The 112,432-nt window shown below is 66.7% G+C and carries 99 protein-coding genes, 3 tRNA genes and 2 pseudogenes (1 of these 104 cut by a window edge); 49 read left to right on the forward strand and 55 right to left on the reverse strand.

What is annotated here, in order from left to right; genetic code table 11:
• Window positions 1-816: 816 nt before the first annotated feature.
• The 6 genes from gacA (at window position 817) to ACYJP6_RS09895 (ending at window position 4,318) form a co-directional block, all read left to right on the forward strand.
• Window positions 817-1,461: a response regulator transcription factor GacA gene (gacA, locus tag ACYJP6_RS09870; protein ID WP_145002168.1), complete on the forward strand. Its 645-nt coding sequence runs from the start codon at window positions 817-819 to the stop codon at window positions 1,459-1,461.
• Between the two features lies 1 nt (window position 1,462).
• Window positions 1,463-3,289, forward strand: a complete 1,827-nt coding sequence (gene uvrC, locus ACYJP6_RS09875; protein WP_459474819.1) for an excinuclease ABC subunit UvrC — start codon at window positions 1,463-1,465, stop codon at window positions 3,287-3,289.
• 31 nt (window positions 3,290-3,320) lie between these two features.
• A complete protein-coding gene (gene pgsA / locus ACYJP6_RS09880) occupies window positions 3,321-3,881 on the forward strand; it encodes a CDP-diacylglycerol--glycerol-3-phosphate 3-phosphatidyltransferase (RefSeq protein WP_459474820.1) in 561 nt (186 codons plus the stop codon).
• 60 nt (window positions 3,882-3,941) lie between these two features.
• Window positions 3,942-4,017 (forward strand) — tRNA-Gly (locus ACYJP6_RS09885).
• 35 nt (window positions 4,018-4,052) lie between these two features.
• Window positions 4,053-4,126: transfer RNA gene (locus tag ACYJP6_RS09890), tRNA-Cys, on the forward strand.
• A 105-nt stretch (window positions 4,127-4,231) separates the two neighbouring features.
• Window positions 4,232-4,318: transfer RNA gene (locus tag ACYJP6_RS09895), tRNA-Leu, on the forward strand.
• Window positions 4,319-4,360: 42 nt separating this feature from the next.
• Here ACYJP6_RS09895 and ACYJP6_RS09900 read toward each other — a convergent pair.
• The 6 genes from ACYJP6_RS09900 to sseA form a co-directional block, all read right to left on the reverse strand.
• Complete coding sequence (locus tag ACYJP6_RS09900) at window positions 4,361-4,621, reverse strand: hypothetical protein (RefSeq protein ID WP_059228066.1); 261 nt, start codon at window positions 4,619-4,621, stop codon at window positions 4,361-4,363.
• Between the two features lie 126 nt (window positions 4,622-4,747).
• Complete coding sequence (locus tag ACYJP6_RS09905) at window positions 4,748-4,975, reverse strand: TIGR02450 family Trp-rich protein (protein ID WP_459474821.1); 228 nt, start codon at window positions 4,973-4,975, stop codon at window positions 4,748-4,750.
• Window positions 4,972-5,637, reverse strand: a complete 666-nt coding sequence (locus ACYJP6_RS09910; protein WP_459474822.1) for a gamma-glutamylcyclotransferase — start codon at window positions 5,635-5,637, stop codon at window positions 4,972-4,974. Before ACYJP6_RS09910 ends, ACYJP6_RS09905 begins: the two co-directional genes overlap by 4 nt.
• 207 nt (window positions 5,638-5,844) lie before the next feature.
• On the reverse strand, window positions 5,845-7,404 hold the full coding sequence (gene ahpF, locus ACYJP6_RS09915) for an alkyl hydroperoxide reductase subunit F (protein ID WP_459474823.1): 1,560 nt from the start codon (window positions 7,402-7,404) through the stop codon (window positions 5,845-5,847).
• A gap of 83 nt (window positions 7,405-7,487) precedes the next feature.
• Window positions 7,488-8,051: an alkyl hydroperoxide reductase subunit C gene (gene ahpC, locus ACYJP6_RS09920; RefSeq protein WP_459474824.1), complete on the reverse strand. Its 564-nt coding sequence runs from the start codon at window positions 8,049-8,051 to the stop codon at window positions 7,488-7,490.
• Window positions 8,052-8,220: 169 nt separating this feature from the next.
• A complete protein-coding gene (sseA, locus tag ACYJP6_RS09925; protein ID WP_459474825.1) occupies window positions 8,221-9,072 on the reverse strand; it encodes a 3-mercaptopyruvate sulfurtransferase in 852 nt (283 codons plus the stop codon).
• A 116-nt stretch (window positions 9,073-9,188) separates the two neighbouring features.
• Between sseA and epsC the strand changes: the two genes are divergently transcribed.
• On the forward strand, window positions 9,189-10,133 hold the full coding sequence (gene epsC, locus ACYJP6_RS09930; protein WP_459474826.1) for a serine O-acetyltransferase EpsC: 945 nt from the start codon (window positions 9,189-9,191) through the stop codon (window positions 10,131-10,133).
• Here the strand turns inward: epsC and tcyN are convergent.
• From tcyN to ACYJP6_RS09960, 6 genes are all read right to left on the reverse strand, one after another.
• Window positions 10,124-10,888, reverse strand: coding sequence for an L-cystine ABC transporter ATP-binding protein TcyN (gene tcyN, locus ACYJP6_RS09935; RefSeq protein WP_459474827.1), 765 nt, complete (start codon window positions 10,886-10,888; stop codon window positions 10,124-10,126). The two genes, epsC and tcyN, sit on opposite strands and share 10 nt — an antisense overlap.
• On the reverse strand, window positions 10,885-11,559 hold the full coding sequence (gene tcyL, locus ACYJP6_RS09940) for a cystine ABC transporter permease (RefSeq protein WP_459474828.1): 675 nt from the start codon (window positions 11,557-11,559) through the stop codon (window positions 10,885-10,887). Before tcyL ends, tcyN begins: the two co-directional genes overlap by 4 nt.
• A complete protein-coding gene (tcyJ, locus tag ACYJP6_RS09945) occupies window positions 11,556-12,353 on the reverse strand; it encodes a cystine ABC transporter substrate-binding protein (RefSeq protein ID WP_459474829.1) in 798 nt (265 codons plus the stop codon). The genes tcyL and tcyJ overlap by 4 nt, the downstream gene beginning before the upstream one ends.
• Before the next feature lie 109 nt (window positions 12,354-12,462).
• Complete coding sequence (locus ACYJP6_RS09950) at window positions 12,463-13,455, reverse strand: D-cysteine desulfhydrase (RefSeq protein ID WP_459474830.1); 993 nt, start codon at window positions 13,453-13,455, stop codon at window positions 12,463-12,465.
• 66 nt (window positions 13,456-13,521) lie between these two features.
• Complete coding sequence (locus tag ACYJP6_RS09955; RefSeq protein ID WP_459474831.1) at window positions 13,522-14,175, reverse strand: 7-cyano-7-deazaguanine/7-aminomethyl-7-deazaguanine transporter; 654 nt, start codon at window positions 14,173-14,175, stop codon at window positions 13,522-13,524.
• A gap of 158 nt (window positions 14,176-14,333) precedes the next feature.
• Window positions 14,334-15,473, reverse strand: coding sequence for a glutathione-independent formaldehyde dehydrogenase (locus tag ACYJP6_RS09960; protein ID WP_145002194.1), 1,140 nt, complete (start codon window positions 15,471-15,473; stop codon window positions 14,334-14,336).
• A 346-nt stretch (window positions 15,474-15,819) separates the two neighbouring features.
• Between ACYJP6_RS09960 and ACYJP6_RS09965 the strand changes: the two genes are divergently transcribed.
• From ACYJP6_RS09965 to ACYJP6_RS09975, 3 genes are all read left to right on the forward strand, one after another.
• Window positions 15,820-16,857, forward strand: a complete 1,038-nt coding sequence (locus ACYJP6_RS09965; RefSeq protein WP_459474832.1) for an NADP(H)-dependent aldo-keto reductase — start codon at window positions 15,820-15,822, stop codon at window positions 16,855-16,857.
• A 187-nt stretch (window positions 16,858-17,044) separates the two neighbouring features.
• Entirely contained in the window at window positions 17,045-17,749 is a 705-nt protein-coding gene (locus ACYJP6_RS09970) for a glutamine amidotransferase-related protein (protein ID WP_459474833.1), read from the forward strand.
• Window positions 17,746-18,099 (forward strand): antibiotic biosynthesis monooxygenase family protein, encoded by a 354-nt coding sequence (locus tag ACYJP6_RS09975; protein WP_459474834.1) that lies wholly within the window; start codon window positions 17,746-17,748, stop codon window positions 18,097-18,099. The genes ACYJP6_RS09970 and ACYJP6_RS09975 overlap by 4 nt, the downstream gene beginning before the upstream one ends.
• Here the strand turns inward: ACYJP6_RS09975 and ACYJP6_RS09980 are convergent.
• A complete protein-coding gene (locus tag ACYJP6_RS09980) occupies window positions 18,065-18,442 on the reverse strand; it encodes a hypothetical protein (protein ID WP_459474835.1) in 378 nt (125 codons plus the stop codon). The genes ACYJP6_RS09975 and ACYJP6_RS09980 overlap by 35 nt on opposite strands.
• 150 nt (window positions 18,443-18,592) lie before the next feature.
• Window positions 18,593-19,075 (reverse strand): hypothetical protein, encoded by a 483-nt coding sequence (locus tag ACYJP6_RS09985; RefSeq protein ID WP_459474836.1) that lies wholly within the window; start codon window positions 19,073-19,075, stop codon window positions 18,593-18,595.
• A 239-nt stretch (window positions 19,076-19,314) separates the two neighbouring features.
• Between ACYJP6_RS09985 and galU the strand changes: the two genes are divergently transcribed.
• Both galU and gorA read left to right on the forward strand, forming a co-directional pair.
• Entirely contained in the window at window positions 19,315-20,145 is an 831-nt protein-coding gene (gene galU / locus ACYJP6_RS09990; RefSeq protein ID WP_007161840.1) for a UTP--glucose-1-phosphate uridylyltransferase GalU, read from the forward strand.
• Between the two features lie 126 nt (window positions 20,146-20,271).
• The gene (gene gorA / locus ACYJP6_RS09995; RefSeq protein ID WP_459474837.1) at window positions 20,272-21,645 is read left to right on the forward strand and encodes a glutathione-disulfide reductase; all 1,374 of its coding nucleotides are present in this window, start codon (window positions 20,272-20,274) and stop codon (window positions 21,643-21,645) included.
• A gap of 24 nt (window positions 21,646-21,669) precedes the next feature.
• Here the strand turns inward: gorA and ACYJP6_RS10000 are convergent, their stop codons facing one another.
• The gene (locus tag ACYJP6_RS10000; RefSeq protein WP_459474838.1) at window positions 21,670-22,677 is read right to left on the reverse strand and encodes a bile acid:sodium symporter family protein; all 1,008 of its coding nucleotides are present in this window, start codon (window positions 22,675-22,677) and stop codon (window positions 21,670-21,672) included.
• Window positions 22,678-22,753: 76 nt separating this feature from the next.
• Here ACYJP6_RS10000 and ACYJP6_RS10005 point away from each other — a divergent pair, with 76 nt between their 5' ends.
• Window positions 22,754-23,548 (forward strand): AraC family transcriptional regulator, encoded by a 795-nt coding sequence (locus tag ACYJP6_RS10005; protein ID WP_459474839.1) that lies wholly within the window; start codon window positions 22,754-22,756, stop codon window positions 23,546-23,548.
• 2 nt (window positions 23,549-23,550) lie between these two features.
• Here the strand turns inward: ACYJP6_RS10005 and ACYJP6_RS10010 are convergent, their stop codons facing one another.
• The 6 genes from ACYJP6_RS10010 to ku all read right to left on the reverse strand — a co-directional run bounded on the left by ACYJP6_RS10010 (window position 23,551) and on the right by ku (window position 30,118).
• A complete protein-coding gene (locus ACYJP6_RS10010) occupies window positions 23,551-24,207 on the reverse strand; it encodes a glycosyltransferase family 2 protein (protein WP_459474840.1) in 657 nt (218 codons plus the stop codon).
• Window positions 24,204-24,803: a class I SAM-dependent DNA methyltransferase gene (locus ACYJP6_RS10015; protein WP_459474841.1), complete on the reverse strand. Its 600-nt coding sequence runs from the start codon at window positions 24,801-24,803 to the stop codon at window positions 24,204-24,206. The genes ACYJP6_RS10010 and ACYJP6_RS10015 overlap by 4 nt, the downstream gene beginning before the upstream one ends.
• Window positions 24,800-25,561, reverse strand: a complete 762-nt coding sequence (locus ACYJP6_RS10020) for a PIG-L deacetylase family protein (RefSeq protein ID WP_459474842.1) — start codon at window positions 25,559-25,561, stop codon at window positions 24,800-24,802. The genes ACYJP6_RS10015 and ACYJP6_RS10020 overlap by 4 nt, the downstream gene beginning before the upstream one ends.
• Window positions 25,549-26,562, reverse strand: a complete 1,014-nt coding sequence (locus ACYJP6_RS10025; protein ID WP_459474843.1) for an acyl-CoA dehydrogenase — start codon at window positions 26,560-26,562, stop codon at window positions 25,549-25,551. Before ACYJP6_RS10025 ends, ACYJP6_RS10020 begins: the two co-directional genes overlap by 13 nt.
• 116 nt (window positions 26,563-26,678) lie before the next feature.
• A complete protein-coding gene (gene ligD, locus ACYJP6_RS10030) occupies window positions 26,679-29,237 on the reverse strand; it encodes a DNA ligase D (RefSeq protein WP_459474844.1) in 2,559 nt (852 codons plus the stop codon).
• An 11-nt stretch (window positions 29,238-29,248) separates the two neighbouring features.
• The gene (ku, locus tag ACYJP6_RS10035) at window positions 29,249-30,118 is read right to left on the reverse strand and encodes a non-homologous end joining protein Ku (protein WP_459474845.1); all 870 of its coding nucleotides are present in this window, start codon (window positions 30,116-30,118) and stop codon (window positions 29,249-29,251) included.
• A gap of 141 nt (window positions 30,119-30,259) precedes the next feature.
• Between ku and ACYJP6_RS10040 the strand changes: the two genes are divergently transcribed.
• The 8 genes and pseudogenes from ACYJP6_RS10040 (at window position 30,260) to ACYJP6_RS10075 (ending at window position 42,188) form a co-directional block, all read left to right on the forward strand.
• Window positions 30,260-31,249 carry an XdhC family protein gene (locus ACYJP6_RS10040; protein WP_459474846.1) on the forward strand — a complete coding sequence of 330 codons (990 nt, stop codon included), beginning with the start codon at window positions 30,260-30,262 and terminating at the stop codon, window positions 31,247-31,249.
• 2 nt (window positions 31,250-31,251) lie between these two features.
• A pseudogene (locus ACYJP6_RS10045) lies at window positions 31,252-31,734 on the forward strand (nucleotidyltransferase family protein); the annotation flags it as partial.
• A 165-nt stretch (window positions 31,735-31,899) separates the two neighbouring features.
• Complete coding sequence (locus ACYJP6_RS10050; RefSeq protein ID WP_459475347.1) at window positions 31,900-32,409, forward strand: CinA family protein; 510 nt, start codon at window positions 31,900-31,902, stop codon at window positions 32,407-32,409.
• Window positions 32,406-33,233 (forward strand): ammonia-dependent NAD(+) synthetase, encoded by an 828-nt coding sequence (nadE, locus tag ACYJP6_RS10055; protein ID WP_459474847.1) that lies wholly within the window; start codon window positions 32,406-32,408, stop codon window positions 33,231-33,233. Before ACYJP6_RS10050 ends, nadE begins: the two co-directional genes overlap by 4 nt.
• A 453-nt stretch (window positions 33,234-33,686) precedes the next feature.
• Complete coding sequence (locus ACYJP6_RS10060; protein ID WP_459474848.1) at window positions 33,687-35,690, forward strand: alpha-1,4-glucan--maltose-1-phosphate maltosyltransferase; 2,004 nt, start codon at window positions 33,687-33,689, stop codon at window positions 35,688-35,690.
• A 139-nt stretch (window positions 35,691-35,829) separates the two neighbouring features.
• Window positions 35,830-39,159 carry a maltose alpha-D-glucosyltransferase gene (gene treS / locus ACYJP6_RS10065; protein ID WP_459474849.1) on the forward strand — a complete coding sequence of 1,110 codons (3,330 nt, stop codon included), beginning with the start codon at window positions 35,830-35,832 and terminating at the stop codon, window positions 39,157-39,159.
• Window positions 39,156-41,375, forward strand: a complete 2,220-nt coding sequence (gene glgB / locus ACYJP6_RS10070) for a 1,4-alpha-glucan branching protein GlgB (RefSeq protein WP_459474850.1) — start codon at window positions 39,156-39,158, stop codon at window positions 41,373-41,375. The genes treS and glgB overlap by 4 nt, the downstream gene beginning before the upstream one ends.
• 87 nt (window positions 41,376-41,462) lie before the next feature.
• The gene (locus ACYJP6_RS10075; protein WP_459474851.1) at window positions 41,463-42,188 is read left to right on the forward strand and encodes a polysaccharide lyase family 7 protein; all 726 of its coding nucleotides are present in this window, start codon (window positions 41,463-41,465) and stop codon (window positions 42,186-42,188) included.
• 13 nt (window positions 42,189-42,201) lie between these two features.
• Here the strand turns inward: ACYJP6_RS10075 and ACYJP6_RS10080 are convergent, their stop codons facing one another.
• The 10 genes from ACYJP6_RS10080 to ACYJP6_RS10125 form a co-directional block, all read right to left on the reverse strand.
• Entirely contained in the window at window positions 42,202-43,254 is a 1,053-nt protein-coding gene (locus tag ACYJP6_RS10080; RefSeq protein WP_459474852.1) for a lysylphosphatidylglycerol synthase transmembrane domain-containing protein, read from the reverse strand.
• Complete coding sequence (clsB, locus tag ACYJP6_RS10085; protein WP_459474853.1) at window positions 43,251-44,498, reverse strand: cardiolipin synthase ClsB; 1,248 nt, start codon at window positions 44,496-44,498, stop codon at window positions 43,251-43,253. Before clsB ends, ACYJP6_RS10080 begins: the two co-directional genes overlap by 4 nt.
• Window positions 44,495-45,256 carry an endonuclease/exonuclease/phosphatase family protein gene (locus tag ACYJP6_RS10090; protein ID WP_459474854.1) on the reverse strand — a complete coding sequence of 254 codons (762 nt, stop codon included), beginning with the start codon at window positions 45,254-45,256 and terminating at the stop codon, window positions 44,495-44,497. The genes clsB and ACYJP6_RS10090 overlap by 4 nt, the downstream gene beginning before the upstream one ends.
• Window positions 45,253-47,442 (reverse strand): glycogen debranching protein GlgX, encoded by a 2,190-nt coding sequence (gene glgX, locus ACYJP6_RS10095; RefSeq protein WP_459474856.1) that lies wholly within the window; start codon window positions 47,440-47,442, stop codon window positions 45,253-45,255. Before glgX ends, ACYJP6_RS10090 begins: the two co-directional genes overlap by 4 nt.
• 249 nt (window positions 47,443-47,691) lie before the next feature.
• Entirely contained in the window at window positions 47,692-48,195 is a 504-nt protein-coding gene (locus ACYJP6_RS10100; protein ID WP_459474857.1) for a DUF2934 domain-containing protein, read from the reverse strand.
• A complete protein-coding gene (gene treY, locus ACYJP6_RS10105; RefSeq protein ID WP_459474858.1) occupies window positions 48,192-50,999 on the reverse strand; it encodes a malto-oligosyltrehalose synthase in 2,808 nt (935 codons plus the stop codon). Before treY ends, ACYJP6_RS10100 begins: the two co-directional genes overlap by 4 nt.
• Window positions 50,996-53,062 (reverse strand): 4-alpha-glucanotransferase, encoded by a 2,067-nt coding sequence (gene malQ, locus ACYJP6_RS10110; protein WP_459474859.1) that lies wholly within the window; start codon window positions 53,060-53,062, stop codon window positions 50,996-50,998. Before malQ ends, treY begins: the two co-directional genes overlap by 4 nt.
• Window positions 53,059-54,864: a malto-oligosyltrehalose trehalohydrolase gene (treZ, locus tag ACYJP6_RS10115; protein WP_459474860.1), complete on the reverse strand. Its 1,806-nt coding sequence runs from the start codon at window positions 54,862-54,864 to the stop codon at window positions 53,059-53,061. Before treZ ends, malQ begins: the two co-directional genes overlap by 4 nt.
• Window positions 54,865-55,023: 159 nt before the next feature.
• The gene (glgA, locus tag ACYJP6_RS10120) at window positions 55,024-56,607 is read right to left on the reverse strand and encodes a glycogen synthase GlgA (protein ID WP_459474861.1); all 1,584 of its coding nucleotides are present in this window, start codon (window positions 56,605-56,607) and stop codon (window positions 55,024-55,026) included.
• Window positions 56,608-56,954: 347 nt separating this feature from the next.
• On the reverse strand, window positions 56,955-58,076 hold the full coding sequence (locus ACYJP6_RS10125; protein ID WP_459474862.1) for a mechanosensitive ion channel family protein: 1,122 nt from the start codon (window positions 58,074-58,076) through the stop codon (window positions 56,955-56,957).
• Between the two features lie 335 nt (window positions 58,077-58,411).
• Between ACYJP6_RS10125 and ACYJP6_RS10130 the strand changes: the two genes are divergently transcribed.
• The 5 genes from ACYJP6_RS10130 to tauD all read left to right on the forward strand — a co-directional run bounded on the left by ACYJP6_RS10130 (window position 58,412) and on the right by tauD (window position 62,507).
• On the forward strand, window positions 58,412-58,783 hold the full coding sequence (locus ACYJP6_RS10130) for a response regulator (protein WP_027599241.1): 372 nt from the start codon (window positions 58,412-58,414) through the stop codon (window positions 58,781-58,783).
• 218 nt (window positions 58,784-59,001) lie between these two features.
• Window positions 59,002-59,979 (forward strand): taurine ABC transporter substrate-binding protein, encoded by a 978-nt coding sequence (tauA, locus tag ACYJP6_RS10135; RefSeq protein WP_459475349.1) that lies wholly within the window; start codon window positions 59,002-59,004, stop codon window positions 59,977-59,979.
• Window positions 59,980-60,050: 71 nt separating this feature from the next.
• A complete protein-coding gene (locus ACYJP6_RS10140; RefSeq protein WP_459474863.1) occupies window positions 60,051-60,839 on the forward strand; it encodes a taurine ABC transporter ATP-binding protein in 789 nt (262 codons plus the stop codon).
• Window positions 60,829-61,644: a taurine ABC transporter permease TauC gene (gene tauC / locus ACYJP6_RS10145; protein ID WP_459474864.1), complete on the forward strand. Its 816-nt coding sequence runs from the start codon at window positions 60,829-60,831 to the stop codon at window positions 61,642-61,644. Before ACYJP6_RS10140 ends, tauC begins: the two co-directional genes overlap by 11 nt.
• A gap of 11 nt (window positions 61,645-61,655) precedes the next feature.
• Window positions 61,656-62,507, forward strand: a complete 852-nt coding sequence (tauD, locus tag ACYJP6_RS10150; protein WP_459474865.1) for a taurine dioxygenase — start codon at window positions 61,656-61,658, stop codon at window positions 62,505-62,507.
• A 38-nt stretch (window positions 62,508-62,545) separates the two neighbouring features.
• Here tauD and ACYJP6_RS10155 read toward each other — a convergent pair whose 3' ends face one another.
• The 3 genes from ACYJP6_RS10155 to ACYJP6_RS10165 all read right to left on the reverse strand — a co-directional run bounded on the left by ACYJP6_RS10155 (window position 62,546) and on the right by ACYJP6_RS10165 (window position 65,235).
• On the reverse strand, window positions 62,546-62,680 hold the full coding sequence (locus ACYJP6_RS10155; protein WP_260856002.1) for a hypothetical protein: 135 nt from the start codon (window positions 62,678-62,680) through the stop codon (window positions 62,546-62,548).
• Between the two features lie 259 nt (window positions 62,681-62,939).
• A complete protein-coding gene (locus tag ACYJP6_RS10160; RefSeq protein WP_459474866.1) occupies window positions 62,940-64,163 on the reverse strand; it encodes an acyl-CoA dehydrogenase family protein in 1,224 nt (407 codons plus the stop codon).
• 160 nt (window positions 64,164-64,323) lie between these two features.
• Window positions 64,324-65,235 carry a TauD/TfdA dioxygenase family protein gene (locus tag ACYJP6_RS10165; RefSeq protein WP_459474867.1) on the reverse strand — a complete coding sequence of 304 codons (912 nt, stop codon included), beginning with the start codon at window positions 65,233-65,235 and terminating at the stop codon, window positions 64,324-64,326.
• A gap of 355 nt (window positions 65,236-65,590) precedes the next feature.
• Here ACYJP6_RS10165 and ACYJP6_RS10170 point away from each other — a divergent pair, with 355 nt between their 5' ends.
• Both ACYJP6_RS10170 and solA read left to right on the forward strand, forming a co-directional pair.
• A complete protein-coding gene (locus ACYJP6_RS10170; protein WP_459474868.1) occupies window positions 65,591-66,595 on the forward strand; it encodes a fatty acid desaturase in 1,005 nt (334 codons plus the stop codon).
• A gap of 169 nt (window positions 66,596-66,764) precedes the next feature.
• Window positions 66,765-67,889, forward strand: a complete 1,125-nt coding sequence (solA, locus tag ACYJP6_RS10175) for an N-methyl-L-tryptophan oxidase (RefSeq protein ID WP_459475351.1) — start codon at window positions 66,765-66,767, stop codon at window positions 67,887-67,889.
• Here the strand turns inward: solA and ACYJP6_RS10180 are convergent.
• Window positions 67,886-68,542, reverse strand: coding sequence for an ion channel (locus ACYJP6_RS10180; protein WP_459474869.1), 657 nt, complete (start codon window positions 68,540-68,542; stop codon window positions 67,886-67,888). The genes solA and ACYJP6_RS10180 overlap by 4 nt on opposite strands.
• Before the next feature lie 88 nt (window positions 68,543-68,630).
• Window positions 68,631-69,857 carry an MFS transporter gene (locus tag ACYJP6_RS10185; protein WP_459474870.1) on the reverse strand — a complete coding sequence of 409 codons (1,227 nt, stop codon included), beginning with the start codon at window positions 69,855-69,857 and terminating at the stop codon, window positions 68,631-68,633.
• A 176-nt stretch (window positions 69,858-70,033) separates the two neighbouring features.
• Between ACYJP6_RS10185 and ACYJP6_RS10190 the strand changes: the two genes are divergently transcribed.
• Together ACYJP6_RS10190 and ACYJP6_RS10195 are read left to right on the forward strand one after the other, a co-directional pair.
• Window positions 70,034-70,483, forward strand: a complete 450-nt coding sequence (locus tag ACYJP6_RS10190; RefSeq protein WP_459474871.1) for a MarR family winged helix-turn-helix transcriptional regulator — start codon at window positions 70,034-70,036, stop codon at window positions 70,481-70,483.
• 50 nt (window positions 70,484-70,533) lie between these two features.
• Window positions 70,534-70,797: a hypothetical protein gene (locus ACYJP6_RS10195; protein WP_459474872.1), complete on the forward strand. Its 264-nt coding sequence runs from the start codon at window positions 70,534-70,536 to the stop codon at window positions 70,795-70,797.
• A gap of 4 nt (window positions 70,798-70,801) precedes the next feature.
• Here ACYJP6_RS10195 and ACYJP6_RS10200 read toward each other — a convergent pair whose 3' ends face one another.
• Window positions 70,802-71,998 (reverse strand): MFS transporter, encoded by a 1,197-nt coding sequence (locus ACYJP6_RS10200; RefSeq protein WP_459474873.1) that lies wholly within the window; start codon window positions 71,996-71,998, stop codon window positions 70,802-70,804.
• A 162-nt stretch (window positions 71,999-72,160) separates the two neighbouring features.
• Between ACYJP6_RS10200 and ACYJP6_RS10205 the strand changes: the two are divergent.
• A pseudogene (locus ACYJP6_RS10205) lies at window positions 72,161-72,976 on the forward strand (MCP four helix bundle domain-containing protein); the annotation flags it as partial.
• A gap of 78 nt (window positions 72,977-73,054) precedes the next feature.
• Window positions 73,055-73,831, forward strand: coding sequence for a methyl-accepting chemotaxis protein (locus ACYJP6_RS10210; protein WP_459475352.1), 777 nt, complete (start codon window positions 73,055-73,057; stop codon window positions 73,829-73,831).
• 21 nt (window positions 73,832-73,852) lie between these two features.
• Here the strand turns inward: ACYJP6_RS10210 and ACYJP6_RS10215 are convergent, their stop codons facing one another.
• Window positions 73,853-74,884 carry a GGDEF domain-containing protein gene (locus tag ACYJP6_RS10215; RefSeq protein ID WP_459474874.1) on the reverse strand — a complete coding sequence of 344 codons (1,032 nt, stop codon included), beginning with the start codon at window positions 74,882-74,884 and terminating at the stop codon, window positions 73,853-73,855.
• Between the two features lie 298 nt (window positions 74,885-75,182).
• On the opposite strand from ACYJP6_RS10215, the gene ACYJP6_RS10220 reads away from it, so the two are divergent.
• Entirely contained in the window at window positions 75,183-76,259 is a 1,077-nt protein-coding gene (locus ACYJP6_RS10220; RefSeq protein ID WP_459474875.1) for a CdaR family transcriptional regulator, read from the forward strand.
• 99 nt (window positions 76,260-76,358) lie between these two features.
• Window positions 76,359-77,495 (forward strand): glycerate kinase, encoded by a 1,137-nt coding sequence (locus ACYJP6_RS10225; protein WP_459474876.1) that lies wholly within the window; start codon window positions 76,359-76,361, stop codon window positions 77,493-77,495.
• 6 nt (window positions 77,496-77,501) lie between these two features.
• Here the strand turns inward: ACYJP6_RS10225 and ACYJP6_RS10230 are convergent, their stop codons facing one another.
• On the reverse strand, window positions 77,502-78,425 hold the full coding sequence (locus ACYJP6_RS10230) for a LysR family transcriptional regulator (protein WP_459474878.1): 924 nt from the start codon (window positions 78,423-78,425) through the stop codon (window positions 77,502-77,504).
• A 124-nt stretch (window positions 78,426-78,549) separates the two neighbouring features.
• On the opposite strand from ACYJP6_RS10230, the gene ACYJP6_RS10235 reads away from it, so the two are divergent.
• From ACYJP6_RS10235 to ACYJP6_RS10245, 3 genes are all read left to right on the forward strand, one after another.
• Window positions 78,550-79,608, forward strand: coding sequence for a tartrate dehydrogenase (locus tag ACYJP6_RS10235; RefSeq protein ID WP_459474879.1), 1,059 nt, complete (start codon window positions 78,550-78,552; stop codon window positions 79,606-79,608).
• A 109-nt stretch (window positions 79,609-79,717) separates the two neighbouring features.
• The gene (locus ACYJP6_RS10240) at window positions 79,718-81,052 is read left to right on the forward strand and encodes a dicarboxylate/amino acid:cation symporter (RefSeq protein WP_459474880.1); all 1,335 of its coding nucleotides are present in this window, start codon (window positions 79,718-79,720) and stop codon (window positions 81,050-81,052) included.
• A gap of 70 nt (window positions 81,053-81,122) precedes the next feature.
• Window positions 81,123-81,530: a hypothetical protein gene (locus ACYJP6_RS10245; protein WP_459474881.1), complete on the forward strand. Its 408-nt coding sequence runs from the start codon at window positions 81,123-81,125 to the stop codon at window positions 81,528-81,530.
• Here the strand turns inward: ACYJP6_RS10245 and ACYJP6_RS10250 are convergent.
• Together ACYJP6_RS10250 and ACYJP6_RS10255 are read right to left on the reverse strand one after the other, a co-directional pair.
• Window positions 81,527-82,648, reverse strand: a complete 1,122-nt coding sequence (locus ACYJP6_RS10250) for a Fic family protein (RefSeq protein ID WP_459474882.1) — start codon at window positions 82,646-82,648, stop codon at window positions 81,527-81,529. The genes ACYJP6_RS10245 and ACYJP6_RS10250 overlap by 4 nt on opposite strands.
• Window positions 82,649-82,760: 112 nt before the next feature.
• A complete protein-coding gene (locus ACYJP6_RS10255; protein ID WP_459474883.1) occupies window positions 82,761-83,603 on the reverse strand; it encodes a GNAT family N-acetyltransferase in 843 nt (280 codons plus the stop codon).
• A gap of 183 nt (window positions 83,604-83,786) precedes the next feature.
• Between ACYJP6_RS10255 and ACYJP6_RS10260 the strand changes: the two genes are divergently transcribed.
• From ACYJP6_RS10260 to argE (ACYJP6_RS10310), 11 genes are all read left to right on the forward strand, one after another.
• Complete coding sequence (locus tag ACYJP6_RS10260; protein WP_459474884.1) at window positions 83,787-85,262, forward strand: aldehyde dehydrogenase family protein; 1,476 nt, start codon at window positions 83,787-83,789, stop codon at window positions 85,260-85,262.
• Between the two features lie 164 nt (window positions 85,263-85,426).
• Window positions 85,427-86,098: a haloacid dehalogenase type II gene (locus ACYJP6_RS10265; RefSeq protein ID WP_459474885.1), complete on the forward strand. Its 672-nt coding sequence runs from the start codon at window positions 85,427-85,429 to the stop codon at window positions 86,096-86,098.
• A gap of 23 nt (window positions 86,099-86,121) precedes the next feature.
• Complete coding sequence (locus ACYJP6_RS10270) at window positions 86,122-87,414, forward strand: NAD(P)/FAD-dependent oxidoreductase (protein WP_459474886.1); 1,293 nt, start codon at window positions 86,122-86,124, stop codon at window positions 87,412-87,414.
• 418 nt (window positions 87,415-87,832) lie between these two features.
• Complete coding sequence (locus tag ACYJP6_RS10275; RefSeq protein ID WP_459474887.1) at window positions 87,833-89,470, forward strand: ABC transporter substrate-binding protein; 1,638 nt, start codon at window positions 87,833-87,835, stop codon at window positions 89,468-89,470.
• Window positions 89,471-89,540: 70 nt separating this feature from the next.
• On the forward strand, window positions 89,541-90,497 hold the full coding sequence (locus tag ACYJP6_RS10280; RefSeq protein ID WP_459474888.1) for an ABC transporter permease: 957 nt from the start codon (window positions 89,541-89,543) through the stop codon (window positions 90,495-90,497).
• Complete coding sequence (locus tag ACYJP6_RS10285) at window positions 90,494-91,396, forward strand: ABC transporter permease (protein ID WP_459474889.1); 903 nt, start codon at window positions 90,494-90,496, stop codon at window positions 91,394-91,396. Before ACYJP6_RS10280 ends, ACYJP6_RS10285 begins: the two co-directional genes overlap by 4 nt.
• 10 nt (window positions 91,397-91,406) lie before the next feature.
• Complete coding sequence (locus tag ACYJP6_RS10290) at window positions 91,407-93,251, forward strand: ABC transporter ATP-binding protein (protein ID WP_459475353.1); 1,845 nt, start codon at window positions 91,407-91,409, stop codon at window positions 93,249-93,251.
• Window positions 93,248-93,553, forward strand: a complete 306-nt coding sequence (locus ACYJP6_RS10295) for a (2Fe-2S)-binding protein (protein WP_459474890.1) — start codon at window positions 93,248-93,250, stop codon at window positions 93,551-93,553. Before ACYJP6_RS10290 ends, ACYJP6_RS10295 begins: the two co-directional genes overlap by 4 nt.
• Complete coding sequence (locus ACYJP6_RS10300; RefSeq protein WP_459474891.1) at window positions 93,538-94,953, forward strand: FAD/NAD(P)-dependent oxidoreductase; 1,416 nt, start codon at window positions 93,538-93,540, stop codon at window positions 94,951-94,953. Before ACYJP6_RS10295 ends, ACYJP6_RS10300 begins: the two co-directional genes overlap by 16 nt.
• A gap of 5 nt (window positions 94,954-94,958) precedes the next feature.
• Window positions 94,959-96,110, forward strand: coding sequence for an NAD(P)/FAD-dependent oxidoreductase (locus ACYJP6_RS10305; RefSeq protein ID WP_459475354.1), 1,152 nt, complete (start codon window positions 94,959-94,961; stop codon window positions 96,108-96,110).
• Complete coding sequence (gene argE / locus ACYJP6_RS10310; RefSeq protein ID WP_459474892.1) at window positions 96,107-97,258, forward strand: acetylornithine deacetylase; 1,152 nt, start codon at window positions 96,107-96,109, stop codon at window positions 97,256-97,258. The genes ACYJP6_RS10305 and argE (ACYJP6_RS10310) overlap by 4 nt, the downstream gene beginning before the upstream one ends.
• A gap of 17 nt (window positions 97,259-97,275) precedes the next feature.
• Here argE (ACYJP6_RS10310) and ACYJP6_RS10315 read toward each other — a convergent pair whose 3' ends face one another.
• Window positions 97,276-98,202, reverse strand: coding sequence for a 2-hydroxyacid dehydrogenase (locus ACYJP6_RS10315; protein ID WP_459474893.1), 927 nt, complete (start codon window positions 98,200-98,202; stop codon window positions 97,276-97,278).
• A gap of 231 nt (window positions 98,203-98,433) precedes the next feature.
• On the opposite strand from ACYJP6_RS10315, the gene ACYJP6_RS10320 reads away from it, so the two are divergent.
• Complete coding sequence (locus tag ACYJP6_RS10320; RefSeq protein ID WP_459474894.1) at window positions 98,434-99,147, forward strand: cupin domain-containing protein; 714 nt, start codon at window positions 98,434-98,436, stop codon at window positions 99,145-99,147.
• A gap of 43 nt (window positions 99,148-99,190) precedes the next feature.
• Here the strand turns inward: ACYJP6_RS10320 and ACYJP6_RS10325 are convergent, their stop codons facing one another.
• The 13 genes from ACYJP6_RS10325 to ACYJP6_RS10385 all read right to left on the reverse strand — a co-directional run.
• Window positions 99,191-99,682, reverse strand: coding sequence for an Lrp/AsnC family transcriptional regulator (locus tag ACYJP6_RS10325; protein WP_007161776.1), 492 nt, complete (start codon window positions 99,680-99,682; stop codon window positions 99,191-99,193).
• Window positions 99,683-99,711: 29 nt separating this feature from the next.
• Complete coding sequence (locus tag ACYJP6_RS10330; RefSeq protein ID WP_459474895.1) at window positions 99,712-100,401, reverse strand: HAD family hydrolase; 690 nt, start codon at window positions 100,399-100,401, stop codon at window positions 99,712-99,714.
• Between the two features lie 55 nt (window positions 100,402-100,456).
• Window positions 100,457-101,746, reverse strand: a complete 1,290-nt coding sequence (gene gabT / locus ACYJP6_RS10335; protein WP_459474896.1) for a 4-aminobutyrate--2-oxoglutarate transaminase — start codon at window positions 101,744-101,746, stop codon at window positions 100,457-100,459.
• Window positions 101,747-101,889: 143 nt separating this feature from the next.
• On the reverse strand, window positions 101,890-103,353 hold the full coding sequence (locus ACYJP6_RS10340) for an NAD-dependent succinate-semialdehyde dehydrogenase (protein WP_459474897.1): 1,464 nt from the start codon (window positions 103,351-103,353) through the stop codon (window positions 101,890-101,892).
• A gap of 141 nt (window positions 103,354-103,494) precedes the next feature.
• Complete coding sequence (locus ACYJP6_RS10345) at window positions 103,495-104,391, reverse strand: LysR family transcriptional regulator (RefSeq protein WP_459474898.1); 897 nt, start codon at window positions 104,389-104,391, stop codon at window positions 103,495-103,497.
• Window positions 104,392-104,467: 76 nt separating this feature from the next.
• On the reverse strand, window positions 104,468-106,510 hold the full coding sequence (locus ACYJP6_RS10350; RefSeq protein ID WP_459474899.1) for a 2Fe-2S iron-sulfur cluster-binding protein: 2,043 nt from the start codon (window positions 106,508-106,510) through the stop codon (window positions 104,468-104,470).
• Between the two features lie 30 nt (window positions 106,511-106,540).
• Entirely contained in the window at window positions 106,541-107,152 is a 612-nt protein-coding gene (locus tag ACYJP6_RS10355) for a glutathione S-transferase family protein (protein WP_459474900.1), read from the reverse strand.
• Window positions 107,153-107,279: 127 nt separating this feature from the next.
• Window positions 107,280-108,431: an acetylornithine deacetylase gene (argE, locus tag ACYJP6_RS10360; protein ID WP_459474901.1), complete on the reverse strand. Its 1,152-nt coding sequence runs from the start codon at window positions 108,429-108,431 to the stop codon at window positions 107,280-107,282.
• Complete coding sequence (locus tag ACYJP6_RS10365) at window positions 108,428-109,105, reverse strand: DUF1028 domain-containing protein (RefSeq protein WP_459474902.1); 678 nt, start codon at window positions 109,103-109,105, stop codon at window positions 108,428-108,430. The genes argE (ACYJP6_RS10360) and ACYJP6_RS10365 overlap by 4 nt, the downstream gene beginning before the upstream one ends.
• A 9-nt stretch (window positions 109,106-109,114) precedes the next feature.
• A complete protein-coding gene (locus ACYJP6_RS10370; protein ID WP_058763000.1) occupies window positions 109,115-109,531 on the reverse strand; it encodes a RidA family protein in 417 nt (138 codons plus the stop codon).
• Window positions 109,532-109,664: 133 nt separating this feature from the next.
• Complete coding sequence (locus ACYJP6_RS10375) at window positions 109,665-110,957, reverse strand: flavin-containing monooxygenase (protein ID WP_459474903.1); 1,293 nt, start codon at window positions 110,955-110,957, stop codon at window positions 109,665-109,667.
• A 79-nt stretch (window positions 110,958-111,036) separates the two neighbouring features.
• Window positions 111,037-111,768 (reverse strand): class II aldolase and adducin N-terminal domain-containing protein, encoded by a 732-nt coding sequence (locus ACYJP6_RS10380; RefSeq protein WP_459474904.1) that lies wholly within the window; start codon window positions 111,766-111,768, stop codon window positions 111,037-111,039.
• 52 nt (window positions 111,769-111,820) lie between these two features.
• Window positions 111,821-112,432, reverse strand: partial view of an ABC transporter substrate-binding protein gene (locus tag ACYJP6_RS10385; RefSeq protein ID WP_459474905.1) — the 3' portion only. Its footprint extends 225 nt past the window's final position; 612 of the gene's 837 nt are visible here — the last part of the coding sequence; its start codon lies off the right edge, out of view; it ends in the stop codon at window positions 111,821-111,823.

The raw sequence follows: 112,432 nt of genomic DNA on the forward strand, positions 1-112,432 counted from the left end.
TCGAAGCCGGCAGGTCGGGTGGCTGGGGTTGCCCTCACCCCAGCCCTCTCCCGGGGGGAGAGGGGGGTTAAGAGCGGTGCTGCGGGCTTGGGTGCTGCCGCTGGGCCAGGTGCCGCTTTGAAGCCCGCAAGATCAAGAGCCACAACAGCCCGGCTGCGCCGGGCCCTGGCGGCTCTAATGGTGCGCCGTTGCGGCTGCGCCTGCATGGCATCCACCGTAGGAGCGGCCGCATTGGCGGATCGCCATGGCCGCGATCAGCGTGACCACACAATCGTAGGTTGGGCTGAGCTTGCGAAGCCCAACGTTCGAGCGGTACGTGGGATAGGGGCTAGGGGCTAGGGGCTACAGGCTACAGGCCACGGAGCGGGCCTGGAGGTTGGGCTTCGCTGCGCTCAGCCTAACCTACCCAAATGAAGACATGAAAAAGCCCGGCACGGGCCGGGATTTTTCGCAGTGGACCAGAGCGGAAACTCTATAGAGCCGCTATAGCTCGGCCTTATGCCCAGGTCTGGCTTCCCATCTCGGCAATGAGTAGCGGTATGGATAGACGGTGGAGTACCGCTGGTAAGATCGCGCCTCTCACACCTGGGCACGCTGCCGGATCCGCTTCATTTTCCTGCGTTTTTTCGGTATACAATGACCAATGGCCTAGGGCCGGTAGCCAAAGGGGGTGCGGACGTCGTACCCCTTTTTTCTTTATTGGCTCGGCACAATTTATAGCTCAGTCCGGGATCTTACGTCGTTAAGGTTTAGGTCTGTGGGATCGTTCAGTTAGGTGACGCAGGCGATGAAAGCGCAAGCGAAGGGGATTCGATTTTGATCAAGGTGCTGGTTGTCGACGATCATGACCTTGTCCGTACCGGTATCGTCAGGATGCTGTCGGACGTTGCAGGGATTCAGGTCGTTGGCCAGGCAGATAGTGGCGAGAATGCGCTCCGGTTGGCCCGTGAGCTCGAGCCAGACGTGGTCTTGATGGACGTGCGGATGCCCGGTATCGGCGGTCTCGAAGCCACCCGCAAACTCCTGCGCAGTCGCTCCGATCTCAAGGTCGTCGTGGTTACCGCCTGCGAGGAGGATCCTTTCCCTACCCGTCTCCTGCAGGCGGGTGCCGCGGGCTATCTGACCAAGGGGGCGGACATCGAGGAGATGATCACTGCCATCAAGCAGGCCTTCGCCGGTCGCCGCTATATCAGTGCGCAGATCGCTCAGCAGCTGGCCTTGAAACCCTTCCAGTCTAAGGCGGAAGCCTCGCCGTTCGATCAGTTGTCCGAGCGGGAGATCCAGATAGCCTTGATGATCGCCGGCTGCCAGAAGGTCCAGGTCATCTCCGACAAGCTGTGCCTGTCACCCAAGACCGTCAATACCTATCGCTATCGGATCTTCGAAAAATTATCGATTACCAGCGATGTCGAACTGGCCATGTTGGCTGTTCGCCACGGCATGGTAGATGCAACGAGTTGATATGAGTCAATCTTTCGATGCTGCAGCTTTTCTAGCCGGCTGCAGCGGACGTCCGGGTGTTTACCGGATGTTCGATGAGGGCGGTAAGCTCTTATACGTAGGTAAGGCCAAGAATCTAAAGAACCGGCTTTCAAGTTATTTCAGGAAGACCGGGCTCGCTCCCAAGACCGCTTCCATGGTGTCGAAGATCGCGCAGATCGAGACTACCATCACCGGTAATGAGACCGAAGCGCTGCTGCTCGAGCAGAATCTCATCAAGCAGTGGCGGCCGCCCTACAACATCCTGCTGCGCGACGATAAATCCTATCCCTACGTCTACCTCTCCACGGAAGACCAGTATCCGCGGCTGACCATCCATCGCGGCGAGAAGAGAGGGAAGGGCCGTTATTTCGGACCTTACCCGAGCGCGGGTGCGATACGCGAAAGTCTCAATCTCTTGCAGAAGGCCTTTCAGGTCCGGCAGTGCGACGACAACTATTTCCGCAATCGCACCCGTCCTTGCCTGCAGTACCAGATCAAGAGGTGCAAGGGGCCCTGCGTCGCCTTGGTTAGCGAGCAGGAATATGCCGAGGATGTCCGCCATTCCGCCATGTTCCTCGAAGGCCGTAGCAATGCCCTGGCCGAAGAGCTGCAAGCCAAGATGGAAAGCGCCTCGGTCAACCTGCAGTTCGAGCGGGCAGCCGAGTTGCGTGACCAGGTGGCACTGGTCCGGCGTGTCCAGGATCAGCAGAGCATCGAAGGCGGTAGCGGCGACGTCGATGTCATCGCGGCCCTGGTCAATCCAGGTGGTGCCTGCGTCCATCTGGTCACCGTGCGCGCTGGCCGGGTGCTGGGCAGCAAGAATTTTTTTCCGGAAGTCGGCATCGAGGAAGATTCCAGCGAAGTCCTCGCGGCCTTCCTCGAGCAGTATTACCTGGCTTATCTGGAGCGGGATCTGCCCGACGAGATCATCGTGAATTCCGTGCACGAGGATTTCCCCACTCTGGTCGATGCCTTCGCCGAGGTGCACAAGCGGCAGCTGGTGATCGCTCACCGTGTCCGGGGTACCAGGGCGCGCTGGCAGCAGTTGGCGGTGACCAATGCGGAACAGGCACTGAATACGCGGCTGGCCAACCGGCAGCACATGGGGGTGCGGTTCGACGCTCTGGTGCAGACGCTGGACCTCCCAGAGCCGCCCCAGCGGCTGGAGTGCTTCGATATCAGTCACTCCAGTGGCGAGGCGACGGTGGCCTCCTGCGTGGTCTTCGGACCGGAGGGGCCGCTCAAGTCGGATTATCGGCGTTACAACATCGAAGGCGTGACGCCTGGCGACGACTATGCCGCCATGCATCAGGCGCTCACCCGCCGCTTCAGCCGTCTGAAGGCGGGCGAGGGCAAGCTGCCCGATATCCTGCTGGTCGACGGCGGCAAGGGCCAACTGGCCATGGCGCGCGAGGTCCTTAGGGAGCTGGCGGTGCCGGATCTGGTCTTGCTCGGCGTCGCCAAGGGCGTCACGCGCAAGCCTGGCCTGGAAGTGCTGTATCTGGACGATCCGTCGAATGAATTCACCCTGCCGGCGCATTCGCCAGCGCTGCATCTGATCCAGCAGATTCGCGATGAGGCCCACCGCTTCGCCATCACCGGGCATCGGGCTCGCCGCGGCAAGGCGCGCCGGACGTCGTCCCTGGAGGAGGTGGCCGGTATCGGTCCCAAGCGCAGGCAGGAGCTGCTCAAGCACTTCGGTGGGCTGCGAGAGCTGCAACGTGCGAGCATAGAGGAAATAGCCAAGGCGCCCAGCATCAGCAAAAAGCTGGCCGAGCAGATTTATGCCGCCTTGCACAGCGAGTAGAATCGCCCCACGTTCATCAACAGCCGCGCCAATGAATATTCCAAATCTGCTTACCGTACTGCGCGTCTTCCTCATTCCTCTCTTCGTCATCCTGTTCTACCTGCCGGTCCATTGGAGCTACTGGACGGCCAGCACCGTCTTCGCCATCGCCTGTGCGACGGATTGGCTGGATGGCTATCTCGCCCGGCGGCTAGGCCAGAGCACGCCCTTCGGGGCCTTCCTGGATCCGGTGGCGGATAAGCTGATCGTCGCCGTGGCCCTCGTTCTGCTGGTCCAGGAGCACGCCAGTGCCTGGCTGACGTTGCCTGCCGTCATCATCGTCGGGCGGGAGATCGTGGTATCCGCCTTGCGCGAGTGGATGGCGGAGCTGGGGGCACGCGCCCAGGTGGCGGTCTCCAATCTCGGCAAGTGGAAGACGGCGGCGCAGATGCTGGCGCTGGTGATCCTGTTGGCCAACCCGCCGCAACTGACCTTCTGGGTCATCACCGGCTACGGCCTGCTGATGGTCGCCGCCGCACTGACGCTGTGGTCCATGTGCACCTACCTGATGGCTGCCTGGCCCCATCTGATGAGCGCCGAGAAAAAGAAATAAGTTTTTGAATCAATGGCTTGACATGCAGGGCGGCTGATATAGAATTGCGCCCGTCACCAAGCGGGAATAGCTCAGTTGGTAGAGCACGACCTTGCCAAGGTCGGGGTCGCGAGTTCGAGTCTCGTTTCCCGCTCCATGTTTACGTGAGTGTCGCAAGACATTCAGGTTTGAGGCCGGGTGGCAGAGTGGTCATGCAGCGGATTGCAAATCCGTGTACGCCGGTTCGATTCCGACCTCGGCCTCCACTATTGAAAGCCCCGTAGATGTAAATCTACGGGGCTTTTCATCATCCAGGGATGCGTAAATACTGGATTAGGTGTTACGAATCCGGCGTCTGAGGATTCGGTTCTGCCCGAGTGGTGAAACTGGTAGACACAAGGGACTTAAAATCCCTCGACTTCGCGGTCGTGCCGGTTCGATTCCGGCCTCGGGCACCAATCAAAGCAAAAGGCCACTCATGCATGAGTGGCCTTTTTTGTTCAGGAGGGGATCGTCCAGTAGGGCGTTTCGTCCGCGTCGCGCTCGATGCGGGAGCGACTGTCGAGGATGAAGGCTTCGAGCATGGCGGCGTCCAGCAGCTCGGTACGGGCGATGGGGCGTTTGAGTACCGACTGGCCGCTACGGGAAAAAACTTCCACGTCGTAGGCGCGCTGGTCTCGTGTCGAAATCACGCAACGCAACGGCTCGAACCCGCCCTTGAGGGTGTTGAAGGCGCTGGCGAGTTCCACATAAAGGGTCATCCGATAAAGCTTCCTGTTCAAAGGTGGCACTGTGACAGCATTGGCTGCTACAGGGTTTCACCTTTGCAGAGAAGTGCCGCCATATCGCGATGCTAGTCGCAAAATCCCGGCCTTGCGTTCGGAGTTTCATTGCCAGCCTTGCAGCCAGCATTCTGCATCCAGCAACTCATGCCAGTCCAGCGTCCAGGTACGTCGAGTGAGAACGGCTTGCAGATCTATCTGCCTGATGGGATCGGTCTCGACTTCCGGGGTGTGCACCCGGGTCACGATGAAGTGGCGCTGGCGGTCCCGCGGCTGGACTGCGGTCCATTTGCTGAGCAGCAGCTTGTGGGGGTTGATTTGACGCTGCTTCATCCCTGCAGGGCCTCCAGCAGCGGCGCGCTGCGGTAGCGTTGCAACAGGGCTTCGAGATTGCGATCGGGCATGGCGTGGGCACGGAGTGCCGAGATGGTGCGCTCGACGTATTCCAGGGTGGTGCCGAAATGGCCGCAGGCTTCGGTCAGGACCCGGTTTAGGACGTCGTCCGGGAGGCTGCCGGCGTAGCAGGGCAGGTTACGCTTCAGGACGAAGCCGAGCGCCTGGACCTTGCTGCCGTCCTCCAGATGGCAATGCAGCCAGCGCGGCCGGTAGGAGCCGTCGGGCATCTCGCGTTTCCACAGGGCCAGCAGGTGGTCGTCCAGCTGTTCATCGGGCAACTGGTAGGCGAAGCCCGCGCAGGAGCCGCCACGATCCAGCCCCAGCACCAGGCCGGGTTGCTCGGGCGTGCCGCGATGCAGCTGGGACCAGATATAGAGCCCGCGGTGGTAGCCATGGACGCGCGCCCGGCGAACGGCGACTGCGGGGCATTCGGGACGCCAGATCAGCGAGCCATAGGCGAATAGCCAGACGGGACCGGGCTGGCGTTGCGCCAGGGTCGCTTCGAGGGAGGCAACGAGTTCCGGGTGGGTGAGGGGAGTGGCAGGTGCGAGCTTGGGCGGGTAGCAAGCGAGAGTATTGGGGGAGATCTGTCTATGCATGTGTGCCTGGTCCTCAACCGCAAAAGCTGCCGAGCCTTTAGGAGCCCGGTCATAAGATCCTAACGAAGTGTGCCGGGAACCCATAGACCGTTCGTGCCCATCTTTATGACGCCTGGTTAGAGCGCAGCGAGAAACATGCCAGAACCAGGACGATTCAGCGGGCGAAAAAAAGCCCGGCAGGCGCCGGGCTTTGCATGGCACCGCGGATCAGGCGCTGGTGCGGATCAGATGATCGAAGGCGGCCAGCGATGCCTTGGCGCCTTCGCCCAGGGCGATGACGATCTGCTTGTAGGGCACGGTGGTGACGTCGCCCGCGGCGAAGACACCGGGCAGGGAGGTCTGGCAACGGGCGTCCACTTCGATCTCGCCACGCGGCGACAGCTCCACGGTACCCTTGAGCCAGTCGGTGTTGGGGACCAGGCCGATCTGGACGAAGACGCCTTCCAGGTCGATGTGGTGGAACTCGCTGGAGTTGCGATCCTTGTAGACCAGGCCGTTGACCTTCTGGCCATCACCCTTGACTTCGCTGGTGAGGGCGCTGGTGATGACGGTAACGTTGGGCAGGCTGAACAGCTTGCGCTGCAGCACGGCATCGGCACGCAGCTGGCCGTCGTACTCGATCAGGGTGACGTGGGCGACGATGCCGGCCAGGTCGATGGCGGCCTCGACACCGGAGTTGCCACCACCGATGACGGCGACGCGCTTGCCCTTGAACAGGGGACCGTCGCAGTGCGGGCAGTAGGCCACGCCGCGGTTGCGGTATTCCTTCTCACCCGGGACGTTCATTTCGCGCCAGCGGGCACCGGTGGCCAGGATCAGCGTCTTGGCCTTGAGCGAGCCACCGTCGGTGAAGCGGACTTCGTGCAGGCCGCCGGCTTCGTGGGCCGGGATCAGCTGCTCGGCACGCTGCAGGTTCATGATGTCGACTTCGTACTGCTTGACGTGCTCTTCCAGCGCCATGGCCAGCTTCGGGCCTTCGGTCTCCTTGATGGAGATGAAGTTCTCGATCGCCAGGGTGTCCAGCACCTGACCGCCGAAGCGCTCGGCAGCGACGCCGGTGCGGATGCCCTTGCGCGCGGCATAGACAGCCGCCGCGGCGCCGGCCGGGCCACCGCCGATGACCAGGACGTCGAAGGCGTCCTTGGCGTTGAGCTTGTCGGCGGAGCGGGCAGCGGCGCCGGTGTCGAGCTTGGCGACGATTTCTTCCAGGCCCATGCGGCCCTGGCCGAAGGGCTTACCGTTCAGGTAGACGCTCGGCACGGCCATGATCTGGCGGCGCTCGACTTCGTCCTGGAACAGGGCACCGTCGACGGCGACGTGCTTGACCCGGGGATTGAGCACGGCCATCAGGTTCAGGGCCTGGACCACATCGGGGCAGTTCTGGCAGGACAGCGAGAAATAGGTTTCGAACTGGTAGTCGCCGTCGAGGGCCTTGACCTGCTCGATGACGTCCTGGCTGGCCTTGGACGGATGACCGCCAACCTGCAGCAGGGCGAGTACCAGGGAGGTGAATTCGTGGCCCATGGGCAGACCGGCGAAGCGCAGGTCGATGTTCTGACCGGGGGTCAGCAGGGCGAAGGAGGGGCGGCGCTCATCGCTGCCGTCGGTGCTCAGGCTGACCTGGTCGGACAGGCTGGCGATGTCCTGCAGCAGGCTGAGCATTTCACGGGATTTCGCGCCATCGTCGAGGGACGCGACGATCTCGATGGGGCGCGTGACGCGTTCGAGGTAGGTCTTGAGCTGGGCTTGCAGATTGGCGTCCAACATGGCGACGTGGCTTCCGTAAAAAATGGGCAAAAAAAGAGCGCGCGGGCAAGGCGCCCGGGCGCTCGGGCTAGATCAGGCGGGCGTTAGATCTTGCCGACCAGGTCCAGCGAGGGGGTCAGGGTCGCTTCGCCTTCTTTCCACTTGGCGGGGCAGACTTCGCCCGGGTGGTTGGCGACGTACTGGGCAGCGCGGACCTTGCGCAGCAGTTCGCTGGCGTCACGGCCGATACCGTTGTCGTGGATTTCGCACAGCTTGATCTGGCCTTCCGGGTTGATCAGGAAGGTGCCACGTAGGGCCAGGCCTTCTTCTTCGATCAGCACGTCGAAGTTGCGCGCCAGACGAGCGGTGGGGTCGCCAACCAGCGGGTAGTTGACCTTCTTGATGGCGTCCGAGGTGTCGTGCCAGGCCTTGTGGGCGAAATGGGTGTCGCAGGACACGCCGTAGATCTCGACGCCCAACTTCTGGAACTCGGGGTACAGGTCAGCAAGGTCTTCCAGCTCGGTGGGGCACACGAAGGTGAAGTCAGCCGGGTAGAAGACGATGGCGGACCACTTGCCCTTCAGATCGGCCTCGGTCACCTGGACGAATTTGCCGTTGTGGTAGGCAGTCGCGGTGAAAGGCTTCACTTCGGTGTTGATCAGGGACATTGATGACTCCTTGAGGGTTTGAAGACGAGGATTGAAATCGATAGGTCGCATACTAATCGCCTTTTGACGATTTGCCTCATTGTTAAAGGCGATGTCGGTGATTAGGCGCCTCTATCGGATACTACAGGTTTCTAGCAAAATCAAAGCCTTGGCGATGACGCCGAGCGGCTCAGGCGGGGCCCAGGGCCTTCGCTGTCGCCGGGTGCTGGCCCCATTCGCTCCAAGAGCCGTCGTAGAGTCGCCCATCGGGCAGGCCGGCGACGTTCAGGGCGAGCAGCAGGACGGCCGCGGTGACGCCGCTACCGCAACTGGTGATCACCGGGTGCAGGCCGTCGACCCCCAGCGCCTGGAAGCGCTGGCGCAGCTCCTGTGGCGGCAGCAGGGTGCCGTCTGCACCGAGCAGACTGTCATAGGGCAAATTCTGGCTGCCGGGCATATGGCCGGACGCCACACCCGGGCGCGGCTCCGCGACCTCGCCGGTGAAGCGCTTGGCGCCTCGGGCATCGAGTATCTGGGTCTGGCCCACGGTGAGGGCGGTCTGGACATCGCCCAGGCCGCACAGCAGCCGGTTGTTCAGGGTGGTTGGATAGGGCGGCTGAGCTTCGCGCCGATTCACGCCCGCCTCCAGAGGCAAGCCCAGCTCGCGCCAGAGTGGCAGGCCCCCATCCAGCACCACCACCTGATCATGACCGAACAGCCGGAACAGCCACCAGGCGCGGGCGGCGGAGAACAGGCCCTTCTGGTCGTAGACCACGATGAAGGTGTCGGGCGTCACGCCCAGTTCACCGGCGAGCCGGGCGAAGCGCCCGGCGCTGGGGACCATGTGCGGCAGCGATGTGTCCGGATCGGAGAAGTGCTCGATATCGAAGCGCAGCGCGCCGGGGAGGTGCTGCTGGCGATAGGTCTCGTCGGCCACCTGCGGCTCGTTCGGCAGGTAGAGACTGGCATCGAGGATCATGAGATCGGCACGGCCGAGTTGTGCCTGCAGCCAGGCGGCGGTGACCAGGGGGGAGGCGATCATGGTGGCGCTCCTGGGTTGGCGAAGGTCGGACAGCTTACCGCGCCTCACACGGCACGGGCTGTCAGAGAGCAGCGGATACTTTATCCTCGACGATCTGGCAACTGGGTAGAAGACTTATGAGCGACAATAACGGGCATTCCTCGGGTGGCAACGATTGGCAACTCAGTCGTATCGTCGGCGAACTCCATGCCGCACGCAGCCATTGGCGCGAAACGCACGGCCGCTTCCGCGAGTTCAGCGGCCGCGAACTGCCTTCACGCAGTGTGATGGCCAGCGTGATCGAATCCCTCAGCGGTGCGCTCTTTCCGTTGCGCCTCGGGCCGGATCAGCTGCGCCAGGAGAGCGAGGATTTCTACGTCGGTTTCGAGCTGGAACGCGCGCTCAACGCCCTGGTGATCCAGGCGAAGCTGGAACTCGATTATTTCGCCAAGCAACGCGGCGAGAACGGCAGCAATCGCGCCGACGAGGCCCGCCAGCTGGTGCAGGGCTTCGCCCTGGCGCTACCGGACCTGCGGCGCCTGCTGGACACCGATGTGATCGCCGCCTACCAGGGCGACCCGGCGGCGCGCAGCGTGGACGAGGTGCTGCTCTGCTATCCGGGGATCTACGCCATGATCCACCACCGCATCGCCCACCATTTCTACCGCAGCGGCTTGCCGCTACTGGCGCGCATGGTCAGCGAGCGGGCGCATTCGGCGACGGGGATCGACATCCATCCCGGCGCCCAGATCGGCGAAGGCTTCTTCATCGACCATGGCACCGGCGTGGTCATCGGCGAGACCTGCATCATCGGTGACCGGGTGCGTATCTACCAGGCGGTGACCCTGGGCGCCAAGCGCTTCCCGGCCGATGCCGAGGGCAATCTCAAGAAGGGTCACCCGCGCCATCCCATCGTCGAGGACGACGTGGTGATCTATGCCGGGGCGACCATCCTCGGCCGCATCACCATCGGCCAGGGCTCGACCATCGGTGGCAACGTCTGGCTGACCCACGGCGTGCCGGCCAACAGCAACGTCAGCCAGGCCAGCCTGCAAGGCTGCGCCGGTCTGGCTCAGGAGTAGTCGGCTGCCTGGTCGCGGACGAACTTGGCGAGAAAGCGCCGGGTTCGTTCCTCGCGCGGCTGGTTGAAGACCTCGGCCGCGCTGCCCTGCTCGACGATGCGGCCACCGTCCATGAACAGCACCCGGTGGGCGACATCACGGGCGAAGGCCATCTCGTGGGTGACGATGACCAGGGTACGCCCCTCCTGGGCCAGCCCGCGAATGGTCGCCAGTACCTCGCCGACCCGCTCGGGATCGAGCGCCGAGGTGGGTTCGTCGAAGAGGATCGCCTGGGGGCGCATGGCCAGCGCCCTGGCGATGGCGACGCGCTGTTGCTGGCCGCCGGACAGCTGCCCCGGATAGGTATCCGCCTTTTCGGCCAGGCCGACCTTGGCCAGCAGCTCGCGACCGTGGGCAAGGGCGCTGGCGCGGTCCTCGCCCTGGACGACGATGGGCCCCTCGATCACGTTCTCCAGCGCGGTGCGATGGGGAAACAGATTGAAGTTCTGGAAGACGAAGCCCATGCGCTGGCGCAACTGGCGGATGACCGTCTGCTGGGCCTTCAACGGCTTGGCCGCGTCGATGCGCAGCTCGCCCAGGCTGATGCTGCCGGCGTCCGGGGTCTCCAGCAGGTTCAGGCAGCGCAGCAGGGTGGTCTTGCCGGAGCCGCTCGGGCCGATGATGGCCACCACTTCACCCTGGGCGACGTCCAGGTCGATGGCCTGGAGGACGGTCTGCTGGCGGAAGGACTTGGACAGCCCTCTGACCTCGATCATGACGGGCCTCTTTCGTTGAGGTGGCGGCCGTAGTGGCGCTCCAGGCGTTCCTGCAGGGTCGACAACAGGCTGGCCAGGATCCAGTAGAGCAGGGCCGCGGCGAGATAGAGACTGAAGATCTCGAAGGTACGGGCGGTGATCAGCTGGGCCTGGCGGAACAGCTCGGGTACCTGGATGGTGGCCGCCAGCGAGGTGTCCTTCACCAGGGAGATGAAACTGTTGCCGAGCGGCGGCAGGGCGATGCGCAAGGCCTGGGGCAGGATGGCGCGCCTCAGGGTCTGCAGGGGCGTCATGCCGATGCTGGCTGCCGCCTCCCACTGGCCCCGGTCGATGGCACCTATGGCGGCGCGGATGATCTCCGCCGTGTAGGCGGCCATGTTCAGCGAAAAGCCGATCAGGGCCGCCGGCAACGGATCGAGCTGCACGCCGAGCTCGGGCAGGCCGTAGTAGATGACGAACAGCTGGACCAGCAGCGGGGTGCCCCGGAAGAAGGAGATGTACAGCCGCGCCAGGCTGCGCGGCAGGACGTGGGCCGAGCGGCGCAGCAGCGCCAGGCCGAAGCCCAGCAGCAGTCCGAAGAACATGCCGCCGAGGCTCAGGACCACCGTCCAGATCGCGCCCTTCAGCAGGAAGGGCAGCGAATCGAGCAGGAGCTGTAGCGTGTCGCTCATTGGGTGACGTCAGCCTTGAACCACTTCTCGGAGATCTTCGCCAGGGTGCCGTCGGCCCTCAGCTTGGCGATGGCCTGGTCGATCGCCGCATGGAATTCCGGATCCCCCTTGCGTTCGGCGATGCCCGACTCCTGGCGACTGAAGGGCTCGCCGGCGAGGGCCAGGCGGTCCTTGGTCTTGGCCAGCAGTTCCAGGGCGGCCAGGCGGTCGACGAGGATGGCGTCGATACGGCCGACGCGCAGGTCCTGATACTTGGTCGGGTCGTCTTCGTAGGTGCGGACATCCGCCTTCGGGACGTTCTGACGCAGCCACTGCTCGTAGTTGGTGCCCAGACCGACCCCTACCTTCTTGCCGGCGAGATCGGCGGCGGTCTTGATGCTGGACGCGTCATCCTTGCGCACCAGAGCCTGGATGCCGGAGACGGTGTAGGGGGTGGAAAAATCGTACTTCTTCTTGCGCTCGTCGCTGATCGTCACCTGGTTGATCACCACGTCCAGGCGGCGGGATTCCAGCGCGGCCAGCAGGCCATCCCACTTGCCCGGCTCGATCTTGGCCTTCACGCCCAGCTCCTTGGCCAGCGCCTTGGCGAAGTCGACCTCGAAGCCGGTCAACTGCCCTTGTTCGTCCTGGAAGCTGAAGGGCGGGTAGGTGCCTTCCAGACCGACGACCAGCTCGCCGCGTTGCTTGACGGTCTGCAGCAGGTCCTCGGCCTGGGCGGTGGCCTGGTGGGCCAGGCCCAGGGCCAGCAGCAGGGCGGCGCTACGGAAGAGACGCTGGGAGAGAGGTTTACGCATGGAGGTGATCCTTGTTGGTAGGGGTGCGCCACTATGAAGGTGTCTGATCAGACCACCTTAGTTCGAAAACTGCTGACCTTATGCCAGCATCCCGGGCGGAGAAGCCCGGTCAGGCCAGCCAATCGCCATAGGCGAAGGTGCCCGGGGCGCCGCCGGTGTGCAGGAAGACCAGGGGGCCAGGCGGCAGCTCAGCGCGGGTCGCCAGGTCCAGGAGCCCGGCCATGGCCTTGCCGGTATAGACCGGATCCAGCACTAGGCCTTCCAGCCGGCCCAGGCGGCGAATGGCTGCCAGGGTGGCGGGATTGGGTTCGCCATAGCGCGGCCCGTAGTAGCCGTCGCGCAGCTGGGGTGGCGCCTGGGGGACCGGCACGCCGAGCAGCTCGGCCAGCTGTTGCCGCAGCAGCGTCACCTTCGGCAACTGGTCGGCGCTGCGGCGTGACACGGTGACGCCGATCACCGGCAGCGCGGGTCGCAGCTGGTGGAAGGCCAGGTCCAGCCCGGCCTGGGTACCGGCGCTGCCCGAGGCGAGGATGATGGCGGCCGGGTGCAGGTCGAGCGCCTCCAGTTGAGCGTTCAGCTCGATGCCGGCGCGGACATAGCCGAGGGCGCCCAGGGCACTGGAGCCTCCGACCGGGATCACCCAGGGCGTGCGTCCCTGCTGGCGCAGGCGCTCGGCCTCGGCTTCCAGCTGGCCGGGCGGATCCTCGAGCGCGGCGACGGGGATGACCTGGGCGCCGAAGAGTTCGAGCAGCAGTCTATTGCCGCCATGCAGGTAGCCGGGATCCGTGGTTCCCAGCGGATTCTCCAGCAGGGCGACGCAGGCGAGCCCCTGCTGCGCGGCGACTGCGGCGGTCTGGCGCACGTGGTTGGACTGGATGGCGCCCGCGGTTACCAGGGTGTCGGCGCCTGCCGCCAGGGCCTCGGCGACGAGATATTCCAGCTTGCGCACCTTGTTGCCACCCAGGGCGAGGCTGGTGGTGTCGTCGCGCTTGCAATAGACCTTGCGCCCGAGCTCCGCCGACAGCCGCGGCAGCAAGTCCAGTGGCGTGGCGGAGGCCTGCAGTGTCAGGCGCGGAAAGCGGACGAGGGCGGTAGCGAGCATGACGGGACCTTGGGGTAGGAGTGGCGTCACTCTAGGCCTAAGCCGTACCTACCAGCAATCCCAGCCTCAGGCCGCATCGGGCCGCTGCGCCCAGGCCTGGGGTATCAGCGAGCGCAGCAGCAGGCCGTAGAGCGGTACGAAGAGGATCAGGCTGACCGTCAGCTTCACACCGTAATCGACCAGGGCGATCTCCGGCCAGTGGGCCGCCATGAAGGGATTGTCGCTGCGCCAGAAGGCCACGGCGAAGAAGGCCAGGGTGTCGAGGGCGTTGCCGAACAGGGTCGAGACGGTGGGCGCCAGCCACCAGTGGCGCGAACGGCGCAGGCGATCGAACACCTGGATGTCGAGCAACTGGCCCAGCACATAGGCGCAGAAACTGGCCAGGGAGATCCGCAGGACGAAGACGTTGAGCGCGGCCAGTGCCGCCCAGCCCTGGAAGCTGCCGTCCTGGAACAGCACGGAGACGCCGTAGGAGGCCACCAACGCCGGGATCATCACCCGAGCGATGACCTGCCGCGCGGACGCCTTGCCGAGCAGGCGGACGGTGAGGTCGGTAGCGAGAAAGATGAAGGGGAAGCTGAAGGCGCCCCAGGTGGTGTGCCAGCCGAACAGCTGCAGGGGCAACTGCACCAGGTAGTTGCTGGCGATGATGATGAGGACGTGGAAGGCGACCAGCGCGGCGACTGCCGTGCGGCGCGCGGAATCGAGACGTGCGAGCATGAAAGGGCCTTTTTGAAGGTACCTGGGGTGAGGGAACCCAGGCCCCGGACTTCGGGGCGGCGCCATCCTAGCCCAAACCGGGCGCCCATCACCAGCGAGCGCCCGAACAGAGGAGGGGGTCGCTCGTTCCCGAGCGCTCCTTGCCAGCCCAGAGAAACTCAGGCGGCTGGCTTGAGTACCACCTTGGTCCAGCCGTCGTCACGGGCATCGAAGTGCCGATAGGCGTCCGGTGCTTCGGCCAGGCTCAGGCGATGGGAGATGATTTGCGAGGGTCGCGCCTTGCCGACATGGATCAGCCGTGCCAGTTCGCGGTTGTAGTTCTTGACGTTGGCCTGGCCGGTGCGGATCTGCTGGCCCTTGAACCAGAAGTTGCCGAAGTCGAAGGCCATCTTGCCCTGCTTGGCCAGGTCGTTCTGGCCGCCCGGATCCTGGGGCACGAACACCCCGACCACGCCGATGCCGCCGGTGGCCCGCGTCGAGGCCACCAGGTTGTTCATGGTGAGGTGGTTGGCCTCGCGCCCATGGTGGTCACAGCATTGGTAGCCGACGCACTCGCAGCCGCGGTCGGTCCCCCGCCCGTGGGTGAGATTGAGGATCTGTTCCACCGCATCGGCCTCCTTGGCATGGATGGCCTTGGCCCCGAGCTTTTCCGCCAGCGCCAGGCGATCCGGCTGGTCATCCACCACATAGACTTCGGAAGCGCCGCGGATCATGGCGGCGTGGGTGGCCATCAGGCCGACCGGGCCCGCGCCGTAGATGGCGATGGATTCGCCCGGACGCAAGCCGGCCAGTTCGGTGGCATGCCAGCCGGTGGGAAAGATGTCCGATAGCATCACGTAGTCGTCTTCGCGTTCCGCGGCGTCCTCGGGCAGTACCAGGCAGTTGAAGTCTGCATAGGGCACCCGCAGCAATTCCGCCTGGCCGCCCTGGTAGGGACCCATGTCGGCGAAGCCATAGGCCGCGCCGGCGACCCCCGGGTTGGCGGTGAGGCAGAAGCCGGTCAAGCCGCGTTCGCAGTTCTCGCAGAAGCCACAGCCGATGTTGAAGGGCAGGCAGACCCGGTCGCCGACCTTGATGCGGTCGACGCCAAGGCCGACCTCGACCACCTCGCCGAGGTTCTCGTGGCCGAAGACCCGGCCGCTTTCGAAGCTGGTGCGGCCTTCGTACATGTGCAGGTCCGAGCCGCAGATGTTGGTGGTGGTGATCCTGACGATGACATCGGTGGGTTTTTCGATGCGAGGATCGGCTACGTTCTTGACCGCGACGTCGCGCGGGCCCTGGTAAACCACAGCTTTCATGATGTGCACTCCGGAGTGCCACGCCGGTCCGCTACGGGCACCCGCTTGGGTTGAGGGAAATCGTCCCTAGGCTCTGTACGAAAACTGCCTGCGCTCGGTGATGCTTCGTTGAAAAAGGCTTCGGAATGCTCATTTACCACTCGTAAACTCCGCTTCCTCAGCCTTTTTCGCCTCGCCTGACCGTCGCTCGGCGACTTTTCGTACAGAGCCCAGGAGAGAGCGGCTTTAGCTGTCGCCTCAAGGGGAGGGCACCGTCAAGCGGATGGGAGTTCAAATCGTCAGACGAGTTGGGCTGCGCTTGGGAGTCCTGCTAACGTTGCGCTTTTGACCCCCAAAGAGGCTTGCCATGCACTATCGATCCCTGGGCCGAACCGAGCTGAAGGTGAGCGCCATTTCCCTGGGCACCATGACCTGGGGCGAGCAGAACACGGAGGCGGAAGCCTTCGAACAGATCCGCGCGGCCAAGGCGGCCGGTGTCAATCTGCTGGATACCGCCGAGATGTACCCGGTCCCGCCGCGGGCCGAGACCTATACCCGCACCGAGACCATCATCGGCAATTATTTTCGCCAACATGGGGATCGTGCCGATTGGGTGCTGGCGAGCAAGGCGGCTGGCCCCGGCCGCGACATGGACTACATCCGCGAGGGCGGCCTGGCCTTCACCAAGGCCAATCTCACCGCGGCGCTGGAGGCGAGTCTCAAGCGGCTGAACACCGATTACCTGGATCTCTACCAGCTGCACTGGCCCGATCGCCGCACCAATTTCTTCGGCCAGCTGGGCTACGTGCACAACGACACGGCCTTCACCCCTATCGAGGAGACCCTGGAAGCGCTCGACGGCCTGGTGCGTTCGGGCAAGGTCCGCCATGTGGGGCTGTCCAACGAAACGCCCTGGGGGGTGCAGCAATTCCTGCACCTTAGCGAGACCCGGGGCTGGCCGCGCGTGGTGTCGATCCAGAATCCCTACAACCTGCTCAATCGCAGCTTCGAGGTGGGGCTGGCCGAGCAGGCCATTCGCGAACAGGTCGGGCTGCTGGCCTATTCGCCGCTGGCCTTCGGCGTCCTGGCCGGCAAGTACCTGGACGGGGCGCGCCCGGCGGGTGCACGGCTGACCCTGTTCGAACGCTTTCAGCGCTACAGCAATCCCCAGGCGCAGCGCGCCGCCCAGGCCTATGTCGAGCTGGCACGCGAGCGCGGCCTGGACCCGGCGCAGATGGCCCTCGCCTTCGTCACCAGCCGCCCCTTCGTGACCAGCAACATCATCGGCGCCACCTCGCTGGCCCAGCTGGAAAGCAACCTGGCGAGCAGTGAGCTGGAACTCGACGGTGAAACGCTGAGCGCCATCGAGGCGATCCACCTCGGCCAGCCCAATCCGGCGCCTTGACGAGGAAGGCGCTCACGTTCGATACGGCAGCCTGGCCGGGTAGCGCGCCCGGCCAGGCTGCGCTGGCGTACGGTGCTGCGTCCTGCAACAGGGCGACACTGCAAGGCCAGTTGACCGGGACGCCCATTAACAGGGGGTTCCGGCCACTCTAGAGTGCCTCGGACCTTACTGCCTGTCGGTGTCCGCCATGAATTCCTATGAGATCGTCCTCCTGGGTGACCAGGATCCTGCCATCGTCGCGCACCAGGCCATTCCCCAGGCCCTGGCGCTCACCGCGGCGGCGCTAGGGGTGACGCTACGGACGCGGTGGTTGCCGTCGGTAGCGGCCACCGGACAACTCTCGGCCTGCGATGGCCTCTGGTGCGTGCCGGGCAGCCCCTATCGCCATGGCGCGGGGGTACTGGCCACGATCCGCACGGCGCGTGAGCGGCACCTTCCCTTTCTCGGCACCTGTGGCGGCCTGCAATACGCCTTGCTCGAACATGCCCGCTCGGTGCTGGGCTGGGCCGATGCCGCCCATGCCGAGGAGGAGCCCCTGGCGCAGCGTCCGCTGCTGGCGCCGCTCAGTTGCTCTCGCATCGAGGTGCGCAACAGGCTGCGGCTGGTAGCGGGGTCGCGACTGGTGGGCCCGGATGGCCGCGCGGAGGCGCAGGCCGCCTACCACTGTCGCTTCGGGGTGAATCCCGAGTACCTGCCGGCCTTGCTGGACGCTGGCTGGCGAGTGCTGGCATGGGACGAGGAGGAGTTGCCGGTGGCCTTCGAGCTGGCGGGCCAGCCCTGCCATTTCGGCACCCTCTACCAGCCAGAGCGCGAGGCCCTGGCCGGGCAGGTGCCCATGGCGGTGCGCGCCTGGCTGACGGCCGTGATCGCCGCCCGCGGGGCCAGGCCGTGAGCCGGCTGGAGTTGCCCGAGGACTACGTGGTGGTCGCCTTCGTCTCGCAACGCGCGGCGGTGGCGGCGGGCTATGGCGAGATGGCCGAGCGCATGCTGGCGCTGGCGCGCGAGCAGCCGGGCTTCCTGGGCGTGGAAGCGGCAAGGGGCGCCGATGGCCTGGGCATCACCCTGTCCTACTGGACCGATGAGGCGGCGGCCGCGGCCTGGGGTGCCCATCCCGAGCATCGCGAGGCCCAGCGTCTGGGGCGCGAGCAGTGGTACGACTGGTACGTCACCCGGGTGTTGAAAAGGTCGCCACGGCCCGCGGTCGAGGTCACTGCAGGCGGATCGCCCCCAGCGCCGGCGTGACCCGGATCCAGCCGACCCGGCTATCTTCACCGACCAGCATGACCTTCTTCCAGGGCCGGAAGGGGGCACTGTCCAGCACGATGATGCGATCACCTGGCTTGAGCACGGCGATCAACTGCCGATTGGCCACCACGCTGCGCTCCGGCATCGCCGGGTTCTGCATCAACGGGATCTGGCCGCCCCGGAGTTCCCAGGTCTGGCCGCTGGAGGCATTGATGAAGGTGGGCAGCCGCGTCAGCAGGATGGCCAGCGCGAAGAACCCGATCAGCAGCAGGACGAGGCGCTGGGTGACTGTCCGGGCGCCGGCTAGATCGGGTGACAGGTTTTTTCCAAGCGTGGACATGGAAAGGGCTCTGGCGGCAGGGCAGTAGAGCCTCGATGCTACCGTCAGGCGGCCAATTGACATCATCCAGATGGAGGAAAGGTCAACGGCTGCTCATTTGCCCGCTCCAGAGTGTGACCGGACGCAAAGGCGCCGGCCAGAGAGGCGCGTTCAGGGTGCCAGTTGGCGGGTGACTTCCAAGGCCTTGTCGAAGGACGGATAGCCACTCTTGGCCACCGCGAGGTCCCCATAGGCGCTCTTGTAGGTCTGCGCCTGGATGGGATCCGCTTCGGCAACCAGGAAGGGATCGGTGTACATGCGATAGAGCAGGGCATAGGCCAGGGGGTAGCGATGATCGGCGGAGGCGTTGAGCAGTTCCAGGACGTCATCGGTCTGGGGGCCCTGCTTGATGGCCACCACCGCCCGGTAGAACTCCACTTCGCCATCGGCGCTGCTACCGCCATTGCGCAACAGCAGGGCATCCGCGAGCTTGAGCTGTTCTTCACTGCCACCCAGGACCAGCAGCTTGGCCTGGAGGAGGTCGTTCTGGCGCAGCAGGGTGGTCTGCTCCGCGCTGAGCAGGTCCCGGTCCGCGACCTCGTGCTGACCACCGAGGGAACAGCCAGCGAGGGAGACACACAGCAGGGGGAGCATCCATTTCTTCATGTCGAGATCTATCCGCGGAGTCGTGACGCTGTTTCCAAACTTTGGACGATAGCAGTTCTTTGGCGCTTTGCGCAGAACCGCAGGGCAATCCTGGAGTCGTATCCGCACGTCCATTGAGCGCCCATGCCTGGCTATTTCCAGCGTCGCGCGCTTCGGGCATTGTATGCGACAAGCGGCTGGATAGACCGCCGTTCGTTTTGCCTTCACGTACAGATCAAAGGACTCCCATGATCACCAAATGTCTGTTTCCGGCAGCCGGCTATGGCACTCGTTTTCTCCCAGCGACCAAGGCCATGCCCAAGGAAATGCTGCCCATCGTGAACAAGCCTCTGGTGCAGTACGCCGTGGAGGAAGCGCTGGAGGCGGGCCTGCATCAGATCGGGATCGTGACCGGTCGTGGCAAGCGTTCGCTGGAAGACCACTTCGATATCAGCTATGAGCTGGAAAGCCAGATCAAGAACACCGACAAGGAAAAGTACCTGGTCGGCATTCGCAAGCTGATCGACAACTGCACCTTCTCCTACACCCGCCAGGTGGAGATGAAGGGCCTGGGCCACGCCATCCTGACCGGCCGCCCGCTGATCGGTGACGAGCCCTTCGCCGTGGTGCTGGCGGACGACCTGTGCCTGAACCTGGAGGGCGACAGCGTCCTCAAGCAGATGGTCAAGCTCTACAACCAGTTCCGCTGCTCCATCGTGGCGATCCAGGAAGTCCCGGCCAACGAGACCAACAAGTACGGCGTGATCGCCGGTGAGATGATCCGCGACGACATCTACCGCGTGAACAACATGGTCGAGAAGCCCAAGCCGGAAGATGCCCCTTCCAACCTGGCGATAATCGGCCGCTACATCCTGACCCCGGACATCTTCGATCTGATCGAGCAGACCGAGCCGGGCAAGGGTGGCGAGATCCAGATCACCGACGCCCTGATGAAGCAGGCCCAGGACGGTTGCGTGCTGGCGTACAAGTTCAAGGGCCAGCGTTTCGATTGCGGTAGCGCGGAAGGCTTCGTCGAAGCCACCAACTTCTGCTTCGAGAACCTGTACAAGGCGCTGTAAGCTGCTCGTACAGTAGACCGGGCCACCTGCGGGTGGCCTTGTCGTTTTCGGCGTTCGACTCCCGGCGACCGTGGCCAGCGCCGGCCTGGGTTATGCTGGTGCCAGCAGAAACCAAGAGAGTGTTCCATGACGACCTATGATTTCGACCTCTTCGTGATCGGTGCCGGTTCGGGCGGGGTGCGCGCCGCGCGCTTCGCCGCCGACTTCGGCGCCCGGGTGGCGGTGGCGGAAAGCCGCTACCTCGGCGGCACCTGCGTCAACGTCGGCTGCATGCCCAAGAAGTACTTCATCTACGGTGCTTCCTTCCGCGACGAATTCCGCCAGGCGCGTGGCTATGGCTGGGATGCCGAGGTGCCGGCATTCGACTGGAACACCCTGGTGGCCAGCAAGGATCACGAAATCCGCCGCCTTAACGGCATCTACCGGGCGCTGCTGGTCAACAGCGGGGTCACCCTGCTGGAAGCCCATGCGCGCATCCTCGATGCCCATACCGTTGAGGTCGAGGGCCGGCGCTATCACTGCGAACGCATCCTCATCGCCACCGGCGGCTGGCCGGACGTACCGGACTTCCCCGGCCGCGAGCACGCCATCACCTCGAACGAGGCCTTCTACCTGCCGCAACTGCCTCGGCGCGTCATCGTGGTGGGTGGTGGCTACATCGCCGTCGAATTCGCCTCGATCTTCCAGGGCCTCGGCGCCAAAACCACCCTGCTGTATCGCCGCGAGCTGTTCCTGCGTGGCTTCGACCGTGGTGTCCGCGAGCACCTGCGCGACGAGATGCAGAAGCGCGGCCACGACCTGCAGTTCAATGCCGACGTCGCCCGGATCGACAAGGCCGCGGACGGCACCCTGCAGGTAACCCTGAGGGATGGTCGCGTCCTGGAAGCCGATTGCGTGTTCTACGCCACCGGGCGGCGCCCGATGCTGGACGACCTGGGCCTGGAAAACACCGCGGTCACCCTGGACGAACGCGGTTTCGTGGAGGTGAACGAAACCTTCCAGACCCGGGAGCCGTCGATCTTCGCCATCGGCGATGTCATCGGCCGGGTACAGCTGACCCCGGTGGCCCTGGCCGAGGGCATGACCCTGGCGCGCCATCTGTTCAATCCGGAAAGCTACCGCCCGCTGAACTACGACCTGATCGCCAGCGCGGTCTTCAGCCTGCCCAACCTGGCCAGTATTGGCCTGAGCGAGGAGCAGGCGCGCGAGCGCGGCCATCGGCTGAAGATCTTCCAGAGCAGCTTCCGGCCGACCAAGCTGAGCCTGACCGATGTCACCGAGCGCACCCTGATGAAGCTGGTGGTGGATGCCGATAGCGACCAGGTGCTGGGTTGCCACATGGTCGGTCCGGATGCGGGCGAGCAGATCCAGTGCCTGGCCATCGCCCTCAAGGCCGGTGCGACCAAGGCCTGCTTCGACGACACCCTGGGGATCCACCCCACGGCAGCGGAGGAGTGGGTGACGATGCGCAAGCCGGTGCACGAGGACACGGCGCCCTAGAGCGCGCCTGCGTCCCCACGGGTATCACTTGGCCAGCGGCGCGGCGACCGGGTTGGCGGCGACCGCCTCGCGCCGGGCATAGCGCTGGGCCAGCACCGCGCAGACCATCAGCTGGATCTGGTGGAACAGCATGATCGGCAGCAGCACCGGGCCCATGGTGCTGCCGGCGAACAGCACCTTGGCCATGGGCACGCCGGTGGCCAGGCTCTTCTTGGAGCCGCAGAACACCACGGTGATCTCGTCTTCCTTGCTCATCCCCAGCAGCCGCGCGCTGTAGCGGGTGGCCAGCAGCACCAGGGTGAGCAGGGTGGCGCAGATGAACACCAGGCCGACCAGCGAAAGTATCGGCGTCTGCCGCCAGAGGCCTTCGATTACCGCCGCACTGAAGGCGGTATAGACCACCATTAGGATCGAGCCCTGGTCGACGAACTTCAGCTTGCCCTTGTGCCGGTCCACCCAGGTGCCGATCACCGGGCGCAGCAGCTGGCCGGCGATGAAGGGCAGCAGCAGCTGGACGCAGATCTTGACGATGGCGTCCAGGGTGCTCTGGCCGTCCGAGGCGCCATGGGCATCGAGCAGCAGGCGCACCAGCAGCGGGGTGAGGAAGATGCCGATCAGGCTGGACAGCGAGGCGCTGCAGACCGCGGCCGAGACGTTGCCGCGGGCCATGGAAACGAAGGCGATGGACGACTGCACCGTGGCCGGCAGGGCGCACATGAACAGCACACCCAGGTAGAGTTCCGGCGTGACCAGGGGGGCCAGCAGCGGCCGCAGGGCCCAGCCGAGCAGCGGGAAGGTGACGAAGGTGAAGGCGAACACCAGCAGGTGCAGCCGCCAGTGGGTGATGCCGGCTACCAACGCCTGGCGCGACAACTTCGCCCCGTGCAGGAAGAACAGCAGACCGATGGCGATGTTGGTCACCACGTTGGCGACCTGGGCCGCAAGGCCGCGGCAGGGCAGCAGGCTGGCGAGGATCACCGTGGCCACCAGCAGCAGGGTGAAGTTGTCGGGCATCAGGCGGGGACGAGCCATGGTCTCTCTCGGGTTGTCGTGGGATAGCCACAAGGCTATCGTTCCCTGACCTAGCCGACTAACGCGAAAAGCCCCAATGATGTCGTCGAACGGACAGAGTGCGGTCGAACGCCCCGTGCCCGCGCTCGCCAGCCTGCCACGGCGGCTCTATGCGCGCGTGGAATCCCTGGTGCAACCCGCCTGGACCCCCTGGCATCGCCATCCCTGGGGGCAACTGTCCTATGCCATCCGCGGCGTGCTCACCGTCACCACCGGCGAAGGCAGCTACGTGGCGCCACCCCAGCGCGCGGTATGGATCGCTGCCGACGTGGAGCATCAGGTGCGCTCCTCGCCCAAGGCGGAGATGCGCAGCCTCTACGTGAGCGCCGAGGCGGCGCCCTATGTCGGGGAACGCTGCCGGGTGGTGGTCGTCAGCGGCCTGATCCGCGAGCTGATCAAGACCTTCAGCGGCTTCGCGCGGGAGTACGACGAGCAGGGGGCGGAGGGACGGCTGGTATCGGTGATGCTGGATCAGCTGCAGGCGGCGCCTGAGGTAGGGCTGTCGCTGCCAGCGCCCCAGGATGCCCGGTTGCGCCAGCTGTGCGAGGCTTTGGCGGCCAATCCCTCGGATGAGCGCACTCTGGCGCAGTGGTCGAAGGTGCTGGGCGCCTCGGAGAAGACCCTGAGCCGGGCTTTCCTGCGTGACACCGAACTGACCTTTCGCAGCTGGCGGCAACGGTTGCGCCTGATCAGCGCCCTGGAGCGGCTGGAACAGGGCGGTTCGGTCACCGAGGTGGCCCTGGATTGCGGCTACAACTCGCCGTCGGCCTTCATCGCCGCCTTTCGCCGGCAATTCGGCATGACCCCGGGGACCTTCGCGCTGGACGTCTAAACTCAGGCGGTGGCGCCGAGCAGGCTCAGGTAGTCACCGAAACCGCCACGGGCGCGGCAATCGAGCCGCGAGCTGGTACGCACCCGGACACTGTTGCTCCAGGCGATACGTGCCCCCTGGGTCTTGAGCGCCGTGACCAGGCTGACATCCTCGTCCACTGTCATGGCCGGGAAGCCACCGGCCTGCAGGTAGGCCGCCGTGGAGATGCCGAAGTTGGCACCGTGGATGTGCTGGTGGCCTTCGCGATCGTGGTAGGCCGCCTCGTAGCGAGCCCTCAGGCCGGGGGAATGGAGCGTCCAGTCGTCCACCTCGACCACCCCGCAGACCGCGTCGGCGCCGTAGGCCAGCTGGGCGGCGAACCAGTCCGGCGCCACTTCGGAGTCGGCGTCGGTACAGGCGAGCCAGCGGGCACCGCGTTGGATCAGGTGGGCAGCGCCGGTAGCCCGGGTCAGTCCCACGTTGCAGGCCCAGACCTCCAGCGCCGTCACCGGCAGCCGCCGGACGATGTCGGCGGTGCCGTCGGTGCAGCTGTCCAATACGATGACGATCTCGACCTCTTCACCCAGCAGTGCCGGATGCCTGGCCGCGCGCAGCACCGACTGCAGGCAGCGTTCGACATGTTGCTCTTCGTTATGTGCAGGTATCACGGCACCTATCATAGAAGCTGCTCCCGGCGGGCGACGGAGGTGGGGTCGGAAGACCAGAGGGTGAGGAGGAAATCAGATTCTTCGAGATGACTGAGGCGGTGCAGGCCGGGTAGGGCGGCGAGGCGCTCGTGGACCTGGTCGCCGCTCAGGGCGCAGCCCTCGATGGGATGCCGCCAGTGGCAGCCGAGCAGGACCCCGCCCGGTGCCAGGGCGCTGTGGGCGTGATCGAGCAGCGCCGCGAGCCCGGCTTCGCCGAGGTAGTAGCCGATCTCGCTGATGACGATGAGGTCGAAGGCGCCTTCCGGCCAGGCTTCGGGCAGCAGCAGGTGGCGGACTTCGACGTGCGGCTGGTCGGCCAGCCGCGCGCTGGCGGTAGCCACCGCCGAGGCATTGCCGTCGCTGACCAGCAGGCGATCGCAGCGCTCGGCCAGGCGGCGGGACAGCTCACCGGTGGAGCAGCCCGGCTCATAGCCCAGCCCATAGCGTCGATGCGGCAGCATGGCCAGGGTGAGGTCGCGCTTACGTGCCTCGTACCAGCGATGACGGTAGTCCCAGGGGTCGGCATTTCCGGCGTAAAGGGAGTCGAAATAGCTCATGGAGACCGTCACGTCAGGTAGACCTCCCAGGCGCGGGTGAGCCGGGCGACCACCGTGGGCGGCAGGATGGGCCCCTGGCCGGTGCTGGTGTCCGCGTTGAGCTGGCTGCCGAAGGCGTTCACCGCCTGCTTCTTCAGGGCCAGGACATCCTCATCCAATTCGAGTCGGCAGGCGCGCTCCCAGGGCACCCGTGCATCGCCGGGCGCTGCCCAGTGCCAGGTCCAGATGGGTACCTCGATGCAGCGGGCGCCGCGCGCCTGGCAAGCCTGCACCGCGGCGCGACCGGTCGCCTCGTGATCCGGATGGCCGTCCAGTCGCCAGGTGACGAAGACCACGTCCTCCGGCGTGATGAAGTCGAGCAGGCGTTGCTGGAGCGCCGCTTCCTGCTCGCTCACCTGGCCATCCGGAATCGCCAGCCGGGTGACCGTGGCGCGCTCCAGGTGCAAGCGGCGCAGGGCCTCCCGGGATTCCAGGGGCCGGGTGTTGCGCAGCCGACTGGCCGGCCAGAGGCTGGAGTGCGGATGGCTGCCATCGCCGTCGGTCACCGCCACCAGGGCCAGGCGCCGTCCCAGCTCGCCAAGCATGCACAGCAGGCCGCCACAGCCGAGGATCTCGTCGTCCGGGTGCGGGGCGACCACTACCGCCCGTTGGCCTGGCGGGACCAGCTGGGCGGCGGCCACCGTCGGCATGGTGTTGAAGCCGGCCCATTGGGCCCAGGCCTCGGGTGAGGTGCCCGAGCCTTGGATCTGACGATCACCTACAGTTGCCAAGGGGCACCCTCCAGCAGATTGAGATCACCCAGAACCGCCAGGTCGCGCTCGGCGTGACTCTGGCGCAGGTAGACGGGGAGGTCCGCCATATGCCGGGCGCAATAGGCATCGCGGCACAGGGGGGCGGCGCCGAAGGCCCGCCCGGTGTGGCGCACGACGATCTCGGCGCATTGTTCGACCAGCGCCCGGAGCTGGCAGATGGGGTAGCGGGCGTCGGCGGTAGGGTTGTGATCGATCCAGTTGGCGGCCTGGCGCAGGGCGGTGGCGGCGCCCAGCAGGGCGGCGTCCACGTGGCCGAGATGGGCCAGGGCATGGGGTTCGCGATGGCGCTTGCAATAGGCGCGCAAGGTGTTGGCCAGGGCGGTCGCCGAGCCATACCAGCAGGCGGCGATACCGCCACCACCGTGCCAGAAGCCTGGGCGATGCAGATAGCGCCCGGGAGCGCCGACCAGGACGCCGGCCGCACCGTCGAAGACCACGTCGACGCTGCCGGTGGCCTGCATGCCGATGGCGCGCCAGCCATCCTGGGTGACCTCGACGCCGGGCTGGTTCATTTCCACCGCCACTAGCATCGGGTGATCGTCCATCCAGGCCGTCACCAGGGCGTGGCTGACCAAGGCCGCGCCCGAGCACCAGGACTTGCGGCCATGCAGCGTCACCATGCTGTCGATGCTGTAGCGCACCAGCAGGCGGGCGTCCGGCGGCTCGGCGGCCCAGACGCCCCAGAGGCTGTCCAGGGGGGCGGTGAAGCCATCGAGTTCGGCGAGGATGGCCAGGGCATCGGTGTGGCCTTCGTACAGCTTGACCAGGCCCAGGTCGTGGTTGGCTACCTTGGCCAGGGCGCGCCAGCGCTCCAGGGTCCGCCCCTGGCCAGGCAGGGGCAGGCGGTCGAGACCGCGCTGGTTGAGCAGTTGCAGACGCTGATGCAGCAGTGCGGGAGTGACCTCGTCATAGGCCCACTCGTCCAGGGTGTCCTGAAGGCTATCCAGATCGATCGACATCGGCTCCATCCCGTGGCTGGCGACGGCGCTGTCCACGACAACGCTCGTAAGTGCAGACCACGGGCGAGGACACCGGGTTTCGCAGCGCCGCTCCGCTGCCGACGGCAGGCGCGGGCCTAGGGCGCGCCGAGCCGCTTGCGGCGGGCTGCGGTAAGGCTTTGCCGGACCTCGGCATAGCCCTGCCAGGGGTCGTCCTTGAGCGCTTCGAGTCGTTGCAGCAGGGTGTCGAAGTGCCACTGGTCGCTTCGTTCCAGCGCAGCGAGCTCGCGACGGGCCACGGGTACGGAAACACCCAGCTGTGGGCGGGCGCGCAGCGAGAAGGCGCTGACCGTGGTCGCGCCATGGCGGTTGCGCAGGTAGTCGACGAAGATCCGCCCCTGGCGATTCTGGGCCCCCATCTTGGCGGCGAACAGCTTGGGCAGGGTGTTGGCCAGGTGCTGGGCCGCCGCCTGGGCGAAGCCCTTGACGGTATCCCAGTCCTGGCGGCGATCCAGCGGGACCACCAGGTGCAGGCCACGGCCGCCACTGGTCTTGACGAAGGCCTGCAGGTCCAGTTCGTCGAGCAGGGTGAGGGTGAGTTCCGCCGCTTCCACCATGCGTGACCAGGGCAGGGCGGGATCGGGGTCGAGATCGAGGATGAAGCGGTCGGGACGCTCGATGCGGTCGGCGGTGGCGTTCCAGGTATGCAGCTCCACCGTGCCCATCTGGGCGGCGCCGATGAGGGCGTCGCGACTGTCGATGACCATCAGCGGCGCGTGGCCGGGGTCCAGTGCAGGGTCGAGTTCGCGGATATGGGGGATGGCCAGGGTCTGCTTGTGCTTCTGGAAGATCTGGTCGCCGGCGATGCCTTCGGGCGTACGCACCAGGGCCACCGGGCGATTGGCCAGGTGCGGCAGGATCCAGTCGGCGACGGCGGCGTAGTAGCCCGCCACGTCGAGCTTGCGCGCGCCGCTGGCCGCGTCGATGACCCGCTCCGGATGACTGATGCGCACGCCGGCCACCTCGGCGTCTCTTTGCTTGCCACTGGGTTTGCGCGTGGCGGTAGCGCTGGACGCTTCGGCTGCCTGGGCCGGCTGCGCCTGTTCCAGGCCGATCTCCTGGGCCGGCTTGTCGTCGCGCAGACCATGGAAGACGCCCTGGCGCACGATGCGGTCCTGGGTCATCTCGGCATAGGCGATCTCGCACAGCTGCTCGGGCCTGAGCCAGGTCACCCCGCGGTAGGCGGCGCCCTTGGGCGGATCCACCACCGGTGGCCGGTCAATGACCAGCGGCTGGAACCGCTCGTGCAACTGCTCGAGCTTCGCCGCCGTGAAGCCGGTGCCGACCTTGCCGGCGTAATGCAGCTGGCCCCGTTCATCGTGCAGGGCGACCAGCAGGGCGCCCAGGTGCTGGCGGCCCCCCTTGGGTGGGGTGTAGCCGACGATGACGAATTCCTGGCGATGGGCGCACTTGAGCTTGATCCAGTCCTTGCTGCGCCGGGAGCGATAGGGGCTGCCGAGCCGCTTGCCGATCACCCCTTCCAGGCCCAGCTCGCAGGCGCTGGCGAGGATACGGTCGGCCGGCACCTCGAAGGCCGCGGAAAAGCGCAGCAGCTCACTGTCGTTGCGTTCTTCCAGTAGTTTGTCCAGGAGGTCGCGCCGCTGCTCGACCGGCACCTCGCGCAGATCCGCGCCGTTGAGATAGGGCAGGTCGAAGAGGTAATAGGTGATCCGTGTGGCCTTGCCGGTCTCGAAGGCGTTCTGCAGAGCCTGGAAGCTCGATACGCCCTTGGCGTCGTTCACCACGATCTCGCCATCCAGCCAGGCATTGTCCAGCCCGAGTGCCGCCAGGGCCGCGGCCTGTTCTGGCAGCCGCGCGGTCCAGTCATTGCCGCTGCGGGTGAAGAGACGGACCTCGTCGCCGTCGATGCGGGCCAGCAGGCGGTAGCCGTCGTATTTCACCTCGTACAGCCAGTCGCCGGCGGGAGGACCATCGACCAGGGTGGCCAGCTCGGCGTCCAGGGTCTCGGGCAGCGTGGCCTTGCGCGCCTTGGCGGTAGGCTTGGACGCGGTCGCCTTGGCCGCCCTGGGCTTGGCCGGGGTCTTGGCCTTGGCGGGTGCCAGGCGCGGTAAGGTCTTGTCGCTCAGCACGCTGTCGGGTTCGGCCGCGGTCACCTCGTAGTCGGCGGTATCCCGGGCCTCGTCGTCGCGCTCCTTGATCAGTAGCCACTGGGGCTTGTCGCTGTGCCCTTGCAGCCGGGTACGGACCAGGGTCCAGTGGCCGCGCAGCTTCTCGCCCCGCAGTTCGAACTTGAGCTTGCCGGCGGCATAGCCTGCCGCCGGGTCGCCGTCGGCCTGCCACTCGCCGCGGTCCCAGACGATGACATCGCCCGCACCGTACTGGCCCTCGGGAATGTTGCCCTCGAAGCTGCCATAGGCGAGCGGGTGATCCTCCACCTGTACCGCCAGGCGTTTCTCCCCGGGGTCGAGGCTGGGCCCCTTGGGCACCGCCCAGCTCTTGAGGGTGCCCTCCAGCTCCAGGCGGAAATCGTAGTGCAGGCGGCGGGCGTCGTGCTTCTGGATGACGAAGCCTAGGGCGCCCTTGGCCTTGCGCGGGCGGGGACTGTCGTCGTCGCGGGGTTCGGCGGTGATGGCGAAGTTGCGCTTGCGGTTGTATTCGCTGGTCGAGCTGGCCATGACGGCGCTCCTCACTTGGCCTTACGGGTGCGACTGGGGGTGGAACTGCGCCGGCGACTGGCGCTCTTGCCCTTGGGTGGCTCCGGCTCCTTGTCCTTGCGCTTGCCGCCGAGGCTGCGGCGCAGCAGCTCGGTGAGGTCGATGACGTCGGCGCCGCTGTCTTCGTCCGCGGGTTCCTCGGCGACGGCTTCGAGCTTGCCGTCCTTGAGCTTGCGCTCGACCAGGGACATGACGTTGTCCTTGAAGGTGTCGTGATACTGGCTCGGGTCCCATTGCTCGGTCATGTCCTCGACCAGCCGCTGGGCCATGTCCACCTCCTTCTTGGTGACCTTGGCATCCAGCCCTTCCAGGCCCACGTCTTCCGCGGAGCGCACCTCGTCGGCCCAGCGCAGGGTGTTCATCACCAGGGCATCGCCCAGCGGCATGATCACCGCCAGGTGCTGCTTGGTATGCATCACCACGTTGGCCACGCCGACCTTGCCGGCGGCGCTCAGGGTGTCGCGCAGCAGCGCATAGACCTTCTCGCCGTTCTTGTCCGGCGCCAGGTAGTAGGGCTTCTCGAAGTGCAGGATGGAGATCTCGCGAGCCTCGACGAAGGTGAGGATGTCGATGGTGCGCGTGGCCTCGGGCAGCGCGTTGTGGATCTCCTCGTCGCTGAGCACCACGTACTGGCCCTTGCCATGTTCGATGCCCTTGACGATGTGCTCGCTGGGCACCTCCTTGCCGGTGGTCTTGTTGATGCGCTTGTAGCCCACCGGGTCCAGGCTGCGATCGTCCAGCCAGTCGAAGTCGATACCCGACTGCCGGGTCGCCGAAACGACCGAGACGGGGATGTGCACCAGGCCGAAGCTAACGGCGCCTTTCCAGATCGAGCGGGGCATGGGCGTTCTCCAGGAGGGGTGTCCCCTATGGATAGGCCGGCGATCCACGGGGTTCCGCCCCGGGGAACCCCGCTCCGTTGTTGAGTTCTACCCCCGAACAGCGATTTTGCCGCCGCAGGCGCAGGGTAGAGGGGAAGAGGCGTGGACAGTGTCGACCAAGAAGTTTTGCGTACCACGGTAGCCTGGCGCCGGGCAGGGCACCGGGTGAGCCTGTTCACCGTGGTCCAGACCTGGGGCAGCTCGCCACGGCCGCCGGGCGCCATGCTGGCGCTGCGCGGCGATGGCCAGGTCTGCGGCTCGGTGTCTGGCGGCTGCATCGAGGACGACCTCATCGCCCGGCTGCAGGCCGGCCAGTTCGCCGGCGAGCGCCCCGAGGTGATCACCTATGGCGTCTCCGGTGACGAAGCCGCGCGGTTCGGGTTGCCCTGCGGAGGTACCCTGCGCCTGGTGCAGGAGAGGGTCGACGACTGCAGCTGGGTCGCCCGGTTGCTGGAACATTGCGAGAGCCATGAGTTGGCCCTGCGCGAGCTGGACTTGGCCACGGGCCGGGTGCGGATCTCGCCGGCGACCCAGGACCAGCCGGTCAGGCTGGACGAGGGCCACCTGCGCCTGGTACATGGTCCGCGTTGGCGCCTGTTGCTGATCGGTGCCGGCCAGCTGTCGCTGTATGTCGCCGACATGGCGGCCATGCTCGACTTCGAGGTGCTGGTCTGCGATCCCCGCGAGGAATTCCGCCAGGACTGGGCGACGCGCCCGGCGCGCTTCATTCCTGGCATGCCGGACGATGCCGTACTGGCGATCCGCCCGGACGAGCGTACCGCCGTGGTGGCCCTGACCCACGATCCGCGACTGGACGACCTGGCGCTCCTGACGGCCCTGCAATCCGATGCCTTCTACGTCGGTGCCCTCGGCTCGCTGCGCAACAACGACAAGCGCCGGGAGCGTCTCCTGCAACTGGAGGTGCCCGTCGCCGCGATCAATCGCCTGCATGGCCCCATCGGCCTGCACATTGGCAGCCACACGCCGCCGGAGATCGCCCTGTCCTTGCTGGCCGAGGTGGTGGCGGTGAAGAACGGCATCGCCCTGACCCAGAAGAAGCGCGCACTGGTGGCGGTGGAGCAGGTCGCCTGAGGATGGCGTCGGTGCAGATCCTCATCCTGGCGGCCGGCACCGGCAGCCGCTTTCGGGCGGCGGGCGGGGATGACAAATTGCAAGCAGCGCTTCCTAGTCATACTGGAATGAGTGTCTTGCAGGCAACCTTCCGGCTATGGCGCAGCCTCGATCTACCTTGCCTGGCCGTGGTCTCCACCGCTGCCCCCTGGCGCGCCGCGTTGGCCCGCCGCGAGGGGTTGCAGGTACTGGAGCTACCCCCCTCGGGCATGGGCGACAGCCTGGCCGCCGCGGTGCGGGCGACGTCCGCAGCGGAGGGCTGGCTGGTGGCCTTGGGCGACATGCCCTTCATTCATCTGGCGACCGCTCGCCAACTGCTCGAGCTGCAGCGGCCCGACCGTATCGTCGTACCGGTCCACGCGGGGCGACGCGGACATCCCGTGTTCTTTGGTCGGAATTTTGCCGCTGCGCTCAGCGCGTTGAGTGGCGATGAAGGAGCGAAACGGCTGCTGCGCGAGGCGTCGGTGCTAGAGCTGGAGGTCGCCGACCCCGGCATCCAGCTCGACGTCGACACCCCCGCCGACCTAGAAAAAACCGCCGCGACGGGGCGAGAACTTCCCCAATTCACCGCTCTTCCAACGGGGGTGAAAGCTGTGTGGTGGAAGACATCCATGAATCTCATCGAGTCCATGCTGGAATACCTCAAGGCCCAGGAACTGCAATTGACCACGGCGGAATCCTGCACCGCGGGCAAGGTCGTGGGGCTGCTGTCCGAAGTGCCGGGCAGCGGCAGCTGCATCGAATCCGGTTACGTCGTCTACTCCCCGGAGGCCAAGCAGCGCCTGCTGGGGGTGAAGGCGGAGACCATCGAGCGCTACAACCTCACCAGCGAGGAAGTCGCGCGGGAGATGGCCGCCGGTGCCCTGCGCGACAGCCCGGCCCAGGTCGCCATCGCCAACACCGGGTTGGCCGGGCCGGGCGGTGCCGACGGCATTCCCCAGGGGACCGTCTGTTTCGCCTGGGGCTATCGGGTGGGCGACGACATCGTGCTCTATGCTGAGACCCAACACTTTCCCGGTGATCGGGAAGCCGTCCAGCTGGCTGCTGCCCGACACAGCCTGGCGGGCGTAGTGCCCTACCACCAACGTCTTGAACGCGAACTCAAGGAGAACGCCCGATGACCGACGCCCAGCAGCGCGACATCATCCAGGCCCTGCAGGTGCCCGAGCATTTCGACCCGGCCGCGGAGGCCGAACGTCGTATCCAGTTCCTCAAGGATTATCTGCTCGACAGTCGCCAGGAAAGTTATGTCCTGGGTATCAGCGGTGGGGTGGATTCTTCCACCGCCGGCCGCCTGGCGCAGCTCGCGGTGGAGCGGGCGCGGGAGGAGAGCGGCAATGCCCGGCTGAGATTCATCGCCATGCGCCTGCCCTATGGCGTGCAGCGGGACGAAGAGGATGCCCAGCGCGCCTTGCAATTCATCCAGCCCGACGAGACCCATACCGTCAACGTCAAACCCGCCAGTGATGCCATGCTCGCCTCGGTGCGCGAGGCCCGAGTGGCCTTCGATGACGAACTGCATGAGGATTTCACCCTCGGCAACATCAAGGCGCGCCAGCGCATGATCGCCCAATACGCCGTGGCAGGAGCCCGGCGCGGCCTAGTGATAGGTACCGATCATGCCGCCGAGGCGCTGATGGGCTTCTATACCAAGTTCGGCGACGGCGCCTGCGATCTCACGCCCCTGCATGGCCTCAACAAGAGACGGGTGCGAGCCGTGGCCGAATGGCTGGGCGCGCCGGATGCCCTGGTGCACAAGGTACCGACCGCCGACCTCGAATCCCTGTCTCCTGGCAAGGCCGACGAGGATGCCTTCGGCATCACCTACGCCGAGATCGATGACTTCCTGGAAGGCAAGCCGGTGAGTCCGGCAACGCTGGAGATCATTTTCAGCACCTATCGCCGCAGTGCACATAAACGCGATCTGCCCTATACGCCTTTATAGTGAAAACAATCACTTAGGAACAATTGCTGAGAGGTTTGATTAAGAGATGGCGGCGCGAGTGCAAGGCGGTTGGCTGCTCTTGAGACTTGGGATGAGGTTCCAGGTCTCGTAGCGGCGAAATGTCTAAATGACTTTAAAAAAATCGTTCAAGTCATTGAAAATAAATGACTAATAATGGCTTTTGCGAACCTTAGTGGCTTGGCTAACGGCTGAACTTTTGCGCAGCGCCAGCGCTCAGACTCTTTCAGACAGACCCGCACGAGCGACGCCGGTGGCGGTGAGGCTGCAGTGATCCGCAAGGGTCCGAAAGCCGGACTTCCGGGTCCAAGTGGCTCTCCTCGAAGGGCAGTTGCACAACGCCGGTGGTACGCCAAGCAGTGGCGGGTTCATGACCAAGGTCGTATCGCTCGAGCGATGCGGCCTTTCACGCGTCTCAAGATGGAGTCAGGCTCGATGTCGAACACCGATCTCCCCGGTTCTTTTTCCACGCTGTCCCTCGATCCCGCCACTGCTGCCCAGACGCCGCGCATCGCCATCGAGGCGGTGACGCCGGCCGTCGACAATGGCCAGTTCGCCGCCAAGGGCATCGCCGGCCGGGCTGTCGAAGTTACCGCCAAGATCTTTGCTGATGGCCACGACAAGTTGGCCGCCGCCGTGCTCTGGCGCCAGGAGGGCGAAGAGAACTGGCAACAGGTGCCGCTGCTGCTGGAGACCAACGACCTCTGGCGCGGCCGCTTCACGCCGCCGGTGGTGGGCCGCTACGAATTCGTGGTCCAGGCCTGGTGGGATGTCTGGGGCACCTACAGGTACGAGATCGAGAAGAAGTACGCCGCGGGTGTGCCGCTGCACCTGGAATTGCAGGAAGGCCGCATCCACGTCGAGCAGGCACTCTCCCGCGCCGAGGGCGAGCAACGCGGGCCGCTGGAGGCGCTGCTGCAGCGCCTGGACCAGGCGGGTAGCGAAGGCGACAAGGTCGCCGTGCTGCTGGCGACCGAGGCCAGCCAGGCCATGGCACCAGCGGATGCCTATGTGCACCTGACCCACAGCATCGAGTATCCGCTGGACATCGAGCGGCTGCGCGCCGAATTCGCCAGCTGGTACGAACTCTTCCCGCGTTCCATCACCGAGGATCCCCAGCGTCACGGGACCTTCCGCAACGTGATCGGCGAATTGCCGCGCGTGCGTGACATGGGCTTCGACGTACTCTACTTCCCGCCGATCCACCCGATCGGCCTGGCCCACCGCAAGGGCAAGAACAACACCCTGGGTGCCGGCGCTGACCAACCGGGCAGCCCCTATGCCATCGGCAGTCCGGACGGCGGCCACGATGCCGTGCACCCCGAGCTGGGCACCCTGGAAGACTTCCGCGCCCTGGTGGCGGCGGCGGCCGACCATGGCCTGGAGATCGCCCTGGACTTCGCCATCCAGTGCTCGCCCGACCATCCCTGGCTCAAGGAGCACCCGGGCTGGTTCTCCTGGCGTCCGGATGGCTCCATGCGCTATGCCGAGAACCCGCCGAAGAAGTACCAGGACATCGTCAACGTCGACTTCTATGCCAAGGACGCGGTGCCGGACCTCTGGCTGGCGCTGCGCGACGTGGTCTGGCATTGGGTGGAGCAGGGCGTGAAGATCTTCCGCGTCGACAATCCCCACACCAAGCCGTTGCCGTTCTGGGAATGGTTGATCGCCGATATCCGTGGCCGCGACGCCGATGTCATGTTCCTCGCCGAAGCCTTCACCAAGCCGGCGATGATGGCGCGCCTGGGCAAGGTGGGCTACAGCCAGAGCTATACCTACTTCACCTGGCGCAACACCAAGGCCGAGTTGACCGAGTACTTCACCCAGCTCAACGAGCCGCCGCTGCGCGATTGCTACCGGCCGAATTTCTTCGTCAACACGCCGGACATCAACCCGACCTTCCTGCAGACCAGTGGCCGCCCCGGCTTCCTGATCCGCGCCGCGCTGGCCACCATGGGCTCCGGCCTCTGGGGCATGTACGCCGGCTTCGAACTTTGCGAGGGCGCGCCCCTCACCCCCGGCAAGGAAGAGTATCTGGACTCGGAGAAGTACGAGCTGCGGCCGCGCGACTTCTATGCGCCGGGCAATATCATGGGCGAGATCGCCCAGCTGAACCGTATTCGCCGCCAGAATCCGGCGCTGCAGACCCATCTGGGTCTGGAGTTCTACAACTGCTGGAACGACCAGATTTTGTACTTCGGCAAGCGCACCGACGACCTGGGCAACTTCATCCTGATCGCGATCAATCTCGATCCCTTCAATGCCCAGGAAGGCCATTTCGAGCTACCCCTGTGGGAGCTCGGCCTTGAGGATCACGCCACCACCCATGGTGAGGACCTGATGACCGGGCATCGCTGGGCCTGGCATGGCAAGACCCAGTGGACACGCCTGGAACCCGCGATGCCTTTCGGCATCTGGCGCATCCAGCGGGCTCACTGACGCTATCTGCAAAAGGGCCGCGTCTGGGCGAAGGGAAAGGTCCCTTTCGCCGCGCCGCGCGGCCCCGTCACTACCACCGGGCGGCATGGACGACCGGTGTACGTCTCCGATTCAGACGCCCTGTTAAGGACCCGACGACATGGCAAAACCCAATAAAGCTCGTTCCCGCAAGCCCGCTGCCTTCATCGACGATCCACTGTGGTACAAGGACGCGGTTATCTACCAGGTGCACGTGAAGTCGTTCTTCGACTCCAACAACGACGGCATCGGTGACTTTCCCGGCCTGATCGACAAGCTGGACTACATCGCAAGCCTGGGCGTCAACACCATCTGGCTGCTGCCCTTCTATCCGTCACCGCGGCGCGACGACGGCTACGACATCGCCGAATACCGTGGCATCCACCCCGACTACGGCACCATGGCCGATGCCAAGCGTTTCATCGCCGAGGCCCATGCCCGCGGCCTGCGGGTGATCACCGAGCTGGTCATCAACCATACCTCCGACCAGCACCCCTGGTTCCAGCGCGCCCGGCGCGCCAAGAAGGGCTCGGCCGCGCGCAACTTCTACGTCTGGTCCGATGACGACCAGAAGTACGATGGCACCCGCATCATCTTCCTAGATACCGAGAAGTCCAACTGGACCTGGGATCCGGTGGCCGGCCAGTACTTCTGGCACCGCTTCTATTCCCACCAGCCGGACCTTAACTTCGACAACCCGCAGGTGATGAAGGCGGTCATCTCCATCATGAGGTACTGGCTGGACATGGGCGTCGATGGCCTGCGCCTGGACGCCATTCCCTACCTGGTGGAGCGCGACGGCACCAACAACGAGAACCTGCCCGAGACCCACGTGGTGCTCAAGCAGATCCGCGCCGAGATCGACGCCAACTACCCCGACCGCATGCTGCTGGCCGAGGCCAATCAGTGGCCGGAAGACACCCAGCTGTACTTCGGCGACGGCGACGAATGCCACATGGCCTTCCACTTCCCGCTGATGCCGCGCATGTACATGGCCATCGCCCAGGAAGACCGCTTCCCCATCACCGACATCCTGCGCCAGACCCCGGAGATCCCGGCCAATTGCCAATGGTCGATCTTCCTGCGTAACCACGACGAACTGACCCTGGAGATGGTGACCGACCGCGAGCGGGACTATCTCTGGAACTACTACGCTTCGGATCGCCGGGCGCGTATCAACCTGGGCATCCGCCGCCGCCTGGCACCGCTGCTGGAGCGTGACCGCCGCCGCATCGAGCTGCTCAACAGCCTGCTGCTGTCCATGCCCGGCACCCCGACGCTGTACTACGGCGATGAGATCGGCATGGGCGACAACATCCACCTGGGCGACCGTGACGGCGTGCGGACCCCCATGCAGTGGTCGGTCGACCGCAATGGTGGCTTCTCCCGCGCCGACCCAGCCAGCCTGGTGCTGCCGTCGATCATGGATCCGCTCTATGGCTACCAGGCGATCAACGTCGAGGCCCAGTCGCGCGATCCGCATTCGCTGCTCAACTGGACCCGGCGCATGCTGGCCGTGCGCAAGCAGCAGAAGGCCTTCGGTCGCGGCACCCTGAAGATGCTGTCGCCCACCAACAGACGCATCCTGGCCTACCTGCGCGACTTCACTAACGCCCAGGGCGAGCACGAGACCATTCTCTGCGTGGCCAACGTATCGCGCGCCGCCCAGGCCGTGGAACTGGACCTGTCCAGCTTCGCCGGCCAGGTGCCGGTGGAGATGATCGGCGGCAGTGCCTTCCCGCCCATCGGCCAGCTGCCCTACATGCTGACCCTGCCGCCCTATGGCTTCTACTGGTTCTTCCTGGCCGGCAACGAGCAGATGCCCGCCTGGCACACCGAGCCGCCGGCGCCCATGCCCGACTACCAGACGGTGGTCATCAAGCGCCACCTGCAGGAACTGCTGGACGGCGAGCCGCGGCGCATCTTCGAAGAGGTGCTGCCGGTCTACCTGCCCAAGCGCCGCTGGTTCGGCTCCAAGGACGAGGCCATCACCGGCGTACGCCTGGACTATGCCGCCCAGATCAACACGCCCAAGCTGCCGGTGATGTTCACCGAGGTGGTGGTGACCAACGCCAAGGGCGAGGAGCGCTATGCTCTGCCCCTGGGCTTCCTCGCCGAGGAAGACCAGCATTGCAGCCCCCTGGCGACTCAGCTGGCGCTCTCGCGCATCCGCCATGTGCGTCGCGTGGGCCTGATCACCGATGCCTTCGCCCTGACCAGCTTCGTGCACGGGGTGTTCGACGCCTTCCGCAAGGGGGCGAAGATCGCCTTGCCGGAGGGTGAGCTGAGCTTCGAGGTCTATGACAATCCCGAGGACCTGGCACTGGATCCCAGCGTCGAGATCAAGCACCTCGGCGTGGAGCAGTCCAATAGCTCGCTGATCGTCGGCGATCACCTGATGCTCAAGCTCATCCGCAAGGTGGCCGCGGGTATCCATCCGGAAGTGGAAATGGGTCGCTACCTGGCCCAGGCCGGCTTCGCCAACATCGCCGCTACCCACGCCGTGGCCCAGCGCATCGCGCCGGATGGCACGCCCCATGTGCTGATGCTGGTGCAGGAGCATATCCACAACCAGGGTGACGCCTGGAAGTGGAGCCTGGACACCCTGGACCGCGTTACCCGCGATCTGCTCAGCGGCGGCATCTCCGACGTGGAGAACGAGTTCACCGCCATGGGCGACCTGGCGGCCTTTGCCGGGGTGCTCGGCAAGCGTCTGGGCGAGATGCACCTTGTGCTCGCCCAGCCCACCGAGGATGCGGCCTTCGCCCCGGAAACCGTGGACGCCCAGGCGGCCAAGGACTTGGCGCATCGGGTGCGCGTGCAGGTGGACGGTGCCCTGGATACCCTGGAAGCGATGCGCGACCAACTCGACGCCACCGGCAAGGACCTGCTGCAGGGCCTGGTCGGCAAGCGCGCGGCCCTGGCCAAGCGCATCGAGGCCCTGGCTGCCGATGTCGAGGGTGGCCTGCGTATCCGCGTGCATGGCGACCTGCACCTGGGCCAGGTACTGGTGGCCCAGGACGACGCCATCCTCATCGACTTCGAGGGTGAGCCGGCGCGGTCCCTGGACGAGCGCCGCGGCAAGTACGGTCCGCACAAGGACGTCGCCGGGGTGCTGCGCTCCTTCGACTACGCGGCCGCCATGGTCACCCAGTCCAGCAATGCCGGCGCGGATACCTCGGAAGAGCACCTGCGCCTGCGCGCTCAGGCGGCCGAGACCTACCGCAATTCCTCTTATGCCGCCTTCCTGGAAGCCTATCGCGCCGCCGCGGCCGGTATCGGCCATCAGTGGAGCGAGCGGGGCGAACAGGCGGCGCTGGATCTCTACAGCCTGGAGAAGGCGGTCTATGAGATAGGCTATGAGGCTGCCAATCGACCCACCTGGATCAACATCCCGCTACGTGGCGTTGCTGCCATCGTCGAGACCCTCTTGTCTGGAGCCCGCGCATGACCGATCACACCCCAGCCTCAGTCGCCCCGCTGGACGACGCCCGGCTATCCGCCGCCGAGGCCGAGTCGCTGGCCCGTGGCGAGCACGGTAATCCCTTCGCCATCCTCGGTCCCCACCCGGACGGCGACGGCCTGATCGTCCGCGCCTTCCTGCCCAACGCCCTGGGCGTCGAGCTGGTCGATCGCGTCAGCGGTCGGCCGCTGGCGCAGATGCAGCCCGGGCGGGTGCCCGGCCTGTTCATCGCGCGGCTGGACTATGCCGCGCCCTACAAGCTGGTGATCCGCTGGCCCAGCGGCGTGCAGGAAACCGAGGATCCCTATTCCTTTGACCTGCTGCTGGGGGAAACCGATCTCTACCTGTTCAACGAAGGCCGCCATCGCAACCTGGGCGAGACCTTCGGCGCCCAGCGTTGCCAGGTCGACGGGGTGGAGGGTGTGCGCTTCGCCGTCTGGGCACCCAATGCCCGGCGGGTGTCGGTGGTGGGCGATTTCAACTCCTGGGACGGACGTCGCCTGCCCATGCGCCTGCGTGCCAACAGCGGTGTCTGGGAACTGTTCGTGCCGCGGCTGCCGGTGGGGACCTCCTACAAGTACGAGATCCTCGGCCAGCACGGCGTGCTGCCGCTCAAGGCCGACCCCATCGCTCTGGCGGCGGAGTTGCCGCCGCGCACCGCCTCGGTGGTGGCCGACAACAAGCCGTTCAGCTGGCACGACCAGGATTGGATGGCCCGCCGCCGCGAGCGCCAGGGCGTGGAAGCGCCCATTTCGGTCTATGAGCTGCATGCCGGCTCCTGGCGCCGCGAAGGCGGCGACGAGGGGCGGCTGTACAACTGGCGCGAGCTGGCCGAGCGCCTGATTCCCTACGTTCACGAGATGGGCTTCACCCATATCGAGCTGCTGCCGATCATGGAGCACCCCTTCAGTGGCTCCTGGGGCTACCAGCCGCTGGGGCAGTTCGCGCCGACTTCGCGCTTCGGCACGCCGGCCGACTTCGCTGCCTTCGTCGACGCCTGCCACCAGGCCGACATCGGCGTGATCCTCGACTGGGTACCGGCGCATTTTCCCACCGACGAACACGGCCTGGCGCGTTTCGACGGCACCGCGCTCTACGAATACGAGCACCCCTTCGAGGGCTTCCACCAGGACTGGAACACCTACATCTACAACCTGGGGCGCCACGAAGTCCATGGCTTCATGCTGGCCTCGGCCATGCACTGGCTGAAGCACTTCCACATCGACGGCCTGCGCGTCGACGCCGTCGCCTCCATGCTCTACCGCGACTATTCGCGCAAGCACGGCGAGTGGATCCCCAACATCCACGGCGGCCGCGAGAACCTCGAGACCATCGCCTTCCTGCGTCACCTCAACGAGGTGGTCCACGAAGAGGCGCCGGGTGCCCTGGTGATCGCCGAGGAATCCACCTCCTGGCCGGGTGTCAGTGCGCCGGTCAGCGAAGGCGGCCTGGGCTTCGACTTCAAGTGGAACATGGGCTGGATGAACGACACCCTCCACTACGTGGAAGAAGACCCGGTGTATCGCCAGTACCATCATCACCAGATGACCTTCGGCCTGGTGTACGCCTGGTCCGAACGCTTCGTGCTGCCCATCTCCCACGACGAGGTGGTGCACGGCAAGGGCTCGCTGATCGAGAAGATGCCGGGCGACGTGTGGCAGAAGTTCGCCAACCTGCGCAACTACCTGAGCTTCATGTGGACCCACCCCGGCAAGAAGCTGCTGTTCATGGGCTGCGAGATCGGCCAGTGGCGCGAATGGAGCCATGACCGCGAGCTGGACTGGTTCCTGCTCGAGCACGGCACCCACCGCGGTGTGCAGCAGTTGCTGGCTGACCTCAACCGCCTGTATCGCCACGAACCCGCCTTGCACGAGCGTGATCACCTGCCCGAGGGGTTCGACTGGGTGGTGGGGGACGACAGCGGCAACAGCGTCTTCGCCTGGTTGCGCCGGGATGCCCAGCAGCGGCCGCTGCTGGTCGTCGCCAACTTCACCCCGGTGCCTCGTCAGGGCTATCGCCTGGGCGTGCCCGCGCTGGGTCACTGGCAGGAGATCTTCAACAGCGACGCCGAGCGCTACGGCGGCTCGAACATGGGCAATGGCGGTGGAGTGACCGCCGAGGAAATCGCCGCCCATGGCCAGCCGGCGTCCCTCAGCCTGACCCTGCCGCCGCTCGGCTTGCTGGTGTTCAAGCCGCAGGACTGAGCCGCGAGGCTCAGGTCGGCTGTCGACCGCTGACAAGCATCGCCTCTTTAGGCGATGCTTGTCGGGCCGCCGGTCACCGAGAACGCCATGATCGACCTTGCCGAATGGAATCTGACGCTACCTGTGCCCCAGCCCGCGGCCCAAGTGCAGACCGCCCAACTGAACAGCAACGCCTTCCGTAGTCCCTACCTGTCACGGGGCGAGGGCGGCTCGCTGTCGTTCTGGGTGCCGGTGACCGGTACCCCGCAACCTGCCGAAGAGTTTCCGGCCACCGAGCTGCGCGAGACGCGCCCGGATGGCAGCTCCTACGCTTGGAAATACCGCGAGGCGGATGCCCTGCTGCAGGCCGAGGTGGCGGTGCAGCAGGTCCCGTCGCGACCCGAGGTCATCATCAGCCAGATTGAGGACCAGGCCCAGGTACCGGCGGCGTCCCAGGCGCTGTTGCAACTGGTCTATCGGGTCGAGAGCGTGACCGATGGAAAGGGCGAGACAGCCCAGGGGCGGCTGCTCGCCCGACTGAGGGAGAGCCCCAGCGACAGCCCCAAGGACGTGACCTTGCTGGAGCACCTACCCCTCAATAGCCGCTTCAGCTACGACATCAAGCTGGCGCGCAGTGGCGTCCTGACCGTGCGTGCCCATGGGTCCGGCTCCCGCACCGGCGACCTGGGCCTGCAACTGGACAACGCCTGGAGCAGCCATCACCTCTATTTCAAGGCGGGCGCGCGACTGCGCGATGGGGAAGGGCCCACTAGCGAAGGTGGGCGGGTGCTGTTCTATCGGCTGATCTCGATGCACCAGCCCAACAATCGCTGACCGGCGGAACCGGTCAGCCGGCGTGGCCTTCGCGTTCGCCTTTCTTGCGTTCTTCGCGCCGGTCGTTGCTCACCTTGAGCTTCTTGGCGCGGCTCTCCAAGGCGAAATACAGCACGGCCGCGATCAGCAGTGGAACGATGAAGTACAGCGTCCGATAGCCGAGCAGGGCAGCGATGATCTTGCCGTGGGAAAGGCCATCGTTGGCCAACAGGGCGATGAACACCGTCTCCAGCACGCCGACCCCGGCAGGGATGTGCACGATGACCATGGCGATGCTGGACAGCAGCAGCACGCCGAGCACGTGCAGGTAGTCCACCTGGCGGCCGAGGAAGAGGTAGACGATGGCCGCCATGGCCATCCAGTTGACCGAAGACACCAGCAGTTGCAGGCAGGCCATGCGCAGCGAGGGCAGGGCCAGGCGCTGCTTGCGCACGGTCCACTCACGCTGCTTGGCGAAGGTGCAGACCGCCAGGTAGAAGACGATGAAGGCCAGCAGGCCGAAGCCGATTAGGCGCAGGGTAGTGTCGCCGACGAACCAGTTGGGCGGCATGTCCACCACGCCACTGACGAAGATCCCACCCGCCAGCAGCACGTAACCCAGCCAGTTGGTGGCGATGCTCAGGGAAAAGATCCGGGTGATGGTGCCGCTGGACAGCCCCAGCCGCGAATAGAGGCGATACCTCATGCCGATGCCGCCGACCCAGGTACTCAGGGTCAGGGTGAAGGCATAGCAGATGAAGGACACCAGAAACACCTGGCGCTTGACCAGCTTGTGCCCGCAATAGGCGCGGCCGATGAGGTCGTAGCAGCCGTACATGATGTAGGACAGCACCACCAGGCCGCCGGCCATGGCCAGCGTCGTCCACTTGTAGCCGGTGAAGACCTTCCAGACCTCACCCCAGTCGACCTTGCGGGCATAGATCACCAGGAGCACCACCACGGCGATCAGGAAGACCCAGGTCAGGATCTTCTTGACCAGTACCCAGCGGCCATTCTGTGGCTTGTCGGCGGCCTGCTGGTCTGCCTCGTCGTCGGCGTGGTCCAGGGTGTCGCTGTGGCTGCTCATCGTTGCGGATACCTTGAGATCGAGGAATCGACCCGGTCCTGGGTTTCGAGCTCGGGCTGCACCGGCGGACTCACCAGTTCGATCTTGGGGGTATGACCGGGCAGCCAGCCGACCCAGGCGGGGAAGTGGCGCAGGAAGTGGAAGACCAGCATCGTCTTGGCCAGGTGCCAGTAGGTGCGCTTGGGCACCTTGCTGCTGTCGACGTGCTCGCAGTGATTCTGGATCAGGGTTTCCAGGCGACCGCGCAATTCACGGTTGAAGGCATGGTCGTGGAAGATCAGGTTGCATTCGAGATTGAGCGAAAGACTCAGAGGGTCGAGATTGCTCGAACCCACGGTGGACCAGTGCTCGTCCATGGTCGCCACCTTGCCGTGCAGGGGTCTCAGGCAATATTCGTAGATCTCGACGCCCGCTTTGACCAAGTAGTTGTAGAGCATCTGAGCGCCGACCTTGACGATGGCCATGTCCGGCTCGCCCTGCACGATCAGCACCACCCGGACGCCGCGCTGCGCCGCATTGCGCATCTCCCTGAGCAGCCGATAGCCGGGGAAGAAATAGGCATTGGCGATCACCACCTCGCGCTTGGCGTTGCGCAGCATCTCCAGGTAGTGCTTTTCGATATCGGCGCGGTGCTCGTCGTTGTCGCGGAACACCAGCAGCGCCTGGGCATTGCCGGGATTGCGGTTGTCGGCCGGTTTCTGCGAACGCTTGCCCCACCAGCGGTGCGTTTCTTCGGGCGAGTCGATGGCATCACGAGCGAACCTGTGGATGTCGTCGACGATGGGGCCCTCGACTTCCACGGCGTAGTCCTGCTTGGCCTCGGGCCCGAAATCGCCGAGGTGCTCGGCGGAATAGTTGATGCCGCCGATGAAGCCCAGGCGACCGTCCACCACCACGATCTTGCGGTGCAGGCGGCGGAAGAGGTTGGTCCTCATGCCCATGACCAGGGGACGCGGATCGTAGTAGCGGAAACGCACCCCGGCCTGGACCATCTCGTCGAGGAATTCCCGGGGCAGGTCGGGCGAGCCGTAGGCATCCACGGTGATGTCCACCCGGACACCGCGCTTGGCCGCCGCTACCAGTTCCCGCTGCAGCTCCTGGCCGACCTTGTCGTAGAACAGGATGAAGGTCTCGATGATGACCTCTCGCTCGGCGGCGCGGATCACCTCGAAGACGCGTGGGAAGAAGTCCTCGCCGTTTTCCAGCAAGGCGATGCGGTTTCCGTCCCGCCATTCGAAGTTCATAGGTGGAAGTCCGCAGCCAGGGGCGCATGGTCGGACAGATGCGACCACGGCTGGTTGCCCAGTACCTGGGGCCGGCCGACGCTGACGTTGCGCGTGTAGATGCGATCCAGGCAGAGCAGGGGGCGCTTGGCCGGGAAGGTCCTGGGCAAGCGGCCGGCGGTCTTCATGAACACCTCCTCGAGCCCGGCACCCTGGCCGAGAATGTCGTTGGCCTTCTGCCGCCAGTCGTTGAAGTCCCCCGCCACCACGACGGGAGCGTCGCTGGGCAGGGAATTGATGTGCTCGCAGATCAGCTTCATCTGCATTTGCCGATGTTTCTCCCGCAGCCCGAGGTGCACGCAGATCACGTGCAGGTCGACCTGCTGGTCGGGAACCCGCAGGACGCAATGCAGCATCCCGCGTTTTTCCGGCCCGGCGATGGAGATGTCGAAGTTGTCGTAGCTGACGATGGGAAACTTCGACAGCACCGCATTACCGTGATGGCCGTCCGGGTAGACCGCATTGCGCCCGTAGGCGAAGTCGGTCCACATCGAATCGGCCAGGAACTCGTACTGCGGCGCCGCCGGCCAGTTCTCGAAGCGCAACGGGTGTTTTTCGTGGGTACCCAATACCTCCTGGAGGAAGACAATGTCGGCTGATACCGTCCGCACCGCTTCCCGCAACTCCGGCAAGATGAACTTGCGGTTGAAGGACGTGAAGCCCTTGTGCGTGTTGATGGTCAGGACCTTGAACGAAAAACCCTGTTGCGCGTTCGTCATGCCTGGCGCTTCCTCCGCTTGGTCTGGGTCAGCTCGAACAGCAATACCGAGCGTCCGGTGACCTGATAGGTGTCTCCGAATTGGAAGATGTCGCCGCTGTCGAGGTCAGGCTGATTGGTGTCCAGTTGCAGGGACCAATGCTCGCCTTGGGGGACCTCCGGCAGGGTGAAATCCACCACGTCATAATGAGCATTGACCAGAATCAGCAGCGAGGTATCCGCACCTTTGCGACGAATACCGGTCGGTTGCGCCCGGCCGTCGAGCAGGATGCCCATGCATTTGTTGCTGCCGTCCTGCCATTGCTCGTCGCCCATCTCGGTGCCGCCGGGCTGCAGCCAGGTGACGTCCTTGACGCCCAGTTCCTCGTTGTAGGCGCCGGTGAAGAAGCGGCTACGACGCAGCAGCGGGTAGCGTCGACGCAGGTCGATCAGGTTGCGCACGTATTCCTGCAGCTCGGCGCTCTTCTCACTGATCTCCCAGTTGACCCAGCCGATCTCGCTGTCCTGGCAGTAGGCGTTGTTGTTGCCGCCCTGGGTGCGGGCGAACTCGTCGCCAGCCAGCAGCATCGGCGTGCCCTGGGAGAGGAAGAGGGTGGCCAGCAGGTTGCGCATCTGGCGATAGCGCAGCTCGATGATTTCCGCATCGTCGGTCTCGCCCTCGGCGCCACAGTTCCACGACAGGTTGTGGGAGTGGCCGTCCTTGTTGTCCTCGCCGTTGGCCTCGTTGTGCTTGTCGTTGTACGACACGGTGTCGGCCAGGGTGAAGCCATCGTGGGCGGTGACGAAGTTGACGGAGGAGTAGGGCTTGCGGCCGCGACGGTTGAACTTGTCGCCGGAGCCCAGGAAGATCTTCGCGAAGTCGCCGATCTTGTCTTCGTCACCCTTCCAGAAGGCACGGGCGGTGTCGCGGAAGGTGTCGTTCCACTCCATCCAGCCGGGCGGGAAGTTGCCCACCTGGTAGCCACCGGGGCCACAGTCCCAGGGTTCGGCGATGAGCTTGGTTTCGGCCAGGATCGGATCCTGACGGCAGGCGTGCAGGAAGCCGCCGCCCTCGTCGAAGCCATCCGGCTCGCGGCCGAGAATGGTCGCCAGGTCGAAGCGGAAGCCGTCCACCCCCATCTCGGTAGCCCAGTAGCGCAGCGAGTCGGTCACCATCTGCAGTACGCAAGGGTGGCTCATGTTCAGGGTGTTGCCGGTGCCGGTGTCGTTGATGTAGTAGCGCGCATCATCGGGCATCAGGCGGTAGTAGTTGGCATTGTCGATGCCCTTGAGCGAGAGGGTCGGGCCCATCTCGTTGCCTTCGGCGGTGTGGTTGTAGACCACGTCAAGGATCACCTCGAGGCCGGCGTTGTGCATGCGCGCGACCATCACCTTGAACTCGCCGATGGACTGGCTGGCCATGTAGCGCGAGTGGGGAGCGAAGAAGGCCAGGGTGTTGTAGCCCCAGAAGTTTCTCAGCCCCTTTTCCAGCAGGTGGTTGTCATCGAGGAAGTAGTGGATTGGCATCAGTTCGACGGAGGTGATGCCGAGCGACTTGATGTAGTCGATGACTTCGCTTTCCTGCAGCCCCGAGAAGGTGCCTCGGGCGCCTTCGGGTACCGCCGGGTGCTGCATGGTGTAGCCACGCACGTGGGTCTCGTAGAACACGGTGCGGTCGCGCGGCACCCGCGGGTGGGTGGTGTTGCCCCAGGTGAAGGCCGGATCGATGACGCGGCAGCGCGGCATGAAGGGGGCGCTATCACGCTCGTCGAAGGACAGGTCGCCATCGGGGTGGCCGATGGTGTAGCCGAACAGGGCGTCGTTCCACTCCAGCTCACCGACGATCTGCTTGGCATAGGGATCGATCAGCAGCTTGTTGTGGTTGAAACGATGGCCATTCTGCGGCTCGTACGGACCATACACGCGGTAGCCATAGAGGGTGCCCGGGCGAGCGTCGGGCAGGTAGCCGTGCCAGATCTCGTTGGTGAATTCCGGAAGTTCGATGCGCTCGATCTCTTCCTTGCCCTCGTCGTCGAACAGGCACAGTTCCACCTTGGTGGCGTTGGCGGAAAAGATGGCGAAGTTCACGCCGGAGCCGTCCCAGGTGGCGCCCAATGGGTAGGGCAGGCCTTCACGAACACGAGACTTGGACTTACTGATGAAAGTGGTCGCTTCGGTTAACGGCTTGTTGGAATCAGTTGAAGTCATTTCGACGCTCTCGGGATAGCTAGGAAGGAAGTCGCTCTAGTGGGGCTCTCATTACCTGCCGGTGGCTGAATCGATACAGATCCGGCTACTTGCATATGAAAGGCCCGACGCAGCGCAGTTCCGAGACCCAGGAGCGAGCCGACAAAGCGTTGTTTTTGCAGGAGAAAATAGAAAACGAAGGGGTAACGCGGAGGCCGCACGGGGCGGTAGGGGGAAGGCCTGGCCGAGTGGCCAGGCCGAACACTCAGATCACTCGCTGGCGGTGGGCTTGGCAGCGGTAGTCTTGGCCCGCGAGGCCCGGGGCTTCTTCGGCGTAGCCGGCGCTGCACCTACGCCGGTCGCTTCGACCGCAGCCTCCTGCTTGGCCTTGCTCGCTGGGGCCTTGCTGGCGGCGGGCTTGCTGGCGCTGGGCTTCACCGCCTGCTTGGCCTTGGACACCACCTTCTTGGCCACCGACTCGACCTTTTCGGTCACCGACTCACCCGCAGCCGCGGCCTCGGTGGCGGCCTTCTCGCTGCCACTCTTGGTCTTGCCCGTAGTGTTGGCCTTGGGTGCCGCAGCCTTGCCCGCCGGTGCGCTGGCCTTGGTCGCCCGCGGCTTCTTGGTGGCGGTCTTCTTCGCCACGCCTTCCTGCTCGGCTTCGTAGAGACGGGTCGCCATCTCCCAGTGGCGGTCGTGTTCGTGGGCCGGCCGTCCTTCGGACTCCCAGATCTGATAGGCGAGCTGCTGAATGCGTTCGTCTTTTTGGGTCATTGCGGTGCGGCTCCTTGAGTGATGTCTTGTGTGCTGAGCAATCCAAGCGGAAAACGTGCCAGAACCTCGCCGACAGATAGCTCTTTCTTCTGGTGATGGACAGATGCGGGGGCAAAAGTTTCCCCGAAACGGTACATGGACAAGGTTTCCGGAAGTTTTATCCGGGTGTCTTGCCAGGCATCTGCAGAAAAGCCCAGTGCGCCGGCGTCTGCCAGCAGGTCGGAGGCATGCACCGGGACGATGACGATGACTGCCTCCTGCTCCCAGGTCCGCGCGAAAGCCAGCACCTGGTCGGCCTTGGCGCCCTCGACGCTGAGCGGCAAGTAGCGGCCCGCGGTGAACAGCTGGGGCAGCTGCTTGCGCAGCTGCAGCACGGTGGCCAGCACCTGTTGCTTGATCTCGCCGCTCTGCCAGTCGGCCAGTGCCGCGGAGGTGGAGGTGGCGCTTTCCAGCGCACGCTGACGTGGCGCGTAATCCACCGCGCGGCGGTTGTCCGGCTCCACCAGGCTGAAGTCCCAGAATTCGCCACCCTGGTAGAGATCCGGAACGCCGGGTGCAGTGTTGCGCAGCAGCAGCTGGACCAGGCCGTTCAGGGCGCCCGCCGGTGCCAGTTCGCGTACGGCAGCGACGATCTCGCCACGCAGCGAGCGGTACTTGGCATCGGTGAGCAGGCCTTCCAGGAAGGCCTTGCAGGCGGCTTCGTAATCGGCGTTCGGCGCCCACCAATCCGACTCCAGCTTCTCTTCGCGCAGGGCCTTCTCCTGCCACTGCAGCAGACGCTCCAGATAGGCCTGCAGGCCGTGCTGGTCATCGGCTTCCAGCGCCAGCGGCCAGCTGGCCAGCAGGGTCTGGTACAGCATGAGCTCATCACCCGGGGTGGGGGCCGGTGCCTCGTTCCATTCGCCGCGCAGGGGCGCCGCCTGTTCCTGCCAACGGCGGACCTGGGCGATGTAGGCGTCCGGGCGTTCCGAGACCACCGCCAGGCGCGCGCGGGTATCCTCGCCACGCTTGTGGTCATGGGTCGCGGTGGTCAGCATGTTGCGCGGGAAGTGCTCGGCACGCCAGCCGCTGGCCTCGTGGAAGGCACTCACCGGCTGGGCGAAATGCTGCGGATCGAAGCCCACGTCGTTGCGCGAGAGCAGCGGGGCGGAACGATAGCAGGCGGTGTCCTCGACCGCCTTGGCGGCGATGGGCGAGGTGAGCTGCTGGAACTTGGTGATGGCGCGGCGCTGCTCGCGACGCGCCAGGCTGCCGACCGGCTTGTGGCGAGGGGCCTCGCCGCCGAGCCAGGCGCGCAGCTGTTCGAGCAGCGGCTGCTCCGCCTCGCTGACGTGGGGCCGCGCCGCCTCCAGGGCGGTGTCGAACCACTGGGCATCGTGGCCGACGAATCCGGCCGCGCCGGCGTAGGTGCGATAGACCTTGAACTGCACGATCAGCTCCAGCAGCACCCGGCGAATGGCGCCCTGGCTGGTGTCGCGGGTCCGCCAATCCTGCTGGGCCAGCAGGTGCAAGGTGTGCACTGCCGATTCGAATTCGCTGTTCAGCGCGGTGGTGAGCACCAGGCGCCGCGCTTCCCGCACCTCTTCGAGGAAGTCCTCGGTGCGGCCGGTGGTTTCCGCCCAGAACTGGCGCAGCGGCGCTTCGCCACGGGCATCGTGCTGGACCGCCGAGACCTCGTTCATGAATTCGTAACCGGTGGTGCCGTCGATGCCCCAGCCTTCGCGCAGCTGCTCGCCTTCGGCGAGGATCTTCTCGATGTAGATGGGGAAGCCGTCTTCCGGCGCACCGCCGGTACGGCTGGCGCACAGCTCGTCGACCCGTCGCCGCAGCTTGCGGCAATAGGCACGCGGATTGGCCAGGCCGTCGATGTGGTCGAGACGCAGGCCGTCGAGCAGGCCTTCGCTGATCAGGCGGAAGATCAGCGAATGGGTCTCCTCGAAGACCTCATGGCGCTCCATGCGCAGGCCACCCAGCTCGGTGATGTCGAAGAACCGCCGCCAGTTGATGTCATCCGAGGCGGTGCGCCAGCTGGCCAGGCGATAGTGCTGACTCTCCAGTAGGGCATGCAGGCGCTCCTGGTTGTCCGCCTGGCTGCCATCGAAGGCGGCGATGGCCTTGTCGAGGGCGGCGGCGACGGCCGGGTCCTTGGCCGCATCGGCCAGTTGCCGCTGGGCCCCACGAGCTTCTGCCTGGTCCTTGGCGCGGGCCGAGAAGGCATCGGCGAACAGGCTCAGCTGGGGCAGGTCGCTTTCGCGCAGGATCTGGCCGTAGGTGCCGGGATTGATCGGGAAGTGGTGGGCGTAGTACTCGACGCGGAAGGCGCCTTTCTCCGCATCGAACACCAGCTTGAGTTCGCCGGCCTGCAGAACGTTGCCATAGGCATCGCCGAGGAAGGGCAGCAGCACCTGGCCCTGCAGGTCGGGGTCCGGACCGTACCAGTTGATGTCGTAGAAGCCCGCGTAGCGGCTCTGGCGACCCCATTCGAGGATATCCAGCCACCAGGCGTTTTCCGAACCGCCCACATTGGTGTGGTTGGGTACGAAGTCGGCGATCAGCCCCATGCCGTGCTCGCGCAGGCGAGCGACCAGGCGCCGCAGCGCCTCCTCGCCGCCCAGCTCCGGATTCACCCGGGTGGGATCGACCACGTCGTAGCCGTGCACGGAACCCGCGCGGGCGGTGGTGATCGGGGAGGCGTAGAAATGACTGATACCCAGCTTGGCGTAGTACTCCACCAGGGGCAGGGCGTCGTCGAAGGTGAAGTCCTTGTGGAACTGCAGGCGTACGGTAGCGCGCAAGCGACTCATCGAGTGTTCTCCGGATTGTTACGAGCAGTGCTCAGCACGCTTAGGCGACGGTCAGGGGTGGCAGCGTCCAGCAGACGGTCCGCCGGAGCATCCCAGCGGCGCAGCCAATTGGGGTGTTCGTTGGTGGTGCCGGGCAGGTTGGCCTGTTCCAGTTGGCCCAGGGCGTCCTCCACCGGCAGAATGATCAGGGGCGCCGGCGTGCGGCCGATGAAGTCGATGGCGGCGTCCACCGCGTCCCCGACGTTGTCGACGCTGGTGTCGTCCAGCTGCAGCACCTTGGCCAGGTGCTGGCGATCCGCGGCGCGTTCGGCCAACTGGTCGTCGCGAGTGGTGCCGTCCGGCAGCAGGCCGAGCTCTTCCTGCCAGTCGGCGTCGCGGCCCTGCCACCAACCGGTGAGGGTCGGCAGATCGTGGGTAGTAGGCATGCCCATGGCTGTGTCCGACCAGTGCGAAGCCGGCTTGAAGGCCTTGCCGTCACGCTCGAACAGCAGCACCTGCATGCCCATGATGGCGCGCTCGGCCAGTCGCTCACGGAAGCCTTCCGGCACCGTGCCCAGGTCTTCGCCCATGACCACGCAGCGATGGCGCCAGGACTCCAGGGCGACCAGGCGCAGCAGGTCGTCGATGGGGTAGGAGAGATAGGCGCCATCGGCCGGGGAGGCGCCTTCGGGCACCAGCCACAGCCGTTGCAGGCCCATGACGTGATCGATACGCACGCCGCCCGCATGGGCGAAATTGGCCCTGAGCATCTCGATGAAGGCGCGGAAGCCATGCTTGACCATGCCGGTGGGCGAGAAGGCGGAAATTCCCCAGCCCTGGCCTTTCTGGTTGAGCAGGTCCGGCGGGCAACCCACGGTCACCGAGGCCAGCAACTCTTCCTGGCGACTCCAGGCCTGGCTGCCACCGCCGTCCGCGCCCACGGCGATGTCGGCGATCAGGCCGATGCGCATCCCGGAGTCGCGGCACTGCGCCTGGGCAGCGGACAGGCCTTCGCTGGCCAGCCACTGGGTGAAGGCATAGAACTCGACGTCCTGGGCGTGGCGCTCGGCGAATTCGGCCACGGCCGGATCGCGCGGATCGCGATACTGCTGCGGCCAATGCTGCCAGCTGGGCGAGGCCTCGCCCTGGGTGAAGGAGGCATGCAGGGCTTCGAAGCGGCAGTGGTTTTCCAGGGCTTCACCGCCGTCGCGGCGGAAGGCCTCGAAGCGCTCGTGCAGGTCGCCACCGGCAGTGCGGAAGTCCAGGTGCAGGGTACGCAGCAGGCGCAGCCGCAGCTTCGCCAATGCCGGCCAGTCGATCAGCTCCAGCTGTTCGAGGCGCTCGGCTTCGGCCTCCAGGCCGGCACGCTGCATCGCCTGCTGCACGCGCTCGGCGTCGAAGACCACCTCGGGCGCGGCATAGAGCACGTTGAAGAACACCCGGCTGGAGGGCGAGTAGGGGCTGTAGCGACTGCCATCGGCGCTGAACATGGCGTGCAGCGGACTGATGGCCAGGGCATCCGCGCCCTTGTCGGCAGCGGCCTTGGCCAGCTGCACCAGGCCTTGCAGATCCCCCGCGCCGCTACCCCCCGTGCGTCTCAGGCTGTAGAGCTGCACCGCCAGGCCCCACAGCCGAGCCTGGTCGTCGCCCGTCGCGTCGGCGATGGTGTAGCACCGCTCGGGCGCCACGGCCAGGGTCAGGCGCTGGCCATCGATCTCCGCCTGGTGGTAGCCGGGCGCCACGATGGCGGCGAGCTGGCCCTGGGCATCGACGGTGCCCTCCAGGCGCTGGCCGTTTTCCAGGTGCACCTGGTAGGGGACGCCGCTCTTGAACTGATCCGGCGTCCCCACCGGCTTGCCTACCGCCGCGGTGATCAGCGGTGGCAGGTGGTGCTTGTCGCCAACCTCGGCCAGCTTGCGCAGACTGGCGTCGATGTCGGCTTCGCTGTCGGCCGGCAGGTCGATGGCCTTGAGCAGGTTGCGCAGCGCTTCGGGGCTCACCCTTTGGCGTTGGCCGTCGTAGGCCGTCCATTCGATGGCGATGCCGGCCGCCTTGGCCAGCTGTTCCAGGCGATCCTCGCTCATGCCTTTTTCTCCAGCCAGACCAGCGCCGTATGAGCGGCCAGTTGGCCGTCCTGGCGCTGAGCGACAGCCTTGGCATCGCTGCTGTGCAGCAGCTCGCCGTTCGCTTGCTCAGCCACCTTCACCGCGGCTTCGCTGAGGTTGAGTTCGATGGTCAGGCCACTGCCATCGGCCAGGGTCCAGCGGGCACGCACGGCGCGGTCGGCCAGCGCCTCGGCACCGGCCGCGCGGGCACCTTCCAGGCGCGGGAAGAGTTCCTTGCGGCGGATCTCCAGCAATTCCCGGTAGAGGCCCAGCCAGGCGGCATGGTCGGGCTGGTCGGCTTCGCCGAAATTGGGCTTGGAATCGTCGAAGGTCTTCGGCGCGTTCGGGTCGGGAATCTGCTGGCGATGTTCTTCGCTGGTGAAGAAATCGAAATCCTTGAACTCGTTGCGGCGTCCGTCGCGCACCAGTTCCGCCAGTTCGTCGTTGTGGCTGGTGAAGAACAGGAAGGGCTGGCGGCTGCCCCATTCCTCGCCGATGAACAGCAGCGGAATCATGGGGCTGAGCAGCAGCAGGGCGGTGGCGGCGCGCAGGGCCGGTTCCGGGGCGAGGCGGGTCAGGCGCTCGCCGAAGGCCCGGTTGCCGACCTGGTCGTGGTTCTGCAGGAAGACGATGAAGGCCGAGGCGGGCAGGTCGGCGCTCGGCTCTCCGCGCGCCTTGCCATGGCGAGTCTGTTCGCCCTGGTAGATGAAGCCTTCGCCCAGGCAGCGCACCAGCTTGGCGGTGGCGTCCTGGGTGAAGTCCTTGTAATAGCCTTCGTCTTCGCCGGTCAGCAGCGGGTGGATGACGTTGTGCCAATCGTCCGTCCACTGGGCGTTGTAGTGCTTGCCGCCAAGCAGGGTGGCGGTGTTGTCCTCGTTCTCCAGCATCAGGTGCACGTGGCGGCCCGGCTCCACGGTGGCGCGGATCTCCTCGGCCATTTCCTCGAGGAAGCCCTTGTCGTTGATGGCGTGCACGGCATCGAATCTCAGCCCGTCGAAGCGGTACTCCATCAGCCACATCAGGGCGTTGTCGATGAAGTAGCGGCGCACCGCGTCCTGGCGGAAGTCGATGGCGGCGCCCCAGGGGGTGTGGATGTCCTCGCGGAAGAAGCGCTCGGCGTAGGCATGCAGGTAGTTGCCGTCCGGGCCAAAGTGGTTGTAGACCACGTCGAGGTAGACCATCACGCCATGGGCATGGGCGGTGTCGATCAGCGACTTGAGGTCGTCCGGGGTGCCGTAGGAGGCTTCCACGGCGTAGGGCAGGACGCCGTCATACCCCCAGTTGCGGCCACCGGGGAATTCGGACAGCGGCATCAGTTCGATGGCGGTGATGCTCAGCGCCGCCAGGCGCGGCACCAGCTTCTCGACCCCGGAAAACCCACCGAGGGTGCCGACGTGCAATTCGTAGATGACGCTCTCGTGCCAGGGTCGGCCGTTCCACTCCACGGTCTGCCAGTGATAGGTGGTGGGGTCGATGACGATGCTCGGCTCGTGCACGTCGCCGGCCTGGGCCCGGGAGGCGGGGTCCGGCACCAGCAGGTCGCCGATCTGGTAGCGATAGCGGGTACCGGCACCGCATTGGGCCTCGACGGCAAACCAGCCATCGGCCTGGCGCTCCAGGGGCAGCGTCATGCCGCCTTCCAGTGCCACCGACACGGCATCGGCGCTGGGCGCCCAGAAATGGAACAGGGTGCGGTCCTTGCTCACCAGAGTGGCACCGGCACGGGTCTGCCAGGCGTAGCCCCCGGTCACCGCGGCTGCGTCGCGCGAAATATCAGTCATGGATGAAGAACTCCCGAAACCGGACGGCAGAAAAGGCACTGCGGCCCAGGTGGCCGCAGTTGCTGTTATGACCGGTGAGAGTTGCTCAAAGTTGAGCGGGACAAGCGCTTTTCGTCGGTCTTTTGACGAGGGAAAAGCGCTTGTTAGCCAGGTCTGACGTCAGGCGCCGACGTGCCGCTCCTGCTGAGCGGTGGCCTGGAGCAGATCGAGATAGAGCGCGGCATAGGGCTTGGCGCATTCGGACCAGAAGAAGGGCCCCTGCATGGCCCGGCGACGCATGGCATTGAGCAGGTCCTGGCGCTCGAAGACTCCCAGGGCACGGTCGATGGCACTGAGGTAGTTGTCCAGCGACAGGGGGCTGAACAGGAAGCCGGTGGTGCCATCCTCGATGCTGTCGGCCAGGCCGCCGGTGCGGGTAGCGATCGGCAGGGAGGCGAAGCGCTGGGCATACATCTGGCTCAGGCCGCAGGGCTCGAAGCGCGAGGGCATCAGCAGGAAATCACTACCGGCGTACATGCGCCGCGCTTCGGTCTCGCAGAAACCGATGTGGGCGCTGACGCGGCCGGGATACCGCAGCGCCAGTGCCCGCACCTGCCGCTCGATGTGCGGCTCGCCGCAGCCGATGATCATCAGCTGACCGCCGCGGGCAACGATGTGGTCGGCGGCCTCGATGGTCAGGTCGATGCCCTTCTGCTGCACCAGGCGCGACACCACCGCGAACAGCGGGCCGTTGGACGGCTCCAGGCCGAATTCCTCGCGAATGTGCGCGGCGTTGACCGCCTTGCCGTCCCAGTCCTCTTCCGCGAAGCACTGGCTCAGGTGCGGATCGCTGCAGGCGCTCCAGTTGTCATCGATGCCGTTGAGCAGCCCGGTCAGCTTGCCCTGGCGCGCCTTGAGCTGCAGCAGGCCTTCCAGGCCATAGCCGAATTCCGGCGTGGTGATTTCCTGGGCGTAGGTGTGGCTGACCGTGGTGATGTGGTCGGCGTAGACCAGGCCGGCCTTGAGGAAGGACACCTTGCCCCAGAACTCGAGGCCTTCCATCTGGAAGGCATGCTCCGGGATGTCCAACTCGGCCAGTACCGAGGCCGGGAACAGGCCCTGGTAGGCGAGGTTGTGAATGGTGGTCAGGCAGGGCGTACTGGAACCCTTCCAACGCAGGTAGCCCGCGGCGAGGCCGGTCTGCCAGTCGTTGAGGTGCAGCAGATCCGGCACCCAGCGAATGGAGGCGTCGCCCAGGGCGAAATCGGCCGCGGCACTGGCCAGGCGGCCGAAGCGGATGTGGTTGTCGGCCCAGTCGGCATTGTTGAGATCGCCGTAGGGATTGCCCGGACGCTCGTAGAGTTCGGGGCAGATCAGCACGTAGACGACCAGGCCGTCTTCCAGGTTGACCCGGCCGATGTCGCAGGCCGGCATGGCGGCGCGCGCTGCGATGCGGCCGACCATCTGCACGCGATCCTTGATCGCGGCCATGACCTGGCGGTAGCCGGGGATGAGCACCCGGACGTCGTGGGAGGCGGCGAGGGCGCGGGGCAGGGCGCCGGACACCTCGCCCAGGCCACCGGCCTTGACGAAGTCGGAGATTTCCGGCGTCACGAACAGAATACGCTTACGGCTCTCGACAACCGAGCTCAGCGTCAGCTGGGGCTCGTCGGTACGCTTGCGAGGAGAGCTGGATCTGGTGGTGCGGATGGCAGTTTCAACGGGCTCCAGGGCCCCAAATTTCCCCACGACGGCATTTGCCATGGTGCGCTCCCAATGCAGCAAGTTCGAGACTGAGGGTTACCTAGTTGCTTCTTTCCTGAAGCTCGATGCTCCTGGTTCAAAAATGCCTACAGCCGAGCTGCTACAGCCTTTTTGCCGGTCACCTCTTCTGAGATGTCTGGAGATGGGCGAGAACTGCTTCGCGGATTTCCAGATTGCTCTCGCACTGACTCATGGACGACGTCACAAGTTTCCCGCGCGAAGGTTGCGCGTTTATGTCCTATTGCCAGATGCATGCCTGATTGCTAGCGCTCACTTCTGGTGCGCTAAGGAATAAGCCGTCGCGGAATCGCTTGATGGCTGCCTGATCGAGGAAAATGGCTACCAAATCAAACTTCTGGCTGCCGCGCGACAGGCTCTTGCCTTTCGTCGGAATGTATTTTGGGCAGGTCGTCGCGGCGACCGAGTTCGGTCCGCAGCTTGGGTAGGCAGAGGGGGAATTCGCGGTTGATGTAGGTGATCAGGCGCTCCCGCACGAAGCAGCGCAAGTCCCAGTTCTTCGAGGAATCGTCGGAGCTGACCAGCACCCGAATCTGGATGGATTCGCTGGAGGCATCGGTCACCTGCAGCACGCACACCCGGCCATCCCATAAATGGGGCACCTCGGCGCAGGCGCGTTCCAATTCGGTGCGCAGCGGGGGCAGTGGCAGGGAGTAGTCCACCCAGATGAACACCGAGCCGATCAGGCTGGAGGAGGAACGTGTCCAGTTCTGGAAGGGAGTCTCGATGAAATATTGCAGGGGCACCACCAGGCGGCGATCGTCCCAGATGCGCACCACCACGTAGGTGCCGGTAATTTCCTCCACTCGGCCCCATTCCCCCTCGACGATGACCACGTCATCCAGGCGGATCGGCTGGGTCACGGCGATCTGCAGGCCGGCGATGAGATTGCCCAGCACCGGGCGCGCGGCGATACCGGCGACCAGGCCAGCAACCCCGGCGGAGGCGAGCAGGCTCGCGCCAACCTGGCGAACCGCCGGGAAGGTCATGAGCATGAGCGCGATGCCGACCAGCAGTACCACGAAGCTGAGGCTGCGCACCAGCACCCGATTCTGCGTCTGGATCCGTCGGGCCCGCAGGTTGTCCGCCACGTCCACCGGATTGCGCAGGGCGATGGTGGCGCCCACTGCCTTGACCGCGCGCAGGCCCAGCCAGGTGAAGGCGGCGATGCTCAGCAGTCCGGTGACGTGCTGTACCGCGCGCAACAGGGGCAGGGCATCGGGTGCTGAATTCCAGACACCTTGCAACACCACCAGCGGCACCGCGAGGCGCGCCGGCTTCTCCACGTACTTCACCAGGTTGCGTGCCAGCAGGAAGGGGTTGGCCAGGCGGCGGATGGCAGCGAAGGCCAGGGTCAGGGCGATCGCGGTGATCAGCAGGGCGACCGCGGCGGCGATCAGCGTGGTAATCCAGGGGGCGTTGAGCCAACCCGTCCAATCGATGGCCGTCATGCACTTTCTCCTTCGGCAGACGGCTTCCCTGATCCTGAGAGCTGACGCGCCTGAATCGCGGGAAGCCCTTCGAGATACCTGAAGTCCGACTGGAGGGCTCCTCCCCGGTTCCCCGGATCGAGCGGAAAGCCGCCGCCAGAATTAATACCACCCCTAAAGGGAAGAGCGGTCTGGCCTTACTCCGTGCCTGCCCGTCGCCAGGTGGGACAAGGTGTCGCATTGCGCGTCTAAGCTCAGAGGAAACTGCGCAGGGAGCGCAGGAATAGGGGTAGAATTCGCGCCCCAACGAGATACGTCCAGTCAAATGGCGGACCTGCGGAGATCGAGACGGATTTATGAAACCAGTGGTAGTGGTCGTCGAAGACGAGAACATGTTGCTCGGGCTGATGGAAGAGGTGCTCGAAGGTGAAGGCTTTCAGGTGCACACCTTCGGTACTGCGGACCAGGCCTGGGAATACCTGTCGAGCGCCCGTCCGACGCCGGATCTGCTGATCACCGACGTGCGCATGCCCGGCGCCATCGATGGCCTGGAACTGGCGCGGCGGGTGAAGCAGCAACTGCCTGGCCTGCCGATCATCGTCTCCTCGGGTTATTTCGAAGAGCTGCAACCGGAGCGGGCGCCGGATATCTACTACCTGCCCAAGCCCTGGCGTTTCGACGACCTGCTGGCGGGTTGCTTCCGCTTCCTCAACCAGCGCAAAGGCTGAGAGCGTCCGGCCAGGATCCGCCGGAGCGCCCTGGCCCTTATTCAGCCCTGGCTAGGCATTGACGACGTCCAACGGCAGGACGCCGCGCCTAAGCTGATTCCATTTCGTTATTTATTCGCCGATCCTTAGATCGTTTAGCTTTGCCTCCATCAGGCGCCAGACCGGCGCCAAGCGCCCGCCGTAGGGTGCTATCGACAAGGAGGCCAAGCGTGAAAGCCCTGATAAAGACCCTGGTACTGGCGGTTGGCGCCGTCGCATTCGCCGGCCAGGCGGCGGCCGAAGAGCTGGTGATCGGCTACCAGACCGGGGTCGATCCGTCCAAGGTCGCCCAGGCTGATGGCCGCTACGAAAAGGCCATCGGCCAGACGCTCGACTGGCGTCGTTTCAACAGCGGTCCCGAGGTCGTCGCGGCGCTGGCCTCGGGTGATGTCCAGATCGGCAACCTCGGCTCCAGTCCCTTGGCCGCCGCCACCTCGCGCAAGTTGCCGCTGGTGACCTTCATCGTCTCCGCGCAGATCGATTCCGCCGAAGCCCTGGTGGTGCGCAACGGCAGCGGTATCGACAAGCCCGAGCAATTGGTGGGCAAGACCCTCGCCACGCCCTTCGTCTCCACCTCCCATTACAGCCTGCTCGGGGCGCTCAAGCATTGGGGCGTGGATCCGACCACCGTCAAGATCGTCAACCTCAATCCCACCGAGATCGCGGCCGCCTGGCGCCGCGGCGATATCGATGGCGCCTTCGTCTGGTCGCCGGCCCTGGGTGAGATCAAGAAGAGCGGCAAGGTGCTGGCCGATGCCGCCCAGGTGGGCGCCTGGGGCGCGCCGACCTTCGAAGTCTGGGTCGCGCGCAAGGATTTCGCCGAGAAGCATCCCGAGATCGTCAGCCGGTTCGCCAAGGTGACCCTGGATGCCTTCGCCGACTACCAGGCCCATGGCAAGGCGTGGGGTGCCGATTCGGAGCAGGCGAAGAAGATCGCCCGCCTCACCGGTGCGGACGCCGCCGATATCCCCGAACTGCTAGCCGGCTCGCGCTATCCGGATGCCCAGGCCCAGCTCGGTCCGGACCTGCTCGGCGGCGGTACCGCCAAGGCCATCGCCCGCACGGCCGAATTCCTCAAGGAACAGAAACGCATTCCCACGGTGCTCGATGACTACTCGCCCTACGTGAGCGCCGAGTACGTCCGCAAGGCCCAGTGACCCCGAGTTCTTCACGCCACGACTCGCCCCTCTTCGGAGGGGCTTTTTTTCCCTCCCGACAGGAGCCGATCATGAGTCGACTTAGCCTGGAACAGGCCAGTCTTGGTTTCGTCCGCCGCGGCCGTATCCAGCCGATCCTGCAGAATCTCGATCTCGCGGTGGAGAAGGGCGCCGCGGTGGTGGTACTGGGCCCTTCCGGCTGCGGCAAGTCCAGCCTGCTCAATGTGCTGGCGGGTTTCCAGCCGCTCGACGGCGGCCGGGTGCACCTCGATGGTCGCACCCTGGAAGGACCCGGTGGCGAGCGCGGCGTGGTGTTCCAGGATGATGCCCTGATGCCCTGGCTCAACGCCCGGGACAATGTCGCCTTGGGCCTGCGTCTACGTGGCCTGCCGCGTGGCGAGCGGGAGCGCCGGGCGCAGGAGATGCTGGAACTGGTAGGCCTGGCCCAGCACGGTGAGCACGCCATCGGCGAGTTGTCCGGTGGCCAGCGTCAACGCCTGGGCCTGGCCCGTGCCCTGGCGGTGGACCCGGATTTCCTGTTGCTCGACGAACCCTTCGGCGCCCTCGATGCCCTGACCCGGGAGCGCATGCAGGTCTTGCTGCTGGAGGTATGGAAGCGCACCGGCAAGGGCCTGTTCCTGATCACCCACAGCGTGGACGAAGCCCTGTTCCTGGCCACCGACCTGCTGGTGCTGGACGGTCCGCCCGCGCGCATCGTCCGCCGTCTCGACGTGCCCTTCGCCCGTCGCTATCTGGCCGGTGAGCCGGTCCGGGACATCAAGGCCGATCCCCGTTTCGCCGAGTTGCGCCAGGAATTGCTCGATCTCTTCCTCCAGGAGACCCCCGACCATGTCCGCTGAAACCCTCGCCACCCCAGTCCGCGAAGCCCGTGGAAGACGTGCGCTGCGCCTGGGTCGCCGCCGCCTTGCCGCGCTCGGCACCTTGACCGGCGTGGTGACGCTCTGGTGGAGCGCGACTCACCTGGGCTGGGTCGACACCCTGTTCCTGCCATCCCCCGAGCAGCTGCTGGTCGCTCTGCAGGGCCTGCTCGCCGACGGCTATCTGGATGCCAGTCTCTGGCAGCACCTGAGCACCAGCCTGCTGCGCGTGCTTGCCGCGCTGCTGGCGGCGGTGCTCACGGCAGTGCCCCTGGGCATCGCCATGGGCCTCAATCCGACGCTGAACGCCGCCCTGGATCCGCTGGTGGAGTTCTATCGGCCGATCCCGCCGCTGGCGTACCTGCCGCTGATGGTGATCTGGTTCGGTATCGGCGAGCTGTCCAAGGTGCTGCTGATCTATCTGGCGCTGTTCGCGCCGCTGCTGATCGCCACCGTGGGCGGGGTGCGCCGGGTCGATCGCGCACGGGTCCAGGCGGTGCGTTGCCTGGGCGCGTCGAAGGTGCAGGTGGTGCGCCATGTCATCCTGCCCAGCGCCTTGCCCGACATCCTCACCGGCCTGCGCATCGCCCTGGGGGTGGGCTGGTCGACGCTGGTGGCGGCCGAGCTGATCGCCGCCAATCGTGGCCTGGGTTTCCTGGTGCAATCGGCAGCGCAGTTCATGGCCACCGACGTGGTGGTAGTGGGCATCCTGCTGATCGCCAGCATCGCCCTGTCCATCGAACTCGGTCTGCGCGCGCTACAGCGGCGCTATGCCGGCTGGAACTGAGGAGAGGCAGGATGACCATCACCTTCGAACGCCTGAGCCCCGCCCTGGGTGCGCGGGTCCACGGCCTGGACCTGCGCGAGCCGCTGGACACCGCCAGTCATGCCGCCCTGCATCGAGGGCTGCTGGAACACCAGGTGTTGTTCCTGCGCGACCAGCTGCTGACGCCGCGCCAGCAGCGCGACGTGGCAGCCCGCTTCGGCGACCTGCACATCCATCCCATCTATCCCAAGCACCCCGAGCAGCCGGAAATCCTGGTGCTGGACACCGAACTCAACGACCTCAGGGACAACGCCCTCTGGCACACCGATGTCACCTTCATCCAGACCCCGCCGCTGGGTTCGCTGCTCAGTGCGCGCCAGGTACCGGCCTATGGCGGCGATACCCTCTGGGCGAGCAATTCGGCGGCCTATACGGCGCTGTCGGCTCCGCTGCGCGAGTTGCTGGACGGGCTGACCGCCTGGCACGACCTGAGCAAGTCCTTTCCCCTGGAGCGCTTCGGCCATACCGCGGAAGGGCTGGCGCGCTTCAATGCGGCGCGGGCGGCCAATCCGCCCGTGTGCCATCCCGTGGTCCGGGTGCATCCGGAGACCGGGCAGAAAGGGCTGTTCGTCAGCGCGGGCTTCACCACCCGCATCGCCGAGCTGGAAGAGGCCGAGAGCGATGCCCTGTTGCAGCTGCTGTTCGCCCATGCGGCCCGCCCGGAATTCCAGGTGCGCTGGCAGTGGCAGGCAGGGGACCTGGCCTTCTGGGACAACCGCATCACCCAGCATTACGCCTGTGACGACTACCGTCCCCAGCGCCGCATCATGCATCGGGCGACCATCCTGGGTGATCGGCCTCGAGGACCGGGCGCGGCCGCCTGAGCTGCGGGTTGCGCCAGGGCGCCAGGACGCCGGTCCGGTCAGTCGCCGAGGACGTCCATCAGGCCGAGGACGAAGAAGAGCACGATGCACACCACGGCGACCACCACCGGGATGAAGCGCGGATCCTTGATCGCCTTCCACATTACTTGCCGATTGCTACGCGACTTATCCATGACGCCTCTCCCTGAAGAAAGCCCGCGAGCTTAAAGCATCGCCGAGGGTCGGGGATAGCGGCGGTATCCGGGCCGCTGGTCGCTCGCCAGCGCTTGCGCGGCGGATGCGCGAGCCTGTGGCTCGGGCAGGGGGAGGCTGGACAGCCAGGTTGGATCCAGAGGGCAGGGCCGTCGACGCTTTGGCCGGACCCGCCGGCAGGGTTTGGGTGTGTTGGGCTTCGCTATGCTCAGCCCAACCTACGGGAAGTCCCGGCGTCTTTCACGCCACCCCGATCTTCCACTGCGGCGGCGGCGGGGTGCCGTTGACCGCGTAGTCGCCGACGATACGATCCTTGTAGACGCGCGGGTTGTGGGAGGCGAGGGTGCGGGCGTTGCGCCAGAAGCGGTCCAGCCCCTGGGGCCTGAAGGTCGCCGAGGCCCCCAGGGCATCGAACAGGCGGCCGGAGGCGTCGATGATGAGGTCGGTGACCACATTCAGTGACTGGCAGACCTCCAGCTCGGCGAGTGCCACGGCGCTGTCCTCGGCGGCCTGGTCGTCGGCGTGCCTGAGGTCGTACACCCGCTGCAGCGCCTCGGCGTTCTTCAGGGTGATGACCCCGGCGCAGTAGGCGGCGCTGCGCACCTGGCCCACCACGGCGAGTACCTGGGGATCCTGGCTCACCCGGTCAGCGTTGCCGATGGTGAAGGTTCGGGTGCGGGCGGCCACCGCCGCCGCGACCTCGCCGCTCATGGCACGCCCCAGGCCGGCGAGGTTGGCCAGGTGGAATACCTGGAAGAACCCCGGTGAATAGCGGAAGCGCTCGCCCACCGCGACCACGTCCGTCGGCGCCACCCGCACGTTGGTGAAGGTAGCGGTGCCGCTGGCGGTGAGGGTCTGGCCGAAACCGTTCCAGTCGTCCACCACCTCCACCCCGGGCGCATCGCGGCGGACCGTGGCCATGACCCGGTTGCCGGCGTCGTCGGTGGCGCCTACGTCGATCCAGTCGGCATAGAGCGAGCCGGTGGTATAGAACTTGGTGCCGGACAGCAGCAGGGCATCGCCTTCCCGGCGTAGTCGGGTGCTGAACTCGGCGCGCCGGGCATCGCCGACTTCGCTGGACGCCGGGCCCAGGGTCTCACCCGCGGCGATCCGGCCGAACCACAGCGCGCGGCGTGCCTCGTCGTCACTGTTCAGCAGGCCCTCGACGAAGCCCATGTGGCCGCGCAGCGCCTGGACCAGATTCGAGTCGGCTTCGCCCAGCTCGATGAGCAAGGCGAACAATTCCGGCAGCGTCACCCCGGCGCCACCGTGCTCGACCGGCAGGCGCAGGGCGGTGAAGCCGGCTGCCTTGAGCCAGCCCAATTCTTCCACGGGTAGGCGGCGCTCTACCTCCCGCTCGATGGCGCCGGCGCGAATGCGCTGGAACAGTGGCTGGAACCGCGCCGAAAGGTCGGCGTGGCGAGTGGATGGGCCGGCGCCCCAGCCTGAGGTTATGACGGTCATGGGTGGCAGATTCCTTCTGGAAGATTCAAAGCTCGTGGATGACGCCGATGCGCCGCATTTCGCTGTGGGCAGCGCCCGTGGTGCCGATCAGGGTGATCGCCGCCACGATATGGCGGCCGATGAGGCGAAGGCGCTGCATGTCTGGCTCCTTGCGTGGCCGTCAGGCGGCCAGGTGTTTCTTGTCGGCTTCGGTACGCGGCGAGCGGGCCTCGGCGGTGGGTTTGATGGCCTGGCTGGGGCGGCCGTCGACCCCGAAGGGCACCTCGCCGGCGATGGTGGTGCGGCGGACGATCCGTTCGGCGCTGCCATAGTCGTCGACGGCGATGTGCTGGGTGGCGCGGTTGTCCCAGAGCACCACGTCGCCGGTCTGCCAGCGCCAGCGCACGGTGTTCTCCAGGGCGGTGACCCGGTCCTGGAACAGCCGCAACAGCTGCCGGGAATCATTGCCACTCACGCCTTGGATCTGCTTGACGAAATGGCCCAGCACCAGCGCCCGCTCGCCGGTTTCCGGATGGACCCGGACCAGCGGATGCTCGGTCTCGTACACCTCGGCGGTGAATTCCTCGCGATAGCGGCGCAGGCCATTGGCCTCGGCATGGCGCGATGGGGCGTAGTCGTAGAGATTGGTGTGCAGCGCCCGCAGGCCGTCGGCCAGTGTCTTGAGGGGCGCGGGCAGATCGGCGTAGGCCGCCGCGGTATTGGCCCAGACGGTGTCGCCGCCTTGGCTCGGGATCACCACGCCGCGCAGGATGGAGATCTTCGGGTAGTCCACCACGAAGGTGACGTCGGTGTGCCAGGAATTGGCCCGGCTATGCCGTGAATCCAGATTGAGGATGGCCGCGCTGCGCTCGGCCGAACGTACGGTGGGGTGGGGCACCTGCTCGCCGAAGCGGCGGGAAAAGGCCTCGTGTTCCTCATCGTTCAGATGTTGATCACGCAGGAACACCACCTTGTAGTTGAGCAGCGCCTGATGCAAGGCGGTGAAGGTCGCCTCGTCGAGGTCGGCGGACAGCTTCACGCCGGAAATCTGCGCGCCGATACGACCGGTGAGGGGTTCTATAACTAGAGACATGGCTACACTCCTGGCGGGATGAGAAGTCGCTGGAGTGTAGGAGGGTGTTTTGCGAAGTTTCTAATCTTCAATGCGACTAAGCATATGCTTGTGTGGCAGTCATTGGCGAAGTGTCTGTCGGCCAACACCAATAATGGTCGATTTATCGAAGGCGGTTTTTAAGTCGATGATTAACAAGGGCTTTTAATGGAGGCTCGATATATCTCGAAAAATTCAGACGGCACTGACCGCTGCCAAACAGTTGTGTGTCTGGGATAACAGTAAGTTTCTCTCCTGGCTATGAGGTAATGCCCGAATAGTATTGGGCGGTCTTCGCTTATTTCCCTAGTGTCGCCATGTCGATGAACGTCAGGGCATGCTAGTGACTGTCTATCTGGATCCGCGGCAGCGCCGCCTGGTGAAGTTGTTGTCGCGAACGTTCGCGGCCCGTAGTGAATGGCCCACCTGGGCGCTGGTGGCCGGCGTCTATGGGAGTTGGCTGGGTCTGGTTGCCGCCTGGCCAGTGCTGGGTTACTGGACGCTGCCGGCGCTGGTGCTGGTGGTGGTCCTCCACCAGTCGTTGCAACACGAGTTGATCCATGGTCACCCCACCGCCTCGCCGCATCTCAACGCTGGCCTGGCCTATCCGCCACTGGGCCTCTGGTTTCCCTTTCCGCTCTATCGCGACAGCCACCTGGCGCACCATCGCCGCGAGACGCTGACCGACCCGGCCCTCGACCCCGAAAGCCGCTATGTCGATGGCGAACTCTGGGAGAGGAGGGGGCCGGCCGGGCGCGGCTTGCTCTGGCTGGACAAGACCCTGATTGGCCGGGTGCTGGTGGGGCCGGTGCTGGCCCTGCAGGCCATGCTCTGCCATGAATTTCGCCGCTGGCGGCTCGGCGAGCAGGGGGTAGGGCGTCTCTGGTGCCTCCACCTCGGCTTGGTCGCCGGGTTGCTCCTGGCCATCCAGCACGTCGCCGGTCTGCCCTGGCCGGTCTATGTCCTGGGCGTCGCCTGGCCCGCCCTGGCGGTGGCGCTGATCAGGTCCTTCTACGAGCATCGGCCGGCACGGGATCCCGCGCAGCGCTGCGTGCTCAACGAGAGCAGCGGGCCGTTGCGCTGGCTGTTCCTCAACAACACCCTGCATCTGGTCCACCATGACCTGCCAGGCCTGCCCTGGTACCTGATTCCCCGGGTCTATCGCGCCAGGCGCCGTGCCTATCGGGTGCGCAGCGGCCAGTTCGTCTTCGTGGGCTACCGCGAGCTGGGCCGCCGTTTCGCCTGGCACGCGGTGGACGCGCCGCGGCATCCCGCGGCCGGCGCGCCAGTCCGGCCGCGGGCGGACACCGACCGCCCTTGCGTCTTCAGCATTCCCTGGTAATACCACCCCGATAGTGGTCCTTGCGATATTCAAACCCCTTGCCCAACCTAGACGACAAGGGGACTGGCCGGCTCGATGCCTCTGCTAGAGTGCCCGCTCCGAGGGAAACTGCGAGGAGAAGAAGGTGGCGGAAACGATTTTCGAGGTGATCGTTCTGGGGCTAGGCGCCATGGGCGCGGCGACGCTTCATCAATTGGCCAAGCGCGGCGTCAAGGTCGCGGGAATCGACCGCTATACACCGCCCCATGAGCTGGGCTCCAGTCACGGCGCTACGCGCATCACTCGCCAGGCGGTGGGTGAGGGCGCGGCCTACGTGCCCCTGGCAATCCGTTCCCAGCAACTCTGGCGAGAGTTGGAGGCCGAGCGGGGCGTCAGGCTGTTCGAGCAAAGCGGCGTGCTGATCATGAACGCGACCGCGACCGCCACCTCCCATCACGGCCGCGCGGATTTCACCCAGACCACCCTGGAGCTGGCGCGCCAGTACGGCATCCCCCATGAGCAGTGGGACGGCGCCACTATTCGGCAGCGCTTTCCGCAGTTTCGCGTGGCGGACGACGCCCTTGGCTACTTCGAGCCCGGTGGCGGCTACCTCTATCCGGAGGCCTGTATCCAGGCCCAGCTGGAAGCCGCCCAGGCGCATGGCGCCCAGCTCATCACCGGCACCTGCATCGAGCGTCTGGAGCAGGCCGGGCAGGGCGTGCGCCTGCATTCCGCCCAGGACAGCTGGCGTGCCGAGCGGGTGATCGTCGCCGCTGGCATGTGGAGTGCCGAGCTGTTGGGGGCACCTTTCACCGGGCTGTTGCGCGTCTGTCGCCAGACGCTGCACTGGTTCGAGCAAACCCAGCCCGAGCTGTTTCCGACCGATTCGCCCAGCTTCATCCTGGCCCACGGCAGTGGTGACAGCGATCTCTTCTACGGCTTCCCACCATTGCCCGGGGAGGGCGCGGTGAAAGTCGCCACCGAGCAGTACCAGAATAATACCACCCCTATAGGGATTGACCGGTTGCTCCATCCTGAAGAATCGAGACAGCTGTTCAGTAATCAAGTGGGCAGGTGGATAGCGGGGCTGTCGCCCCAGGTGGTGCGCAGCGCAGTCTGTGCCTATACGGTCACGCCGGATTTCGGCTTCATCGTCGACACCCATCCGAGGCTGCCAGGCGTGACCGTGGTCAGCGCCTGTTCAGGACATGGCTTCAAGCATTCGGCGGCGCTGGGCGAGGCGCTCGCGCAGCAGGTGACGGCGGGGCGCAGCGACATCGACCTGAGCAGCTTCGCCCTGGCGCGCTTCGGCTAGCGGCTGCGCACCGTCAGGGTGACCAGGCGGGTTACCACCAGCGCGATGTACATCACCCCGGAGAACTGGCCGAGCATGACCAGCGAGCGCGCCATGGGCTTGATCGGATAGATGTCGCTCAGGCCGACGCCGGAAAGGATGGCGAAGCTGACGTAGAGCAGCTCCGTCCAGGTACGGGCGGCGAGGGGGTCGTTGGCGGCGGTGAAGCTGTTCGGCTGCAGGATCTGGCAGGCCGAATAGGCGTGGGCGAAGGCCCAGGCCAGCAGGGTGAAGGTCGCGCCCACCGCGAAGAGTTCGTCGGTGGTCGCGCGCTGGTCTTCCATCATGTAGGCGATGAGGCTGCCGGCGGCATAGAAGTAGAAGATCGCATCGAGGACGGCGAGGGAGACCACCAGGTGCGGGTCGCCGTGCCATTCCACCAGCACCGTGAGCACCAGGATGCAGCCGGCGAGAATGAAGCCCAGCCACTGGATGGTCGGGCTGCGGCGCACCATCCGCAGCGCCGTGGCCAGCACGATGATGCCAAAGGCACCGATGATGGCGCGGCCATGCTCTTCCTGTTCGACGAAGGGGTAGAGCAGCAGGCCGAGCAGCTGGATGAACAGCAGGTTGGCGGACGGGTAGCGGACCAGGTAATGCAGCGGGGTCTTCATCGGGGCTCGGGGCGGGTTCTGGGGCGGCAAGCGTAGCGGTTGGCGGGAGGCTTCGCCACGGGCGCCTTGGCGTCCCGTGGCGTCGGTCTCAGGCGCCCTTGCGGCGGGTGGAGGGCAACAGGACGGTGAGCACCCCCAGCAGGGGCATGTAGGAACAGAGTTGGTAGACGTACTGGATGCCGTGATGGTCCGCGAGATTGCCCAGGCCCGCCGCGGCGATGGCACTGACACCGAACATCAGGCCGAAGAAGACACCCGCGATCATGCCGACGTTGCCTGGCACCAGTTCCTGGGCGTAGACCACGATGGCCGAGAAGGCCGACGCCAGCACGAAGCCGATGATGACGCTTAGCACGCTGGTCCAGAACAGGTCCACGTAGGGCAGGGCCAGGGTGAAGGGCGCCGCGCCGAGGATCGAGAACCAGATGACCGCCTTGCGGCCGATGCGATCGCCGATGGGGCCGCCGAGGAAGGTGCCGGCCGCGACGGCGCCGAGGAAGAGGAACAGATGCAGCTGGGAGCTGGCCACCGACAAGCCGAAACGCTCGATCAGGTAGAAGGTGAAATAGCTGGTGAGGCTGGCCATGTAGATGTACTTGGAAAACACCAGCAGGGCCAGCACGATCAGGGCGAAGGTCACCCGCCGCGGTGACAGCCCGTGGCTCACCGCCGCGGCCTTGCGGCCCTTGGCACTGCGCAGGTGCTGGCGATACCAGCGGGACAGCCCGTATTGCACGGCGATGGCGAACAGGGCGAACAGCGCGAACCAGGCGACGTGGGTCTGGCCGTAGGGAATGACGATGGCGGCGGCCAGCAGTGGGCCGATGGCGGTACCGGCGTTGCCACCCACCTGGAAGGTCGACTGGGCCAGGCCGAAGCGGCCTCCCGAGGCCAGGCGTGCGACCCTGGAGGTCTCGGGATGGAAGGTCGAGGAGCCGACGCCGATCAGTGCCGAGGCAGCGAGGATCGCCGGGAAGCTGCCGACGAAGGCCAGCAGCAACACCCCGAACAGGGTGCAGACCATGCCAGCTGTCAGCAGATAGGGTTTCGGATGGCGGTCGGTGTGGAAGCCTATCCAGGGCTGGAGCAGCGAGGCGGTGATCTGGAACGCCAGGGTGATGAGACCGATCTGGGTAAAGGTCAGACCATAGCTATCCTTGAGTAGGGGATAGATGGAGGGCAGGACCGACTGGATCAGATCGTTGATCAGGTGGGCGAGGGCACAGGAGGCGAGGACTCCGGCCACCAGTGGCGAGGCGGCAGCGGGGAGGGGTGTCTCCCCTGGGGTGGCTGGAGAGGCAGAGGAAACGGCCATCTTGGTATTACCCTTATTATTTATGTCCAGCCGCTCACTGTGGCATCCTGTGTTATCGGAATCCAGTGCCAGTTACCGGATGTTTCCGGCAACCGAGCTCCAGCCCCGGCCCAAGGCCTGGCGCGGGCTCGCCGGCACCGACCACTCCTGTTAACGCGTTTTTGATGGCAGACCTCATGACAGCCAAAGATCCACTGCTTCTCGACCAGCAACTGTGCTTTTCCCTGTATTCGGCTTCGCTCGCCATGACGCAGCTGTACAAGCCATTACTGGAAAGCATGGGCCTGACCTTCCCGCAGTACCTGATCATGCTGGTGCTCTGGGAGCACGATGGCCTCACCCTCAAGGAATTGTCCAACCGGCTGCGGCAGGATTCGGGCGCCCTGACCCCGGTGGTCAAGCGGCTCGAGGCGGGCGGCCTGGTCACGCGTCGGCGCAGTGCGGAGGACGAGCGCAACCTGTCCATCGAACTCACCCCGGCCGGCCGCGCCCTGCGCAACCAGGCCAACGGCGTCAACAGCCGCGTCCGCGAGGTCTGCGCCCTGGGCGATGCCGGGCTGGATGATCTGCGGGAAACCCTGGTGATGCTGCGCAGCCGCCTGGACGAGGAAGGCGCGAGTTCCTGAACCATCGCCGGCCAGGCGGTTCCCATGGCTACAGCCGCCGGGGAATACGTATGACCTTCACCTACCAACCCGACCAGGATTACCTGCTCGTGGATCTCGAGAGTGGTCGCACCGCCGGCAAGTTGCTGCAGGGTGAGTTGCACATCGCCGACAGCTGCAAGGGTGAGGACCCGCGCACCTATGCGCGACTGCTGGACGAGACGCTACGCAGCACCCTGGGTGACGAGGTCGGTCAGCGGCAGGGCGATATCCTCACCCTGCGGCGGACCGGCATCGAATTGCGCCTGGTGCCCATGGCCGTCGCCTGCGACTAGCCGCTCAGGGCCGCGCGGCACCATCGCCGAAGAGCGCCTTGAACAGCCAGGCGACCAGCGCCACGTTGATCAGTGCCAGCAGGCAGAGCAGCCCCAGCACCGCCTGGGGACCCTGGTGCTCCAGCACATAGCCGCACAGCAGCGGCGTGGCAGCCTGGCCCAGCAGCGCGGGGCGCGCCATGCGTCCGAGGATCGCGGCGTACTCCGTCGGACTCCAGAGCGCCAACGGCAGGGTGCCGCGGATGATCGCCCGCAGGCCGTTGCCCGCCCCGAAGATCACCAGGCCCACCACCGTGACCCAGGCGACACTGGGCCCCAGCGTCACCAGAAGCAATCCGGCCGCCGTGCAGACCACCGAGGCCAGCGCCGTCCATAGCGGATGGCCGTTGCGATTGACGAGGTCGATGAGGCGTGAGCCCACCTGGCTCGGACCCAGGCAGGCACTCAGGGCCACTGCCGTCGCCAGCCCGTAGCCCAGACTCTGCAGCAGGGTAATCAGCTGGATGGAGATCGCCGTCATCAGCACGGCACCCAGGGTGAAGAGGGCGCACAGCACCCCATAGAGCGCGCGATTCACCGGGGCTGCAGGCGCCGTCTGCAGCGGGCGCGGCGCCTGGGTGGCGATGACGGGCGCGGGCAGGGCGTGGCGGTACAGGGGCCAGATCGTCAGCAGCAGGACCGCGGCATAGGCCAGGCAGGCGCCGCGCCAACCGAGGTGGTTGACCAGCAGGGCGGTGATCGGCCAGGTGATGGCGGTACAGAAGCCCGACACCAGGGTGATGCCGGTGATCGCCGAACGGGCCTGGGCGCCGTAGCAGGTACCCAGGGTCGCGAACAGGGCATCGTAGAGCCCGGCGGCCATGCCGATGCCCATGATCACCCAGGCCAGCAGGAACAGTGGCAGGTGCTGGGCACTGGCCATCAGGATCAGGCCCGACGCCACACCAAGGCCGCTGAGGGACAGCAGGGTCCGACCGCCCTGGCGGGCGATCAGCCGTCCGCACGCCGGGGCGAGTAGCCCGGACACCAGCACGCCGAGGGAGAGGCCGCCATAGACCCACTGGCGGGACCAGCCGGTCTCCCGCACCACGGGATCGGCGAGCACCGCGAGGATGAAGAAGGAGCCACCCCAGACGAGAATCTGGCCGATGCCAAGCAGCAGGATCTGGAACGCGGATGCCTTGGGTGGAGCGGAGGCCATGGTCTAGGAAGTCGGCAGCTCAGTGAAGGCTGCGGACGTTAGCCCCAGTCGCCGCGCCGTGCAATCGTCCGATCTTTTTTCGGCGATGGCTTTTTGTCATCAAGCCGACATTTTGTCTGCCTAGTCTCTTCCGCTCGACCGTCTTCCTGCAGTGACGCCTCCATGCTCCGTTTCATCGCTCCGTTGCGCCGTTCCCTGGATCGTTCCTGGCTGAGATCGCTCAAGACCGGGCCACGGATGCTCTGCGCCTTCACCTTCGCCGCCATGCTGCTGGCCGGACTCGGTCTCTTCTCCCTGTGGGAGATGCAGCAACTGCGGCGCCAGGCGCTGATCATGGAGCAGCATTCCCTGCCCAGCATGGCCATCGCCGACGCCCTGGCGATCAACCTGGGCAAGCTGCGCAACCAGGCGTCGGTGGTGCTGCTCAACGCCGAGGATCCGGGCGCCGTGGCCATGAGCCGGATCACCCTGGAGCAGCTGGTCAACGAGACCGACCAGCTGTTCCGGGACTACGAACCGGTGATCGCCGAGGCCACCGAAGCCGATTCGGTCAAGGCCCTGCACGGGGCCTACCTGCCCTTCGTCGCCGGACTGCGCCAGGAAGTGCAGCTGATCGAGCAGCAACAGCTCGCGGCGGCGCGGGTGCAGCTGGATACCGTGGTGACCCTGCAGGGTGACCTGATGGACATGCAGGTCCAGTTGCTGCGTGAACTGAACAAGCAGGGCGCGGCCCAGGCCAAGGCGCGGGCGGAAACCCAGTTCGCCCAAGCCCGGGCCATCGTCTGGTCGGCCATCGGCGGCGCCGTCGTGCTGTTGCTGCTGCTGGCCTGGCGGCTGACGCGCAGCGTGGTGCAGCCCCTGCGCCAGGCGCTGGACATCTCCACCGGCATCGCGGCGGGTGACCTGCGCCAGAGGATCCAGGCCCGCGGTCGCGACGAAGCGGCCATGCTGCTGCTGGCGCTCGAACGCATGCAGGGCAACCTGCGCGAGGTGTTGGCCCATACCGGCAATGCCTCCGAGCAACTGGCCTCGGCCTCGACCCAGATGAGCGCGGTGATGGATGACAGCTGCCGCAACCTGGAACGCCAGACGGCCGACATCCAGCAGGCGGCGATCGCGGTGACCCAGCTCAACCAGGCGGTGCAGGCGGTGTGCGAGCACGCGACGTCCACCTCCGCCGAATCCCGTCGCTGCGTCGATCAGGCCAAGCAGGGCCAGGCGCAGGTCCAGCAGACCCTGGTGGCCATCACCCAGCTGGTCGGCAACGTCGACGAAGCCGCTACCCAGGCGGACCACCTGGCCGCGCAGTCCAAGGGCATCAGCAAGATGCTCGACGTGATCCGCACCGTGGCCGAGCAAACCAACCTGTTGGCCCTCAACGCCGCCATCGAGGCGGCTCGCGCCGGGGATGCGGGGCGTGGCTTCGCCGTGGTGGCGGACGAGGTGCGCGGCCTGGCCCGGCGGACCGGCGATTCCACCCGGGAGATCGAAGGCCTGATCGACGGGGTGCAGCAGGTCAGCGAAAAGACCGTGGCGGCGCTCGATCAGAGCCGCCTGCAGGCCAGCCATACCCGTGACCAGGCCCAGGCGACCTGGCAGGTGCTGGAGGGCATCACCCAGGCCATCACCGCCATCGGCCAGCGCAACGACGCCATCGCCGCGGCCACCGAGGAGCAGACCGCCACCACCGCCGCGGTCGATCGCACTCTCACGCTGATCCGCGACGCCGCCACCCAGACCGCTGCTGGTGCGCAGCAGACCAGCACCAGCAGCCAGCAGCTGTCCAGCCTGGCCGCCGACCTGCACGGCGCCCTGCAACGCTTCGAGGTCTAGCGTCGCCGGGCCGAGCAGGGCTCAAGCGGCCAGCATCACCCGGTCGCGCCCTTCCTGCTTGCCGCGGTAGAGCGCCTGGTCGGCGCGTTCCAGGGCGCTGGCGAAGGCTTCGCAATCGCGGATCTCGCAGACCGCCAGGGTCGCCGTCACCCGCGCCGGTCCGCGCTCGAGGGACTGGGTCACCTCGCCCAGGCGCTGGCGGATCCGCTCCGCCACGCCCCAGGCCACCTCCGTGCGGGCCTGGGGTAGCAGCACGAGGAATTCTTCGCCGCCCCAGCGCGCCGCGAGGTCCGAGTGCCGGACCTCGCGGCGGATCACATCGGCGATCCGCTGCAGCACCAGGTCGCCGCAGTCGTGGCCGAATCTATCGTTGATGTGCTTGAAGTGATCGACGTCGAACAGGATCAGGCTGCCGCTGAGGCACTGGTCCTGGTCGGCCTGGTCGAGGATCCGCCGGCGGTTGTACAGGTTGGTGAGGCTGTCGTGGCTGGCGGAGTGCAGCAGGTCCAGCTGCATCTTGGTGCTGTGGTAGAAGGAGGCACCGGTGCCATACAGGAGCAGCAGCAGGGCACTGATGATGTTGCCGGTCCCGAACAGCTTCATCGCCAGCGGCGACAGGCTCGCCGGCGGGTGCAGCAGATAGCCGCCGGCCAGGGTGGCCAGGATGCCGAGGACCAGCAGCAGATGGCGGCGGGGCGCGGTGCGGTAGTTGTAGATGATGATCGGCAGGATGCATAGCACGTAGAAATGGAAGTTGCTGTCCCAGCCGAGCTGCCAGGTGGCGAAGCAGGCGTGGCCGACGATTTCGCAACTCATGGTAAGGCTGGCGACGCGGTAATGGTGTCGGCGCAGGGCCGCCAGGCAGCCCACGTAGAAGGAGACGCTGAGCACATTGGCCCAGACCATCGCCATCTGGTCGAGCAGGGCGAAGATCAGCAGCAGGACGAGGTGGATGCCCATGGCGGCCTGGACCACGGGCTTGGCGACCTCCCAGAAGCGTTCCAGGGAATGGTCCAGGGCCTGGTGGCGGTCGCGATAGGAAAGAGCTGTCATGAAGGATCACCAGAAAACCGTGCGCCAATGATAAACGCGCTAAATAATAAGCTTAATGGCAAACGGCCAGCCTGGGTGATCCTTTAGCCGAATGGACCTTGGGGAGGACTCAGTGGAGGGCGATGGCCATTCCCTGGACCTGGGCGACGCCGACCGTCTGGCTCCGCCGGTCGGCCAGGCAGGCTGCTGGCGGGCGAACAGCCTGACTGCAAGGCTACCCCGGCGGCTTGCCGGGCGCCGGCGACCTCTCTAAGGTGACGACGCGCCATGCCGGCGTACGTCAATCGCGGAGGTGGCCTTGGAACTGAGCCAGACCCTGGCGCAGGAAATCGTCGAGCGCGCCATGCGCATCCTGCCGGGCAATGTGAATGTCATGGACGCGGCCGGGCTGATCATCGGCTCGGGTGACCCGACGCGGCTGTTCACCCGCCATGCGGGTGCACGGCAGGTGATCGCCGAAGGCCGGGCGGTGGCCCTGGATGCCGCGGCTGCCGCCCGGCTGCCGGGGGTCCAGGCCGGGATCAACCTGCCACTGTATCGCCAGGGCGAACTGGTGGGGGTGCTCGGGGTGAGCAGCGAGGATGCCGAACAGCTGCGCTTGCCCGCCGAACTCCTGCGCCTAACGGCGGAAATGCTCATCGAGCAGGCGGCGGGGCAGCCCTCCGCGACGTCCCGCATGACCGCTCCCTTGCTGCGCCAGCTGCTGGCACCCGGTGCGGCGTCCGAGCTGGGCCGCCACGCCAGTCTGCTCGGCTTGCGGCCAGAACTGCCGCGGGATGTCCTGCTGCTGGAGTTCGCCGCTCCGGCGCCGACCTTTGGCGACTGGGCGCAGGAACGCATAGCCCACAGCTGGTGCCTGCCTCGGGAGGAGGGCCAGTGGCTCTGGTATCGCCCGGGTGCGGTGCCTCCGTCGGCCCTACTGGACGAGCTACCGGCCCAGGGCTGGGCGCTGGCCCGCAGTGCCTGGGTTTCGCAGGCGCGCCCCTGGAGCGGGCTGGCCGAGACGACCCAGCGGGCGCTGGACCTGCTGGCCGTGGCCAGGCGCCTGCGACCGGCACGCGACCAGGTCAAGCTGGACGAGCTGGCGCTACCCACCTGGCTGCACGGCCAGGCGGGGCGCGCGGATAGCGCCTGGCTGCTGGCGCCCCTCGAACGCCTGCGACAGGCCGACCGCGATGGCCAGCTGCTGGCGACGCTACGCAGCTGGTTCGCCGAGGACGCCAGCCCCCAGGCCTGTGCCGCGGCCCTCGGGCTGCATCGCAATGGCCTGCGGCATCGGCTGGAGCGTATCCAGGCAGTGACCGGCCGCGATCCGCGACGCTTCGCCGAAGCCGCCGAGCTGTATTGCGCGCTGCAGCTCCTGGATGCCGGCTAGGCGAATGCAAGGTTTCAAGCGGACGTTGCTGGGCAAACGTCCGGTTGTCGTTCTCCGTGATCCGGGAAACACTCGGCGCACAACAACGGAGAATCGCCCATGAAGATCGTCATCGCCCCAGATTCCTTCAAGGAAAGCCTGTCCGCCGCGGGGGTCGCCCGCGCCCTGGCACGTGGCCTGCGCCAGGCCTTGCCGGCTGCCGAGCTGATCGAATGCCCGCTGGGCGACGGCGGTGAGGGCACCCTGGACGCCGTGCTGGCCGCCACCGGTGGCGAGGTGCGCCAGATGCCGGTGACCGGGCCGCTGGGCGAGCCGGTGAACGCCCGTTGGGGCTGGCTGGCCGAGCAACGCACCGCCTTCGTCGAAATGGCCAGCGCCAGTGGTCTGGAGCTGGTACCCAAGGCCCGGCGCGATGTACTGGCTGCCACTTCGCGCGGCACCGGCGAGTTGCTAGCCGCGGCCCTGGACGCCGGCGCCGAGCGCCTGGTACTGGCCATCGGCGGCAGCGCCACCAACGATGGCGGCGCGGGCCTGCTCCAGGCCCTGGGGGTGGGCTTGCTGGACCAGCAGGGGCAGGCACTGGCGGCGGGAGGCGCTGCCCTGGCCGGCCTGGCGCGGATCGAGCTGGCGCAGCTGCATCCGCGCCTGGCCGAGGTGGACGTGGTGATCGCCGCCGACGTCGACAACCCCCTGTGCGGGCCCCAGGGTGCGAGTCATATCTTCGGTCCGCAGAAGGGCGCCTCGCCCGGACAGGTCCGCCAGCTCGACGAGGCGCTGGGGCACTTCGCGACGGTCACCGCCGCGACCCTGGGGCGTGACGTCCGCGACCAGCCGGGCGCCGGGGCGGCCGGCGGTGTCGGCTTCGCCGCCCTGGCCTTCCTGCAGGCGACCTTCCGCCCGGGCATCGAGGTGGTGGCCGAACTGGTGGGGCTGGAGGCGGCGCTGAGCGGTGCCGACCTGGCGCTGACCGGGGAAGGGCGGCTGGACGGCCAGACCCTGAGAGGCAAGACTCCCGCTGGGGTGCTGCGCCTGGCCCGGCAACAGGGGGTGCCGGTGGTGGCCGTGGCCGGTTCCCTGGGAGCGGGCTACGAGGCCCTCTACGAGCAGGGCCTGGCAGCGGCCTTCAGTCTGGTGCCGGGCCCGCTCAGCCTGGACGAAGCCCTGGCCCAGGCCGAGCGGCTGCTGGAACGCACCGCGCGGGATATCGGGCGGCTGTGGGGGACGGCGCGCGGCTGAGCGCCCTCAGTCCGCCTCGCCGGCCGGGTCCTCGAGGTGGTCGATGCGCTGGAAGCGCTCCACCAGGAAGTCGATGAAATGCCGCACCTTGGCGGACAGGTGATGGTGTTCGGAATAGACCGCATAGACGTCCGCCGAGGGTGGCCGGGCGTCTTCCAGCACCCGGCGCAGCCGCCCGCTGCGGACGTAGCGGGCGATGTCCCATTCTGCCCGCAGCAAGATGCCGCGGCCTTCCAGGGCCCAGTTCAGCGCCACCTCGCCATCGTTGCAGCTCAGATTGCTGCGCACCTTGATGCTGCGGGTACGTGAGCCTTCGAGAAACTCCCAGACCCCGTGGATGCTGTCGTTCTGGCGCAGGAAGATGCAGTTGTGCGTGGCCAGTTCCTGCAGCCGCTGCGGCGTGCCATGGCGTTCCAGGTAGAGCGGCGAGGCGCACAGTAGCCGACGATTGCTGGCGATGCGCCGGGCGTGATAGCCGGCATCCGGGGCCACGCCGAAGCGGATGCCCAGGTCCAGGCCATGGGCGGCCAGTTCCATGGGGTGGTCGCTGAGCAGCAGCTGGGTTTCCACCTCCGGATAGCGGTCGATGAAAGCCGCCAGCGCCGGCCCTATGTAGCGCCGCCCGAAGCCCAGCGAGGCGTTGACCCGCAGCAGTCCCTTGGGCTGGCCACGACGGCTGGCGACCATGTCCTCCACCGCCTCGATATCGCCGAGGATGCGCCCGGCATGGCGGAAATACAGCTCGCCCTCGGGCGTCAGCCCCAGCGAGCGAGTGGTGCGATTGACCAGCCGCACCCCCAAGCGCCGCTCCAGGGCGGCCAGTCGCTTGCTCACCGCCGGCGGGGTGATACCCAGTTCGCGCGCCGTGGCGGCGAGGTTGCCTTGCTGGGCCAGCAGGTGGAAGAAGCTGAGGTCCTGGGGGCGGCTCATTATTAACCTCAATTCACTTAAGTGATGATTTGAGGTGAATCTTAGCCTGGATTTCACTACCTATACTCGGCCCTACGCTGCCAGCCGGCGTTCCCTCCCACGAACAAGAGCACAGGGCCACCTCATGAAGAACTACAAGATCGCTGCCATTCCCGGAGACGGTATCGGGGTCGAAGTCATATCCGCCGGCCTCGAGGTCCTCGATGGCCTGGCCAAGCGCCTGGGCGGTTTCACGTTCGAGGTCAGCCACTACCCCTGGGATTCGGAGTACTACCTGGAGCATGGCCACTACATCCCGGAAGGGGGACTGGAGGAGATCAAGCAGGCCGATGCCATCTTCTTCGGCGCGGTGGGCAGCCAGAAGGTGCCGGACCACATTTCCCTCTGGGGCCTGCGCCTGCCGATCTGCCAGGGCTTCGACCAATACGCCAATGTCCGTCCGGCGCGGGTGCTGCCGGGGGTGAAGAGTCCGCTCACCAATGGCCAGGCCATCGACTGGGTGATCGTCCGGGAAAACTCCGAAGGCGAGTACTCGGGCAGCGGCGGTCGGGTCCACCAGGGGTTGCCCCTCGAGGTGGCCACCGAGGTCTCCACCTTCACCCGGGTCGGCGTCGAGCGCATCCACAGATTCGCCTTCGACCTGGCCCGCAGCCGTCCGGCCAAGCACCTGACCCTGGTCACCAAGTCCAATGCCCAGCGCCACGGCATGGTGCTGTGGGACGAGGTGTTCGCCGAGGTGGCCAAGGACTATCCGGACGTACGCACCACCCGCGAACTGGTGGACGCCGTGACCACGACCATGGTGCTCAAGCCGGGCAACCTGGACGTGATCGTCGCCACCAACCTGCACGCCGACATCCTCTCGGACCTGGCCGCGGCGCTGTCCGGCAGCCTGGGCATCGCGCCCACCGCCAACCTCAATCCGGAGCGCAGCTTTCCCTCGATGTTCGAACCCATCCACGGCTCGGCCTTCGACATCACCGGCAAGGGCGTGGCCAACCCCATCGCCACCTTCTGGACCGCGGCGCTGATGCTCGACCACCTCGGCGAACCCGAGGCCAGCGCCCACCTGATGCGCGCCATCGAGGAGGTCACCGCCAGCGGCCTGCACACCCCGGACCTGGGCGGTACGGCCACCACGCGCCAGGTCACCGACGCCGTGCTGGAACTGATCGCGCGCTAGGGCGGCGGCCTCATCCGCGGCCTGGCGGCGCGGCTGGGGCAGGCTCTGCACGTTCACGGGCGACCGCCCGCGCGGTCGCTTCCATTACAAGAACAACAATGGATATCCCATGAAGCGCCTACTCGGAAAACTCTACGTCCAGGTCGTCATCGCGGTCATCGCCGGCGCCTTGCTCGGCGTCTTTTACCCGGATTTCGCCACCTCGCTCAAACCCATCGGCGACGCCTTCATCAAGCTGATCAAGATGCTGCTGGCACCGGTGATCTTCCTCACGGTGGTCACCGGCATCGCCAAGATGAACGACATGAAGGAACTGGGCCGGGTGGGCATCCGCGCCTTCATCTACTTCGAGGTGGTCTCGACCCTGGCGCTGATCGTCGGCCTGGTGGTGGTCGATACCTTCAAGCCTGGCGCCGGCATGAACATTGATCCGGCCACCCTCGACAGCTCCGCCATCGCCAGCTACACCGAGGCGGCCAAGCACGAGTCCTTCATCGCCTTCATGATGCAGATCATACCCAACACCCTGGGGGACGCCTTCGCCAAGGGCAACATCCTGCAGATCCTGCTGTTCTCCATCCTGCTCGGGGTGGCCCTGGCGCGCTGTGGCGACAAGGGCAAGCCGATCATCCGCACCCTCGATAGCCTGATGCACGGCATGTTCGGCATCGTCAACATCGTGATGCGCCTGGCCCCGCTGGGGGCCTTTGGCGCCATCGCCTTCACCATCGGCAAGTACGGCTTCGGCTCGCTGTTCTCGCTGGGCAAGCTGATGGCCTGTTTCTATCTCACCTGCATCCTCTTCGTTGCCCTGGTGCTGGGGCCGATCTGCCGCGTCGCCGGCTTCAGCCTGTGGAAGCTGCTCAAGTACCTCAAGGAAGAGCTGTTCACCGTGCTGGGCACCAGTTCCTCCGAATCGGTGTTGCCGCAGATGATCCGCAAGATGGAGAACGCGGGCTGTTCCAAACCGGTAGCCGGCATGGTCATTCCCTCGGGCCTGACCTTCAATCCGGACGGCCAGGCCATCTATTACACCGCCGCCGCCACCTTCATCGCCCAGGCCACCAATACGCCCCTGAGCCTGACCGACCAGCTCATCATCATGGCCGTGCTGATGCTGACCTCCAAGGGCTCGGCCGGGGTCACCGGATCGGGATTCATCACCCTGGCGGCGACCCTGGCCAGCCTCGGCACCATCCCGGTGGCCGGCATGGTCTTGCTGCTCGGGGTGGATCGCTTCATGTCGGAGGCGCGGGCCATCACCAATACCATCGGCAATGGCGTAGCGACCCTGGCCATCGCCCGCTGGGTCGGGGCGCTGGACAGGCAGCGGCTCAAGGCCGCGCTGGATGGCAAGGCTACGCCCGCACTGGAATCCGAGGCGCCGGAGCGTGGTGTGGCGGCGGAACCGGGCCTGCCTGCACTGGGTACCAAGGCGCTCTAGCGCGGTGAGGCTGGCCGGCCCGCGGGATTTGCCTCATGCTGGGCGTCCCGCCCCCCGACCGACTGCCGCGATGATCCCGTCTGCCATCCTGCGTACCGGCCTGCTCTCCACCGCTCTGCTGCTGACGCCGTCGTCTTTCGTCCAGGCGGCCATTCCCAGTCTCACCCCTGCCAACACCTGCGTGCGTAGCGCCTTCGTGCTGCGCTGCCAGGACGGGCGGGGTGGCTGGTACGGCGTGGCGGTGCAGGGCAACGACACCCTGATGCGCGGCTACGATCCGGTCTCGGGCCTGTCCTGGGCTCAGACCAGCACCCGTCTGGGACGGCTGCAATTCTTCAGCGGCTTGACCAGCGACGGCAACCTCTGGCTGGGCCGCACCCGCCAGCTGGGCTGGAACGTGATCAGCCGCTTCTCCACCTCCCAGGGCGACCGTGGCCGCACCAGCTGCAACCGGGTCGCCGGGTGCGAGTGGCGTTAGCCGGCGACCCGGTAGCGGGTGCTCCGACCGCCGCCGGGCAGTTTCACCAGGCAGCCCTTGGCCAGCAGATCCGCCAGGTGGCGGGTCGCAGTGGCCTTGGAGACCTTGGCCACTGCCTGGTACTGGGCCGCGCTGATGCCCTCCGTGAAGCCGCGCTCGCCGCCGTCGAGCAGGCGATTCAGGACCTTGGTCTGTTCGGGGGACAACTCGTCCGTCCGGTGGTCCTGCCAGAAGCGCGCCTTGGCCAGCACGCGGTCGATTCGCTGCCGGGCCTGTTCCAGACTGCGTGCCAAGGTCGCGAGAAACCAGAGCAGCCAAGCGGTGACGTCCAGATCGCCGCGCTGGCTGGCCTCCAGGATCTGGTAGTAACCGCTGCGGTCCTCGAGGATGCTCGCCGACATGGCATAGAGGCGATTCGCCTGGTTCTCGGCCTGGGCCAGGGCAAGGTCGGTGAGTGCCCGGGTGATGCGGCCGTTGCCGTCGTCGAAGGGGTGCAGGGTGACGAACCAGAAGTGGGCGATACCTGCACGCAGCAGAGGGTCCAGGCTCGGGTCGTCCCGGCTGACGGCAAACCATTTGAGGAACGTTTCGATCTGTCGCTCAAGGCCGTCCCGGGGTGGGGCTTCGAAGTGCACCCGGGGCTGGTCGAGACGCCCCGAGACCACCTGCATTGGCTCCTCGCCGCGCCACTGGCCGATCCGTGGCTGATTACCCAGCAAGGCTGCTTCCTCGGCAAACAACCAGCGATGCCATTTGCAGAGCCGGTCCTGATCCAGGGGTGCATCTAAGGTACCCGTACTGTCCAGGGACAGGGCCGCCAGGCCTTCACTCCGCGGGCTGGGGCGGCCTGGGTCGGCCAGGCCCAGGCGCCGAGCGAGCGATGACCTCAGGGAGCCGACGTTGAGTTGTTCGCCCTCGATGGCCGAGGAGGTTAGGACGTTCTGCAGGAGGGCGTCCAGGGCGTTCTGCGCTTCGGCATCCTGTCCCACGACTCCGGCCATTCCCAGCAATTGCCCCTGGAGCAGCGTGCAGCGCCGAAGCAGGGGGGCTAGCGGTTCAGCCTTCCAGGCGAAGGCGGGCCAGTTCGGGTGTTGCCAGATCCACTGCCTGTCCTGCATGGGCGCGCTCCGCTGATGAGCCGATTATCGCTAGCATTCGGCTCTTTATATGAGCCGATTGTGGCCGCTATTCGGCTCAATATCCAGCGGTACTCCCAAGGCGCGGGTGTGTTCAACCCAGCGCCTGGGTCAGCAAGGCGAACTGATCCACCCCGTCACGGGCGGTCGGGGCGGTGCCCTTGGCCATCTGCTCGACCTCGTCGACCTGGGGGATGCCCAGTTCGCTGAGCCAGGGATTGAGACCGCTGCGCCCGGTCACGTCGAATCTCACGTAACGCCCCTCGGCATGGCGCAGCAGCGCCAGGCTGAGCGCCTGAGCCTGCTCGGTGGATTCGGCGATCACCGGGCCGACCGACAGACCGCGGCCATAGGGGCGGAGCAGGGCGAAGCCGCGGAGCTGGCCGTCGCGCTCCAGGCCGACGATGCGCTCGGCCTGCGGTAGCAGCTCCCGCAACAGGGTGGTGCGATCCAGGCCGGTAGCCGCCTGGGCAAGGGCTTCCAGGTGGGGCGCGTCCACCAGGCTCAGGATGCGGATCTGGCTCTCCAGCGGGTGTCGTTCACCCAGGGCTGGCAGGGCCGCCACCTGGTGCTGGAAGATGCGTTCGTAGGAGTCGAAGCCCTGGCTGCGGTAGAGCGGGGCACCGCGCAGGGTAGCGACCAGCAGCGGCGTGCGGCTACCGGCCAGCTGCAGCAGGCCGTCCATGAGACGGCGCCCGTGGCCCTGGCCCTGGTGGCTGTCGGCGACGATCACCAGGCCGATGGTGGCGTAGTCGCCCTGGGGCACGCAGAAACCGGTGCCGAACACCCCCTGGTCGTCTTCCAGCACCAGGCCTTCGCCGGTATGGAACAGGCATTGCCAGTCCTCCAGCCGATGGGGCCACTGCAGCGCCTGGGACAGGCGGTGGGCGGTGGCGAGGTCGGTTTCGCGCAGAGGTCTCAGGGTGACGTTGGACACGGCAAGGCTCCGGTTCGGGTCTGACAGATTCAGGCAGCAGCCTAGCAAGAAGCGACGGCAGATTCGGTTGCCGATCGCTGGGCGTTCCGTCGCGGGGCGCCGAAGGTCCGCGCCAGTTCGGCAAAAGATGATGACCCGCGCGCCTAGCATGGGGCCAAGCCCACAGCCCTAGCGGAGCGCGCCATGGCCTCGTTCGACCCCAGAGATATTAAGGTTCGTTGTGCTCATTTCATCGGTGGCCGCAGCCGCGATGCCGTGGCCGAGCTGGAGGTGTTCCGGCCCTCCGACGGTCAGCTGCAAAGCGGGCTGCCCTGCGCCTCGGCCGACCTGGTGGACGAGGTGGTGGAGAGCACCTGGCGCGCCTGGAAGGCCAGCGACTGGGCGACCCGCCCGCCACGCGAACGCGCCCGGGTGATGCGCCGCTGGGCCGACCTGGTGGAAGCTGATGGCGAGGTGCTCGGCCCCCTGGAAGCGGTGGGCTCGACCCGCCCGCTGCGCGACGTGCTGGCCTGGGACATCCCCTATGTGGCCGAAGGCATTCGCTTCTTCGCCGAATTCGCCGACAAGCACGGCGGCGAGGTGGCCGCGACCGCTACCTCCCATCTGGGTATGCAGATCACCGAGCCCTATGGCGTGGTGGGCGCCATCGCCCCGTGGAATTTTCCACTGAGCATGGCCGGCTGGAAGATCGCCCCGGCGCTGGCCGCGGGTAACGCCGTGGTGATCAAGCCGTCGGAGCTGACCCCGTTCTCCATGCTGCGTCTGGCCGAACTCGCCACCCTGGCCGGGCTGCCGGCGGGCATCCTCAGCGTGGTCCAGGGCGATGGCCGGGTCACCGGCGATGCCCTCTGTCGACACTCGCGGATCGGCAAGGTGACCTTCACCGGCTCCACCGGCACCGGCAGCGCCATCATGACCGCCTGCGCCCAGAGCGGGCCCAAGCCGGTGACCCTCGAACTGGGTGGCAAGAGCCCGCAGCTGGTATTCGCCGATGCGCCGCATCTGGCCCGCACCGCGCGCAGCGTGGCCGCCGCCATCACCGGCAACGCCGGCCAGGTGTGCGTGTCGGGATCGCGACTGCTGGTGCAGCGCGCCGCCCTGGAGCCCATGCTGGAGGGCATCCGCACCGCCTTCGCCGAATTGCGCCCGGGGCCGACCTGGTCGGCCGCGGCGACGCTGTCGCCGATCATCTCCCACCGCCAGGGCCAGCGCATCCACGACATCGTCGCGCGCAGCCGGGCGGCCGGGGCGGAGATCCTGGTCGGTGGCGCCCTGCAGGAGGGCCTGGGCGGTGCCTACTATCAGCCAACCCTGATCGCCGGCGTCGACGCGGAAAATCCCGCGGTGCGCGAAGAGATCTTCGGCCCGGTGCTGACCGTGCAGGTGTTCGATGACGAGGCCGAGGCCCTGGCACTGGCCGAGCACCCCACCTACGGCCTGGCCGCCGGGGTGCATACTGCCGATCTCGGCCGGGCGCTGCGTTTGACCCGGGCATTGGAAGCCGGCACCGTCTGGGTCAATCGCTATGGCCGCAGCCACGACTGGATCATCCCCACCGGCGGCTACAAGCGCTCCGGTATCGGCAAGGACCTGGGTCGTGCGGCCTTCGAAGCCAACCTGCGCAGCAAGAGCGTGCTGATCGATCTGGAGCATTCCTGAGGCTTCCGCAAACAATGCTGGGCCCCACCCCCAAAACGGTTTTTTCTGTTTCCCGCGGCGCCTGAAAGCGGACAACTTCCAGGCCCGCCGATGCTGTAATGCTTGCCAGGGACGCCACCGGCGTTCCGGCCTCCACTCACGACCCCCGTCAAAGGATCCTTGCCATGACCGCCTTTCGGCCCAAGTACATCACCTTCGACTGCTACGGCACCCTGACCCGTTTCCGCATGTCCGACATGGCCCGCGAGATGTTCGCCGACCGCATCCCGGCCGAGGCCATGGACCAGTTCTGCAAGGACTTCAACGGCTATCGCTTCGATGAGGTGCTCGGCGCCTGGAAACCCTATTCGGAGGTGCTGTACTCGGCGGTGGAGCGTACCTGCAAGCGCTGGGGCATCTCCTTCACCGACGCCGAAGCCAACGCCTACTACGAGGCGGTGCCGAGCTGGGGTCCCCACGCGGACGTGACCGCGGGTCTGGCCAAGATCGCCGACAAGATCCCGCTGGTGATCTATTCCAACGCCGCCGACGAGCAGATCATGTCCAACGTCGATAAGCTGGGCGTGCCCTTCCACCGGGTCTTCACCGCCGAGCAGGGCCAGGCCTACAAGCCGCGCCTGCAGGCCTTCGAATACATGCTGGACAACCTCGGCTGCGGTCCGGAAGACGTGCTGCACGTCTCCTCGAGCTTCCGCTACGACCTGATCCCGGCCGACTACATGAACATCAAGAACAAGGTGTTCGTGAACCGCGGTCATGAGCCGAGCACCCCCTACTACAGCAACACCGAGATCAAGGACATCGGCGGCCTGGCCGCCGTGGTCGGCCTCGAATAAACCCCCGCTCAGGAGCGCCGCCCATGAGTCACGGCCAAGAGTCGTCCGAATCCTACTGGCTCGCGACCGCGCCGAGCTTCACCGGCGGCACCTCCGGCCCGGTGGCGGGCGAGGTAGATGTCGCCGTCATCGGCGGCGGCTTCACCGGGTTGTCGGCGGCGGTGGCGCTGCGCAAGCGCGGGGCCAGCGTCGCGGTGCTGGAGGCCGGCCGGGTGATCGGCGAAGCCTCCGGCCGCAACGGTGGCCACTGCAACACCGGGGTCGCCCAGGACTACGCGGCCCTGCGCGCCAGCCTGGGCGCCGAGCGCGCCCGGGCCTTCTACCAGGCCTATGCCGATGCCGTGGCCAGCGTCGAGGCGGTGATCGCCGAGGAGGGCATCGCCTGTGATTTCCACAAGGCCGGCAAGCTCAAGCTGGCGGCCAAGCCGCAGCACTACGACAACCTGGCGCGCACCTGCGAGCTGATTCGCCAGGAGGTGGATCCGGACGTGGAACTGATCGGCCCCGAACAGGCGCGGATCGAAGTGGCCTCCGACGGCTTTTACGGCGGCCTGCTGCAACGCAATGGCGCCCAGATGCACATGGGGCGCTTCGGCGTGGGCCTGGCCGAGGCGGCGGTGCGCCGCGGTGCCCAGGTCTACGAAGGTGCCGCGGTCAGCAATCTGCAGCGCCTGCCGGACGGCAGTTTCCGCGTGACGAGTGCCAAGGGCGAGTTGCGCGCCCGCCAGGTGCTGGTGGCCACCGGCAATGCCCAGGTCGGACCCTTCCAATGGTTTCGCCGGCGTATCGCCTCGGTGGGCAGCTTCATCATCGCCACCGCGCCGCTACCGAAGGAGCAGCTGGATGGGCTGCTGCCCAACCGGCGTACCTATGTGACCAGCCGCATCATCGGCAACTATTTCCGTACCACGCCGGATCACCGGCTGATCTTTGGCGGCCGGGCCCGCTTCGCGCTGTCCGATCCACGCCAGGACGCCAAGAGCGGCGCCGTGCTGCGCGCCGCCCTGGGCCAGCTGTTTCCCAGCCTGGCCCAGGCGCCCATCGACTATTGCTGGGGTGGCCTGGTGGACATGACCGCCGACCGCCTGCCCCGTGCCGGTGAGCAGGACGGCCTGTTCTACGCCATGGGCTACAGCGGCCACGGGGTGCAGATGTCGGTACACATGGGCCGGGTGATGGCCGAGGTGCTGGAAGGGCGCAGCCAGGCCAATCCCTGGCGGGTGCTGGATTGGCCAGCCATTCCCGGCCACTTCGGCAAGCCCTGGTTCCTGCCGCTGGTGGGGCTCTACTACCGGGTCCAGGACCGGCTGCACTAGCCTCCGCCCAGTGAACCGCCCAGCACGGCTCCGCCAACCGGGGAGTCGCGCTGGGCGGTTTTCGTTTGTCCGGCCACCGGCGCAGAAACTGCTGCACGGAGCGCCTTGCCAGTGCTGTAAAAGCGTCCGATGGTGGTCGGCGGCGCCCTGCGCCAGCCAAGCGAAACGCCAGCGGAACGCGCCAAAGCCGGGCATCGACGGCCCTGGTGCGCCGTCGCGAAGCACACCGCAAACAATGCTGAGCGGATCGGGCAAAACGGTCTTTTCTATCTCGCCACGGGGCCAATTCGACGGTAATCCGCAGGGACCCGGTGCTGTAATGAAACAGGCCGCACGACAAGGCGGCCCACAGGACCAAGCCGCATTCCCGGGGAGGGGGATGCGGACTGGCGACAGAGCCCCCAACGAGCGAGCCGACATGACAGAGAAAAAGACTGGAAGTCCCCTGATAGGTCCTGCAGAAAGCGTCCAGGCCTTCGCGGCCTTGCAACGGGGGGTATCGCGACGCGATGCGCTGCGCCTGCTGGGCGTCGCCGGGCTGATGGCCACGGGCGTGGGCAGTCTGCTGGGTCGCGAGGGCCGTGCCTTCGCCGCCGAGGACGCCAGCGGCGGCACGCCGCGCCGTGGTGGCCGGGTGCGCGCCGCGGCCGCCGGTTCCTCCACCGCCGATACCCTCGATCCGGCGAAGGGCTCGTTCTCCGGCGACTATGCGCGCCAGTATTTCTTCTACAACGGCCTGACCGTCTTCGACAGCCATCTCGAGCCGCAAATGGCCCTGGCCACCAGCGTCGAGACCCAGGATGCCACGACCTGGACGGTCAAGCTGCGCCAGGGCGTGCAGTTCCACAACGGCAAGACCTTCGATAGCGCCGACGTCGTCTACTCGCTGCTGCGGCACAAGGACCCGGCGGTGGGCTCCAAGGTCAAGGCCCTGGCCGACCAGTTCGCCGAGGTCACCGCGGTGGCGCCGGACGAGGTGCGCATCCGCCTGGTGTCGCCGAACTCCGAGCTGCCGGCGGTGCTGGCCATCTCGCACTTCCTGATCATCGCCGACGGCACCAAGGATTTCTCCACCGCCAACGGCACCGGCCCCTTCAAGGTCAAGGAATTCAAGCCCGGCGTGCGCACCGTGGGCATGCGCAACGAGAACTACTGGAAGTCCGGTAAGCCCTACCTGGACGAGATCGAGCTGATCGGCATCACCGACGAGCCGTCGCGGGTCAACGCACTGCTGGCCGGCGACATCCAGCTCACCGTGTCGGTGGACCCGCGCTCGGCCGACCGCCTCAAGCAGAGCGGCAAGCTCAAGGTGGTGGCGAACACTTCCGGTGGCTACACCGACCTGATCATGCGCATCCCCAATCGGCCGTTCAACGATCCCAACGTGGTCGAGGGCATGAAGCTGCTGTTCGATCGCGAGCAGATCCTCAAGTCGGTATTCCTCGGCTACGGCACCATCGGCAACGACCAGCCGATCATGCCCGGCACGCCCTACTATGCGGCGGACCTTCCGCAGCGACCCTACGATCCGGACAAGGCCAAGTTCCTCTTCCAGAAGGCCGGCATCGCCGGGGCCAAGCTGCCGCTGGTGACCTCCACCGCCGCGGACAACGCCAACGAGATGGCCCTGGTATTGCAGCAGTCGGCTAAGCGGGCCGGGCTCGACCTGATGGTCAACCGCGTCAGCGCCGATGGCTACTGGAACACCCACTGGATGAAGGACCCGCTGGGCTTCGGCAACATCAACGCGCGGCCGACCGCCAACATCCTGCTGTCGCAGTTCTTCAAGTCCGACGCGCCCTTCAACGAGTCGGGCTGGAAGAACGAGCAGTTCGACCAGCTGGTGGTGGCCTCCCGCGGCGAGACCGACCTGGCCAAGCGCAAGCAGATGTATGCCGACATGCAGCTGCTGATCCACCAGCACTGCGGCATCGGCCTGCCGATCTTCACCAGCTCCATCGATGCCCATTCGCCCAAGCTCGGCGGCTACGGCATCATCCCCATCGGGGGTTTCATGGGCTACATGTTCGCCGAACACGTCTGGCTGGAGGCCTGACGCTCTGCGCCGAATGGCGAAGACGTCCGCTGGGACTCTTCGCCGCTCCTTGCCCAAGCAGGAGGTGACCTTGGACCGTTCCGTCTTTTCCCTCATCACCAGGCGCGTCGGGGGCGGGGTACTGACCCTGTTCATCGTCTCGCTGCTGGTGTTCTTCGTTTCCGCGCTGTTGCCGGGCGACGCCGCCCAGCAGGCCCTGGGCCAGTTCGCGCTGCCCGAACAGGTCGCGGCCCTGCGTGCCCAGATGGGTCTCGACCAGCCGGCGCTCCTGCGCTACTTCCACTGGCTGATCGGCCTGCTGCACGGCGATCTAGGCCAGTCGCTGGCCAGCCAGGCGCCCATCACCAGCCTGATCGGCGACCGCCTGCTCGGCTCGCTGATGCTGGCCGGGGTGACCGCCCTGGTGTCGGTGCCGCTGGCCCTGGTGCTCGGCATCGCCTCGGCGATGAACGCGGGTGGCCGGCTGGACCGGGTGCTCAACCTCTTCACCCTGGGCATCGTCGCGGTCCCCGAATTTTTGGTCGCGACCCTGGCGGTGTTGGTCTTCGCCGTGCAGCTGCACTGGACCTCGGCGCTGACCTTCGCCCATGACATCGACGGTCCCCTGGATTTCCTGCGCGCCTACGCGCTGCCGGTGGGCACCCTGTGCTGCGTGATCGTCGCGCAGATGGCGCGGATGACCCGCGCGGCCCTGGTGGAGCAACTGCAGAGTCCCTATGTGGAGATGGCCCGCCTGAAGGGCGTCGGCCCGGTGCGTGCCGTGTTGCGCCATGCCCTGCCCAATGCCGTGGGACCCATCGCCAACGCCGTGGCCCTGAGCCTTTCCTACCTGATGGGCGGGGTGGTGATCGTCGAGACCATCTTCAACTATCCCGGCATCGCCCAACTGATGGTGGACGGCGTCGCCAGTCGCGATCTGCCGCTGATCCAGGCCTGCGCCATGCTGTTCTGCAGCGCCTATCTGGTGCTCATGACCCTGGCGGACCTCTGCGCCATCCTGTCCAACCCGAGGCTGAGAACGCTATGACCCGACCCGTGACGCCCGTGCGCAGCGCCGCCGTCCTGCCGGTGGACGGCAAGACGCTCGACGCCCAGTTGTCGCCGCTCCGTACCCGCCGTCCCGCACGCTGGTCCCTAACCGGCCTGCTCGGCGGCTTCCTGGTGGCCTTCTGGCTATTCATCGCCGTATTCGGCGTCTGGCTCGCGCCCTACGATCCGGGTGCCCTGGGCGACGGCGCGGTGCTGGCCAGCTACAGCGCCGCCCATCCCCTGGGCACCGATTACCTGGGCCGTGACGTGCTCAGCCGCATCCTCGACGGTGCCCGCTTCACCGTGGGCCTGGCGTTGATCGCCGCGGTGCTGTCCTGTGCCCTGGGCACCGGGCTCGGCCTGCTGGCGGCGCTGTCGGGGCGCTGGGTGGACGAGCCGCTTTCGCGGCTGATCGATGCGTTGATCTCCCTGCCGAGCAAGATGCTGGCGCTGGTGATGGTCTCGGCCTTCGGTTCCTCGGTGCCGCTGCTGGTGGTCATGGCGGTGGTGGGCTATGCCCCGGGCTGCTATCGCATCGCCCGCAGCCTGGCGATGAACCTCACCGAGCTGGAATACGTCCAGGTCGCCCGTACCCGTGGTGAGGGCAAGCTGTACATCGCCCTGGTGGAGATGCTGCCCAACATGCGCCTGCCGCTGCTCACCGACCTGGGCCTGAGATTCGTCTACATCGTGCTGCTGCTCAGTGGCATGAGTTTCCTCGGCCTCGGCGTGCAACCGCCCAATGCCGACTTGGGTTCGCTGGTGCGGGAAAACATCGGTGGCCTGGCCGACGGCGCCCCGGCGGTGCTGATGCCGGCCCTGGCCATCGGTACCCTGACGGTGGGCGTCAACCTGCTCATCGACCGGTTCGGCGCGCGGCGCCGGGGAGGGCGCTGAGATGGCTGAGATGCAGACGCTGGTAGAGGTCAAGGACCTGCGCGTGGTCGCCCAGGCCGAGGATGGCAGTGAAACCCTCATCGTCAAGGAGGTCGGCTTCAGCCTGGCCAAGGGCGAGGTGCTGGCGCTGATCGGCGAATCCGGTTCGGGCAAGACCACCATAGCGCTGTCGCTGCTCGGCTACGCCCGCGCCGGTTGCCGGCTCGCCGGCGGCTCGATCCGGGTGGGCGACACCCGGGTGCTGGAGCTCGACGCGGCGGGCCTGCGCCGGCTGCGTGGCCGCACCGTGGCCTATATCGCCCAGAGCGCGGCGGAGGCCTTCAATCCGTCGCGCCGCTTGATGGAACAGATCATCGAGAGCGCCCTGATCCACGGCGTGCTGACCCGGCGCGACGCCGAGGCGCGGGCCCTGGAGCTGTTCCGCGAACTGGCGTTGCCGGACCCCGAGCATATTGGCGAGCGCTATCCGCACCAGGTGTCCGGCGGCCAGCTGCAGCGGCTGATGGCCGCCATGGCGCTGATCACCGATCCGACCCTGGTGATCCTCGACGAACCCACCACGGCGCTGGACGTCACTACCCAGATCGAGGTGCTGCGTGTCTTCAAGCAGGTGGTCCGCGAACGTGGCGTGACCGCGATCTATGTTTCCCACGACCTGGCGGTGGTGGCCCAGATGGCCGACCGCATCCTGGTGCTCAATGGCGGCGAGGTCTTTGAAAATCGCCGCACCGAGCGCCTGCTGGCCAGTGCCCGCCATCCCTATACCCGCAGCCTGCTGGCCGCGGCTCAGCCAGAGCCCCTGGCGGAGCGTGGGTTGCCCGCGGTGGAGACCCGGGCGCCCGTGCTGGAAGTAAATGACCTGGTTGCCGGTTATGGCCCCATGAACGCTGAAGGCCTGCCGCGCTATCGGGTGCTGGAAGGCATCAATCTGAGCATCGCGCCGGGGCAGGCCCTGGGGGTGATCGGTGAGTCCGGCTCCGGCAAGTCGACCCTGGCGCGGGTGATCGCCGGCCTGCTGCCGCCCGCGCGAGGCAGCGTGCACCTGGGTGGCGAGCCCCTGCCGCCCGGTCTGGATGGTCGCACCCGCGAGCAGTTCCGCCGCGTGCAGCTGGTCTACCAGAACGCCGACACGGCACTGAATCCGGCTCATAGCGTGGAGCGCATCCTGATGCGCCCGCTGGAAACCTACCATGCCTTCGACAAGGCCACCCGCCAGCGCAAGGTGCGCGAATTGCTCGACCGGGTGCAGTTGCCGGCGAGTCTCGCCAACCGGCGTCCGGGCGAGCTGTCCGGTGGCCAGAAGCAGCGGGTCAACCTGGCGCGGGCCCTGGCGGCCGAACCCGAGCTGATCCTCTGCGACGAGGTCACCTCGGCGCTGGACACCGTGGTCGGCGCCGCCATCCTCGACCTGCTGGTGGAACTGCGCCGCGAGCTGGGGCTGGCCTATCTGTTCATCAGCCACGACATCTCCACGGTGCGCAGCCTGTGCGACGAGGTGCTGGTGCTCTATGCCGGCCAGCCGGTGGAGCTGGGCACCCCGGCCACGCTGCAGCATCCGCCGCTGCATCCCTACACCGAATTGCTCACCGCCTCGGTGCCCGCGCTGCGCCAGGGCTGGCTGGAGGAGCAACCGGTCCGTACCGTGGCACCCCTGGCCGCCAAGACCCAGGCGAGCGGGGCGCTCTGCAGCTTCCTGCGCCGTTGTCCGGTGCGTGTCGAGGGCCGCTGTGAGCGCCAAGCACCGCCGCAACAGCGGCTGCCGGGCGGCAACCTCATCCTCTGTCACCACGACGGCGAGACCTTGCAGCGCCTGCAAGGCGGCGCCGTGCTGCACACCCAAGGAGTTCGCGCATGACGTCTCGCTTCCAGCGACTCGCCGAAACCGGCCGGCCGCAGGTCAGCCTCACGGTCGACGGCCTGCCGGTCACGGCCCTGGCGGGCGACACCCTGATGGTCGCTTTGCTCGCCAACGGCCCGGCGCTACGGCGCTCCGAATTTGGCGAAGAGCGCCGTGCCGGCTTCTGCCTTATGGGCGCCTGCCAGGATTGCTGGGTGTGGACCGCCGCCGGCGAACGCCTGCGCGCCTGTGGTACCGAGGTCCGCGACGGCCTGCAGATCCTTACCAAGCAACCGGAGGCGGTATGGAATCTGGCCTAGCATCCTCTCATTCGAAGACGCCGCGGGTGGTCATCGTCGGGGCCGGCCCGGCCGGCGTACGCTGCGCCGAAACCCTGCTGGCCGCGGGTATCGCCCCGGTGGTGATCGACGAGAATCGCCGCGACGGTGGTCAGATCTATCGCCGCCAGCCCGAGGGATTCCAGCGCTCCTATGCCACCCTCTACGGCGGCGAAGCGGCCAAGGCCGAAGACCTGCACCGCACCTTCGACGGTCTACGTGGGCGGCTGGACTATCGCCCGGAGACGATGGCCTGGCACCTGCACGAACGCACCCTCTACACCGTGCAGGGCAATCGCCAGCGCACCCTGGACTTCGACGCCCTGGTGCTCTGCACCGGTGCCAGCGACCGGCTGCTGCCAGTACCGGGCTGGAACCTGGCGGGCACCTATACCCTCGGCGGTGCCCAGATCGCCCTCAAGACCCAGGCGGTGTCCATCGGCCGGCGGGTGATCTTCCTGGGCAGCGGGCCCTTGCTGTACCTGGTCGCCAGCCAGTACCAGCAAGCCGGTGCCACCGTCGCCGCCGTCCTCGATACCGCGCCGCTGCGGCTGCGCGCCCTGGCGGCGCCCAAGCTGCTGGCGCGGCCGGGTGTCGCCTGGAAGGGGGTGCAACTCATGGCTTCCCTCCAACGCGCCGGGGTGCCGTTGCACTTTGGCGTCACCCCGCTGGAAATTCTCGGCGACGCCGAGCAGGGCGTCCGTGGCGTGGCCTTCGCCGATGCCCGCGGCCTGCGCCAGGAGGTGGTCGGCGACGCCGTGGGCCTGGGCTATCACCTGAGACCGGAAACCCAGCTGGCCGATCTCGCCCGCTGCGCCTTCGACTTCGAGCGGGCGACCGGGCAATGGGTATTGCAGCTGGATGCCGAAGGACGGACGTCCTCACCGGGCGTCTATGCCGCTGGCGATGGTGCCCGGGTGCGCGGTGCCGATGCCGCCGAACTGGCCGGGAAGTTGGCCGCCTGTGCGGTCTTGACCGATCTTGGCCGCACGCCGCCAAACGGCCTCGCCGAACGCTGCCGCGAGGGCCTCGAGGTGCAGGAGCGCTTCCGCCTCGGCCTGGCCGAGGCCTTTCCCTGGCCGGCCAAGCAGATGGCCAGCCTGCCGGACACGGCGGTGGTCTGTCGCTGCGAGGGCATCACCGCCGGTGAACTGCGCGCCGTGGTACGCGAGAAGGGCGCCCGCGAGGCCAATAGGGCCAAGGCCTTCAGCCGGGTCGGCATGGGTCGTTGCCAGGGTCGTTACTGTGCCCAGGCCGGGGCCGAGATCATCGCCGCCGAATCCGGGGTGCCGGTGGAGACCGTCGGCCGCCTGCGCGGCCAGGCACCGGTACGGCCCTTGCCGCTGGGCATCGTCGCCTGCGAAGAAGAGGTTTCGTCATGAGTCAGATCGCCGCCAATCGCGCGGATGTCATCGTCATCGGCGCCGGCATCATGGGCAGCGCCAGTGCCTTCTTCCTGCGCCGCCGGGGGCTGTCGGTGCTCCTGCTGGAGCGCGACCAGGTCGGGCGCTTCGCCAGCGGCACCAACTTCGGCAACGTGCGCCGGCAGGGGCGCTACCTGACTCAGGTGGCCCTGTCCAATCGCTCCCGTGGCATCTGGGGTCGCTTGCCGGAATTGATCGGCGATGACCTGGAGTTCATTCCGGGCGGCCATCTGCGGGTGGTCTACGACCCCAGCCGCATCGCCATGCTGCACGACTACGCCCGGGCGCCGGAAACCGCTGCCCTGGAGCTGCAGGTGCTCGAAGGCGCGGCCCTGCACGAGAAGTTTCCCTACCTGGGCCCGGAGGTAGTGGCCGGCTCCTATGCGCCCCACGATGGCCACGCCAATCCGCGCCTCGCCGCCCCGGCCTTCGCCCGCGCCGGGGTGCGCGAGGGTGTCGATCTGCAGGAGGGGGTGGAGATCACCCAGGTGTCCAAGCCAGGCACCGATTTCCTGGTGCAGGCCGCCGATGGCCGCCGCTTCCAGGCACCGCGGCTGCTGATCACCGCCGGGGCCTGGGGCAGTCGGTTGTCCAGCCAGTTTGGCGAGCCGGTACCCATCGAGACCCATGGCCCCCAGATGGGCGTCACCGAACCCTTGCCCTATGCCTTCAAGGAAGCGGTAGGTGTCTCTTCGCCGCTGGTGAGCGAGACCATCTACTTCCGCCAGATCCCGCGCGGCAACGTCATCTTCGGCGGCTGCTTCCGCACCCGTCCGGACCTGGACACCCGCCTGGCCCGCGCCGAACCCCATGGCCTGCTCAACCAGCTCACCCAGTTGCGCCGCCTGGCGCCGGCCCTGGGCCGGGTCAATGTGATCCGCACCTGGAGCGGAGTGGAGGGCTATATCGCCGACGACCTGCCGATCATGGGCCCGAGCAGCCAGGTGGACGGCCTCTACTACGCCTTCGGTTTCTGCGGCGCCGGTTTCCAGCTCGGCCCAGGAGTGGGCGACACCATGGCCGAACTGATCGCCACCGGCCGTACCGACACGCCCCTGCCGGCCTTCGACGTGGCCCGTTTCGCCCAAGCCCGCAGCGAGAGTCTCGCCGGATGAACAGTCAGGAACTACTGCGTACCCTGATCGGCTTCCCCACGGTCTCCGCCGACTCCAACCTGGCGCTGATCCATCACGTGCAAGGCCTGCTGGAAGCGGCCGGCATCGCCTGTCGCCTGGTTCTCGATGAAAGCGGGCGCAAGGCCAATCTCTTCGCCAGCGTCGGCCCAGCCGACGTTCCCGGCGTGCTGCTCTCCGGCCATACCGACGTGGTACCCGTGGAGGGCCAGGCCTGGACCCTGCCTCCCTTCGCGGGCACCCTGAAGGACGGCCGGATCTATGGTCGCGGCGCCTGCGACATGAAGGGCTTCGTCGCCTGCGCGGTGGTGGCCCTGCTGGCCGCCGCTCGTGGTGAACCTTTGAAGCGCCCGCTGCAACTGGCGCTGTCCCACGACGAGGAGATTGGCTGTGTCGGGGTCCGGCGGCTGCTGGACGTGCTGGAATTGGCGCCGGTGCGCCCCTTCCTCTGCATCGTCGGCGAACCCACGGAATTACAGGTCGCCCTCGGCCACAAGGGCAAGGCGGCACTGCGCGCCCATTGCCATGGCCAGGAGGGGCACTCGTCGCAAGCACCGCTGCATGTGAATGCCATCCACCTGGCCAGCGACCTGGTCGGCGCGCTGCGCGCCAGCCAGCGGTGCCTGGTGGAAGAGGGCGCGCGCGATGCCGCCTACGACATTCCCTACACCACCCTGCATGTCGGCCGCATCGACGGCGGCAAGGCGCTGAACATCGTACCCAATCAGTGCACCCTGGATTTCGAGATCCGCCACCTGCCGGCCGACGATCCCGCTGCCCTGGTGGCCGCGCTGCAGGAGACGGCGGATGGCCTGGTCCGCGAAGCGCGCCAGCTGTCCCCCAAGGCGGCCATCGAGATCGAGACCGTCAATGCCTATCCCGGCCTGGATACCCATCCCAGCGTCGAGGCGGTGCGTTTCCTGCAGACCCTGGTCGAGCCCGGCACCGCGCAACTCAAGGTGGCCTTCGGCACCGAAGGCGGGCTCTTCGCCAGTCGGCTGGACACCCCCGTGGTGGTCTGCGGTCCCGGCAGCATCGACCAGGCGCACAAGCCGGACGAGTATGTCGACGTCAGCCAGCTCGACGCCTGTGATGCCTTGCTGGGGCGGCTGCGGGTGGCTTTGGGTTAAGCCACCCCGGCCGCTGCCTAGTAACCCCGCTGCCGATCCACCAACCCCCGCATCGGTTCACCGCGCTGATGGCGACGGATGTTCTCCAGCAGCACCGTGAAGGCCGTTTCCGCTACCGTCATGGCACCCACGTGGGGCGTCAGCCAGATTCGCGGATGTTGCCAGAAGGGGTGGTTGGCAGCCGCAGGCTCTGGCTCCACCACGTCCAGCACCGCCTGACTCAGCTGGCCGCTGTCCAGCGCCGCCAGCAGATCCGCCTCCACCAGGTGGGCGCCGCGACCCAGGTTGATCAGGCTGGCGCCCTGGGGCAGGGCGGCGAATAGCCGGGCATCGAGGATACCTGTGGTTTCCTGGGTCAGGGGCAGCAGGCAGATGAGGATCTCGCAGTCGGCCAGGAACGCCGGCAGTTGCTCGGCGCCGGCATGGCAACGTACACCGGGTAGCTCACGGGGCGAGCGTGACCAGCCCGAGAGCTGGAAGCCGAAGGTGGCGAGCCGCTCCAGCACCGCCTGGCCGGTCTGGCCGAGGCCGAGCACCCCGACGCGTCTGTTCGCCGCCGGCACCAGCGCATGCTCCAGCCAGCGCCCCGCACCTTGCTGGTCGAGGTAGAGCGGCAACTGGCGGTGCAGTGCCAGGACCATGAGCGTTGCATATTCCACCATGCCGGCGACGATGCCGGGATCGAGCATCCGCACCATGGGTAGCGCCGGGGGCAGCCGCCTCAAGTCGAATTGGTCGATCCCGGCGGAGGTGGCGAACAGCACCTCCAGATTCGGGAAGGCCGTGGCCAGGTCTTCCGGCGGTTGCCAGCAGGCCAGGTAGCGGATGTCTGCGGGGTCGCCCACGTCCGGCCATTGGCGAAATTCGATGTCGGGTGCGCGTTCCTGGAACAGGCTTCGCCACGCCTGGCCCCGCACGGGATCGGCCTTGTACAGCAGCGTCATGAGGAAGTCTCCGGCAAAGCTCAAGCATGGCGCACCGGGGCGATAGTTTGTCCTGAAATTCCAGCTGCTGCCGCCATCATCGGTGGTGCGGTGGAAACTGCGCCGCACCTTCGAAAAACGGCAGCTTCTGTGCTGCCTGCCGCCCGAAACGCCACAACCCAGGTGCCTCGGCGGTCGATACTGGCCCTGTCCGCGGCAGGCCTGCCGCGTCTCTGATCGCGAGGATTCGCCATGCCCCTGCTGCATTATTGCCAGCCGCCCAGTGACCGCCGTCTCCCTTGGGCGCTGCATGCCCTGCACGACGACCCGCTACCGGCGGGGCGCGACCTGCACCTCCACGATGGGCGACTGGGCTATGTCATGGGCAGTGCCGTCAGCCATTTCGCCGATTGCCAGCTGGACGACTATCCCTGGGTGGAAGTGAGCGTCATCGAGGCCGGGGAGTTGCAGCTCGAATGGGCCGGCGGTGCCTTGCAGCTCAAGGCCGGCGATGCCTTCGTGCTACCGCGCGGCCTGAGTTGCCGCTGGCGTCACGGCGGCGAATTGCGCCGCCTGTTCATGGCCTTTCCCGGCCGTGCCAGCGCAGGCCCCATGCCCTCGGCGCCGCTGCTGCTGGATCCCGAGGCCCCGCGCGAACCCTCGCCGCCGCCAGCGGCCAGCGTGCTGCTGAGCCCCGAGCCCAGCGCCACCGGTTGCGACCTGTTCGAAAGTGGTGGCGGCGCCCTGCGGATCGGAATGTGGGAATGCACGGCGTACACGCGCAAGGCCGTGAGCAATCCCCATTGCGAGCTGATGCTGCTCTATGCCGGCGCGGTGAGCCTGACGGTCGAGGGGGAGGCGCCCTGTCATGTCAGGGCGGGCGAGGCGGTACTGGTGCCAGCGGAAGCCCCGATGGCCTGGGACAGCCAAGAGACGGTACGCAAGCTCTATTGCATCCTGCGCTGACGGGACTGGCCGCTGCGCCAGCCCGAGGATAGGCGGCGCTGGCTCAGCCCGCCTTGATCAGGCTGCGCAGCGGCAGGGCGTTCTTCACCACCGGCGACTTGATGACGATGTAGCTGAAGTACTTCTCGATGCCGACGTTGCGGTCGAGGATGGATTCCATCAGCTCCTGGTAGTGACCGATGCTGCTGCACATGAAGCGCAGCAGGTAGTCGTAGCCGCCACTGATCAGGTGGCACTCGAGGATCTCGTCGACCCCGCGGATGAAGGATTCGAACTTCACGAAGTCGGCGCGCTTGTGGTCGGAGAGGGTGACCTCGGTGAACACCGTCACCGAGTTGGCGATCTTGGCGAGGTTGACGTGAGCCTCGTAGCCGCTGATGTAGCCGGCCGCCTCCAGCCGCTTCACCCGCTGCAGGCAGGGGCTGGGGGAGAGGCCCACGGCTTCGGCGAGGCTGACGTTGGTCATCCGGCCGTCCTTCTGCAGTTGCACCAGGATATTGATATCGATGCGGTCCAGTTTCGTTGCGGCGTCCATCGTCGTTCCTCGCAGTCGTGAACGGCAGGCTAGGCACGCAGGGCGGTCTGATGCGCATGCACCAGATCGGCGAGACTCGCGTACTCGCACCGCGTGCCATCCAGGGCCTGCCGCGAAAGGTTCCAGGGCCGCGAGCGATCACGGCGCAAGGTACACAGGGGAAAATCCACCAGGGGGTTCCAGGGGTCGTCCGGTTCGCTGCCGCGTACCGGCAGCAGATCCTCGCGCGCCAGGCCGAGCGTATCGAGGGTGGTATCGAGCGCCGCGCGCAGATCACCGCCCCGGTTGGGTACCACGGCGGCGAAGACGTCTGGCAACCGCGCCGTGACCGCTGCCGCCTCGCCGTCATCGGGCGAGGCGAGCAACACCAATCGATAGAACTTGCTCAGGTACTGCAGCGCCCCGGGCGCATCCTCGAACACCGGCCAGCTCGCCGTGGCGTTTCCAAACGCCACGCTGGCCTCCAGGTCCTCCTCCTGCTGCAACTCCTGCGCCAGGCGCTGGTGGATGCGCAGGTGCAGACCGCTCTGGCTGGCGGCCGGCACGGCTTCGCGCAGTTCGCGGGCCAGCCGGTGGTAGCTGCCGAGCAGCCAATCAGGATGGGTACTGAGCCCGGCCTGCGCCACAAGAGGGCGCAGGGCCTCGAGGATGCCCCCTTCGCGGTCGACGAGGGTGCCGTAGCAGGAAAAGCCTATGGCCTGGTAACGCGTTATTCTCATGGTCGGATTCCCCTCGGCGCCGCCACGGCCTGGCCTGGCGGCGTTACGTTCGACCTCAGGCACCGGCCTGGGCGAGAGCCTGGCCGAACATCTGCAAGGCTTCGGCCAGCTGGGCTTCGCTGGTGACCAGGGGCGCCAGGAAGCGAATGACGTTGCGCTCGACGCCGCACTTGATCACCAGCAGCCCGGCCTGGCGGGCGCCGTCGATGACCTGCTGGGCCAGGGCGGCGTCGGGGCTGTGACCATCCGCACCGACCAGCTCGACCGCCAGCATGAAGCCGCGACCGCGCACCTCGCCGATGCGTGGATGGCGCTGCTGGAGTGCGAGCAGCCCGCTGCGTAGTTGCTCGCCGAGGGCCACGCCGCGGGCGACCAGCTCCTCTTCCGCGAAGATGTCCAGCACCGCCAGGGCCGCCGCGCAGGCCAGGGCGTTGCCCCCATAGGTGCCGCCGAGGCCGCCGGGCAGCGGCGCGTCCATGATGGCCGCGCGGCCGACCACGCCGGAGAGCGGCAGGCCACCGGCCAGGCTCTTGGCCACCGTCACCAGATCCGGCTGGACGCCGGTCTGCTGGAAGGCGAAGAGACTGCCGGTACGGCCGAAACCGGTCTGGATCTCGTCGGCGATCAGCACGATGTCGTGCTGGTCGCAGAGGGTGCGCAGCGCCTGGAGGAACTCCACGGGCGCCGGGCGAAAGCCGCCGTCGCCCTGCACCGGCTCGATCAGGATGGCGGCGACCTGGTCGGGGGCGATCTGGGTGGCGAAGACTTCGCGCAGCCCGGCCAGCGCCTGCTGCGTATCGACGCCCCGGAAAGGGTCGGGGTAGGGCGCGTGATGGATGTCGCCAGGGAAGGGACCGAAGTTCTGCTTGTAGGGCTGGGCGAAGCCGGTCAAGGTCACGCCCAGCAGGGTGCGGCCGTGGAAGCCGCCGCGGAAGGCGATCACCCCCGGCCGCTTGGTATGGGCGCGGGCGATCTTGATGGCGTTTTCCACCGCCTCGGCGCCCGAGGTGAGCAGCAGCGTCTTGTAGGCCTCGCCGTTGCCGATCAGGGTATTGAGGCGGTTGGCCAGTTCCAGGTAGGGCTCGTAGGCCATCACCTGGAAACTGGCATGGGAGATTTCCCCGACCTGCCGGCGCACGGCTTCCACCACACGGGGGTGGTTGTGCCCGACGTTGAGCACGCCGATGCCGCCGACGAAATCGAGGTAGCGGCGTCCGTCCACGTCCCAGACTTCGCTGCCCTGGGCGCGAGCCACCACGACGGGATGGGCGGTGATGATGCCGCGCGGGACGCTCTGTTCGCGATAACCCAGCAGGCGGTCGGTGGCTTTGGCAGCGGAATTCATGCAGCTATCTCCAGGCAGGGGGCGAGGGTTTCAGCCTAAGCAAATGCCGGGGCCGGTAACGCTGAAGTTGCCGGCCCCGGCATCGCGATCGACTGTTTTGCGCAGGGGTGGCGGCATTTTCAGCTGCCTGCCCGCCGTGGATTTCAGTCCAGCCCGCCCAGGTGCCAGGCCTTGACCTCCAGGTACTCGTCCAGCCCCAGGTGCGAACCCTCGCGACCCAGCCCGGACTGCTTCACGCCGCCGAAGGGCGCGACCTCCATCGACAGGGTGCCGGTATTGAGCGCCACCATGCCGAATTCCAGGCGCTCACCCACCCGCCAGGCGCGACGCAGGTCCTGGGTGTAGTAATAGGCGCCCAGGCCGTAGGGCGTGGCATTGGCCAGCGCCAGGGCCTCGGCTTCGTCACGGAAGCGGAACAGTGGCGCCACCGGGCCGAAGGTTTCCTCGCGGGCCAGCAGCATGTCCGCCGTGGCACCGGTGAGCACCGTGGGGGCGACGAACTGGTCATGTCCGCTGGGCAGGCCGCCGAACAGCGCCTTGGCGCCCTGGGTCAGGGCGTCGTCGACATGGCGCGCCACCTTGTCCACCGCCGGGCGATTGATCAGCGGACCGAGGGTCACCCCGGCCTCCAGGCCATTGCCCACCTTGAACTTGGCGACCTCGGCGGCCAGGCGCTCGGCGAAGCGGTCGTGGATACCGTCCTGGACCAGGATGCGGTTGGCGCAGACGCAGGTCTGGCCGGCGTTGCGAAACTTGCTTTGCAACACCCCGGCGATGGCCAGGTCCAGGTCGGCATCGTCGAAGACGATGAAGGGCGCATTGCCACCCAGCTCCATGCTGGTGCGCTTCACCGTGGCCGCGCATTGCGCCAGCAGCAGCTGGCCGATCCGCGTGGAGCCGGTGAAGGACAGCTTGCGCACCGCCGGGTTGCCGGTCAGCTCGCCACCGATACCGACGGGCAGCCCGGTGACCACGTTGAAGATCCCGGGCGGAAAACCGGCCCGATCCGCCAGCTCGGCCAGCGCCAGGGCCGACAGCGGGGTGAGGTCCGAGGGCTTGATCACCACCGGGCAGCCGGCCGCCAGGGCCGGCGCGGCCTTGCGGGTGATCATGGCATTGGGGAAGTTCCACGGGGTGATGGCGGCGGCCACGCCCACCGGCTGCTTGAGCACCAGCACCCGGCGATCGCGGGCGGGGGCGGGCAGGATATCGCCGTAGCTGCGCCGGGCTTCTTCGGCGAACCATTTGACGAAGCTGGCGCCGTAGGCGATCTCGCCGCGAGCCTCGGCGAGCGGCTTGCCCTGCTCCAGGGTCATGAGCAGGGCCAGGTCGTCCTGGTGTTCCAGCATCAGCGCATGCCAGCGCTCCAGCAGCGCCGCGCGTTCGACTGCGGGACGCTCGCGCCAGGCCGGCCAGGCCGCTTCCGCCGCGGCGATGGCGCGGGCGGTTTCGGCAGCGTCCAGCGCCGCGACCTGGGCGATCACCTCGCCGGTGGCGGGGTTGTCTACGGCGAAGGTGGCGCCGTGGTCGGCGCCTATCCAGCGGCCGTCGACATAGGCCGATTGTTGGAACAGGCGAGGATCACGCAGATCGAGGTGCAGCGGCATGGTGGCGCTCCCAGTGGCAGGTCAGGCCCTGAGTCTAGGGAGCGCCGGCGGTGGCCAATGCTGAATTGGCCTGGTCCGAGCGGCTGGCGAACGCGTTCGGCGTGACGAGACCGCAGTTTGTGCGGCGACCGGGCGGGACGCTCAGTCGTTGCCGAACAACGGATTGCCACGCAGTGCCGTCACCGCCAGTTCGACGAAGGCCCGGACCTTGGCCGCCGCCTGGCGGCCCTGGGGGTAGACCAGGTGGACCGGGAGCGGGGCCTCCTCATGGTCTTCGAGCACCAGCTGCAGGGCGCCTTCGGCGAGGGCCGGGGCGATCTGATAGTGCAGCGCCCGGGTCAGTCCCCAACCGGCCTTGGCGGCGGTGATGGCGGCCTCGTTGGTATTGCACTGCAGCACCGGATCCACCACCACCCGCTGACCGCGGGCGAAGCGCCATTCGGCCGAGGCCCAGGCACTCTGGCAGGCGAGGATGCGATGTTCCCGCAAGGCAGCCGGCGTCGTGGGCGTGCCCTGGGCCTGCAGATACCCCGGCGCGGCGCAGACTACCCGGCGCATGCTGCCCACCTGGACGGCGGTGAAGCCCGAGTCCGGCAACTGGCCGATGCGCAGGGCGACGTCCATGCCTTCGTCCAGCAGATTCACCTGGCGATCGAGGAACAGGGTACGGACGCGCATCTGCGGATGGCGCGCCAGGAATTCCAGCACCAGCGGCAGCACGTGCAGCTGGCCGAAGAGCACCGGCGCGGTGATCGCCAGGGTGCCGGAGGGCCGGGCCTGGTGACCGGCCGCGGCCAATTCGGCCTCGGCGATCTCACCGAGGATGCGCCGGCAGTCCTGCAGATAGCGGGCGCCGGCTTCGGTGGGCTTCACCGAGCGGGTGGTGCGCACCAGCAGCCGGGCGCCGATCAGTTCCTCCAGGCCGGCGATCATCCGCGTCACCGCCGGTGCGCTCAGGTGCAGCTCGCGGGCGGTGCGGGCGAAACTCTCGGTCTCGGCGACCTTCACGAACACGCGCATCGCCTGCCAACGATCCATCTGTCGGGTCTTCCTCACGGGGCCGGAGTGCTCCGGCAAGGCCTCCATGGTAGTCGACCCGCGGGCGCTGGCCAGCCTAGAGATCGAGTTCGAGGCGCACGGTACCCTCAGCAGGTCGCGCGCAGCAGAGCAAGGCTTCATTGGCGGCCACCGCGGCGGCGGGCTCATGAGCATAGGTGACCGCGCCGGCGAGCACCCGCGTGCGACAGCTGCCACAGTGACCCTCGCGGCAGCTGAAGGCGGGGGAAAGGCGCTGGGCCTCGGCCAGCTCCAGCAGGCTGCCAGCGGCAGGGGTCCACTGCGCCTCCTGGCGCGCGACGGCGAAGCGCACCGCGACGGCCGTCGTGGCCGCTGGGTGGCATTGCGCGACCGCGGCCGCTGCGCGGGTGCGCACCAGGCCAGCCGGACCGAAGGCCTCGGCGTGGATCCGGGCGTCCTCGATGCCGTAGCCACGCAGGCCGTCGTAGAGCCCCTGGGTGAAGGCCGAGGGGCCGCACAGGTAGAAGTCATGGTCCCCGAAGGGTAGGTAGCGACCCAGCAAGTCCAGGTCGATGCGGCCGGCCACGTCATAGTCCACCTCGGGGCGGGCGTCCGCGGTATCGCCCAGCACCCTGATCACCCGTACCGAGTCAGGGGCCGTGGCGGCCAGCTCGGCAAGCTCCCTGGCGAAGGCGCGCTCGGCGCGGTTGCGCGCGGCGTAGAACAGCGTGATCGGGCGCGCACGTTGGGTCCGCCGTCCTTCATGGAGGGCCTGGCGCAACATGGCCAGCAGCGGGGTGATACCGATACCCGCGGCGAGCAGTACCAGGGAGCGCGTTTCAGCCGTAGCCAGGGTGAAGTCGCCGGCCGGTGCCCGGGTCTCGAGCAGATCGCCGACGCGCAACTGATCGTGCAACAGGCGAGAGACCGCGCCTTCGCGCTTGACGCTGATCCGGTAGCCATCGTCCGCTGGCGCGTTCGACAGGCTGTAGCTCCTCACCAGCGGCGCCTGGTCGACGTCAGGGCTCACCCGCAGCGTGAGGAACTGACCCGCCTGGAAGGGCAGCAGACCGGCACCGTCCACGGGTTCGAGGTGGAAGGAGCGGATCGTCGTGCTTTCCTGGACGATCCGGGCAATGCGCAGCGGGCGCCAGCGCTGGGCGTAGGCCTTGGCCTGCAGGCGCTGCTCGGCCTGTGGCCAGCTGCCGGTCAGCTGGCTGCTGTCCGACTCGCCGTGGGCCCGCGTTGTCCAGCGCAGGGCCAGGGCAGCGCGACGGCGGACGACCAGGTGCGGGCGAAAGATCCAGAGGCGCTCCGCGCCTTCGAAGGCGGCGATCTCGGGCGAGTCGAACAGGACCTCGGCCGTGCCGCTCAGGTGCAGCAGGTCACCCCTCTCGTAATCCACGAACAGCAGCCCGGCCTTGCCGTTGGTGACGAGGTTGCCCAGGGTGTTGAAGAACAGGTTGCCGTTGAAGTCGGGAATCGTCAGCACGCCCTCGGCGTCCACCCGGACGAAGCCTGGCTTGCCGCCGCGGTGGGATACGTCGACCCGCCGCTGGCCTTCCTGCTCCGCGTAGGAGGCGACGAAGAAGGCATCGGCGCCGGTGATGAGGGCGCGCGCGGTGGCGTCCAGGCGGGTGAGGCGCTCCGCGACGGCCAGGGGGGCGGTGCCCGGCTCCCGGGCGAAGGCGGGGTCGCGCAGCTGGATGTAGCGCGGGCAGTTGCCGAAGCTCTGGTCGACGACCACGCGAAGCCCCTGCGGCGTGTGGCTGAGGGTGCCGTTCAACCGGTTGCGCCGGCGCGTGTGCAGTTCGATACCGAGCAGGCCGACCGCCGCCCCTTCGGCGAGCCCGGCAGCCGCCGGATCCTCCGTGGCCAGCTGGGCGGCGATGTCCAGGAGAGTGGGGGTGGGTGAGCTGAGAAAGCCCGGACGGCCTTCCAGGAGGGTCGCCCAGACCTCGCCTTCGGCAGCGACACTGCCCAGCACCAGGAAGGGCAGTTGCCGGAAGAAGTCCCGGTGCTGGTCGGGCATGAAGGGCCGGATCACGCGCGGGCCCAGGGCCGCCATGCGTTCGCGGACGCCCAGCCGTTCCTGGATGAGGGTTTCGCCGGCGTGCCAGGTGGGCAGGGGCTCGTGCATGACCATGACCTCCAATCGGGACGCGTGCGCTCAGGCCCTGAGGCCGGCGGCGGTCTGGGGGAAGGCGACGAAGCCCGGCAAGGCTTCCACCCGGCGCAGGAAGGCGCGCACGGCGGTGTAGGGCGCCAGGTCCACATTGCCTTCCGGGGCGCCGGCGAGGTAACTGTAGAGGGCGACGTCGGCGAGGGTGGGATGCCCGGCGGCCAGCCAGTCCCGCGTGGCTAGGTGGGCCTCCAGGCGCTGCAACAGGACATGGGCGCGGGCGATGACTTCCTCGGCATCGAGGCGGGCACCGAATACCGTGATCAGCCGCGCCGCCGCCGGGCCGTAGGCCAGTTCACCGGCCGCCACCGATAGCCAGCGCTGCACCGCGGCGGCACCGGCCGGATCCTCTGGCAGCCAGTCGGTGCGGCCCAGTTTCTTCGCCAGGTAGACGAGGATGGCGTTGGAATCGGCGACGACCACACCGTCGTCCTCCAGCACCGGCACCTGGCCGAAGGGGTTGAGGGCGAGGAATTCCGGCGTGCGATGCTCGCCGGCCGCGAGGTCGACCTCGATGAGTTTCGGCGCCAGGCCCAGCAGGGAGGTGAACAGCACGGCGCGGTGGGCATGACCGGACAACGGAAGGTGATAGAGCTTCATGATCCAACTCCTGACTGGCATCGGGCCGAGGGTGGTCCCGATTCGTGCTACCAGCTTGGGAGTGAATGGATTCAGAGGGAATGGGTGTTCTGGTCAGTTCATTATTCCGCGCAGCGGAATGATCGGCCTAGCCGCGGGCGAAGGCCAATACCTGCCCCAGCATCGTGTCGCAGCCATCCAGTTGCGCCTGGGTGATGAACTCGTCCGGCTTGTGCCCCTGGGCCATGCTGCCCGGCCCGCACACCACCGTGGGGATACCCGCGGCGGCGAAGAGGCCGCCCTCGGTGCCGAAGGCCACGGTACCGAAGTCCCGCGAGCCGCAGAAGAGTGCGATCCATTCAGCCGCCGCGCTTTCGGCAGCGGTATCCAGGCCGGGGTAGCTGGAGAGCTCGGCGAAACTCACCGAGCTCTCTGCACTGGTGGCCATCATGGCCGGCAGCAGCCCGTTCTTAGCGTAGGCCTGCACCTGGCGGATCAGCTGGTAGGGATCCTCGGCGGGCAGGGCGCGGATCTCGAAATCGAAGGCGCAGTCCTGCGGCACGATGTTCAGTGCCTGGCCGCCGCCGATCAATCCGGTCTGCACCGTGGAGAAGGGCGGGTCGAAGCGGGCGTCTTGCCGTTCGGGTGCCTTGAGCGCCTCGCCCAGGCGGCCGAGTTCGACGACCAGGCGCGCGGCGTATTCGATGGCGTTGACGCCCTGGGGCGCATAGGCCGAATGACAGGCGGCGCCGTGCACCTGGCAGCGCATGGCTACCTTGCCCTTGTGGCCGAGCACGGGCTTGAGTTCGGTGGGTTCGCCGATGATGCACAGCAGTGGCTTGATCGGGCGCTGCGCCAACTGGTCGAGCAGGCTGCGCACCCCCAGGCAACCCACTTCCTCGTCGTAGGACAGCGCCAGGTGCAGCGGGCGGCGCAGCGGCGCGCGGACGGCTTCGGGGACCAGGGCCAGCAGGCAGGCCAGGTAGCCCTTCATGTCGGCGGTGCCGCGGCCATAGAGCCTGCCCTCTTCTTCGCTGAGTTCGAAGGCGGGTCGGGTCCAGGCCTGGCCGTCCACCGGCACCACGTCGGTATGCCCGGAGAGCACGATGCCCGGCACGTCGGCCGGCCCCAGGGTGGCGAACAGATTGGCCTTGGTGCCTGCGGCATTGTGGATCAGCTCATAGGGCACGCCGAAGCCATCCAGGTAGCGGGCGACGAAGTCGATCAGGGCCAGGTTCGATTCGCGGCTGGTGGTGTCGAAGGCCACCAGCTTGGCCAGGAGGTCACGGCTGGCGCTCATCGGTCGTCACCCGGCACGCCATAGCCCGGGGCGAGATCCGGGCGGACCGCGCGGTCGAGATAGTCCTGCAGCTGCGGCTGGTAGGCGCGCCAGAGGTCGGCCAACCGGCCGATGGGGTCCGTCTCGGCCCAGTCGACGCGCAGATTGACGATGGGCCAACTCGGGTCGCCTACCACCAGCAGTGCCGCCGAATGCACGGGACCGGCTTCGCCGCCGGACGCCAGCGCCGCCTGCATGGCCTGCACCAGCCGCTCGGCGAGGACGCCCCGGGTGCCTTCGAAGCTTGCCACCAGGGCATCCACCACCGCCGGACTCGCCAGCATGTTGCCGGCGGCCACGCAGTCCCGCCCGCTGCGGGCGTGATGCACGCCCAGGGTCTGGGCGCCGCTATGGTGGGCACTGCGCCCCTGGCCGTCGATCACCGTCACCTGGCGATAGTCGGCGTAGGCATCGCCGGCCAGGCTCTGGGCCAGGGCCTCGCTGGGTGCCAGGCCCAGGGCCAATCCGTCCAGGGTGAGCGGCCCCAGGGCGGGCAGGGTGATGTTCTGCGAGCTGACGGCGCCGATCCCCGGCCGCAGCCAGGGGCAACGGGCACCCACGGCAATGCTGGAGGAACTGATGGCGATGCCGAACTGGCCGGTCTCGGCGCAGCGGGCGGTGATGGAAAAGGTCATGGGCGGGCCTCAGTCGGGAATCACGGCGATGACGTCGATCTCCATCAGCCACTGGGGCTGGCCCAGGGCCGAGACCACCAGCCCGGTGGAGATGGGGAAGACGCCCTTGAGCCATTTGCCGACCTCCTGGTACACCGGCTCGCGGTAGCGCGGGTCGATCAGGTAGGTGGTGGTCTTGACGATGTGGCTGAGGTCGCTGCCGGCTTCTTCCAGCAGCTGCTTGACGTTCTTCATCGCCTGCTCGGCCTGGGCCCGGGGATCGCCCAGCCCGACCAGGTTGCCTTCGAAGTCGGTACCCACCTGGCCGCGCACATAGACGGTGTTGCCGGCGCGCACGGCCTGGCAGAGGTCGTTGTCCAGGGTCTGGTTGGGGTAGGTGTCCTTGGTGTTGAACATGCGGATTCGGGTATGGGTCGGGGTGGCCATGGGGATTCTCCTTTTTTTGAAGTAGGTTGGGTTGAGACGGCTTTATCGTCGAAGCCCAACATTGCCGGCCTTCGGATCGACGTTGGGCTTCGCTGGCGCTCAACCCAACCTACGCGCCCTGTAGGCTTGGGTGTCAGGCGCTGCGCGATTGCAGGGGTTGGGCGGTTGTCTCGCCACTGGGTCGGTAGTCCTGGTAACGCCGCTGGATGGCAATCTGGTCGGCCACATGACGCGCGTCGTGCCAGCACCCCCAGATGAAGGCCGAGCCGCGGCGACTGAGCCAGGGCAGGCCGACGAAATAGATGCCCGGCTCGGCGCCGACACCGCGCTGGTGCCTGGGCTTGCCGTTGTCGCCGAAGGTATCCACCTGCAGCCAGCTGAAGTCGGTGGCGTAGCCGGTCGCCCAGATCACCGAGGTCACGCCGGCGGCCTGCAGGTCCAGCTCCGGCAGGGGTTCCCTGATGCAGGCGGCATCGGCCACCCGCTCGCGGGCTGCGGGTTCTTCGGGCAGGTCCAGGCCGTGGCGTTCGGCATAGGCGTCGGCGGCGTCGAGCAGGGCCAGGTAGTTGGCATCACCGGCATCGAGGTTCTGCTTGAGGTCCGCGCGGAAGCGTACGGTGCCGTCGACGAAGGTATCGGTAAGGCCCACCAGGGTCATGCCGGCCTGGGCCAGGCGGCGGAAGTCCACGGTATGGCCGCCACGGGCGCCGCTGACGGCGATGGTCACGTGCTCGCGCCCCGGCTGCATGGTCTCGGTGTCCCACAGGCCGAGCACGCCCAGCCACCAGCAGAAGTCGCGTCCGCGATAGGCCCGTGGCGGCCGGTCATGCGGGCCCACGGACAGATAGACGCGCTTGCCGGCGCGCAGCAGTTCCTCGGCGATCTGCACCCCCGAGGAGCCGGCGCCGACCACCAGGACCGCGCCGTCGGGCAGTTGCTGGGGATTGAAGTATTGGGCGGAATGGATCTGGTAGAGCCCCTCGTCCTTGGGTGCGATGGCCGGGATGACGGGTTTCTGGAAGGGACCGGTGGCCACCACCACCCGCTGCGCGCTGAGGCTACCCGCCGAGGTCTCGACCAGGAAGCCGCTGCGACCCTCGTGACGGGTCACTCGGGTGACCGCGACACCGGTACGGATGGGGGCGTCGATCTGCCGCGCATAGGCCTCGAAATAGGCGGCGATCTCGTCCTTGCCGGGGAAGCCGTCAGGCGGCGTCTGGAATTCCAGGCCGGGGAAGCGATCGTGCCAGGCTGGGCCGTTGGCCACCAGGGAGTCCCAGCGGCCGGTGCGCCAGGCTTCGGCGATGCGGTTTTTCTCCAGCACCAGGTGTTCGATGCCCAGGCGGCCCAGGTGCTCGCTCATGGCGACCCCGGCTTGGCCGGCGCCTATCACCAGGGTGTCGATAGCGGTCGGTAATGCAGTCATGACGGTACCCTTCGGCCGCTCCGCAGGGTGCGGCCGTCATCTAAGCAGTAGGAGGGCGGAGCGCGGGGCCCCGCGGTGATCAATCCAGCACGGAGGGGTCCGCCTGGATCATCAGTTCTTTCATCTCGGCGAAGTGCTGCTCGGAGAAATCGGTGATGCCTTCCCAGGCCCGCGAGGTCTTCTCAGCGACCTCGTCGGACAGCACCTTGAGCGGCTGGCCGGTGGACCAGGCGGTGACCAAGATCTGGCAGGCGCGCTCCAGCGTCCAGATGTCATCGAAGGCCTGGCCGATGGTGGGGGCGATGACCATGACGCCGTGGTTGCCCATCAGCAGGCGCTGCTTGCCGTCGAGCAGCCCGGCCAGGCGCGCGCCCTCGGCCTCGGTGTCGGCCATGCCGCCGTAGAGCTCGTCCACCGCGATACGGTTGAAGTAGCGCGCGGTGTTCTGATCGATGGGCGGCACCTGCGGCTTGGCCAGGCAGGCCACCGCCGTGGTGTGCACCGGGTGCAGGTGCAGCACCACCCGCGCTTCGGGTAGGCGGCGATGGATCTGCCCATGGATCGACCAGGCCGTGGCATCCACGTCGGGCCGCTCGGCGCCGCGCGGATCGTCCGCATCGAGCAGCAGCAGGTCGCTGGCGCGGATGCGCGAGAAGTGCTTCCACTTGGGGTTGATCAGGAAGCGCTTGCCGTCGGTGGAGACCGCCGCGCTGAAGTGGTTGGCGACCGCCTCGTGCATGCCCAGGTGGGCGATGACCCGAAAGGTCGCCGCCAGATCGATGCGCAGCCGTTCTTCGTGAGAAAGTGCCATGGTCGTGACTCCGAAGGGGTCGTCCCCGGCCGCGGGGACGACCGGTGAGAACTTAGGGCTTGGGCATCAGGGCGGCGATGTCCGCCTCGGTGGGCGCCTGGAAGTTGTACTTCTTCAGCAGGGCGGCGTACTCGGGGGTGGCGCTGTACTGCTTGAGCGCCTCGACCAGGGCGGTCTTCACCTCGTCGTTGCCCTTCTTCACACCGAAGCCATTGAGCACCGGGTAGATCAGGGTGTCGGAGGAGATCACCACGCGGTTGCCGAGCTTCTCCACCAGCCCCCGGGCCACGGCGGCGTCGGTGATCTGCGCCTCCACCGCCTTGGACAGCAGCGCCTGGGTGGTCTGGGGGTCGGTGCCGTATTCGCTCACGGCGATCGGCTTGAGACCGTTCTTCACGCAGTACTCGTCCGACAGCTTGTGCAACTGCTGCAGCCAGGAGGTGGCGCCCATGGAGCCGATCTTGTGGCCGCAGAAGTCTTCCGGCTTCTTGGGCTGGTAGTCGCTGCCCTTGAGCGCGATGATCGCCTCGCCGCTCTTGAGATAGGGGATCATGTCGATCACCTTGAGGCGGTCCGCGGTGATGTACATCGACGAATTGGTGATGTCGAAGCGGCCGCCCTGCAGGCCGGTGATGAGGTTGGGGAAGCGGGTGTCGAGGGTTTC

Source organism: Pseudomonas sp. No.117 (genome assembly GCF_054558395.1).

What these genes read in the sequence shown, in the direction of transcription:
- uvrC (WP_459474819.1), top strand. Translation starts at nt 1,463, where the DNA reads ATGAGTCAATCTTTCGATGCTGCAGCTTTTCTAGCCGGCTGCAGCGGA.
- pgsA (WP_459474820.1), top strand. Translation starts at nt 3,321, where the DNA reads ATGAATATTCCAAATCTGCTTACCGTACTGCGCGTCTTCCTCATTCCT.
- ACYJP6_RS09900 (WP_059228066.1), bottom strand. Translation starts at nt 4,621, where the DNA reads ATGACCCTTTATGTGGAACTCGCCAGCGCCTTCAACACCCTCAAGGGC.
- ACYJP6_RS09905 (WP_459474821.1), bottom strand. Translation starts at nt 4,975, where the DNA reads ATGAAGCAGCGTCAAATCAACCCCCACAAGCTGCTGCTCAGCAAATGG.
- ACYJP6_RS09910 (WP_459474822.1), bottom strand. Translation starts at nt 5,637, where the DNA reads ATGCATAGACAGATCTCCCCCAATACTCTCGCTTGCTACCCGCCCAAG.
- ahpF (WP_459474823.1), bottom strand. Translation starts at nt 7,404, where the DNA reads ATGTTGGACGCCAATCTGCAAGCCCAGCTCAAGACCTACCTCGAACGC.
- ahpC (WP_459474824.1), bottom strand. Translation starts at nt 8,051, where the DNA reads ATGTCCCTGATCAACACCGAAGTGAAGCCTTTCACCGCGACTGCCTAC.
- sseA (WP_459474825.1), bottom strand. Translation starts at nt 9,072, where the DNA reads ATGATCGCCTCCCCCCTGGTCACCGCCGCCTGGCTGCAGGCACAACTC.
- epsC (WP_459474826.1), top strand. Translation starts at nt 9,189, where the DNA reads ATGAGCGACAATAACGGGCATTCCTCGGGTGGCAACGATTGGCAACTC.
- tcyN (WP_459474827.1), bottom strand. Translation starts at nt 10,888, where the DNA reads ATGATCGAGGTCAGAGGGCTGTCCAAGTCCTTCCGCCAGCAGACCGTC.
- tcyL (WP_459474828.1), bottom strand. Translation starts at nt 11,559, where the DNA reads ATGAGCGACACGCTACAGCTCCTGCTCGATTCGCTGCCCTTCCTGCTG.
- tcyJ (WP_459474829.1), bottom strand. Translation starts at nt 12,353, where the DNA reads ATGCGTAAACCTCTCTCCCAGCGTCTCTTCCGTAGCGCCGCCCTGCTG.
- ACYJP6_RS09950 (WP_459474830.1), bottom strand. Translation starts at nt 13,455, where the DNA reads ATGCTCGCTACCGCCCTCGTCCGCTTTCCGCGCCTGACACTGCAGGCC.
- ACYJP6_RS09955 (WP_459474831.1), bottom strand. Translation starts at nt 14,175, where the DNA reads ATGCTCGCACGTCTCGATTCCGCGCGCCGCACGGCAGTCGCCGCGCTG.
- ACYJP6_RS09960 (WP_145002194.1), bottom strand. Translation starts at nt 15,473, where the DNA reads ATGAAAGCTGTGGTTTACCAGGGCCCGCGCGACGTCGCGGTCAAGAAC.
- ACYJP6_RS09965 (WP_459474832.1), top strand. Translation starts at nt 15,820, where the DNA reads ATGCACTATCGATCCCTGGGCCGAACCGAGCTGAAGGTGAGCGCCATT.
- ACYJP6_RS09970 (WP_459474833.1), top strand. Translation starts at nt 17,045, where the DNA reads ATGAATTCCTATGAGATCGTCCTCCTGGGTGACCAGGATCCTGCCATC.
- ACYJP6_RS09980 (WP_459474835.1), bottom strand. Translation starts at nt 18,442, where the DNA reads ATGTCCACGCTTGGAAAAAACCTGTCACCCGATCTAGCCGGCGCCCGG.
- ACYJP6_RS09985 (WP_459474836.1), bottom strand. Translation starts at nt 19,075, where the DNA reads ATGCTCCCCCTGCTGTGTGTCTCCCTCGCTGGCTGTTCCCTCGGTGGT.
- galU (WP_007161840.1), top strand. Translation starts at nt 19,315, where the DNA reads ATGATCACCAAATGTCTGTTTCCGGCAGCCGGCTATGGCACTCGTTTT.
- gorA (WP_459474837.1), top strand. Translation starts at nt 20,272, where the DNA reads ATGACGACCTATGATTTCGACCTCTTCGTGATCGGTGCCGGTTCGGGC.
- ACYJP6_RS10000 (WP_459474838.1), bottom strand. Translation starts at nt 22,677, where the DNA reads ATGGCTCGTCCCCGCCTGATGCCCGACAACTTCACCCTGCTGCTGGTG.
- ACYJP6_RS10005 (WP_459474839.1), top strand. Translation starts at nt 22,754, where the DNA reads ATGATGTCGTCGAACGGACAGAGTGCGGTCGAACGCCCCGTGCCCGCG.
- ACYJP6_RS10010 (WP_459474840.1), bottom strand. Translation starts at nt 24,207, where the DNA reads ATGATAGGTGCCGTGATACCTGCACATAACGAAGAGCAACATGTCGAA.
- ACYJP6_RS10025 (WP_459474843.1), bottom strand. Translation starts at nt 26,562, where the DNA reads ATGTCGATCGATCTGGATAGCCTTCAGGACACCCTGGACGAGTGGGCC.
- ligD (WP_459474844.1), bottom strand. Translation starts at nt 29,237, where the DNA reads ATGGCCAGCTCGACCAGCGAATACAACCGCAAGCGCAACTTCGCCATC.
- ku (WP_459474845.1), bottom strand. Translation starts at nt 30,118, where the DNA reads ATGCCCCGCTCGATCTGGAAAGGCGCCGTTAGCTTCGGCCTGGTGCAC.
- ACYJP6_RS10050 (WP_459475347.1), top strand. Translation starts at nt 31,900, where the DNA reads ATGAATCTCATCGAGTCCATGCTGGAATACCTCAAGGCCCAGGAACTG.
- nadE (WP_459474847.1), top strand. Translation starts at nt 32,406, where the DNA reads ATGACCGACGCCCAGCAGCGCGACATCATCCAGGCCCTGCAGGTGCCC.
- ACYJP6_RS10060 (WP_459474848.1), top strand. Translation starts at nt 33,687, where the DNA reads ATGTCGAACACCGATCTCCCCGGTTCTTTTTCCACGCTGTCCCTCGAT.
- treS (WP_459474849.1), top strand. Translation starts at nt 35,830, where the DNA reads ATGGCAAAACCCAATAAAGCTCGTTCCCGCAAGCCCGCTGCCTTCATC.
- glgB (WP_459474850.1), top strand. Translation starts at nt 39,156, where the DNA reads ATGACCGATCACACCCCAGCCTCAGTCGCCCCGCTGGACGACGCCCGG.
- ACYJP6_RS10075 (WP_459474851.1), top strand. Translation starts at nt 41,463, where the DNA reads ATGATCGACCTTGCCGAATGGAATCTGACGCTACCTGTGCCCCAGCCC.
- ACYJP6_RS10080 (WP_459474852.1), bottom strand. Translation starts at nt 43,254, where the DNA reads ATGAGCAGCCACAGCGACACCCTGGACCACGCCGACGACGAGGCAGAC.
- clsB (WP_459474853.1), bottom strand. Translation starts at nt 44,498, where the DNA reads ATGAACTTCGAATGGCGGGACGGAAACCGCATCGCCTTGCTGGAAAAC.
- ACYJP6_RS10090 (WP_459474854.1), bottom strand. Translation starts at nt 45,256, where the DNA reads ATGACGAACGCGCAACAGGGTTTTTCGTTCAAGGTCCTGACCATCAAC.
- glgX (WP_459474856.1), bottom strand. Translation starts at nt 47,442, where the DNA reads ATGACTTCAACTGATTCCAACAAGCCGTTAACCGAAGCGACCACTTTC.
- ACYJP6_RS10100 (WP_459474857.1), bottom strand. Translation starts at nt 48,195, where the DNA reads ATGACCCAAAAAGACGAACGCATTCAGCAGCTCGCCTATCAGATCTGG.
- treY (WP_459474858.1), bottom strand. Translation starts at nt 50,999, where the DNA reads ATGAGTCGCTTGCGCGCTACCGTACGCCTGCAGTTCCACAAGGACTTC.
- malQ (WP_459474859.1), bottom strand. Translation starts at nt 53,062, where the DNA reads ATGAGCGAGGATCGCCTGGAACAGCTGGCCAAGGCGGCCGGCATCGCC.
- treZ (WP_459474860.1), bottom strand. Translation starts at nt 54,864, where the DNA reads ATGACTGATATTTCGCGCGACGCAGCCGCGGTGACCGGGGGCTACGCC.
- glgA (WP_459474861.1), bottom strand. Translation starts at nt 56,607, where the DNA reads ATGGCAAATGCCGTCGTGGGGAAATTTGGGGCCCTGGAGCCCGTTGAA.
- ACYJP6_RS10125 (WP_459474862.1), bottom strand. Translation starts at nt 58,076, where the DNA reads ATGACGGCCATCGATTGGACGGGTTGGCTCAACGCCCCCTGGATTACC.
- ACYJP6_RS10130 (WP_027599241.1), top strand. Translation starts at nt 58,412, where the DNA reads ATGAAACCAGTGGTAGTGGTCGTCGAAGACGAGAACATGTTGCTCGGG.
- ACYJP6_RS10140 (WP_459474863.1), top strand. Translation starts at nt 60,051, where the DNA reads ATGAGTCGACTTAGCCTGGAACAGGCCAGTCTTGGTTTCGTCCGCCGC.
- tauC (WP_459474864.1), top strand. Translation starts at nt 60,829, where the DNA reads ATGTCCGCTGAAACCCTCGCCACCCCAGTCCGCGAAGCCCGTGGAAGA.
- tauD (WP_459474865.1), top strand. Translation starts at nt 61,656, where the DNA reads ATGACCATCACCTTCGAACGCCTGAGCCCCGCCCTGGGTGCGCGGGTC.
- ACYJP6_RS10155 (WP_260856002.1), bottom strand. Translation starts at nt 62,680, where the DNA reads ATGGATAAGTCGCGTAGCAATCGGCAAGTAATGTGGAAGGCGATCAAG.
- ACYJP6_RS10160 (WP_459474866.1), bottom strand. Translation starts at nt 64,163, where the DNA reads ATGACCGTCATAACCTCAGGCTGGGGCGCCGGCCCATCCACTCGCCAC.
- ACYJP6_RS10165 (WP_459474867.1), bottom strand. Translation starts at nt 65,235, where the DNA reads ATGTCTCTAGTTATAGAACCCCTCACCGGTCGTATCGGCGCGCAGATT.
- ACYJP6_RS10170 (WP_459474868.1), top strand. Translation starts at nt 65,591, where the DNA reads ATGCTAGTGACTGTCTATCTGGATCCGCGGCAGCGCCGCCTGGTGAAG.
- solA (WP_459475351.1), top strand. Translation starts at nt 66,765, where the DNA reads ATGGGCGCGGCGACGCTTCATCAATTGGCCAAGCGCGGCGTCAAGGTC.
- ACYJP6_RS10180 (WP_459474869.1), bottom strand. Translation starts at nt 68,542, where the DNA reads ATGAAGACCCCGCTGCATTACCTGGTCCGCTACCCGTCCGCCAACCTG.
- ACYJP6_RS10185 (WP_459474870.1), bottom strand. Translation starts at nt 69,857, where the DNA reads ATGGCCGTTTCCTCTGCCTCTCCAGCCACCCCAGGGGAGACACCCCTC.
- ACYJP6_RS10190 (WP_459474871.1), top strand. Translation starts at nt 70,034, where the DNA reads ATGACAGCCAAAGATCCACTGCTTCTCGACCAGCAACTGTGCTTTTCC.
- ACYJP6_RS10195 (WP_459474872.1), top strand. Translation starts at nt 70,534, where the DNA reads ATGACCTTCACCTACCAACCCGACCAGGATTACCTGCTCGTGGATCTC.
- ACYJP6_RS10200 (WP_459474873.1), bottom strand. Translation starts at nt 71,998, where the DNA reads ATGGCCTCCGCTCCACCCAAGGCATCCGCGTTCCAGATCCTGCTGCTT.
- ACYJP6_RS10210 (WP_459475352.1), top strand. Translation starts at nt 73,055, where the DNA reads ATGGATGACAGCTGCCGCAACCTGGAACGCCAGACGGCCGACATCCAG.
- ACYJP6_RS10215 (WP_459474874.1), bottom strand. Translation starts at nt 74,884, where the DNA reads ATGACAGCTCTTTCCTATCGCGACCGCCACCAGGCCCTGGACCATTCC.
- ACYJP6_RS10225 (WP_459474876.1), top strand. Translation starts at nt 76,359, where the DNA reads ATGAAGATCGTCATCGCCCCAGATTCCTTCAAGGAAAGCCTGTCCGCC.
- ACYJP6_RS10230 (WP_459474878.1), bottom strand. Translation starts at nt 78,425, where the DNA reads ATGAGCCGCCCCCAGGACCTCAGCTTCTTCCACCTGCTGGCCCAGCAA.
- ACYJP6_RS10235 (WP_459474879.1), top strand. Translation starts at nt 78,550, where the DNA reads ATGAAGAACTACAAGATCGCTGCCATTCCCGGAGACGGTATCGGGGTC.
- ACYJP6_RS10240 (WP_459474880.1), top strand. Translation starts at nt 79,718, where the DNA reads ATGAAGCGCCTACTCGGAAAACTCTACGTCCAGGTCGTCATCGCGGTC.
- ACYJP6_RS10245 (WP_459474881.1), top strand. Translation starts at nt 81,123, where the DNA reads ATGATCCCGTCTGCCATCCTGCGTACCGGCCTGCTCTCCACCGCTCTG.
- ACYJP6_RS10250 (WP_459474882.1), bottom strand. Translation starts at nt 82,648, where the DNA reads ATGCAGGACAGGCAGTGGATCTGGCAACACCCGAACTGGCCCGCCTTC.
- ACYJP6_RS10260 (WP_459474884.1), top strand. Translation starts at nt 83,787, where the DNA reads ATGGCCTCGTTCGACCCCAGAGATATTAAGGTTCGTTGTGCTCATTTC.
- ACYJP6_RS10265 (WP_459474885.1), top strand. Translation starts at nt 85,427, where the DNA reads ATGACCGCCTTTCGGCCCAAGTACATCACCTTCGACTGCTACGGCACC.
- ACYJP6_RS10270 (WP_459474886.1), top strand. Translation starts at nt 86,122, where the DNA reads ATGAGTCACGGCCAAGAGTCGTCCGAATCCTACTGGCTCGCGACCGCG.
- ACYJP6_RS10275 (WP_459474887.1), top strand. Translation starts at nt 87,833, where the DNA reads ATGACAGAGAAAAAGACTGGAAGTCCCCTGATAGGTCCTGCAGAAAGC.
- ACYJP6_RS10285 (WP_459474889.1), top strand. Translation starts at nt 90,494, where the DNA reads ATGACCCGACCCGTGACGCCCGTGCGCAGCGCCGCCGTCCTGCCGGTG.
- ACYJP6_RS10290 (WP_459475353.1), top strand. Translation starts at nt 91,407, where the DNA reads ATGCAGACGCTGGTAGAGGTCAAGGACCTGCGCGTGGTCGCCCAGGCC.
- ACYJP6_RS10295 (WP_459474890.1), top strand. Translation starts at nt 93,248, where the DNA reads ATGACGTCTCGCTTCCAGCGACTCGCCGAAACCGGCCGGCCGCAGGTC.
- ACYJP6_RS10300 (WP_459474891.1), top strand. Translation starts at nt 93,538, where the DNA reads ATGGAATCTGGCCTAGCATCCTCTCATTCGAAGACGCCGCGGGTGGTC.
- argE (WP_459474892.1), top strand. Translation starts at nt 96,107, where the DNA reads ATGAACAGTCAGGAACTACTGCGTACCCTGATCGGCTTCCCCACGGTC.
- ACYJP6_RS10315 (WP_459474893.1), bottom strand. Translation starts at nt 98,202, where the DNA reads ATGACGCTGCTGTACAAGGCCGATCCCGTGCGGGGCCAGGCGTGGCGA.
- ACYJP6_RS10320 (WP_459474894.1), top strand. Translation starts at nt 98,434, where the DNA reads ATGCCCCTGCTGCATTATTGCCAGCCGCCCAGTGACCGCCGTCTCCCT.
- ACYJP6_RS10325 (WP_007161776.1), bottom strand. Translation starts at nt 99,682, where the DNA reads ATGGACGCCGCAACGAAACTGGACCGCATCGATATCAATATCCTGGTG.
- ACYJP6_RS10330 (WP_459474895.1), bottom strand. Translation starts at nt 100,401, where the DNA reads ATGAGAATAACGCGTTACCAGGCCATAGGCTTTTCCTGCTACGGCACC.
- gabT (WP_459474896.1), bottom strand. Translation starts at nt 101,746, where the DNA reads ATGAATTCCGCTGCCAAAGCCACCGACCGCCTGCTGGGTTATCGCGAA.
- ACYJP6_RS10340 (WP_459474897.1), bottom strand. Translation starts at nt 103,353, where the DNA reads ATGCCGCTGCACCTCGATCTGCGTGATCCTCGCCTGTTCCAACAATCG.
- ACYJP6_RS10345 (WP_459474898.1), bottom strand. Translation starts at nt 104,391, where the DNA reads ATGGATCGTTGGCAGGCGATGCGCGTGTTCGTGAAGGTCGCCGAGACC.
- ACYJP6_RS10350 (WP_459474899.1), bottom strand. Translation starts at nt 106,510, where the DNA reads ATGCACGAGCCCCTGCCCACCTGGCACGCCGGCGAAACCCTCATCCAG.
- ACYJP6_RS10355 (WP_459474900.1), bottom strand. Translation starts at nt 107,152, where the DNA reads ATGAAGCTCTATCACCTTCCGTTGTCCGGTCATGCCCACCGCGCCGTG.
- argE (WP_459474901.1), bottom strand. Translation starts at nt 108,431, where the DNA reads ATGAGCGCCAGCCGTGACCTCCTGGCCAAGCTGGTGGCCTTCGACACC.
- ACYJP6_RS10365 (WP_459474902.1), bottom strand. Translation starts at nt 109,105, where the DNA reads ATGACCTTTTCCATCACCGCCCGCTGCGCCGAGACCGGCCAGTTCGGC.
- ACYJP6_RS10370 (WP_058763000.1), bottom strand. Translation starts at nt 109,531, where the DNA reads ATGGCCACCCCGACCCATACCCGAATCCGCATGTTCAACACCAAGGAC.
- ACYJP6_RS10375 (WP_459474903.1), bottom strand. Translation starts at nt 110,957, where the DNA reads ATGACTGCATTACCGACCGCTATCGACACCCTGGTGATAGGCGCCGGC.
- ACYJP6_RS10380 (WP_459474904.1), bottom strand. Translation starts at nt 111,768, where the DNA reads ATGGCACTTTCTCACGAAGAACGGCTGCGCATCGATCTGGCGGCGACC.